A 113451-nucleotide genomic window follows, 5' to 3' on the forward strand; every position below is an offset into this window, starting at 1 on the left:
CTTCGGCGCGCCCGGCCAGAAGAAGGGGCCTTGCACGGTGGCTTCGGTCGGCTTCTCGCCCGGCCGGTCCGCCAATGCCCTGGCGCCGCGCGCCTGCTCCAGCGCCACCACCAGCATCGACAGGCCCAGGGTGTCCGACAGCAGGATGAACTCCTGGCGCTTCTCGTCGCACTTCTGGCCGGTGGCGGTGAGGAACTGGATGCCGGCCATCCACTCGTCCGGCGTCAGGTCCACCTCGCGCATGAAGGCGTGGGCGTGCTTCACCAGCGCCGTCATGACCTGCTTGAACCGGGCGTCCTGACAGTCGCCCATGCGGTCGATGACCGCCTGCGCGAAGTCGCTCACTTCCAGTTGGGCCATGTCTTGTCTCCTGTGTGGAGGGCGATTCTAGGCAGTGCAGCCATCGCTGGTAAGTGGGGAATTTCGACCGTTATGATCGATGCCATCGATAGCAATGCGGGCGGACCCTAGGTCTGTTTCACCATGGAACTGCGGCACCTCCGGTACTTCGACGCGCTGGCGGAAACCCTGAACTTCACGCGCGCGGCCGAGCGGCTGCACGTGACGCAGTCGACGCTGTCGCACCAGATCAAGCAGCTGGAGGAGGAGCTGGGCACGCCTCTCTTCGACCGCAGCGGCAAGCACGTGCGCATGACCGAGGCCGGCGAGGTGCTGCGCAGCCACATGACGCCGGCGCTGGAGAAGATCGACCTGGGCCTGCAGGCCCTGCGAGCGCCCGGCGAGGCCATCACCGGCAGCATCCGCCTGGGCACCACCCCCAGCTTCAACACACGCATGGTCCCGCAGTGCGTCGCGACGCTGCTGAACGCCTACCCGGGCATCGGCGTGAGCGTGGAAGAACTGGCGGCGGGGCAGATCCTCAAGCGCCTGCGCTCGGGCCACCTGGACATCGCTGTGTCCTATCCGCCCGGCGACGGCAACGACCTGTGGTTCGAGCCGCTGTACAAGGAGGAGCTGCGGCTGGTGGTGGCCACCGGGCACCCGCTGGCGCGGCGAAGGCGCGTGCGCATGGTGGAACTGCACAACGTGCGCATGGTGCTGCTGCCCGCGCAGTTCCTCACGCGCAAGCTGCTGGACGAATGCCTGCAGCAGGCAGGCGCCAAGCCGCTGATCGTCGCGCAGATGAACTCGGTGGCGCCGATGATCGAGCTCATTCGGCAGACCGACCTGGCAGGGATCATCACCGAGACGGCGGTGTCCTCCTCCGCCGACCTGCGCGTGATCCCGCTGGAGGACCCGACCCCCGTGCGCACGCCGGGATTGCTGTGGCCCAAGGGCGCGGCGCGCTCGCCGGTGCTGCGGCACTTCGCGGAGATCATCCGCAGGGCCGCGGGGACGGCGGCCTGATCCCACACAATGACGGCATGAAGATCGTCCTTCGACCGGGGCTGTGCGGCGAGGCGCTCGCGACTCGCCTGGCCGGCGACCCCGTCGTGGCGCAGGCCCTCGGGCCGGAACCCAACGCCGCCGTCGGCTACCTCTTCAAGAAGTTCTTCGACGCCGGCACTCCCGTGCTGGCGCGCATCCTGGAGCACGCCAAGGCCGAAGGCAAGCGCCTGTCCTTCCTGCGCGACCTGCAGTTCCCGACGCGCGAAATTGCCGCCGCCTCGCACCTGGAAGTCGTCTGCCGCAAGACGATAGGCCAGAGCGATGCGGAGTCCCGCGCCACGCTCGCCGACTACCACGCGGATCCCCTGCACGCCACCGCCAGCCGCTGGCGGGTCCGCCTGCCGCGGCGCATGTTCCTCGGCAAGCCCGTGCCGCCGGAGACCATCGCGCACGTGGACCAGTACACCGGCGAATACGTGCTCGGGGCGGCCGCGGCGGAGGCCTTGCGAACCAGCAGCTTGGGTGGCTGGGAGCTGCAGCCCGTGCTGCACTGGAAGACGCTGCAGCCGCAGCCCCAGGTCGGCATGCACCTCACGACCCGCGAACTGCTGCCGCCGGCGCTGTCGTGCGCGAGCACCTTCGAGACTTTCGACGACGGGCCCAAGGCCCCGAGCACGCCGCGCCGCTACGGCGCGCTGTCGTATGCACGTGGTGCGCTCGATGTCTCCGCCGACTTCGCGCGCACCGCCGAACCCTGGTGCGAATGGTCCACCCCCAATGGGTGGTGCGGCAGCGCGTGCGCGGCTGGTACGAGGGTGCGGGCCTGCGCGGCTGGGCGTTCCGGCCGGTGCTGGAGGAAGGCACGCCGCTGCAGCGCGAGCACGAAGAGCGCTGGGAAACGCTGCTGGCGCAGCTGCGCGCCGCCGGCGCCAAGGTCTCCGCCTGAGCGCGCGCTCCGCTCAGTCCTCCAGCACCCGCACCTTCACGGCCTTGCCCTTGATGCGGGCGGCGCCGAGCCGCTTCGCCACGTCCTGCGCGATCGCGCCCTGCACCGCCACGTAGGTCGAGAACTCGTTGACGTCGATCTTGCCGACCTGCTCGCGCGTGAGCCCGAGGTCCTTGGTCAGCGCGCCCAGCACGTCGCCCGGGCGGATCTTCTCCTTGCGCCCGCCCTGGATGTGCAGCGTGGCCATCGCGGGCTTCAGCGGTCCGCCGCCGGCCGGCGTGAGTTCCGCCAGCGGATGCCACTCCGAGGGCCGGTTCTGCAACTGCTCGATGCGTCCCACGGAACCCATCTCGTCCAGGCTCGCCAGGCACAGCGCCAGGCCGGTCTCGCCCGCGCGGCCGGTGCGGCCGATGCGGTGGATGTGCACTTCGGCATCGGGCGACACGTCCACGCTGATCACGGCGGCCAGGCTGGCGATGTCCAGCCCGCGCGCGGCCACGTCGGTCGCCACCAGCACCGAGCAGCTGCGGTTGGCGAAGCGCACCAGCACCTGGTCGCGGTCGCGCTGTTCCAGGTCGCCGTGCAGCGCCAGCGCGCTGAAGCCGCGCGCGCGCAGCGCCTCCACCAGCTCGCGGCAGCGCGCCTTGGTGTTGCAGAAGGCCAGCGTGCTGTCCGGCCGGAAGTGGGCGAGCAGCTTGCCCACGGCCGGCAGGCGCTGCGCCTCGGTGACCTCGTACCAGCGCTGGTCGATCTGGCCGGCGGCGTGCTGTGCCTCCACCTTTACCGTCAGGGGCTCGCGCATGAACTGCGCGGCCAGCCGGTCGATCTCCTCCGGATAGGTCGCGGAGAACAGCAGGGTCTGGCGCTGCGGCGGGCACAGGCGGATGACGCCGGCGATCTCCTCGAAGAAGCCCATGTCCAGCATGCGGTCCGCTTCGTCGAGCACCAGCGTGTTGACCGCGTCGAGCTGCAGGCTGCCGCGCTGCAGGTGGTCGAGCACGCGGCCCGGCGTGCCCACCACGACGTGCGCGCCGTGTTCCAGGGTGGCGAGCTGCCCGCGCAGGGGCACGCCGCCCACCAGCGTGACAACCTTGATGTTGTCCTCGGCCCGCGCCAGCCGGCGCACCTCGGTGGTCACCTGGTCTGCGAGTTCGCGCGTGGGACACAGCACCAGCGACTGCACGGCGAAGCGCCGCGCGTTCAGGTTGGCCAGCAGCGCCAGCGCGAAGGCGGCGGTCTTGCCGCTGCCGGTCTTGGCCTGGGCGATGATGTCCTTGCCGAGCAGGGCGGGCGGCAGGCTGGCGGCCTGGATGGCGGTCATCTCGAGGTAGCCCAGCCGCTGCAGGTTGGCCTGCACGGCGGGGCCCAGGGGGAGCGTGGAAAAGCTGGTGGCGGGGGCGGTCATGCCCGCATCATGACGCACGGGGCTGTCACTTGCCCGGCGTCACCCCGCCGCCCGCACCAGCTCAGCACCGCATCCGCGAAGACCCGCGGCGCCTCCTGCGGCATGTTGTGGCCCACGCCCGGGACGATGCGGTGCGAGCGCTGGCCGGTGAAGAAGCGCGCATGCGCCTGTGCCGGCGAAGGGTCGCGCACGCCGTCGTCGGCGCCGTCGAAGGTGATGGTGGGCACGCCGATCGCCGGCTGGGCCGCCAGCCGCCGCTCGATCTCCGCATAGGCCGGGTCGCCCGGCTCCAGGCCGTAGCGCTGGCGGTAGGAGTGGATCACGACCTCGACGAAATCCTCGTTGTCGAAGGCCGCGGCCGAGCGCTCGAAGGTGGCGTCGTCGAACTTCCAGGTGGGCGACCACAGCTCCCACAGCAGCCGGGTCAGCGCGCGCCTGTGCTTCGCCAGGCCCGCGCGGCCGCGCTCGCAGTGGAAGTAGTACTGGTACCAGTAGCGCCGCTCGTTCTCCGGCGTGTCCGGTTCCACGCTGCGGGCGATGTCGTGGATGTTGTAGTTGTTGTACGAGACCAGGCCCGCGCAGCGCTCGGGCCAGAGCGCCGCGACCACGCAGGCCGCGCGGCCGCCCCAGTCGTAGCCGGCCAGCACCGCGCGCGGCACCTGCAGGGCGTCCATCAGCGCGAGCAGGTCGGCGCCGAGCGCGGCCTGCTCGCCCGAGCGCGGCGTGTCGGTTCGCAGGAAGCGCGTGGGGCCGTAGCCGCGCAGGTAGGGCACGACCACGCGGCAGCCGGCGTCGGCCAGCATGGGCGCCACTTCCACGTACGAATGGATGTCGTAGGGGAAGCCGTGCATCAGGAACACCGGCGGGCCCTCGGCCGGCCCGCAGCCGTACCAGGCGATGTCGAGGACGCCGGCGGTGGTGGTGTGCAGGGGTTGCAGCGTTTCCATGTGCGCAGCTTGCCACAGCGCGCCCGCACGCGTGGGCTCAGCGCGTGGGCGGAGGCACCAGGACAGTACGGACCAGCACACGCTCGACTTCCGGCAGCGCCTGCACGGACAGCTCGCCTGCCAGCCCCTGCAGGCGCACGCGCGCGGCCAGCAACTCGGCGACCGTCGCGGCATGCTCCTGCTGCGCGGCCTGCAACCGGCCCTGTGCCTCCAGCACCTCGAGCTGGGCATGCGTGCCGCGCGCCACGCCTTGCCGGGCCGCCTGCACGCCCTGCCGCGCCGAACGCACCAGGGCCGCGTGCGCGCGCAGCCGCTGCGCCGCCTGCCGCACGGTCATGTGTTCGCGCTCCACCAGCACGGCGGTGTCGCGCAATGCCGCTTGCAGTTCGGCCTCGCTGCGCTCCTGGCGCGCGACCGCCTGCCGGATCGTGGACTCGGTGCGGCCACCGCCGTACAGGGGCACGTTCAGCTGCACGCCGACCGAGCTGTTGTAGAAGGTCTGGTCGATCGCGGTGAAGGTCTCGCTGCGCGACTTGGTGCGTGCCGCCACCAGGTCCAGCGTCGGCTTGTGGCCGGCCGATGCCACGCGCACGCCCTCGCGCGCGACCTCCACGGCGGCGCGCGCGGCCCGCACCTCGGGCGCGGCTTCGGCGGCGCGGTCCTGCCAGTCGCGCAGCTCGCCGGCCGCCAGGCGCGACAGGCTCTCGCCGTCCTCCTCGGCGGCGAGCAGGCGCGTCACCGGTTCGCCCACCATGTTCTCCAGCTCGCGCCTGCGCTCGGTCAGGCGCGCTTCGGCCTGCAGCGCGCGCAAGGCCGCGAGCTCCGCCTGCGCGGCGCGCTCCTCGCGCTCGCTGGCACTGGCCAGGCCCAGGGGCACGCCGCGCGCGGCGGCCGCGGCCTGGCCGGCCAGCGCCGCCTGCTGCGCCTGCAGCGCCTGCCATTCGGCGGCGGCACGCAGCAGTTCGAGGTAGGCCGAGGCCACCGACACGTGCAGCCGGTTGCGCGCGGTCGCCAGCACGGCTTCGAGCCGCGCCACTTCGGCCTTCGCCTGCTGGTACGAGGCCCAGCGCTCCGGCCGGTACAGCGGCTGGCGCAGGCTGATGCTGTTGCCCGCGGAGATGTAGCTGGTCTGGGCCGCGGTGTCGCCCACCACCGCCGTCAGGTCGTTGTGCGTGCGGCCCAGGTTCGCGCTCACCTCCGGCAGCAGGCGCGAGCGCGCCTGCTCCAGCACTTCGCGCTCGGCGCGGAAGGAAGCCTCGGCGGCCAGGTAGCGCGCCTCGTGCGCGAGCGCGCGCTCCACCGCGCGCGACAGTGTCAGCACCGGCCCGGGGGTGGCTCCTGCGCTGGCAGGATGCCCGTGGACAGCGCGATGGCGAGCGTCAGCGACAGGGGGCTGGCCGGCATCCGCTCAGGCTTCCTTGAGCGAACGCGAGAAGCGCTGCAGCAGCGGCCGCAGCAGGTACTGCAGCAGGCTGCGCTCGCCGGTCTTCACCACCACTTCGGCCGGCATGCCGGCTGCAGCTCGCGGCCCTGCAGGTGCGCGAGGCCCTCGGGGCCGACCTCGACCCGCGCCAGGTAGTAGGAGCTGCGCGTCTGCGCATCGGTCAGGCTGTTGGCCGACACGCTCACCACGCGCCCCGGCACCACCAGCTGCGGCAGGTCGATGAAGGCCTGCAGGTGGATGTCGGCCGGCAGTCCCGCATGCACCCGGTCGATCAGGTGCGTCGGGACCTGCGCTTCCAGCAGCAGCTTGGCACGGTCCGGAACGATCTCCATCAGCTTGGTGCCCGGCGTCACCACGCCGCCCGGGTTCTGCACCGCCAGGCCGACCACCTGGCCGGCCACCGGTGCGCGGATCACCGTGCGCGACTGGCCTTCGGAGGCGCTCTTCACCTTCTCGCCCTGCGCGGCCGCCTCTCGCCGCACCTCCGACAGCTGAGTTTCCACCTCGCGGCGATATTCCTGCTGCCGCTGCTGGTGGCGCAGCCGCACTTCGGCAACGGTCTCGGTCAGGCGCGCGCGCGTGCCGCGCAGGTCCGCGACGCCCGCACGCACCTCGGCCGCCTGCCGTTCCAGCTCGCTCTGGCGCGTGCGCGGCGTGAAGCCGTCGGCCACCATCTGCCGCACGCCGGCGAGTTCCTGCTCGATCAGGGCGAGCTGCTGCTCGCGCGCCGCGAGCGACTGCTGCGCGCCCGCCAGGTTGGCCTGCGTGGCCGCCATCTGCTGCTGCAGCGCGCCGAGTTCGGACACCAGCGCCCGCCGGCGCGTGGCGAACAGCTCCTGCTGCAGCGTCATCTGCTGCTGCGCGATCGGTTCGGTGCGCACGGCCAGCAGGTCGGGCGGAAACACCAGGCTGGCGGCCCCGGCCTGCTCCGCCACCAGGCGCGCTTCGGACGCGCGCAGCGAGATCCACTGGATGCGCGCCGTGTCGAGCCCGGCCTTCGTGTCCACGTCGTTCAGCTGGATCAGCATGTCGCCGGCGCGCACCTTCTGGCCTTCGCGCACGCCCACCGCGTGCACCACGCCACCGCTGGGGTGCTGGATCTGCGTGCTCTGCTGCTCGATCACGATCACGGCCGGCGCCGGCACGCCCTCGTCGAGAGGCACCAGTCCCGCCCACACCAGGAAGCCGCCGAAGCCCAGCGCCAGCAGCAGCCAGCCGATGCGCAGCGAACGGCGGATGTCGGTCGGCGCTTCGGCGGCTTCGCGCGCCGGCGGATCCGTGGCGGGCGCGCTCACGCGGGATCCGCCTGCAAGGCGCCCGGCGCGGGCGCGCGCGGGCCCGCATCGCCGCGCGCGGCGGCGAGCTTCTGCAGCACCGCGTCGCGCGGCCCGAAGGCGACCACCTGGCCGTCGTTCAGCAGCAGCAGCTTGTCCACCGCCTGCAGCACCTGCGAGCGGTGCGTGACCACGACCACCGTCTTGCCCAGTTGCTTGAGGCGGCGCAGCGCCTGCAGCAGCGCGGCGTCGCCCGCTTCGTCGAGGTTGGAGTTGGGTTCGTCCAGCACCACCAGCGCCGGCTCGCCATAGAGCGCGCGCGCCAGCGCGACCCGCTGCCGCTGCCCCGCCGACAGCGCGCTGCCGCCCACGCCCAGCGGCGTCTCGTAGCCTTGCGGCAGGCGCAGGATCATCTCGTGCACGCCCGCCATCTGCGCGGCCGCCACGATGCGTTCCGAATCGAGCGCGCCGAAGCGGCAGATGTTCTCGGCGACCGTCCCTTCGAAGATCTCCACGTCCTGCGGCAGGTAGCCCAGGTGCGGCCCGAGCTCCAGCTTGTTCCAGGCGAACACGTCGGCGCCGTCCAGCCGCACCTTGCCGGCCGCGCCCGGCCACACGCCCACCAGCAGGCGCGCGAGCGTGGACTTGCCCGACGCGCTCGGCCCCACGACGCCGGTCACCTCACCGGGCTGCGCCGCGAAGCTCACGCCCTTCAACACGGGAGCGGCAGCGCCGGGCGGGGCGGCCACCAGGCCCTCCACGGTGAGCACGCCGCGCGGTGCGGGCAGCGACAGCGATTCGGCCGGCTCCGCATGCGCCTGCAGGATGGCGGTGAGGCGGTCCCATGCCGCACGCGTGGCCACCACCTGCTTCCAGGCACCGATCGCCTGGTCCACCGGCCCGAGCGCGCGGCCCATGAGGATCGATGCCGCGATCATCGCCCCCGGCGTCGCCGTGCCCTCGATCACCAGCCAGGCGCCGGTACCGAGGATGACCGACTGCATGGCGATGCGGAAGTTCTTGCTGATGGCGGTCATCACCGCCGCGCGGTCGGAGGCCAGCGACTGCTGCCGCAGCAGCTCGCCATTGAAGCGGGCCCAGCGCGCGCGCATGTTGCCCAGCATGCCCATGGCCTGGATCGCTTCGGCATTGCGCAGGTTGTTGCTGGCGAACAGGGAAGCGCGGATGGCCGACTTCTGCGCCTGGTCCAGCGCGGGCTGCGTCAGCCTCGAGGAGACCAGCGCCAGCAGCACCGAGACCACCAGGCCCGCCAGCGCGACGAAGCCCAGCAGCGGGTGCAGCAGGAAGCACACGGCCAGGTAGATCGGCGCCCAGGGCAGGTCGAAAAAGGCCGCGCCGTTGCCGGTGACGAACTGGCGGATGGCCGTGAAATCGCCCAGCGCCTGCGCCGCGTTCGCGCCCGGCGTGCGCAGCGACTGCTGGAAGGTGGCGGAGAACAGGCGCTGGTTGAAATCGCGCTCGACGCTGTTGCCGATGCGGATCAGCGCATGGGCGCGCACCCACTCCAGCGCGGCCAGCAGCACCAGCAGGCCCAGCGCGATCAGGCTCACGGCCCACAGCGTCCCGTGGTTGCGGCTGGTCAGCACCCGGTCGTAGACCTGCAGCATGTACAGCGACGGGACCAGCCCCAGCAGGTTGGTCACGAGGGAGAAGCCGGCGAGCGCGAGGAAGGCGTGCTTGTGCTTCAGGTACGCCTGTCCCAGCTCGGTGTGCATGCGCGATACGGCGGGCGGCGGTGCGGCCATGAAGTTGGTACTGCGGCGGTAAGTGCGCGTCCGCGGCATTGTAGGGCCGCGCACATGGCCCGGCCGGCGCCGCATGGGTCGGCGCCGCCGGATGCGACTCCGGGCTGCTGCCGCGGCGCCATGCGCCGCAGCACGCATGCTCAGGCCGCCAGCGCCTTCTTCACCGCGGCGGGCGACAGCGGCATCTGCCGCACCCGCTTGCCGGTAAGGTTGAAGAGCGCATTGCCGATCGCGGGCGCGACCGCCGCGACGCCCAGCTCGCCCATGCCGGTGGGCGGCGCCTGGGTCACCACCAGGCTGGTGTGGATCTGCGGCATGTCGCTCATGCGCAGCACCGGGTACTCGTGGAAGTTGGACTGCACGATGGCGCCGTCCTTCACGTCGAGCTGCTCCAGCAGCGCGACCGACAGGCCCCACACCACCGCGCCTTCCAGCTGGGCGAGCACGTTCTGCGGCTGGATCGCCAGGCCGGGGTCGGCGGCGATCCAGTAGTCGTGCACCTTGATCTTGCCGCTGGCGGCATCCAGCGAGATCTCGGCGACGGCGGCCGAGAGGCTGCCGTGGTAGTCCGCGAAGGCCAGGCCCATGCCGCGGCCGGCGCGCTTGCGACCCCAGCCGGACATGCGCGCCACCGTGCGCAGCACTTCCTGCGCGCGCGGGTCCTCGCGGGTGAGGGCCAGGCGCAGCTCAGCGGATCGACCTTGCGCGAGGCCGCGATCTCGTCCAGGAAGCACTCGATCGCGAACTTGTTGTGCCCCGCGCCGATGCCGCGGAAGGGCTGCACGCGCATGCCGCGGATCTCGCGCACGCCTTCGGCCACGTAGTTCGGGATGGCGTAGTGCGGCAGGTCCGCGCCGTTCCAGCCGATGTAGTCCTTGCCGCCGGTGGCCTGGAAGCGCGGCGGCGCGGCGACCGCGTCCACGTTCTCGGCGACGATGCGGTGGCGCCAGCCGGCGATGCGGCCTTCGGCATCGAGCGTGGCGCGCATCACGTGGTGCGTCATCGGCCGTGGACGCGCCGCGGCCATGTCGTCCTCGCGGCTCAGGATCAGCTTCACCGGCTTCTTCACGGCGTTGGCGATGATCACCGCCTGCGCCACGATGTCGGGCGAAATCCGCCGGCCGTAGCCGCCACCGATCAGCTGCTGGTGCACGCGGATCTTGTCCGGCGTGGTCTTCAGGATGTTGGTGGCCACCGCCACCACGCCCATGGGCGCCTGCGTGCCGACCCAGATGTCGGCCGATCCGTCCGCGCCCACGCTGACGGTGCAGTTCATCGGCTCCATCTGCGCGTGGTAGGTGTGCTCGGACCAGTAGGTCGCCTCCAGCACCTTGCCGCCGTCGCCGAAGGCCTTGGCGGCGTCGCCGCGCTTGTACGCGTCCAGCGCCTTGGCGTTGCCGTCCTGGCCGGCGCGGGCGTATTCCTCCTTGGCCTTGTGCGAATCGAACTTCGCCGCGGTGGCACCGCTGGTGTCCCAGCCCACCTTGGGCTGCAGCACGTGGCGCGCCGCGCGCGTGGCCTCCACCGTGTTGCCGACGATGGCCACGCCGAAGGGCAGCGGCAGCACGTGCGTGACGCCCGGCACCGCCATCGCGTCGGCCGCGTTGACGTTGGTCGGCTTCGCCCCTTCCATGGGCGACTCGAGCACCGCGGCGTACACCATGCCGGGCACCTGCACGTCGATGCCGTACTTCGCCTGCCCGTTCACCTTGGAACGCACGTCGCTGCGGCCGATCTCGGTGCGGCCGATCAGGCGGTACTGCTCCGGCTTCTTCAGGTCGGCCGGCGTGATCTTCGGCAGTTCCGCGGGCAGCTGCGCAAAGCGCGCGATCTCGCCGTACGTGAGCTGCTGCCCGGTGCGCGCGTGCAGCACCTTGCCGGCATTCGTGCTCACCTCCGCCACCGGCACGCCCCACTTGGCGGCGGCCGCCTGCATCAGCACCACGCGTGCCTGGGCACCGGCGATGCGCAGCGGCGTGAAGTAGCCGGGCACGGCGATGCTGGCCAGCGAGGCCTGCCCGCCATTGAGCAGCGGGTGCGGATTGCCATAGAGCCTGGGGTTGGGCGGCGCGAACTCCGCCTTCACCTTGCTCCAGTCGGCGTCGAGCTCCTCGGCCAGGATCAGCGGCAGTGCGGTCAGCGTGCCCTGCCCCATCTCCGCGGTCGGCGTGATGACCGTGACCGTGTCGTCGGCGCCGATCACCACGAAGGCGTTCGGCTGCAGCCGCGTCGCATCGGCGGCCTGCGCTTCGGCTTCGCCCGCGAAGCCGCCGCCAAGGACGACGGAAAAGGTGAGGCCACCGGTGGCCGCGAGGAAGCCGCGGCGCGTGGTCTGGACGGTTTCCATGTTCAGGCCTCCTTCGCCGCGCGTTCGATCGCCTTGACGATGCGCTGGTAGGTGCCGCAGCGGCAGATGTTGCCGTCCATGTGGCGCACGATCTCCTCGCGCGAGGGGTTGCGGTTCTTCGCCAGCAGCGTGGCCGCCTGCATGATCTGGCCGGACTGGCAGTAGCCGCACTGCGGCACCTGCTCGGCGATCCATGCCTTCTGCAGCCGGTGGTTGCCGTCGGGCGAGAGGCCCTCGATGGTGGTCACCGCCTTGCCGGCGACCGCGGACACGGGGGTCACGCAGGAGCGCACCGCCTCGCCGTCCACGTGCACGGTGCAGGCGCCGCACTGGGCGATGCCGCAGCCGAACTTGGTGCCGGTCAGCTTCATGTGTTCGCGGATCACCCACAGCAGGGGCGTGGCCGGATCGGCCTCCACCTGGGTGGGCTTGCCATTCACGCGGATCGTGGTGGTGCTCATAGGTCTCCTCTTCTTGGGGGTCAAACGGCGCGCGCCAGGCCCATGGCGCGCGTGATCTTCTGGCCGGAAGCGCGCAGCCTCTCCAGGTCGGTCGCCAGTTCGCCGGCCAGCAAGCGGCCAGCGCGCTTGCGCCAGCGCCCGGCCACCATCACGCTGTCGATGTTGGCCAGCGAGGCCTGGAAGACGATGCTGCTCACCGGGTCGTGCACCGGCTGCATGTTGAGGTCGCTGGCGCGCACCAGCACCAGGTCGGCCTGCTTGCCCGGCGCCAGCGTGCCGATGCGATCGAGCTGCTGCAGCATGCGCGCGCCCTCCACCGTCACCCAGGACAGCGCCTCGCGCGCGGTGATGGTGGACGTCGGCGGGATCGTGCCGTGCTGCTCGCGGTACGCGACGTTGTCCAGGCTGCGCTGGATGCCCAGCGCGATGCGCGCCTGCGTCAGCATGTCGCCGGAGAGCACGCTTTCCAGGTCCACGCCCAGCGAGGGCGCGCGGCCGAAGCGGCGCAGGCGGCCCGTGAGCGGATGGCCATGGCCCTGCGACATCTCGCTTTCCGCGGCGGCCGAGAAGCTCATGCCCAGGCCGCAGAAGCGTTCCAGCTGCGCGTCGCTCAAGGCGTGCCCGTGCACGATGTTGATGTTGGGCCCGAGCAGGCCGGCGGCCTCCAGCCGCTCCCAGCCGTCCGGCGTGCGCGCCGCGCCGCCGCCCTGGTGCAGCGAGGCGATCAAGCCCAGCTCGCGCGCCATCCGGAAGTCGTGCATCGCGACTTCCAGCGTGGAGTAGTGCGGCCCGAGCACCGCCGCCTGGATCGACAGCAGTGCCTTGCCCTGGTGCGCTTTCAGCAGGCGCTCGATCTCGGTCCGCGGATGCGGCACCTCCCAGAACGGGACCTGGCCCGGCTTGGGGTCGGGCTTGGGCGTGCCGTGGAAGAAGGCCGCACGGATGCCGGTGGACAGCAGGCCTTCGATGGCCGCGTCGTTGTGGGCCGGCGTCGGGTTGTTGTGGCACCAGTCGGCCAGCGTGGTCGTGCCGCAATTGAGCTGGTTGAGCGCGCCCATGCGGGTGGCGATGAACAGGTCCTCCGGCGCGAAGGCGGTGGCCAGGCCGGCATGCATCTTCTGGAAGTACTCCAGCAGCGTCCAGTTGGCGGCCACGCCGCGCAGCGCCGTCTGCCAGGTGTGCATGTGCGCGTTCACCAGGCCGGGGATGAGGATGCAGCCGGTGGCGTCCACCACGTCGGCGTCGGTCGCCGTGATGTGCGGGGCGATGGCGGCGATGCGCCCTTCCTGCACCAGCAGGTCGCCCTGCAGGTCGCCCTGCGCATCCATCGTGACGATGGTCGCGCCCTGGATCAGGGTCTTGCTCATGCGCCGTAGTCCACCTGGTGCCGCTGCGTGCGCAGGTCGCCCAGCTCCTGCTTCACGCGCAGGTGCTCGGGATGCGTGGCGTAGGCGTCCAGCGCCGCTTGCGACTCGAATTCGCTGTAGAGGACCACGTCGCAGGCGTAGTCAACCCGGCTGGTGTCGACGCCCACTTCGACGTGCAGCAGGCCGGGGATGCGGCCGCGCAGGCCGTGGAAGCTGCGCTGCAGCTTCTCGATGTTGGCGAGCTTCTCCGCCCGCGTGTCGCCCCGCACGTTCCACATGACGATGTGGCGGATCAACGCTCTTCCTTCTGCGGCGCGAGCACGAAGTCGTATTCGACCAGGTACTGGCCGTCGGACTGCTTCACCCAGTCGGCCACCAGCGACTGCCGCACGCCGAACACGGCATCGGAATCCAGGTAGGGGTCGCCGTTGCGGAACACGTGGGTGATCAGCGTCTCGTAGCCGGGTGCCTTGATCATGAAATGCAGGTGCGCCGGCCGCCACGGGTGGCGCCTGGTCGCCTTGAGCATGTCGCCCACCGGCCCGTCGTCGGGGATGGGATAGGCCTCGGCCAGGATGGAGCGGAAGTGGTACTGGCCCTTGCCGTTGGCGTGCAGCACGCCGCGGGCCTGGCGCTGCTGCAGGTCCTCGCGCTGCACGTCGTACTTGCCCTCGGCGTCGGCCTGCCAGACGTGGATCTCGGCGCCGGGCACCGGCTCGCCGTCGATGCCGCGCACGCTGCCGCGCACCAGGCAGGGCACGCCGGCCGCGCCGTTGGCGACGTCCTCGCCGAGGTCGAAGCCGGGTGCGTCCTCCACGTAGAAGGGCCCGAACACGGTGGCTTCGGTGCAACCGGCCGGCTTGTCGTTGTTCATCGCCACCGTGAGCATCGACAGCCCGAGCGTGTCCGACAGCAGGATGAATTCCTGGCGCTGGTCGTCGGTGATGTGGCCGACGCGGGTGAGGAAGGAGATGCCCTGGAACCACTCCTCCTCGGTCAGCTTCACGTCGCGCGCGAAGGCGTGCAGGTGCTGCACCAGGCTGGTCATGATCTCCTTCAGGCGCGGGTCCGGCGTGTCCGCCATGCGGGCGATCACGGCCTGGGTGATGTTGTCCTGGGTGAGGTTGCGCATCCTGGGAATCTCCTGGGCGGACTCTAGGGGGCGGTCATAATTTGGGAAAGGCCGCGGCGGCAAATGAGTTTTCCGCCGCGTGCAAGAAAGCAGGAGACAACACCCTTGGACCGCTGGACCGAGATGGCCTTGTTCGTGCAGGTCGCCGAGACGGGCAGCCTGAGCCGCGCCGCGGAGGAACTGGGCCTGTCCAACGCCGCCGCCAGCCGCCACCTGTCGGCGCTGGAGGAGCGGCTGGGCGCGCGGCTGGTCGAGCGCAACACGCGCCGGCTGTACCTGACCGAGCCCGGCCAGGAGTTCCTGCGCCGCAGCAAGGCGATCCTGGCCGAACTGCTGGACGCCGAGTCGGCGGTCAACGCCTCCACGCTCAATCCCACCGGCACGCTGCGCATCACGGCTTCGCTGTCCTTCGCGATGCACCACATCGCGCCGCTGCTGCCGGAATACACGCGCCGCTATCCCAACGTGACGGTGCACGTCGAGACGGCCAACCGCTACATGGACCTGATCGACAACAACATCGACGTGGCGATCCGCACGCGCGAGTTCGAGCCGGACTCCAACATCACCATCCGCCGGCTGGCGGAGACGCGGCGCATCCTGGCGGCGTCGCCCGGCTACCTCTCGCAGGCCGGCACGCCGCGCGAACTGGCGGACCTGGCGCAGCACGCGCTGCTGATCTACACCTACGCCAACAACCCGCACGAGCTGCGCTTCACGCGCGACGGCGAGACCGCCACGGTGGCCATCAAGGGCACGCTGGAGTCCAACGACGGCCAGGTGCTGCGGGCGGCGGCGCTGGAGGGCCTGGGCATCCTGGTGCTGCCCACCTACATCCTCTACGACGACGTCGTCGCCGGCCGGCTGGTGCCCGTGCTCGATGCCTGGGACCTGCCGCGGCTGACGGTCAACCTGGCCTATCCCAGCCGCAAGCACCTGAGCGCCAAGGTGCGCACCTTCATCGACTTCATCGCCGAACATTTCGACCGCATGGAGTACGAGCGCAAATGGACGACCCGCTTCGGTTACTGAACACCGAGGTGCTCATCGCCGGCGGCGGCCCTTGCGGGCTGATGCTGGCCAACGAGCTGGGGCGGCGCGGCATCCGCACGCTGCTGGTGGACGCCAAGCCCTCCACCGCCTTCAACCCGCAGGCCAATGCGACGCAGGCGCGGACCATGGAGCATTTCCGCCGGCTCGGTTTTGCCGACGAGGTCCGTGCGCAGGGCCTGCCCCGGACCATCCCACCGACATCGCCTACTTCACGCGCTACACGGGGTACGAGCTGGCGCGGCTGTCCTTGCCGACGGCGGCGGAGGCGGTGCGCAACGTGAAGACCCTGGGCGGGTCGTGGAGCGCGGCGGAGCTGCCGCACCGGGTGTCGCAGAAGTTCGTGGAGGGGATCCTGCGCAGGCATGCGGAGGGGCATGCGGGCAATGACGTCCGGTATGGATGGAAGCTGGTGGAGTTCGGGGATACGGGTGAAGGGGTCGAGGCGGTGGTGGAGCCGGTGGGGGAGCGCCCCCACCAGCCCCCCCAAGGGGGGGAGGGAGGAAGTCAGGGTCAGGGCGAAGTACCTGGTGGGGGCGGATGGGCCGCGCAGCATGGTGCGCAGTGCGCTCGGCATCGCCTGGGGCGGCGCCACCGGCGTGCGGCGCGACTTCATGGGCGGGCAGATGTTCGCGGTGTACCTGCGTGCGCCCGACTTCTACCGCGTGTTCCCCATGCGCGCGCCTGGATGTACGTGTCGGCGAACGCGCAGCGGCGCGCCTTCATGGCCTCGGTCGATGGCCGCTCGGAGTTCGCCTTCCACGCGGCGGTGCACGAGGGGGAAGACACGGACGCCTGGACCGAGGAGGACGCGCGGCGCGTGTTCGCGCAGGCCCTGGGCTGCGAGATCCCGATCGAGGTGCTGTCCTTCGGCACCTGGACCGCCGGACACTCGCTGGTCGCGCAGTCCTTCGGCCAGGGCCGGGTGTTCATCGCCGGCGACGCGGCCCACCTGTTCACGCCCACCGGCGGGCTGGGCTACAACACCGCGGTGGAGGACGCGGTGAACCTGGGCTGGAAGCTCGCGGCCGTGCTGCGCGGCACCAGTCCCCTGCCTTGCTGGACAGCTACGAGACCGAGCGCAAGCCGCTGGCGATCCGCAACACCGGTTATGCGCGGCACTTCGCCGATTCGGTCGGCCTGTTCCCTGCCCGGGAAGTCCTGGAGGAGGACAGCGACGCGGGGGCGATCGCCCGCGCGCAGGCCTCGGAGCACCTGAACGCGCACGTGCGGCTGGAGTTCAACATCCCCGGCGTCACCTTCGGCGGCCGCTATGACGGCTCACCGCTGGTCGTTCCCGACGGCACCAAGCCGCCTGCGGATGCGCCGAACAGCTACGTGCCCACGGCCTGCCCCGGCGGCCGGCCGCCGCATGCCTGGCTGGCCGATGGACGCTCCCTGTACGACACTTTCCACCGCGAATGGACGCTGCTCGTGCTGGGCCACGAGCCGCCGGATGCGCGGCCGTTCGAAATCGCTGCCCGCGAACTGGCACTGGACCTGCAAGTGGTGCACCATCCCCAGATTGCGCTGCGCGACCTGTACGAAGCGCCGCTCGCCCTGATCCGCCCCGACCAGATCGTCGCCTGGCGCGGACAAGATGCCGGCGACGCGGCGCGGGTGCTCGAAATCGCCAGCGGCCGCTGAAGGGGAGCTTGCATGTCGAAGGTGAAGGTACAAGCGTTTGCCATGTCGCTGGACGGCTTCGGTGCCGGCCCGCGCCAGAGCCTGGACAACCCGCTGGGCGCCGGCGGCACCACGCTGCACCAGTGGTTCTATCCCACCCGCACCTTCCAGCACATGGTGGGCGGCGAAGGCGGCACGACCGGCGTCGACGACGACTTCGCGCGCCGCAGCATGGAAGGCATGGGCGCCTGGATCATGGGCCGCAACATGTTCGGGCCGGTGCGCGGCCCCTGGCCCGACGATTCGTGGAAGGGCTGGTGGGGCGACAACCCGCCCTACCACGTGCCGGTGTTCGTGCTGACCCACCACAAGCGCGCGCCCGTGACCATGCAGGGCGGCACGACCTTCCACTTCGTCAACGGCGGCATCCAGGAGGCACTGGAGCGGGCGCGCGAGGCCGCGCGCGCCAAGGACGTGCGCATCGGCGGCGGCGTGTCCACGGTGCGCCAGTACCTGCAGGCCGGGCTGGTGGACGAACTCCACCTCGTGGTCTCGCCGACGCTGCTGGGAAGCGGAGAGGCGCTGCTGGCGGGCATCGACCTGCCGCAGCTGGGATTCCGGTGCACACGGCATGTCGGCACGGACGACGCGCTGCATGTGGTGCTGACGAAGGAAGGCGCCCCGTAGGTCGGGGGTGAGCCCGCAGGCGAACCCCGACGCGCCCTAGCGCTCGCGCAGCATGCGCCCCAGCGCCAGCAGGGCCGGCAGCGTGATCGGGTCGTTGGCGGCGCTGGCGGCGATCGGGTGCGAGGCGAAGCGCGCCACCACCATGTCCGCCTGGGGGCGATGTAAAGGCGCTGGCCGTGGATGCCGCGCGCCTCGAAGGCATCGAGCTCGTTGTGCGTCACCCACCACATGCTGCGATAGGAGTAGCCGGGCAGCAGCGTGTAGCCGGCCTTGGCGAACTTCGCGGGATCGCTGCCGCGGCGGATGTCCGCCACCACCTCGGGCGGCACCAGCTGCTGGCCGTTCCACTCGCCTTCGCGCCGCATCATCAGCTCGCCGAAGCGCGCCAGGTCGCGCAGGCTCGCGCACAGGCCGCCGCCGCCCATGGGCACGCCGATGGGATCGACCGAGAGGTAGCCGTCCTGCTCGCAGCCGAGCGGCGCCCACAGGCGCTCGCCGAGCATCTGCGCGAAGGGGATGCCGGTGACGCGCTTCATGATCCATGCCATCAGCTCGGTGTTGACGGTCTTGTACGCGAAGGCTTCGCCGTGGCGGCCTTCCGGCCGCAGCGTCTGCAGGTAGTCGTAGAAGCTGTCCGCGCCGGTGTAGCCGGGAGGCCGCGGGCGCAGGCCGCCGGCGCGCGCGTAGTCCCAGATCTGCGCCTTCGGGTCGGCGTAGGCTTCCGAATAGGCGACGCCGATCTGCATGTCCATCACCTGGCGCAGGGTGGCGTCGTCGTAGGCCGTGCCCTTCATCTCGGGCAGCCAGTGCGGGATGCGCTGGTTCGCGTCGAGCGCGCCCTCGTGCACGAGCGCCGCGCACAGCGTCGCCGCGTACGACTTGGTGATCGAGAAGCAGCTGTGCGGAACGTGCGCTTCGAGCGCGCCGAAGTAGCGCTCGTAGATGCGGCGGCCGCGGTACAGCACGAGGATGCCGTCGGTGTAGGTGTCCTGCAGCGACTCTTCCCAGCGGCGCGCGCGGCCGTTCATGTCCTGGAAGGCGAGCCCGTCGACCGCGGACTCCTCGATGCCGGCGGCATCGCCGAAGCTGCTGGCCGGCCCCGGCCCGCGCCACACGTTCACCGTCGGCAGCAGCTCGCGCATGTGCGACAGGCTCCAGCGGATCTGCGGGAAGTCGAGGAAGCGGTCGTCGGCGAAGCGCACCTGCTTGTCCGGCGGCGGCGGCGTGCCTTCCATCCAGCCAAGGCGGCGCGGATCGGAGGCGCGTCCGTCGGGGTAGCGGACGCCGTCGAATTCCAGGGTTCCTTCGGACATGATTCGCCTTTCGTAGGCTGGTGGTGAGCGCAGCGAACCCCAGCGCATTCGCGCGTCGCTGGGGTGCCGCGTCGCTCGCACCGCCAGCCCACGGGGTCAGCCCCAGCGTACAGGAAGCCTTCAGCCCGCGGAAGGCCGCTTGCCCTCGAAAGCATCCTGCAGCAGCTGCCGGATCGCCTCCCGCTCCAGCGGCCGCGGGTTGGGATACTGGTTCTGCAGCGCGATGTCGCAGGCGCGGTCCAGGTCTTCGGCCTTCATGCCGATATCGCGCAAGGCGACCGGCGCGCCGTTGTCCTGCGCGAGGTCGAACACGGCCTGCGGCGCGCCGGCGCCATCGAGCGCGCGCGCGATGCGGCGCATCGCTTCGGGCGCGGCCTTCGCGTTGTAGGCCAGGGCATGTGGCAGCACGATGGTGTGCGTTTCCGCATGCGGCAGGTTGAAGCTGCCGCCCAGCGTGTGGCACAGCTTGTGGTGCAGCGCCATGCCGACGTTGCCCAGCACGATGCCGCACAACCACGCACCGTACAGCGCATCGCCGCGCGCCTCCAGGTCGCGGGCGTCGGCGCGGATCGCCGGCAGCGCGCGGCCCAGCGCGCGTATGCCCTCTTCCGCCATCAGGTCCATCACCGGATTGCTGTCGACGGAGTACAGGCCTTCGGCCGCGTGCGCGATCGCGTTGATGCCGCTGGTGACGCTCAGCCCCACCGGCAGCGTCAGGGTCAGTTCGGGGTCGTAGATCACGGTGCGCGGCAGCACCTTCGCATCGCGTCCCGTCTTCTTCAGGCCGCCTTCGGTGATGCCGTAGATCGGCGTCATTTCGCTGCCGGCGTAGGTGGTGGGAATGGCCAGGATGGGCAGGCCGGAGTCGAGCGCGATCGCCTTGCCCAGGCCGGTGGTGGAGCCGCCGCCCACGGCCACCGCGCAATCCGCATCGAGCTTGCGGGCCAGCTCGCGCGCCTCGCGCGCCGTTTCGATCGGCACGTGCATCACGGCGCGGTCGAACACGCCGGCCGCGCGCGCGCCGAGGATCTGCGCAACGTGCTCGGCGGACGCGCGCTGCTCCGGCGTGGACAGCACCAGCGCGCGCCGCGCACCGAGCGCCTGGATCTCCTTGCCCAGCTGCGCGAGCGCGCCGGGCCCGAACACCACGCGGCCCGGCTGGCCGTTGTAGACGAAGCGCTTCATGCCGCGATCACTGCGCCTTGAGGTTCGCCGTGCGGGCGATCTGCGCCGCGGTCTCCATCTCCGCCTTGATGTAGGCGTTGAAGGCCGCCGGCTCCATGGTCACGACCTCGGCGCCCAGGCTGGCCATGCGCGCCTTCACTTCCGGTGCATTCAGCGCCTTGAGCGCTTCCTCGTGCAGGCGCTTGACGACCGGCGCCGGCGTCGCCGCCGGCACGATCATGCCGACCCACAGCGTGTAGTCGGAACCGGGCACGCCGGCTTCCACCGTGGTGGGCACGTCGGGCAGCGCGGGGGAGCGCTGCGCGGAGCTCACCGCCAGCGCCTGCAGGCGGCCGTCCTTGATCAGCGGCAACGCGGAAGCCATGGGCGCGAAGAACCAGTCGTTGCGGCCGCCGATCACGTCGGTCAGCGCTTCCGGCGTGCCCTTGAAGGGGACATGCTGGGCGTCGATGCCGGCCTTCAGCTTGAACTTCTCCGCGTTCATGTGGGTGGCGCTGCCGGTGCCTGCCGAGGCGTAGTTCAGCTGGCCGGGCTTCGCCTTGGCTGCCGCGATCACGTCGGCCACGCTCTTCCAGCCGCGCGCCGGTGAGACGACGAGCACGTTGGGAACGGCGGCCAGTGGCGTGACGCCGGTCAGGTCCTTCACCGTGTCGTAGGGCAGGCTGGGATAGAGCGCGGGATTGAGCGCGTGGCCCGAGGAGTGCACCAGGATCGTGTGGCCATCGGGATCGCTCTTGGCGACCTGCGCGGCGCCGATGGTGCCGCCCGCACCGGGCTTGTTCTCGATGATCACCGGCTGGCCCAGGCTCTTGCCCATGGACTCGGCGATCGTGCGGCCGACGATGTCGGTCACGCTGCCGGCCGTGAAGGGCACGACCATGCGGATGGGCTTCGTGGGCCAGGCCGACTGCGCCAGCGCGCCGCCGGCGATCAGGGTGGCGGCCAGCGCGACCAGGATTCGCTTCATGTCTGTCTCCTTGGAATGTCTCGAACAGGATGCGAAAGGGAAGGCGGGGGACTCAGGACGCCAGGCCGTCGTCCACCTGCACGTTCTCGGGCTTCAGTTCCAGGCCGGCGTCGCGCGCCGTCTCCTGCAGCAGCACCGCGAAGTCGATCTGGTCGTAGCCGCGGCCCACCATGCGCGCCACCGATTCGCGCGTGGCGGCGGCGGCCGGCATGGCGACGCCGTAGGCCTTGGCGGCGCCCATGCCGAGGTCCATGTCCTTGAGCAGCAGCCTGGGCGTGAAGGTGACCTGGTCGAAGCTGAGGTTGGTCAGCACCGGCGTCTTGTAGCGGGTGTACATGGAGCCCAGCACCGAGTCGTTGATGCTCTCCAGGAAGACGTGGCGCGGGATGCCTGCCTTCTCGGCCAGCACCGTGATCTCGCACAGGTTCTGGATCACCACGCCGAACATGGTGTTGTGCGCGATCTTCCAGATGCGCGCCAGCTCGCCCTCGCCGACCCACATGGCCTTGCGCCCCATGGCGGCGAGGTAGGGCTGCGCCTTCTCGTACAGCGCCCTGGGGCCCGAGGCGACGATCAGCAGCTTGCCCGCCTTCGCCACCTTGGCATTGCCCGAGACGGGGGCGCACAGGTAGTCCACGCCCAGCGCCTCCAGCCGCGCGCGGATCTCGGCCGAGCCTTCCTGCGAGATCGAGGAGCTGTCGACCACCAGGCGCGGCCTGGTCGTGCCGGTGACCAGGCCGCCTTCGGCGAACAGCACTTCCTTCAGGTCGTCGGTGGTCGACACCATGGTGAAGACCACTTCGCAGCCGGCCAGGTCCGTCTTGTGGCGCACGATCTCGGCGCCGTATTCCGCCAGCGGCTCGGCCTTGCTGCGCGTGCGGTTCCAAACGCTGGCGCCGAAGCCCGCCTTGAGCAGCCGCTTGACCATGGCCTCGCCCATGCGGCCCAGGCCGATCCACCCCACTTGCTTCGCCATTGCTCTTCCTTCGCTAGACAGGTCTGGCGGCAGTGTCTTGCGCGTGCGCGGGGCTGGCAAGCGGGCGGCCGGAATTCAGTTTTCCGGCGGTGAAAAGATCGTCATCCCCGCGGAGGCGGGGATGACGGAGAAGTTCAGTCCGCGCTCGCGCCGGACTCCTTCACCACCTTGCTCCACTTCGCCGTCTCCTTGCGGATGAACTCGGCGAACTGTTCCGGCGTCTCGCTGTAGGGCTCGGCGCCCTGCTCCGCCAGCTTCTTCTTCACCGCCGGATCGGCCAGCACCTTGACCAGTGCCGCGTTGAGCCTGGCGACCACGGGCGCGGGCGTGCCCGCCGGCGCGAACATGCCGAACCAGGAGGTGGCTTCGTAGCCGGGCACGCCGGCTTCGGAGATGGTCGGCACGTCCGGCAGTTCCGGCGAACGCTTCGCCGTGGTCACCGCCAGGGCCCGCAGGCGGCCCGATCGCACGTGCTGGATTGCAGACGGCATGTTGTCGAACATGACGTCGATCTGTCCGCCCACCAGGTCGGTCACGGCCGGCGCGCTGCCCTTGTAGGGCACGTGCACCATGTCCACCTTGGCCAGCGCGTTGAACAGCTCACCCGAGAGATGGATGGAGCTGCCGCTGCCCGAAGAGCCGAAGTTCACCTTGCCGGGATTCGCCTTGGCGTACGCGACCAGTTCCTTCACGTTCTTGTAGGGCTTGCCGGGATGCGCGACCAGCAGGTTGGGCACCATGGCCACGCGCGTGAGCGGCGCGAAGTCCTTGACCGGGTCGAAGGGCAGCTTCTTGTACAGGCTCTGGTTGATTGCGTGCGTTCCCACGGTACCCATGAACAGCGTGTGGCCGTCCGGCACGGCCTTGGCCGCGAGCTGCGCGCCGATGTTGCCGCCGGCGCCGGCGCGGTTGTCGACCAGCACGGACTGGCCCAGCTCCTTGTTCAGGGCCTGCCCGATCACGCGGGCGAGGATGTCGGTGGTGCCGCCGGCCGCGAAAGGCACGACGATGGTGACCGGCTTGGCGGGATACGACTGTGCGTGCGCGGCCAGGGGGCGGCCACGACGGCGGCGGCCAGGGCGAGGCCGCGCACGGTGAAGCGGCGGCGGGAGGCGTGGATCGATTGCATGGGGAGGTCCTCTTTCGAAATCAGGTGGGCGCGAGGCCCAGGGTGGTGCCGCCACAGACGTAGAGCACCTGGCCGGTGACGAAGCCGTTGTCCGGCGACAGGAAGAACAGCGCCGCGCGCGCGACATCCTCGGGGTGCCCATGCGCTTGACGACGATGCTGTCGAGGATGCGCTGCGTGCGCGGCGCGCCCTCGGGATTGCTCTGGCGGAACAGCTCGGTGGCGATCGGCCCCGGCGCGATCGCGTTGACGGTGATGCCGTCGCCGCCCAGCTCCATCGCCATCGTGCGCGTCATGCCCACCAGTCCGGCCTTGGCGGCGGAGTAGGCGATGCGCTCGGTCTTGCCCAGCGCCGCGCGCGAAGCCATGTTGACGACGCGCCCCTGCCCGCAGGCGCGCAGCGTGGGCAGGCAGGCCTGCGTGAGCAGCATCGTCGCCTGCAGCGTGAGCGCGTGGACGTAGGCGAGGTCTTCGGCGGTCTGCGTGTCTATCGTGCCGGGACGGGTGGCGCCGGCGTTGTTCACCAGCGCGGTGATGTCGAACTCGCGCAGCACCTGCGCCGCGGCCTCGCGCGTGGCCTCGGCCTGCGTGAGGTCGGCCTGGAAGGAATGCAGTTGCGGATGCGACCAGTCGGGCAGCTTGTAGTCGACGTTGACCACGTGCCGGCCCTGGGCCAGCAGCATGCCGGCGATGGCGCGACCGATGCCGCTGCTGGCACCGGAGACGAGGGTGGCTTGTTGCTTGCTCATGATGGAGAAGGAAAAAGAACTCCTTCCCCCTTTGGGGGAAGGTTGGGATGGGGGCGCTGCATGGCACGGTGCCAGCCGGCGCCCCACCCTGCCCCCCCCGGGGGGGAGGGAGGAAGTCAGGGATCAGACGCGTTCCAGGATCACCGCGATGCCCTGCCCCACGCCGATGCACATCGTGCACAGCGCATAGCGGCCGCCGCCGGCGTGCAGCTGGTTCACCGCCGTCGTCGCCAGGCGCGCACCCGACGCTCCCAGCGGATGTCCCAGCGCGATCGCGCCGCCGTTCGGGTTCACGCGCGCGTCGTCGTCCTTCAACCCCAGCATGCGCAGCACCGCCAGGCCCTGCGCGGCGAAGGCCTCGTTCAGTTCGATCACGTCGATCTGCTCCAGCTTCAGGCCGGTGAGCGCCAGCACCTTCTGCGTGGCCGGCGCCGGGCCGATGCCCATCACGCGCGGCGGCACGCCGGCGGTGGCCATGCCAACCACGCGGGCGCGCGGCGTCAGGCCGTTCTTCGCGGCCGTGGCCTCGTCGGCCAGCAGCAGCGCACAGGAGCCATCGTTCACGCCGCTGGCATTGCCCGCGGTCACCGTGCCATCGGGCTTGACCACGCCCTTGAGCTTGGCCAGCGCCTCCAGCGAAGTCTCGCGCGGATGCTCGTCCTGCTTGACGACGAGCGCCTCGCCCTTCTTCTGCGGGATGGTCACGGGCGTGATCTCGGCATCGAAGAAGCCGCGCTTCTGCGCCGCCACCGCCTTGAGCTGCGAGGCCAGCGCCATGCGGTCCTGCGCCTCGCGCTCGATCCTGTACTCGGTCGCCACGTTCTCCGCCGTCTCCGGCATGGAGTCCACGCCGTACATCTCCTTCATCAGCTTGTTGACGAAGCGCCAGCCGATGGTGGTGTCATATACCGCATTGGCGCGCGAGAAGGCCGAGTCGGCCTTGGGCATCACGAAGGGCGCGCGGCTCATGCTCTCGACACCGCCGGCGATCATCAACGTCGCCTCGCCGGCCTTGATCGCGCGCGCGGCGGTGCCCACGGCATCCAGGCCCGAGCCGCACAGGCGGTTGATCGTGGCGCCGGGCACCTCGATCGGCAGGCCGGCCAGCAGCGAAGCCATGTGCGCGACGTTGCGGTTGTCCTCGCCGGCCTGGTTGGCGCAGCCGTACAGCACGTCGGTCAGTTGCTGCCAGTCCACCTTGGGGTTGCGCGCCATCAGCGCCTTCAGCGGAATCGCGCCGAGGTCGTCGGTGCGCACGGAAGACAGCGCGCCGCCGTAGCGGCCGAAGGGCGTACGGATCGCGTCGCAGATGAAGGCTTGTCGGGTCATGTCGGTGCTCCTTGGTTTGATTCAGGCACGGCCTGCTCCAGTGCCGCCGCGGAACCGGCTTTGCCGGGCCGCTGGGGGCGCCCCCTCGAGGGGGAGGCGCCGCAGGCGCTTCGGGGGTGGGCCATCCTAGGCCGCGATCGGCAGGTTGATGAGTTTCTCGAGTTCCTCGCGCGTGAGGCCGTCGACGGTGTCGACCAGCTTCAGGCCCTGCGGCGTGCATTCCAGCGTGCACAGCTCGGTGTAGATGCGCTTGACGCAGGCGATGCCGGTGAGCGGATAGCCGCAGCGCTCCACCACCTTGCTCTCGCCCTTCTTGGTCAGCAGGTCCATCATCACCCAGGTCTGCCTGGCGCCGATCGCGAGGTCCATCGCCCCGCCGACGGCGGGGATCGCGCCGGGCTCGCCGGTGCTCCAGTTCGCCAGGTCGCCGCGCGCGGACACCTGGAAGGCGCCGAGCACGCAGATGTCGATGTGCCCGCCGCGCATCATCGCGAAGGAATCGGCGTGGTGGAAATAAGCGCCACCTGGCAGCAGCGTCACCGGCTGCTTGCCGGCGTTGATCAGGTCGTAGTCTTCCTGGCCTTCGGCTGGCGCCGGGCCCATGCCGAGGATGCCATTCTCGCTTTGCAGGATGACTTCGCGACCGGCCGGGATGTGGTTCGCCACGGCCGTCGGCATGCCGATGCCCAGGTTGACGTAGGCGCCGTCGTGGATGTCCTGCGCCACGCGCGCGGCGAGCTGGTCCTTGGTTCGCTTCTGGTACGCCATGCTCAAGCCGCCTTCCTGAAGCCGCCGGCCTGCGTGGCCACGCGCGGGATCTTCACGATCTTGCCGACGTAGATGCCGGGCGTCACGATCTCTTCCGGATCGAGTTCGCCCAGCTGCTTGATCTCGTACACGCTGGCCACCGTGTGCTTGGCCGCCGCGGCCATCACCGGACCGAAGTTGCGCGCGGCCTTGCGGTACACCAGGTTGCCCCAGCGGTCGCCGGCTTCCGCCTTGATCAGCGCGACGTCGCCGTGGATCGGGTACTCCAGCACGTACTGTTTGCCATCGATCTCGCGCGTCTCCTTGCCCTTGGCCAGTTCGGTGCCGTAGGACGTGGGGCAGAAGAAGGCGCCGATACCGGCACCGGCGGCGCGCATGCGCTCGGCCAGGTTGCCCTGCGGAACCAGTTCGAGTTCGATCTTGCCGCTGCGATACAGGTCGTCGAACACGTGGCTGTCCACCTGGCGCGGGAAGCTGCAGATGATCTTGCGCACACGCCCCGACTTCAGCAGCGCGGCCAGGCCGTAGTCGGCGTTGCCCGCGTTGTTGTTGACGACGGTGAGGTCCTTCGCGCCCTGCGCGATCAGGCCGTCGATCAGCTCGCCGGGAATGCCGGAGGTGCCGAAGCCGCCGATCAGGACGGTGGAGCCGTCCTTCACGCCGGCGAGCGCCTCCGCAATGGAGGGCGCGATCTTGTCGATCATGGGAGAAATCCTTGGGGAAGACTGGCGGAACGTTGTTCGCTAATCGAACAAGTGTTCGTATAATGAATTCTAGCCGATACCCCCGCCATGAGCCCCCAAGCCCCTACTGCCGACCTGAAGCCGGGCGACGCCTACGTGCAGTCGTTCGCCCGCGGCCTCGAGGTCATCCGCTCCTTCAGCGCACGCGCGCCACGCCAGACGCTCACCGAAGTCGCCACCCGCACCGGCCTCACCCGCGCCGGCGCGCGCCGCATCCTCCTGACCCTGCAGACCCTGGGCTACGTGGAGAGCGACGGCAAGCTGTTCGCGCTGACGCCGCGCATCCTCGACCTGGGCTTCGCCTATCTCTCCTCGATGCCGATGTGGGACGTGGCCGAACCGGTGATGGAGCAGCTGGTGGAGGAAGTGAAGGAGTCGGTGTCCGCCGCCGTGCTGGAAGGCGCCGACATCGTCTACGTGCTGCGCGTGTCCACGCGCAAGATCATGCGCAACAGCCTGGGCATAGGCTCGCGCCTGCCGGCCTATTGCACGTCCATGGGTCGCACGCTGCTGGCCGGCCTGCCGGATGAGGAGGTGCTGCGGCTGCTGCGCTCGGCGCCGCTGGAGGCGCGCACGCGCCACACGCTGACCGACCCGGAAGCGGTGCTGGCCCGCGTGCAGCAGGCGCGCCGCCAGGGCTGGTGCCTGGTCAACCAGGAGCTGGAGGAAGGCTTGCTGTCGATGGCCGCGCCGGTGGTGAACCGCGCGGGACGGACCATCGCGGCCATCAACATCAGCGGCCAGGTGAACCGCACGACGCCGCGGCAGATGCAGGAGTCGATGCTGGCGCCGTTGAGGGAAACGGCGCGGCAGATTTCGAGTCGGTTGACGGGGGCTTGAGCGTCGGGGTTCGCCTGCGGGCCGGAATGCTGGGGTTCGCTACGCTCACCGCCAGCCTACGACAATGCCGGTAGGCTGGTGGTGAGGCGCAGCCGAACCCCAGCGATCACATCACCTCGTGCCGCCGCGTCTCGATGCAGAAGCTGGCGATCAGCCCGATCGACGCGACGCTGGCCACCGCCGTCACCACCGCCGCCGAACCCAGCGCCGGCACCATCCCCAGCAGCGTCAGCCCCTGCGACAGCGGCCCCCGAGCTTGGTGCAGGCCGCGATCCAGCCCACCGCGCGGCCGCGCGTGGCTGCGGCGTAGCTCTCCGCCGCGTAAGGCAGCAGCATCGCCACGATCGCATTGCTGCCGACGATCAGCAGCGTGACGCTCGCCAGCCAGCCCGTGGGACCCAGGTCGTTCTGCACGTGGATCACGCCGGCCAGTCCGATCGCGGAACACGCCAGTGCACCGAGGATCGCGCGCTTGCTGCTCCAGCGACCGTACAGCCAGGCGGCGACCAGCACGGTCGGCAGCGCGAGGACGGACGACAAGGCCAGCACGCCGCTGGACCAGGCGAGGCTGTGCCCCAGCGACACCATGTGCGCCGGCAGCCAGAGCAGCACGCCGAAGTTGATGAGGCCGGAGGCGAGGCCGCACACGCTCAAGGCGATCGTCATCGGGAGCACGCCGGCGGGAATGGCTGCAGGTGCGATCGGCTGTGCGGCCACGGGCACCTCGACGTCGTCGCGCAGGATGCTGCCGAAGCGCGCCAGCGTCGCGCGCGCTTCCTCGCGCCGGCCGAGCCGCAGCAGGAAGCGCGGCGACTCGGGGATCAGCGCGCTCAGCGCCACCAGCGCCAGGCCGGTCGGCAGGTTCAGGAACCACAGCGCGCGCCAGCTCAGGATGGGTTCCAGCCACGCCGCCGCGAGGCTGGCCACGAGGTAGCCGCCGACCGAGCCCAGGCCGCCCACCAGGACCAGCACCCAGCCGCGGTGGCGCGCCGGCATGGTTTCCGCCAGGAGCGCGTAGGTCACCGGCAGCATGCCGCCGGCCGCCGCGCCCATCAGGAAGCACATGCCGACGTTCCAGCCGAAGGAAGGCATGGCGCCGCAGATCGAGGTGCCGACGAACAGCACCGAGGACAGCAGGATGGAAGCGCGGCGGCCGAACACGTCGGCCAGCACGCCCCACAGGATGGACCCGATCACCGTGCCGCACAGCGCCGCGAAGGGCAGCCAGGCGACGGTCAGCGTGCCCAAGCCGTATTCGGCGCGCACGCCGGGCAGCACGAAGCCCAGGCTGGCGGGCTTCATCACGTCGATGACGAGGGCGGTGGTCAGCACCACCATCAGCACGTAGTGCGCGCGTCCCAGTTGCGGATGGTCGGGCGCGGCGACGTCGACCCGCTGCGCCTTCCAGCGCTCCGCGGGCAGCAGGCCCCAGGCCGCGAGCAGGCTGCCGGCGAGGATGGCGGCCATGCCCCAGTACATGGAGGCGTCCATCGGCATCTCGGCGAGCTGGAAGCCCTGGTCGCGCCCCATCCAGTACATGGGGATGTGCAGCAGCACGCCGGCGGTGACGGCGATGCAGCCGACGACGAAGGCCACGAGGTGGCGCCGCTCCCCCAGGGCGGGGAAGGCGGAGGTCGAGCGGGCACTCAAGGCCGGCTCAAGCCAGGGCGCGCAGGCGCTGGTCCTGCCGCTTGACGAGGAAGCGGATGTCCTCGACGTCCTGGGCGGAGAGCTTGGGCCCCGGCTTGCGCACGAAGTCGGAGGCGATCACGCCGCGCTCGCGGAACAGGAACTTGCGCACCGCCAGTCCCACGCCGGCCTGCTGCTCGTACTTCGCCAGCGGCAGGTAGGCATCGAAGATGTCGTGCGCGCGCTCGCGTTCGCCGCGCGCGTGGGCCGCGACCACGTCCACCATCATCTCGGGATAGGCGAAGCCGGTCATGGCGCCGTCGGCGCCGCGCGTGAGTTCCTCCGGCAGGAACAGCCCGCCGCCGTTGCCGGTGAGGATGGACACGCGCTGGACCTCGCCCTTGCCGCTGGCCGCGCGGATCGCCGAAAGCTTGGCCAGGCCGGGCCAGTCCTCGTGCTTGAGCATCACGCAGGTGGGCGAGTTCTTCAGGATGCGCAGGATGACGCCGGTGGACATCTGCACGGTCGTGGACACCGGATGGTCCTGCAGGCACCAGGGGACCTGGGGACCGAGCGTCTCGTCGACCATCTGGAAATAGGAAACGATCTGGTCGTCGGTGCGCACCGTCGGCGGCGGCGCCACCATCACGCCGGAGGCGCCGAGGTCCATCACCGAATCGGTCAGCTCCTTCATCGCCGCGAAGCCGGGCGCGGACGCGCCCACGACCACCGACCTTGCCGTTCACGCGGGCCAGCACCTGCTTCACGTAGGCACGCGACTCCTCGATGGTCAGCTTGGTCGCCTCGCCCATGATGCCCAGCACGGTCAGGCCGGTGACGCCTTTTTCCAGGCAGAAGTCCACCATGCGGTCGGTGCTGGCCAAGTCCAGCGCGCCATTGTCGGTGAAGGGGGTGACGGTGATGAGGTAGACGCCCTTGGCGGACGCGTCGAGTCGATTCACTTGGGTACTCCAGGGGACAGCGTCATCCCCGCGAAGGCGGGGATGACGGATCAAGCCGTCTGTGGCTGCGGCCGCAGGTACTGTACCGCGAGCACGCCCACCGCCACAGCGATGCCGGCCAGGTCGGCCTGCCACGCCGGGTAGGCCAGCGCGAAGCCGGCCAGGATCAGCAGCCAGCGTTCGATGCGCGTGGTCTTGCGCAGCGCCCAGCCCTGGAAGCCGGCGGCCAGCGCGGCGATGCCGATGGCGGCCGTGACCGTGACTTCCGCCCGATGCTCCACCAGTTCGCCGTGGCCAGCGCCTTGGTCGACCCCATCAGCAGCAGCCCCTGCCCGCTCGGGTCCAGCACGAACATGAAGGGCAGCAGGAAGGCCGGCACCGTGTACTTCCAGCATTGCAGCGTGGTCTTGTACGGGTCGCCCCCGGTGATGGCCGCGGCGGCGAAGGGCGACAGCGCGGTCGGCGGCGACACTTCCGACAGCACGGCGTAGTAGAAGATGAACATGTGCGCGGCGTACTCCGGCACGCCCAGCTTGATCAGCGCGGGCGCGGCGATCACCGCGCAGATGATGTACGAGGCCGTCACCGGGACGGCCAGGCCGACGATCCACACCACCAGCGCGGTGAAGACCGCCGTCATGATCAGGTTGCCGTTGGCGTAGTCGATCACGATGGAGCTGAACTTCAGCCCGAGGCCGGTGAGCGTGACCACGCCGACGATGATGCCGGCGCCCGCGCAGGTGGCCGCGACGTTCAGCACGCCGACCGAGCCGCCTTCCAGCGCCTTGACCAGCGGGGCGCCGCCCAGCTTGCGCCAGAAGCCGCCGCCGCTGAACAGGTCCCAGGGGATCAGCGCGGTGTCGCGCCGCAGCAGGCTGGTGGCCAGCGAGACCAGGGTCGCCCAGAACACCGACATCACCGGCGAGAAGCCCCACATCATGAAGGCGACGATGGACACCAGCGACAGGAAGTGGAACCAGTACCTGCGCGTGAGGTGCCAGACCGTGTCGACCTTCTCGAACACGGCTTCGTGCATGCCGTACTTGCGCGCGTCGATCTCCACCATCAGGAACAGCGCGAAGTAGAACAGGACGGTGGGGATCACCGCCATCAGCAGCACGTCGAGGTAGGAGATCTTCAGGAACTCGGCGATCAGGAAGGCCGCGGCGCCCAGCACCGGCGGCGAGATGATCGCGCCCAGGCCGCCGGCGGACAGCAGGCCGCCCGCCGCGTTCTTCTCGTAGCCGACCTTCTGCAGCATCGGATAGGCGACCGAACCGAGCGTGACGGTCGTTGCGACGCCGGAACCCGAGGGACCGCCCAGCAGGAAGGACGCGAGCACCACCGTACGGCCGGCGCCCGTGGGCTTTCCGCCCATCGCGGAGAAGGAGAAGTCGAGGTAGAACTTGCCGGCGCCCGAGTACTGCAGGAAGGCGCCGAAGATGGTGAACAGGATGATCAGCGAGGACGACACGTCCAGCGCGACGCCGAAGATGCCCTCCAGCGTCATGTACATCACGCCGACCAGGCGGCCGACTTCATAGCCCTTGTGCGTCCAGGGCGCGGGCAGCCACGGCCCGGCGAGCGCATAGGCGAGGAAGGCCGTGCAGATGACGGGCATGATCCAGCCCGAGGTGCGGCGCATCGCCTCCAGCACCAGCACGATCAGCGCCACGCCGAAGAAGATGTCCAGGGGCAGCGGCGTCGTGTTGCGGTCGGTGAGGTCGTCGCCGCCCTGGATCAGGTAGTACGTGACGGCAATGGCCAGCAGCGCGGCGATCCAGTCCCACCACATGATGCGGTGGCGAAAGCGTCGCGCGACCGGGAACACCAGGAAGCACATGAAGAGCACAAAGGCCAGGTGCGTGGCGCGCAGCACCTGCGCCGGCACGATCTCGTAGGCCGAGTACAGGTGGTACCCGGACATCCCCACGGCCACCAGGGTGACGAAGGCAGCCAGCCAGCCCTTGAGCTTGTTGGCCGCCCCCTCCTCCTGCTCGATGTACTCCTCGGCCTTCTGCAGCGCCGCCGCGTCGATGTCGGCGCTCAGCTGCGCTCTTTCTGCCTGGTGGTCCGTCATGCGTGCGTGGAGCTCAGTTGACCTTGATGCCCTTTTCGGCGAAGTACTTCAGCGCGCCGGGGTGGAAGGGCACCGGCGTCGCGTCCTTCTTCTGGTTCTCCAGCTTGAAGTTGACGGCTTCCTTGTGCACGGCGACCAGGTCGTCCTTCTTCTCGAAGATGGTCTTGACGATGTTGTACGCCGTCTTCTCGTCCATGTTCTGGTGCGCCACCAGGATGTTCATCACGGTCGCCTGCTTGTTGTCGGCGTCCATGCCCTTGTAGACATCCTTGGGGATGGTGTCCTGCACGTACAGGTTGCCGTACTTCTTGTTCATCGCCGCCACCACTTCGGAGTGGTCGATCATCTTGATCTTGGTGCCGGGCGTGTTGGCCAGGTCGGACACGGCCGCGGTCGGCAGGCCGCCCACCCAGAAGAAGGCGTCGATCTTGCCGTCCTTGAGCGCGTTGACGGACTCGGCGACACCGAGGCGCTCGCGCTTCATGTCCTTGTCCTTGTCCATGCCGGCCGCCTCGATGATGCGGAAGGCCATGACCTCGGTCGCGCTGCCGGGCGAGCCGGTCGACACGCGCTTGCCCTTGAGGTCGGACAGCTTGTTGACGCCCTTGCCGTCGACGCTGACGACGTGCATGCGGTTGGGGTAGAGCACGGCCAGGGTGCGCACCGGCACCTTGTTGCCCTTGAACTTGTCCTCGCCTTCCAGCGCGTCCAGCGCGGCGTCGCTCATGCTGAAGGCCACGTAGGGCTTGCCGGTGCCGACGAGCTTGAGGTTGTCGACGGAGCCGCCGGTGACTTCGGCCGTGGCCTGCATGCCGGGCACGTACTTGGACAGCGCGGCCGCCAGCCCGCCGCCCATCGGGTAGTACACGCCGCCGGTTCCGCCGGTGGCGATGGAGATGTTCTGGGCATGCGCGGCGACGGCGATGCCGATGCCTGCGAGCAGGCCCAACAGGACGCTCTTGATGGACTTCATGTGTGTCTCCGAAGGGTGAAAGCACTCAGCCGCACCGAGACGGCGCGGGGCGGGCCCATTCTGGCAGTGCGCTCCCCTGCGGTCTCTACTGACTTTCCAGCACTGGCGGGGTGGCGTGCTAACCTGAAAGGATGTTCAACCCCTCCCAGGAAGACGTCCGCCGCTTCTTCTGCGGCGTGCATGCCAAGGCCCGGTCCGGCCAGGTGCTGGACGCGCTGGAGACGCTGGCCCACGAGTGGCTCAAGCAGCATCCCGAGTACGACGCGCACGTGGCCGATGCCGAGGAGGCCGTGGCGCGCGTCTACGACGGCAACAACGGCACGTCCAATCCTTTCCTGCACCTGTCCATGCACCTGTCGATCAGCGAGCAGTGCTCCATCGACCAGCCGCGCGGCATCCGGCAGGCGGTGGAACTGCTGGCGGCCCGGCGGCACTCCCTGCACGACGCGCACCACGAGGCGATGGAGTGCCTGGGGCAGATGCTGTGGGAGAGCCAGCGCGCGGGGCGGCCGCCCGACGGCCCTTCCTACGTGGCCTGCGTGCAGCGGCGCGCCACGCGCTGACGGCGTCGGCGGATCGCCTCAGGGTGGCGCGGCGGCGAGCGGCAGCGAGACGGTGAACTGGCTGCCGCGGTTGACGCCGTCGCTGCTCGCCACCACGGTACCGCCGTGGCCCTGGACCAGCCGGCGCACCAGCGACAGCCCGACCCCCAGCCCGCCCTCGTTGCTTTCGCGGGTGCGGTCGCCCTGCACGAACATGCCGAAGATGTTGGGCATGTCCTGCGCGGAGATCCCGATGCCGTTGTCGCGCACCTCGATGACCGCCAGCGTTTCCTCGCGCCGCACGCGCACCGCGATGTCGCCGCGCGGAGACGTGTAGCGCGCCGAGTTCTGGACCAGGTTGCAGATCACCTGCTTCAGGCGCGATGGGTCGGCGTCCACCCACAGCGGCACCTCGCACAGCTGCAGCGTCACGCGGTGCTCCTTGGCCGCGATGACGCCCTCGTTCATCTCCAGTGCCTCGGAGATCAGTTCGTTCAGCTCGGCAGGCTGCTTCTGCAGCACCACCTTGCCCTGGCTCACCTGCGCCGCGTCCAGCAGGTCTTCCACCAGCTTGGCGAGCTGGCGGGTCTGGCGGTGCATCACGTCGTGGCGCCTGGCGACGTCGGCGGGACTCATGCCGGTGTGCTTGCGCAGGATGTCCAGCGACATCTGCAGCGTCGACAGCGGATTGCGCAGCTCGTGGGCGACGGTCACCAGGAACTGGTTCTTGTGGGTATCCGCCTTCTCCAGCTCGGCCTGCTTGTCGCGCAGTTCCTGGTGGATGCGCAGCAGCTCGCGGTTCTGCTGCACCACTTCGTCCAGCGCTGACTCCGGCTTCGCGTCGGCCGCCAGCGTCACGGCGAATTGCCGCAGGCGTTCGGCGTCGAGGGCGCGGGCGGAAGCGGGCAATTCCATCTCCAGGCGCACGAGCGTGCCGCCCGTGGCCGGGGCCTCGATCGCGAGGCGGTCCACCAGGCGCGTGCTGCCGGCGATGCCCATCGCGGCGCGCCCGTCGCGGCGCGAGGCGCGGCCCGCCAGGACCCCGGGCAGGTCGGCGAAACCGGGCCCGCGGTCTGCGATGAGCGCGACCAGCCGCTGCCGCCTTCCGGCAGCGGGCAGGCCGTCCATCGCGAAGGCCACGGTCCCCCGCCCGCGTATTCCACGGCATTGCGGGCGATCTCCGACACGGCGGTTGAAAAGCGCGTCTGCTGCACGGCTTCCAGGCCCGCCAGGGAGCCGACGCGGCGCGCGCGGGTCCGGACGACGGCCAGCGCGGCGGCGCTGATGGGGCAGGTCAGGAGATGCGGTTCCATGGGGGTGGGTTGGGGGCGCGAGCGGGAGAGCGCGTGACTGCGGCCCGGGGCACCTCTCCCCAGGGACGGGGATGGTGCCCGCCCGGGGAGGTTCGCGCCGGAAGGCATGGCCGGAGCCCGGCCTGGAGACAGGCGCCATCCTACAAGCGCCATCCGGGGCCGTCTGTCCGGTGGCGCACACAAGCAGACGGCATGTCATCCCGGCGCCCGCCGGTTGCCGAAGGAGGCGTGGCGCGGGCCGGCGACATGCGCCCATGAAAAAGGCCCCTCGCGGGGCCTTCGTGCAACGGCTTGCGGACGCTCAGTTGCGGTGGAAGCGCGACTCCGGCACCGTCTCCATCTCGCCGTCGAGCGAGCCCACGTAATCGGCGAGGGCCTTCAGCTCGTTGTTGGAGAACTGCTTGGCGATCGCACCCATGATGCCGTTGTTGCGGCCCATGGCGGGGTTGCCGTCGGTCTTGTAGGCCTTGAGCGCGACGAACAGGTAGTCGGCGTGCTGGCCGGCGATCTTCGGGTAGCTGGGATCGATCGCCTTGGACAGGTTGGCGCCGTGGCAGGCGACGCAGTTGCCCTTCTGCATCATGACCGCGACCTGCGCGTTCGGCGTGCGGCTGGGCTTCTCGGCCAGCGGGGCGCGGCCGGCCTTGCCGAGGTCCTGGTAGTAGGTCGCGATGTCGGCGACGTCCTGTTCGCTCAGGCTCTCGGAGATGCCGCGCATGGTGGGATGCTTGCGGTCGCCCGTCTTGTACGCCTTCAGCGCCGCGGCGATGTACTGCGCGCTCTGGCCCGCGATCTTGGGCACGCGGTGCACTTCGGGGAAGCTCGCGCGGTAGCCGACGATGCCGTGGCAGCCCACGCACATCTCGATCTTGGCCTCCAGGGACTTCGGGCTCGCCGGCGTGGCGGGCTTGCCGGCCGCGGCCGTGGCGGCGGGAGCGGCCGCCGGGGCCGTCGCGGCCGGCGTCTGCGCCAGGGCCAGGCCCGTCGCGCAAGCGACAGAAAGGGCGAAAAGCGTGGTCAACAGCTTGTTCATTTTGCGAGCACAATCCCTGACGAAGGTCAGTTTCTTTCGATCAACCGGCGATTATAGGGGCCCTCCCCCGCGCCCTTTCCACCCCCGCAGACCATGAAGTTCCAAGGCTCCCAGAACTACGTTGCCACGCAGGACCTGATGCTGGCCGTCAACGCCTCCATCACCCTCAAGCGCCCCCTGCTCGTGAAGGGCGAGCCGGGCACCGGCAAGACCATGCTGGCCGAGGAAGTGGCGCAGGCGCTGGACATGCCGCTGCTGCAGTGGCACGTGAAGTCCACCACCAAGGCGCAGCAGGGCCTGTACGAGTACGACGCGGTCTCGCGCCTGCGCGACTCGCAGCTGAAGGACCTGGACGGCGGCGAGAAGGTCAGGGACATCCACAACTACATCGTCAAGGGCGTGCTGTGGCAGGCCTTCACGGCGGACCAGCCGGTGGCGCTGCTGATCGACGAGATCGACAAGGCCGACATCGAGTTCCCCAACGACCTGCTGCGCGAACTCGATCGCATGGAGTTCTACGTCTACGAGACGCGCGAGCTGGTGAAGGCGAAGCACCGCCCGCTGGTGTTCATCACCTCGAACAACGAGAAGGAGCTGCCCGACGCCTTCCTGCGCCGCTGCTTCTTCCACTACATCCGGTTCCCCGACGCGGAAACGATGAAGCAGATCGTGGACGTGCACTTCCCCGGCCTGAAGAAGGAACTGCTGGCCGCGGCCATGAAGACCTTCTTCGACGTGCGCAACCTGCCGGGCCTGAAGAAGAAGCCCAGCACCTCCGAGCTGCTGGACTGGCTGAAGCTGCTGGTGGCCGAGGACATCCCGGCCGAGGCGCTGCAGAGCAAGGACGAGAAGGTCGCGATCCCGCCGCTGGTGGGCGCGCTGCTGAAGAACGAACAGGACGTGACCCTGTTCGAGAAGCTGGTGTTCATGCAGAGGCACAACCGGTGAAGAAGCTGCTGGCCGAGGGACTGGTGGACGCGCTGGGCTTCGTCGCCGGCGCGCTGGCCGGTTTCGGGCTGGCGCGCATGCTCGGCTGGGATCCCTTCGCGGCAGGCTACGGCGGCGCCAGCCTGGGCGGCATCCTGCTGTGCGGCCTGGGCGGCGGGGCCGGGCTGCAGCTGGCGCGCCGGCTGGTGCGCCGGCGCAAGGACTCCTGATGCGCAAGCCCGAACCGCTCACCCTGCAATCGGGCCCCGTGCGGCTCGAGCCCATGACGGCGGACCATGCCGCGGCGCTGGAGGCTGCGGCGAGGGACGGCGAACTCTGGAAGCTGCGGGTGACCTCGGTCCCCGCGCCCGGCGAAGCGGCCGCCTATGTGTCGGCGGCGCTCCAGGGCTGCGCCGACGGCCACATGCTCCCCTTCGTGGTGGTCGACGGCGCGTCGGGCCGCGTGATCGGCAGCACCCGCTACCACGACATCGTGCCGGCCGTGGAGCGTCTCGAGATCGGCTACACCTGGTACGGCAAGTCCTGGCAGCGCACGCACGTCAACACCACCTGCAAGCTGATGCTGATGACGCACGCCTTCGAGACGCTGGGCGCGCAGCTGGTCGGCTGGCGCACCGACAACTACAACTTCGCCTCGCAGCGCGCGATCGAGCGCCTGGGCGCGCGCAAGGACGGCGTGCTGCGCCACCACGCGCTGCGCCGCGACGGCACGGTGCGCGACACCGTGATGTACAGCCTCACCGCCGGCGAGTGGCCGGAGGTCAAGGCGCACCTGCAATACCAGCTCACACGCCCCCGGGAGGCCTGAGCCATGCTGATCGACTTCTTCTACACCCTGCGCAGCGCCAAGCTGCCGGTCTCGGTCAAGGAATACCTGACGCTGGTCGAGGCGCTCAAGGAGGGCGTGGTCGGCCCGGTGAGCGAGGACGCGTGGAGCGTCGACGACTTCTACTACCTGGCCCGCACCGCGCTGGTGAAGGACGAGAAGCACTACGACAAGTTCGACCGCGCCTTCGCCGCCTACTTCAAGGGCGTGGAGCTGATCGCCGACTTCACCAAGGACATCCCGCTGGAGTGGCTGCGCAAGAACCTCGAGCTGAGCTGTCGCCGGAGGAGAAGGCCAAGATCGAGAAGATGGGCTGGGACGAGCTCATGGACACGCTGCGCAAGCGCTTCGAGGAACAGAAGGAACGCCACGAAGGCGGCAGCAAGATGATAGGCACGGGAGGGACGTCCCCCTTCGGCGCCTACGGCTTCAACCCGCAGGGCATCCGCATCGGCCAGGACAAGAGCCGCAACCGGAGCGCGGTGAAGGTGTGGGACCAGCGCGCCTACAAGGACTACGACGACTCGCAGGAACTGGGCACGCGCAACATCAAGATCGCGCTGCTGGCGCCTGCGCAAGTTCGCGCGCGAGGGCGCGGCCGAGGAACTGGACCTGGACGACACCATCCGCTCCACCGCGGCCAACGCGGGCTGGCTGGACATCAAGATGGTGCCGGAGCGGCACAACAACGTGAAGGTGCTGCTGCTGATGGACGTGGGCGGCACCATGGACGAACACATCCACCGCGTCGAGGAGATGTTCTCCGCGGCGAAGGCGGAGTTCAAGCACCTGGAGTTCTACTACTTCCACAACTGCGTCTACGACTTCATGTGGAAGAACAACCGGCGGCGCTTCAGCGAGAAGTTCCCGACCTGGGACATCATCCGCAAGTACAACAAGGACTACAAGCTGATCTTCGTGGGCGACGCGACGATGAGCCCCTACGAGATCCTGCAGCCGGGCGGCAGCGTCGAATACAACAACGAGGAAGCGGGCGTGGAGTGGATCCAGCGCCTGACCAGCGCCTTCCCGAAGTTCGTGTGGATCAACCCGGAGCCGCAGGGCGTCTGGCAATACCGCCAGAGCATCGCGGTGATCCAGCAGCTGATGAACCAGCGCATGTACCCGCTGACGATCAAGGGGCTGGAAGAGGCGATGCGGCTGCTGGTGAAGTGACGGCGCGCCGGCGGGTGGTACCACCGACAGGAATCGAACCTGTATCTAGCGCTTAGGAGGCGCTCGTTCTATCCATTGAACTACGGCGGCGAGGCCCGTGATTGTAGGGTGTGCCGCAAGGGCATGCCCGGGGCTCAGAACTGGCCCAGCTCCAGCGCGCGCACGGCAACGAAGGTGCACACTGCGGTGAGGAACACCAGCCAGGCGCCGGGACGCGCGTCGAGTCGGGGGAACAGCAGCAGCGCCGTGATGCGGTGCGACATCTCGCTGTCGCGTCCTTCGCCGGGAGCGTGCGCGCAGCCGCCTTGGAGGGCGGGCGTGCGGGGGGCGAGGAAGCGGCGCATGGGCTTGCACTGGATGCTGCTGTGTACATCGAGAGTACGCAAGGGAATTCCCGTCGGCTGTAGGTGGAACACTACAGGCGGAGTGAGAGGGCGGACGGGCGGCCGTCAGGCGTGGCCGTCCCGCCATTCACCGGTAGTGCGCGAGGTAGTGCGCCAGGTCCGCCAGCTCGTTGTCCTTCAGGCCATAGAGCGAAGCGGCCATGATGGTGTCGCGTCCGGGGCCGGGGTGGTCGCGGAACTGCTTGAGCGATTGCAGCAGGAAGGCTTCGTGCTGGCCGGCCAGCCGCGGGATCTGCGCGCGGCCCGAATAGTCCGGGAGGTGGCAGCTGCCGCACAGGCCGCGCGTGGCGAGCGCCTGGCCGCGTCGGAAGGTGGCTTCGTCGGGCGCGCCGCCGGCCGCCGGCACCGGCTTTTGCGCGGAGAAGTAGTTCGCCAGCTCCACGATCTCCGCGTCGGACACGCCATGGAGCATGCCCTTCATGGCCGGGACGTCGCGCATGCCCTCGCGGATCAACACCAGCGTGTTCTCGATGAACAGCTTGGGCTGCCCCGCGAGCGAGGGCGTGTTGGCGATCTGCGAATTGCCCAGGGGCCCGTGGCAGGCCGCGCACAGCGCGGCCCGGGCCGGGGTGGCCGCGGGCTGCGGGTGCGCGAGGGGGCTGCGAGGAAAAGCGCCGCGGCGAGGCCGCGGCGCAGGACTGCCTCAAGTGCCATACGTGATGCGGTAGACGGCGCCCATCTGCTCGTCGGACAGCAGCAGCGAGCCGTCGGGCAGCTGCAGGAAGTACACCGGGCGGCCCCAGAAGGCGTCCTTCTGCGTGTCCAGGAAGCCGGTGATGAAGGGCGTGATGCTCGCGTTGCCGCCGTTGGCGTCCGCGCGCACCGTCACGACGTCGTAGCCGAACTTCTGCGTGCGGTTCCAGGAGCCCTTGCGCGCCACGAATGCGACGTTGCGGTACTCCGGGGGAACATGGTGCCGGTGTAGAAGTGGATGCCCATGGTGGCCGAGTGCGGCCCGGTGGTGACCACGGGCAGCGTCACGCCGGCGCAGGGATTGGCCTTGCGGATGTCCTTGTCCACCACGCCGTTGGCATGGCAGTAGGGGAAGCCGAAGAACTGCCCGGGGCGGCTCAGGCGATTGAGCTCGTCTTCCGGCGCGTTGTCGCCCATCCAGTCGCGGCCATGGTCGGTGAACCACATCTCCTTGGTGACCGGATGCCAGTCGAAGCCCTGCGTGTTGCGCACGCCGGTGGCGACCACTTCCATGTTGGAGCCGTCGGCGTTGTAGCGGCGGATCTGCGCATACTGCGCTTCGGGCAGGCAGATGTTGCAGGGCGCGCCGAAAGGCACGTACAGCTTGCCGTCGGGCCCGAACTTGATGAACTTCCAGTTGTGGTGCTGCTCGGTCGGCAGGTTGAAGCGGGCCGTCAGGTCCACCGGCTGCACGTTCGGGTTCTGGTCGATGCGGTCGTAGCGCAGCACCTTGTCGATGGCGGCGACGTACAGCGAGCCGTTGTGGTACGTGACGGCGGGTTGCGTGAGCTTGTCGACCACGACGCGGCTGGTGCGCTGGCCGCCGCTGTCGGTGATCTCGTAGACGCGGCCGATGCCGCGCGTGCCGGCGTAGATCTTGCCGCTCTCGGTCCGCGTCATCGCGCGGATGCCGGGCATGCCGCTGGCCCACAGCTGGATCCGGAAGCCCGGGGGCAGCCTGAGGTTCTGCAGCGGGATCTCGGACGCCGGCACCGCGGTCAGCCGGCCGGCGTGCGGAGCCAGCGTGGAGCTCGCGAGTTCGGGCGCGCGGCCCTGCTGCCAGGCGGGCACGTTGGCCGGCAGCGGCTTGGCCACTTCGGAAATGACCGGCTGGCTCGGAGTCTGGGCGCAGCCCGCCAGCACCAGGGCCATTGCGACGCCTGCGATACGGAACTTCATGGCTTCTCCTCGTTGTGGGTGGGGAAGCATGCTAACGGCGCACGTCCCTGGGCCTCCAAGGGCTTTCCCGAGCAGGCGCGGCGGCAGGAAGAACGGCCTGCGCAGCACGGCCACGGAAATGCCTTACACGTGCGGGGAACCTGTCCTACAGACGCCGTTTGCAGGAGGGTGAAGCTGCTGCGTCGCACCATTGCGAAGCGTTACAGAGTCGCCCGCGTTCTTGCAAAGGACCGTCTTCGCATCGTCACGAAGGCCGCCTAGCATGGGGAAAACGAGAACCGCAGCAAGCCATCGGCAAGAAGCTGGAGACTAGAAGCAGGAGAGGCCCCCATGACGTCCGCCGACTACCGGATCGAAAGCACGCAACCCATCGCAGGGAGGTTCTGGCCCGCCGCCGGCAGCCGGCAGCTGTCCGTCAAGGACCGCGCGCTGGCCATCAGCCTGGCCGCCAAGAGCTTCACGCGCAGCAGCGAGATCCGCGTCGTGCACGTCCCCACCGGCGAGGTGGTGTTCCGCAAGCCGCCGCACCGCGCCGAGACGGGCGCAGAGGACTTCTGAGGCTCAGGTCCGCACGGGCGAACGCAGGGTCCGGCTCAGGAGGATCACCGGCACCAGGCCCACCAGCACCAGCGCCAGCGACGGCAGGGCGGCCTCGCCCAGTCGCTCGTCGCGCGCGAGCTGGTAGGCCACCACGGCCAGCGTGTCGCTGTTGAACGGGCGCAGCACCAGCGTCGCCGGCAGCTCCTTCATCACGTCCACGAACACCAGCAGCGCGGCGGCCGCCGCCGAGCGCTTGAGCAGCGGCCAGTGCACGCGCGCCAGCAGCGCGGCGCCGCTGGTGCCCAGCATGCGCGCCGAGTCGTCCAGGCTGCCGGGAATGCGGGCGTAGCCGCTTTGCACCGACTGCAGGGCGACCGAGACGAAGCGCACCAGGTAGGCCCAGACGATGCCGACGATGGTGGCGGTCATCCAGTAGCCCACGCCGCTTTGCGGCCAGGCCTCCTGCAGCCAGCCCACCGGCAGCAGCAGGCCGACCACCAGCACCGCGCCCGGCACCGCGTAGCCCAGGCCGGCGAGCTGCACCACGCCGCGCGTGAGGCCGCCCGGTGAGCGGCGCAAGCGGTAGGCGAGCAGCAGCGCCACCAGCACCGCGAGCGCCGCGCTGATCGCGCCCAGCCGCAGGCTGTTGAAGGACCATTGCAGGAAGCGGTCCCAGGGCAGCACCGACCAGTCCGCCGCCAAGGGCCGCAGCATGAACGCCAGCGGCAGCACGAAGCCGAGCAGCACCGGCAGCGCACACACCGTCCACGCCGCCAGCCGGCCCCGGCCGCGCAGCACCACCGGCTGCGCTTCCGCGCCGCCGCGCGAGCGGCCGGCGGTGAAGCGCAGGCGTTTCTGCGCCCGCGCCTCCATGGCCAGGAGCACGCCCACCACCACCAGCAGCACGGTGGCCAGTTGCGCGGCGGCGATGCGGTTGTCCATCGCCAGCCAGGCCTTGTAGATGCCGGTGCTGAAGGTCTGGATGCCGAAGTAGCTGGCCACGCCGAAATCGGCCAGCGTCTCCATCAGCGCCAGCGCCACGCCGGCGGCGATCGCCGGCCGGGCCAGCGGCAGCGCGACCGTGCGGATGCGGCGGGCCAGCGAGGCGCCCAGCAGCCGGGCCGCTTCCATCAATTGCGCGGCACGCTCGGCAAAGGCCGTGCGCACCAGCAAATAGACATAGGGATAGAGCGAGAACACGAACACGAAGATCGCGCCCGGCAGGTTGCGCACCTCGGGGAACACACGGCCCTCCAGGCCGGACTGCCCGCGGATCCAGCCCTGCAGCGGCCCGCTGAACTGCAGGAAGTCGGTATAGGCATACGCGACCACGTAGGCTGGCATGGCCAGCGGCAGCAGCAGCGCCCATTCGAAGGCGCGGCGGCCGGGGAAATCGAACAGGGTGACGGCGGCAGCGGCGGCCGTGCCGACGACGGCCGCGCCGATGCCCACCGCCAGGCAGAGCAGCAGGCTGGTCACCGCATAGTCGGGCAGCACCGTGCCCGCCATCTCGCGCAGGATCTGGCCGCTGGTGGCGTTCCACGACAGCCAGGAGCCGAGCACGGCCAGCACCGGCAGCAGCAGCAGGCCGGCGAGCAACAGGAGCGGCAGCTCGCGCAGCCGGCGCAGGATCATAGGGATGAGCTTAAGCGGCGGCCACTCCGTCCCGCTTGTCCTTGGTCAAGTGAATGAGAATTGTATGCATCTAGAATCGTCCTCATGCATATCGAGCTGCGGCAGCTGAGCGTCCATTACCCGGGCCGGGTGCGGCCGGCGGTCGACGGCGTTTCGCTGGGGCTGCGCGCCGGCGACATCGGCGTGCTGATCGGCCCTTCCGGCTGCGGCAAGACCACCCTGCTGCGCGCGGTGGCCGGCCTGGAGCCGGCGAGCGCGGGCGAGATCTTCATCTCCGGCCAGCGCGTGGAAGGCGCGGGCGCGCACGTGCCGCCGGAGCGCCGCCAGATCGGCATGGTGTTCCAGGACTACGCGCTGTTCCCCCACCTGGACGTGGAACGCAATGTCGCCTTCGGCCTGCCCCGCTCGGTCTCGCGCGGCGAGCGCAAGGCGCGCGTGGCGGAGGTGCTGGAGCTGGTCGGCCTGGGCGGCAGCGAGAAGCGCATGCCGCACGAACTCTCCGGCGGCCAGCAGCAGCGCGTCGCCCTGGCGCGCGCGCTGGCGCCGCGCCCGCAGCTGCTGCTGCTGGACGAACCCTTCTCCAACCTCGACGTCGACCTGCGCGAGCGCCTGGCGCACGAGATCCGCGGCATCCTCAAGGCGGCCAAGGCCACCGCCTTGTTCGTCACGCACGACCAGCTGGAAGCCTTCGCCATCGGCGACGTGATCGGCGTCATGCACGAGGGCCACCTGCACCAGTGGGACGACGCGTACACGCTGTACCACCGGCCCGCCACGCGCTTCGTGGCCGACTTCATCGGCCACGGCGTGTTCGCGCCGGCGACGCTGCGGCGCGTGGGCAACCAGGTGGTGGTGCACACGGCGCTGGGCGCGCTCACCGACGGCGCGGAATGCCCGCTGCCGGCGGCCTTCGGCTACGGCCAGTGCGAGGTGCTGCTGCGCGCCGACGACATCGTGCACGACGACGACGCGCCGGTGAAGGCGGAGATCCTGCGCAAGGCCTTCCGCGGTTCGGAATTCCTCTACACGCTGCGGCTGAAGACGGGCGAGACGCTGCTGGCCCACGTGCCCAGCCACCACGACCACCACGTCGGCGAATGGATCGGCATCCGCGCGCAGGTGGACCACGTGGTCACCTTCGAGCGCGAAGGCGGCGCGGCGGCGCCGCCGATGGCGTCGTTCGCGGTGTAGCCGCTCAGGAGCGCAGGCGCTCCACGTCGCGCCGCAAGTCCTCCGCCCACTGCCTGCGGTCCCGCCCGTTCGCTTCCTGCGGCTCGCCGAAGCGCACGTGCGCCGAGAACGGGCGACCGGCCAGCGTGCGCCACAGCGAGGTGAACAGCGAATCGTCGCCCAGGTAGAGCGGCCCGTCGCTGTTCTTTCCCGTGGCCCTGTCCACGAAGCACAGCGCCACCGGCTGCACCGGCGCGTGCGCCGAGATCGCGGCCTGCACCAGGTTGCCGTGGAAGGGCAGCAGCGTCACGCCGTCGCCCGTCGTGCCTTCGGGGAACACCGCCACCACCTCGCCGGCCTTCAGGCTCTCGGCCATGTGGTGCACGACCCGCATCGCATCGCGCCGCTTCTCGCGCTCGATGTAGAGCGTGCCGCCGCCGGTGGCCAGCGTGCCGAGCAGCGGCCAGTGGCGCACGTCCGACTTGGACACGAAGCGGCAGTAGCGCGCCGCGTGCATCACCAGGATGTCGAGCCAGGAGATGTGGTTGGCCACCAGCAGCATCGGCCCCTGCGCCGGCGCGTGGCCGTGCACGTGCAGCGGAATGCCCAGGATGCGCAGCATGCGCTGGGCCCAGGCCTGCACCGTCGCCTCGCGCCGCTGCTGCGGCCAGCGCGGGAACAGCAGGGTGATGGTGAGCCAGCCGGCCAGCGCGTGGAGCACCGCGCGAAGGAGCCGCCAGGACGCGCGCAGCAGGAACTCACCAGCCGCCGCCGGGCCGCCCCAAGGCGGCTGCGCCCCTGGGGGGCAGCGCAGTACACGAAGTGACAAGCGTGGGGGCTCGGTTCATTTGCGCTCGAAGGCGACCTGGCCGCCGACGATCGTGTAGCGCACCTGGCCGGGCAGTTCATGCCCGGCGAAGGGCGTGTGCCGGCCCTGGCTGCGCAGCGCATCGGGCGTGACCGTCCAGGCCGCATGCAGGTCGAAGATGCACAGGTCGGCCACGCCGCCGTCGACCAGCTGGCCCGCGCTGGCCTGCAGCGTTCCCAGCGAGGCACCGAGCACGCGCGCGGGCTCGCTGGTGAGAACGCCCAGCGCGCGCGGCAGGCCGATGCCGTCTTCCTGGCCCCACTTGAGCGCCAGACCGAGCAGCAGCTCCAGCCCGGTCGCGCCGGCTTCCGCCTCGGCGAAGGGCAGCGTCTTGGCGTCCTCGTCCACCGGCGTGTGGTCCGAGACCAGCGCGTCGATGGTGCCGTCGGCCAGCGCCTCGCGCAGCGCATCGCGGTCGCGCTGCTGGCGCAGCGGCGGCGCCAGGCGCATGCGGCTGTCGAAGTAGCCGATGTCCACGTCGGTCAGGTGCAGCGAATTGATGCTGACGTCGCAGGTGAGCTTCAGCCCTTCCTGCCTGGCCTGGCGCACGAGCTCCACGCCCCGCGCGCTGCTGATGCGGCACAGGTGCACGCGCGCGCCGGTCATGCGCATCAGCTCGAAGATGGTGTGCAGCGCGATCGTCTCGGCCACCACCGGGATGCCGGACAGGCCCAGGCGCGTCGCCAGCGGCCCGCTCGCGGCGACGCCCTGCCCCAGGTAGTGGTCGTGCGGCCGCAGCCACACCGTGTAGCCGTAGGTGGAGGCGTACTGCATCGCGCGCTGCAGCACCTGCGTGTTCTGCAGCGGCACTTCCGCCTGGCTGAAGCCGACGCAGCCGGACTCGGTGAGTTCCGCCATCTCGGTCAGCACTTCGCCGGCCAGGCCGCGCGTGAGCGCACCGAGCGGGAACACGCGCGCCTGGTGCAGCTTCTCGGCGCGGAACTTGAGCATGTCCACCAGGCCGGGCTCGTCCAGCACCGGGTCGGTGTCGGGCGGGCACACCAGGCTGGTGACGCCGCCGGCCACCGCCGCGGCCATCTCGCTTTCCAGCATGCCCTCGTGCTCGTGGCCCGGCTCGCGCAGGCGCGCCGCCAGGTCCACCAGGCCAGGGGCGACGATGCAGCCGCGCGCGTCGATCACGCGGTTGGCGCTGAAGCCCTCGGGCACCGTGCCGACACCGATCACGCGGCCGGCGGCCAGCGCCACGTCGCAGATCTCGTCGAAGTTGCGGGCCGGGTCGATCACCCGGCCGTTGCGCACGAGTATCTTCATGCCGCCTCCCGCACGTTGCCGGCGACGATGCCCATGACCGCCATGCGCACCGCGATGCCGAATGTCACCTGCGGCAGGATCACGCTCTGCTTGCCGTCCACGACCGCGGAGTCGATCTCCACGCCGCGGTTGATCGGCCCCGGGTGCATCACGATGGCATCGGGCTTGGCGTGAGAGGCGCTCCGGCGTGAGGCCGTAGCGCTTGAAGAATTCCTGCGAGGACGGCAGCAGCGCGCCGCTCATGCGCTCGTTCTGCAGCCGCAGCATGATGATCACGTCGCAGCCCTTGATGCCCTCTTCCAGCGTGTGGAAGACGCGCACGCCCATCTGCGCCATGTCGCCGGGCACCAGCGTCTTGGGCCCGACCACGCGCACCTCTGCGCAGCCCAGCGTGGTGAGCGCGTGGATGTCGGAGCGCGCCACGCGCGAGTGCAGCACGTCGCCCACGATCGCCACCGTGAGGTTGCTGAAGTCCTTCTTGTAGTGGCGGATGGTGTACATGTCCAGCAGCCCCTGCGTGGGGTGCGCATGGCGGCCGTCGCCGGCGTTGACCACGTGCACGTGCGGCGCCACGTGCTGCGCGATCAGGTAGGGCGCGCCCGACTCGCTGTGCCGCACGACGAAGATGTCGGCCGCCATCGCCGACAGGTTGGCGATGGTGTCCAGCAGCGACTCGCCCTTGCTGGCCGAGGAGCGCGCGATGTCCAGGTTGATCACGTCGGCCGACAGGCGCGTGGCCGCGATCTCGAAGGTGGTGCGGGTCCGCGTGCTGTTCTCGAAGAACAGGTTGAACACGCTCTTGCCGCGCAGCAGCGGCACCTTCTTCACCTCGCGGTCGCTCACGCTCACGAAGTTGGAAGCGGTGTCGAGGATGTGGGTGAGGATGTCCCGGGGCAGGCCCTCGATGGAGAGCAGGTGGAGCAGCTCCCCGTTCTTGTTCAGTTGCGGGTTTCGTTTGTAGAGCATGTCAGTGCGCGCCCTCGACCTGGAAGCTGAAGCGGCCCTGGCCATCGCGCGCCAGCGCGAGCGACTGGGTCGCCGGCAGCGTGACGCGCGCGGCGGCGTAGTCGGCCTGCACCGGCAGCTCGCGGCCGCCGCGGTCCACCAGCACGGCCAGCGCCACGGCAGCGGGCCGCCCATAGTCGAACAGCTCGTTGAGCACGGCGCGGATGGTGCGGCCGGTGTAGAGCACGTCGTCGAGCAGCAGGATGTGCGCGCCGTTGACGTCGAAGTCCAGCCGGGTCTGGGCAGTGGCGGCCAGGCCGCGGCGCGCGTAGTCGTCGCGGTGCATGGCGGAGGAGATGACGCCCGGCTCGCCGGCCAGGCCCAGGTCCTTCTGCAGGCGCTCGGCCAGCCAGGCGCCGCCGGAGGTGACGCCGACCAGGCGCGTGTCGGGCCGGCGCAGCTGCTGCACGCCGCGCAGCAGCTCGCGGTACAGGGCCTCGGCGTCGAGGGTCAGGGCGCCGTTGGCAGGGGCGGGGTTCAAGGCAGGCTCCTCAGGAACTGTTCCAGGATGACGCAGGCCGCGGCACCGTCGGGATCGCGCGCCCCCGAGGCCAGCGCTTCGGTGGTGCTGTAGCGCTCGTCCACCTCGTACACCGGCTTGCCGCAGCGGCCGCGCAGCTGGCGGGCGAATTTGCGGGCGCGCGCCGTATTGTCGTGGCTGGCGCCGTCGGGGTGGAAGGGCACGCCCACCACCAGGGCGTCGGGCTGCCATTCCTTCACCCGCGCCTGCGCTTCCGCCAGGCGCGCGTCGCTGCCTTCGGCGCGGATGGTCGGCTGGGCCGTCGCGGTGCGCAGCAGGCGGTTGCCCACCGCCACGCCGGTGCGCTTGGTACCGAAATCGAAAGCGAGGAAGGTCTGGAACTGCGCGGGGACTTCGTCGGGCACCGGGGTGCTCATGCGTGTCCTGCTCCGGGGGACAGCATCCACGACTGCAGGCCCAGCAGGGACAGGGCCTTCTCGTAGCGCTCCTCGATCGGCGTGTCGAAGATGACGGCCGGGTCGGCGCTCACGGTCAGCCAGCTGTTTTCCGCCAGTTCCGACTCGAGCTGGCCTTCGCCCCAGGCCGAGTAGCCCAGCGTCACCAGCAGCTTGCGGGGGCCGGAACCGCTGGCAATCGCTTCCAGCACGTCCTTGGAGGTGGTCATCTCCAGGCCACCGGGGATGGTCATCGTCGAGGCGTAGACCGACTCGTTGGCGTCCTGGCCTTCTGCGTGGACCGCCTCGTGCAGCACGAAGCCGCGCTCGGTCTGCACCGGCCCGCCCTGCAGCACCGGCGTGCGGGCCAGCTCGTCGCGGCCCAGCGGCAGGTCGACCTTCTCGAACAGGTTCTTCAGGTTGATGTCGGTCGGCTTGTTGATCACCAGGCCGAGCGCCCCGCGCGGGCTGTGCTCGCACAGGTAGACCACCGAGCGGGCGAAGGACGCGTCCTGCAGCCCCGGCATGGCTATCAGGAAGTGGTGCGTCAGGTTCATCGAATCCGCCTCGTTGGACATGGGTTAGATTTTAAGTGGATGGACACGACCTATGCCGCGGCCCTGATGTGGTTCCGCCGCGACCTCCGCGCGACCGACAACGCTGCCCTGGCGCAGGCGCTGCGCGCCGCCACGGCGCGCTGCACTGCGCCTTCCTCTTCGACCGTTCCATCCTCGACGCGCTCCCGCGGTCCGACAGACGGGTGGAGTTCATCCGCGATTCGGTGGCTGCGCTGGACGGCGAGTTGCGGGCGCTCGGCGGTGCGGGGCGCGGCCTGATCGCGCTGGACGGCGTCGCCGCCGAGGAGATCCCCGGCTGGCGCTGCGCCTGGGCGTGCAGGCGGTGTTCGCCAATGCGGACGACGAGCCGGCGGCCCTGGAAAGGGACGCGCAGGTGCGCCAGCGCCTGGCGGCGGCCGGCATCGCCCTGCACACCTTCAAGGACAGCACGGTGTTCGCCCGCGACGAGGTGTTGACGCAGGCCGGCAAGCCCTATTCCGTGTTCACCCCCTACAGCCGCTCCTGGCTGGCCCGGGTGGATGAGGAGGACCTGCGGCCGCACGAGGTCGAGCCGTGGGCTGCACGGCTCGCTGCGCGCCCCGAGGCGTTTGCCAGCGAGCTTCCCTCGCTGGAGGCTTTGGGCTTCGAGCGGACCAACCTGCGCGCGCTGCAGATCGCGCCCGGCACGGCCGGCGCGATGGAACTCCTGCAGTCCTTCGACAGCCGCATGGACCGCTACGACGCCCTGCGCGACTTCCCCGCAGTGAAGGGACCGAGCTACCTGGGCGTGCACCTGCGCTTCGGCACGGTCTCCATCCGGCACCTGGTGGCGCAGGCGCGCCGCCACGCCGGCAGCGGCGCCGCCACCTGGCTGAAGGAGCTGGTGTGGCGCGAGTTCTATTTCCAGGTGCTGGCCAACTTCCCGCAGGTCGGGCGCGGCAAGAGCTTCCGGCCCGAGTACGACCGCATCGCCTGGGTGCAGGGTGATGTCGCCGAAGAGCGCCTTGCCGCCTGGTGCGAGGGCCGGACAGGTTATCCGCTGGTGGACGCGGCGATGGCGCAGCTGAACACCACCGGCTACATGCACAACCGGCTGCGCATGGTGGCGGCCAGCTTCCTGTGCAAGGACCTGGGGATCGACTGGCGGCTGGGCGAGCGCTACTTCGCGCTGAAGCTGAACGACTACGAGCTGGCGTCGAACAACGGCGGCTGGCAGTGGGCGAGTTCCTCCGGCTGCGACGCGCAGCCTGGTTCCGGATCTTCAATCCGGTGACGCAGAGCGAGAAGTTCGACGCGCAGGGGAAGTTCATCGTGCGCTACCTGCCGCAGCTGGCGAAGCTGCCGGCGAAGTTGCTGCATGCGCCGTGGACTGCGCGGCCGATGGACCTGGCGGCGGCGGGGGTGACGCTCGGGAAGGACTACCCGCTGCCGATCGTCGATCACGCGCAGGCGCGGGAGGAGACCTTGCGGCGGTATGCGGTGGTGAAGTCCTAGCCCCAAGGAAAAAGCGGCCCGAAGGCCGCTTTTTTTCGCAGGCAACGCCGCTTACGCCGCCACCGCCTGCGTGCAGTAATGCTTCACCAGGCTCATCAGCTCCTCTTCCGAGTAGGGCTTGCCCAGGTAGTGGTTCACGCCCAGCTCCTTGGCGTGCTCGCGGTGCTTCTCGGCGATGCGCGAGGTGATCATCACGATCGGCAGGTGCGCCAGGCGCGCGTCGCCGCGGATGTTGCGGGCCAGGTCGAAGCCGTCCATGCGGGGCATCTCGATGTCCGACAGCACCACCGAAGGCAGTTCCTCGGCCAGCCGCTCCAGGGCCTGCAGGCCGTCGGCGGCCAGCGCCACGCGGTAGCCTTCGCGCGTCAGCAGGCGCTGCGTCACGCGCCGCACCGTGATCGAGTCGTCCACCACCAGCACCAGCGGCACCGCGGGCGCCGCGGGAACCGGGGCCGAGGGCGTGATGACGCGCACCGCGCCTTCGCCCAGCACGTCGGGGCTCGCGTGGTCCGCGCCGAGCGCGCGGGCCTGCGCGCCGTACACCTGCGCCAGCGCCACCGGGTTGTAGATCAGCACCACGGCGCCGGAGGCCAGCACCGTCATGCCGGCGAGGCCCGGCAGGCGCGACATCTGCGGCCCCAGGTTCTTCACCACCACTTCCTGGTTGCCCAGCACTTCGTCCACGTGCACCGCGACGCGCTGCGCCGCGGAGCGGAAGATCACGACCGGCAGCGTCTTGGTCTGCGGCTCGTTGCTGCGCGGGGAGGACTGCAGCAGCGCGCCCGACCAGAAGAAGGGCAGCTGCTCGCCGGCGAACTCGAAGGTGCCGGCGTTGTAGGCCTGCTGGACTTCCTTCTGGCTGCCGCGGCGCACCAGTTCCACCAGGTTGGCCGGCACGCCGACGGCGAGCTTGCCCGAGCGCACCATCACGACCTGCGTGACGGCGGTGGTCAGCGGCAGCACCAGCTTGAAGCTCGTCCCGCGGCCCTGCTGCGTGGTGGTCTCGATGCGGCCGCCCAGCGCGTTGACCTCGGCGCGGACCACGTCCATGCCGATGCCGCGGCCGGCCAGCTCGGTCACCTGCTGCGCGGTGGAGAAACCGGGCAGGAAGATCAGGTTGGCGGCGTCGCCCTCGGTCAGCTGCTGCTGCGGCGTGATCAGGCCCTGCTGGATCGCCTTCTCGCGGATGCGCACGATGTCGAGGCCGGCGCCGTCGTCCTGGAATTCCACCGAGACGTCGTTGCCTTCCTGTTTCACCACGATGGTGATGGTGCCGTTGGCGTCCTTGCCCGCGGCGGCGCGCCGGTCCGGCGTTTCGACGCCGTGGGCCACGCAGTTGCGCAGCAGGTGCTCGAAGGCCGGCGTCATGCGGTCCAGCACGCCGCGGTCCATTTCGATCGAGCCGCCGACGATGTCCAGCTTCACCTGCTTGGCGCTTTCCTTGGCCGCCAGGCGCACCACGCGGTACAGGCGGTCGGAGATGCCTTCGAACTCCACCATGCGCGTGCGCAGCAGGTCGCGCTGCAGCTCGCGGGTCTGGCGGGCCTGTGCGATCAGGTCGTCCTCGGTCGCTTCCACCACGCGGTGGATGTTGCGCTGCACGGTCGCCACGTCGTTCACCGATTCGGCCATCAGCCGCGTCAGTTCCTGCACGCGCGTGAAGCGGTCGAATTCCAGAGGGTCGAAGCCCGCTGCGGTGTCCTTGGCCTGCGCCATGCGCGACTGCATCTGCGACTCGGCCTGCACCTCGATCTCGCGCAGCTGCGAACGCAGGCGGTCCAGGTTGCCGGTGAGGTCGCCGAGCGAGCCGCGCAGTTGCTTGAGTTCGGATTCCAGCCGCGAGCGGGTGATCATCACCTCGCCGGCCTGGCTGACCAGGCGGTCCAGCAACTGCGAGCGCACGCGCACCGCCTGGTTGGCGGACTGGCGCGCGGTGGTGACGCTGGTCTGCACCGGCATCGCGATCGCGGTGCGCGTGGGCATGGCGGGCGCGGACGCCGCCACGTGCACCGTGGGCACGGCCTGCGGCTGCTGCACCGCCGCCTGTTCCTGCACGCGGATCGGCTCGACCGGCCTGGCGGGCGCGGGCTGCGCCGCCGGCGCCTTGGCCTGCACGGGCGCAGCGGACGGTGCCGGCGCGGCCACCGGCGCTTCCGCCGGGGCGAAGCCGCCGGTGGCCCGCAGCGTGTCGAAGCGGCCTTGCATGCTGTCGAAGCGTTGCAGCAGGGCCTCGATGTCGGCGACGTGGATGTCGTCGTGGCCGAGGTATTCCACCTCGGACTCCATGCGGTGCGCCAGTTCGCCCAGCTGCAGCGCGCCGGCCAGGCGGGCGCTGCCCTTGAGCGTGTGCAGCGCGCGCAGCACCTGGTCGCGCGGCTCGCGCTGGCCCGGGTGGTTGGCCCAGGCGCGCAGCGCGCCGCCCAGGGCCGGCATCAGTTCCGCGGCCTCTTCCTCGAAGATCGGGAACAGGTCGGGGTCGATCGCGTCGACCACGTCGAGTTCTTCCTCGTGGTCCACCTTCACCAGCGAGGCGCGCTGCGCGGCCGGCTGCACCAGCGTGGCGGGCCGGGCGATCGGTGTCTGCGCCACCGGCCGGGCCGGTGCCGGCGCGGGCCTGGCGGAGAAGTCGAGGTCGGCGAAGCCGGAGATCGAGATCTCCTCCGGCGTGTCGGCGCGCGGCTCGCCCTCGGCGTCCTTCAGCGCATGCAGTTCCTGCAGCAGGCGCGCATCGGGTTCCTTCAGGAAACCGGCGGCGAACTGGTGCAGCAGGCGGCGCACTTCCTCGGCGGCGCCGGTGAAGGTGCGGGCGTGCTGCGGCGTGCCGTTGGCCAGCGATTGCGTGTGCTGCAGCGCGCCTTCCAGCGCGCGGGCGATGTCGGACAGCGCCTGGAAGCCCACGGTGGCGGAGCTGCCGGCCAGCGCATGGGCCCAGCCCACGGTGGAATCGGGCACGCGCTGGTTCATCTCCAGCGCCCACTCGCTGACCTCGGTGGCCAGGCGGCGCGACCACTCGTCCGCCTCGTTCAGGTACACGTTGTACAGCGGGATGCCGATGCGCAGCGTGCCGATCACCTTGACCTGCTCGTCGCGCGCCGGCGCGGCGTCGACGGGCTCGGTCGCCGCGGCGGGCTTGAGCGCTTTCGCGGGGGCGGCGGGCTGCGGGTCGATCTCGAAGGTGAAGTCGTCCAGCGATGCCATCGGCATCTCCGGCATCGCGGCCCTCGCGCCCGCGGCGGCGGGGCCGGCCACGGCGGACAGGCTGGAGAAGTCGATGCCGGCGATCTCCACCGGCGCTTCGGGCAAGCCGGCCTGCGGCGGGATCGGGGCGTCGAGGTCCATCCGGGGCAGGATGGCCGTGTTCCCCAGGTGCTCCTCCAGTTCCCCGTCCAGCGCGAAAGCGGCGGGGACCTGGGACGGCGGGCGCACGTTGGGCACCTCGCCCTTGGGCAGGACGCTGGTGTTGCCGAAGGCGGCGAATTCGGACGGCAGCTCGTCGAGGCTGATTTCGGCGGCTTCGGTGGCGGCGGCGCGTTCGAGCTCGGGCTCGGCGAGCGGCGCTTCCAGGTCGAGTTCGAAGACCGGCAGGTCGGCCGCCGGCGCAGCGGCAGGCGCTTCCAGGTCGAGCGTGAAGGCGGCGTCCGGTGCATCGAGCTCGAGCGCCGGTGCATCGAGTTCGAGCGCCGGCGCTTCCGCCGGAGCCCCCAGCGTGATCTCTTCCACCGGACCTTCGCCGGTGTCCAGCGCCATCAGCGTGGACAGGATGGCGGCGTCCTGCGCCGGCGCTTCCAGCACCGGTGCGGCCTCTTCGGTGGCGGCGGGGGCGGCCTCGGCAGGCAGCGCGATCGCCACCAGGCGCTGTTCCGTGCGCATGGCTTCGGCCGGGCCGCGGAAGATCGAGGCCTTCCACGCCATGTCGGTGCCGGCGGCGATGTCGGCGATCCAGCGGCCGAAGCCGTTCAAGGCTTCGGTCGACAGCGCGCGCAGGTCGTCGCTGGCGGGCTTCTGGTCGGCCAGCCAGGTGTTGAGCACCTGCTCGAGCGACCAAGCCGCCTCGCCGAACTCGTTCAGCTTCACCATGCGGGAGCTGCCCTTGAGCGTGTGGAAGGCGCGGCGCAGCGTGGTCATCTCCGCCACGTCCTTGGGGTTCTCGGCCAGCGCCTGCAGGGCGTTCAGGCCGTTGCCCACCACTTCGCGCGCTTCCTCCAGGAAGATCTCGCGCAGTTCGTCGTCGCCGTCGTCGTCGTCCGCTGCAGCGGACGCAGCGGGGGCGGGAGCGGCCACCGGCTTGACCACTGGTGCCGCCGGCTTGGCCACCGGTGCACTCGCGGCGGCCGGGGCAGCGGGCGTGAGCTCCAGCGACGGCAATTCCAGGGCCGGCAGTTCCGGGGCGGCGGGCGCGGGCTTCGCCTGCGGCGCGGCCACCGGCGTGAATTCCATTGCGGCGACGGCCGCCTCGTTGCGCGGCACCGCGGGCACGTCCGCGCGGCCCATCAGCGGCTTGAGTTCGCCGTGCACATCGTCCCAGACGAACAGCTTCTTGGCCAGCGTCGGCTGGTAGTTCAGCATGTCGATCAGGAAACCGAGAGCGCCGAGGTTGACGCCCAGCTTGTCGAAGGTGCCGGCGGCGCGCGCCTTCTCTTCCTCGACTTCGGTGGTGATGATGTTCTCGACCGTCTCGCGCATGCGCATGACGGCCTGCGAGGCCTGGTCCAGGCCCAGCACCGACAGCACGCCGCGCATCTGCGCCAGGAAGCCCGGCGCGTCGCGCAGCGGGCCCTTGTCGGAAGGATTGCGGAAGAACTGGTCCAGCAGCTTTTCCAGCTCGCCCATGGTGCCGCGCAGTTCGCCGACCACGCTGCCCATGGTCTGCTTGTCGCTCACGCGCCGGTACAGGTCCTCGACCCAGTGCTCCAGCGGCTCGGGATGGCCGCCCTGCACCACCTTCTTCAGGCGTTCGGCCAGGCGCTGGGTGCGATCGGCCAGCTGCTGGTCGTTGGGATCCAGGTCCTGGAAGGCGGCTTCCAGGTACAGAACCGCGGTCGCGACTTCCATCCCGAGCTCGGCGCTCGGCGCCTTGTTGCCCTTGACGACGGACTCGATCGCCCCGGCCAGGGCCTGCGTGAGCGGCTGGCTGGCGGGGTAGAGCTTCACCAGCGTGTCGCACAGGGCGTTGAACTGGTCGCCCACGCCCTTGACCTTGTGCGCCTCGCCGCCCGACAGCGCGGACCAGGTCTCCTTGCAGGCGGCGATGCGCTTGCGCAGCTGCGACAGCAGCAGCGGGTCGAAGCGGCCGAAGGGGCTGGTGGCGTAGTCCACCGGCTTGAAGTTGGCGAGGCCGTAGCCCTGGCGCACCGCGACCAGCGCCGGCGCGGCGGCCGGATCCGCGGGCACCGCCTGCGCGCAGAAGAACACGAGGTCCTCGGCCAGCCGGTCGGAGACGCTCAGGTCGCCCTTGGCGAGCGAGGCGTACTGCAGCAGCACGCGCGAGGCGGCGCGCTTGACGTACACGTCGGCGGGCAGCAGGCCCAGCGCGATCGCCTCGAAGTAGCCGGCGGCCACCTTCCAGAACACGCGCGGTTCGCGCGCTTCCTGCGAGCCGGCCAGGCCCAGGCTCACCTGCGCGAGTTCCTTGCCGGCGCCAGCGTCGGCGGACTTGACGATGCGCAGCACGGACTGGTCCATGCGAGAGCGCACGGCGGGGTCGTAGGCGAGGGCCTGCGCGGGCACCGGCGCCTGGAAGTCGTTCCAGCGGAAGTCCAGGCCCCACAGGTCGGCGGGATGGATGCGGTCGGCGCCGGTGAGGTCCTGCACGTCCTTGTACTGGACGAACAGCGACAGCGGCGACACGTTCTTGCCGCCCAGCAGGGCCTCGAGGTATTCGGTCAGCGCGAAGCCGGCGCGTTCCACCTTGGCGGCGGCCGCCTCGGTGCACAGCTCGGGACGCTCGATGAACTTCTGCGCCGCCGCTTCCATGCTGCGCAGGATGCGCGCCGGCGCCGCCAGCCCCACCATCTCCAGCGCACCCACGGCCTGGTGCATGTGCTGGCGCGCGATGCGCAGGTGGCCGTTGTCGACGTTGGTGAGGTCCTCCCCGCGGGCCTGCGCGGCGTCGCGCACGAAGCGGCGCAGCGCGGACGAGGCGGACTCGAGGGACTTGCGCAGTTCGTCCAGCACCCAGGCCAATGGGCCCAGGTCGTTTTGCGCCAGATCGATTTCTTGGGCTGCTTGCATTGAGTGTTCCGTCTGCTGCGCGCTGCGTGGGGGCCTCGTGCCTGCTGCCCCCTCTCGTCCGTTACGCGATCTTGAACCGCGACACCGACTGGCGCAGTTCTTCGGCCATGCGGGTCAGTTCACGAACCTGCTGCGCCGTCGACCGGGTGCCTTCACCGGTCTGCTCGGTCACCGCGAAAATGTGCTGGATGTTGCCGGCCACCACGTTGGCCGATTCGGCTTCCTTGGAAGCGGAGTGCGAGATCTGCTCGATCAGCTCGGCGAGCCGGCGCGACACCTGGTCGATCTCGGTCAGCGCCGTACCCGCGTTGTCCGACAGCTTGGCCCCTTCCACCACGCCCTGCGTCGAGCGTTCCATGGCGGCCACGGCGTCCTGCGTGTCGGTCTGAATCGCCTTCACCAGCGCCGAGATCTGGCGCGTGGCGTCCGCGGAGCGTTCGGCCAGGCGCTGCACTTCCTCCGCCACCACCGAGAAGCCGCGTCCCGCTTCACCGGCCGACGCGGCCTGGATGGCGGCGTTCAGGGCCAGCACGTTCGTCTGTTCGGTAATGTCGGAAATCAGTTCGGTGATTTCGCCGATCTCCTGCGAGGACTCGCCCAGCCGCTTGATCCGCTTGGAGGTGTCCTGGATCTGGTCGCGGATGGCGTTCATGCCGCCGATGGCGTTCTGCACGGCCTGCAGGCCCGACTCGGCGGCCCTCAGGGATTGCCGCGCGACCTGCGCCGATTCCTGCGCCTGGCCGGCCACCGTGTTGATGCGGCCCGCCATGTCCAGCACCGACTGGCCGGTTTCGCGAATTTCGCGCAGCTGCTCGGTCGAGGCCGCCAGCAGTTCGGTCGAGGTGCTTTCCACCTGCGCCGTCGTCTGCGCCACCTTGGTGGCCGTGTTCTGCACGGCGCCCACCAGCTGGCGAAGTTCTTCCACCGTGTAGTTCACCGAGTCGGCGATGGCGCCGGTGATGTCCTCGGTCACGGTCGCTTCCTGCGTCAGGTCGCCTTCGGCCACCGACTGCAGTTCGTTCATCAGGCGAAGAATGGCGGCCTGGTTGGCGTCGTTCACGCGCTTGGCTTCCTGCTCCTGGCGCTCGGCTTCCTGGCGCTGCGATTCGGCGCGTTCCTGGCGCGAGCGCGAATCCTGCAGCTGCACGTAGGCGAGGCCGAAGGCGCAGGCGATGGCGAACAGGGCGGCGCCGCCGAGGAACAGCAGCGCGGTGAGGCCCAGGCCGGTCTGCGCGGACAGCTTGCCCTGCAGGTCTTCCAGCGAGCGGCGCAGCGGCTCGGAGTCGGCAATGATCGATGCCTGCGCTTCGCGCGCGGACACCAGGCCCTGCAGGTTGCCCAGGATGGCGCCTGCCTGCGTGCGGGTCTGTTCGTACAGCTTCAGCAGCGCGTCCAGGCGCTCACGGGTCTGTTCGTCCTTGGAGCCGGCCAGGCGCAGCTCCGGGCTGCCGTCCATGAGGCCCTGCGCGATCTCCTTGAAGGAGTTCAGGTCCTTGCCCAGCAGGAACACGGCCTCGGGCGACACGCCTTCCATGGTCAGGAATTCGTTGGCGGACTTGCCGATACGCTGCGTCAGCATCACCAGCTGGCCGGCGGCGGAGATCTCGGCCGGGTTGGCGTTCTGCTGCAGCTTGAGCGAGGACACCGTCTCGGCGATTTCCAGCAGGTCGGAAGACTGGCGGTTGATGGTGCGCAGGGCGGTGCCCACCTGCGTCAGGATCTTCTGCTGGTTCAGCACGGTCTGCGCGTTCTTCTCGGCGCGCTGCATCAGCGGGATGATCTTTTCCAGGTCGGCCTGCAGGTCCTGCGAGACCGGGGCCAGGCGCAGGTTGCTGTCGCCGGCCTGCAGGCCGCGCACGGTCTGCGCCAGCACCACGGCCGATTCCTTCACGTCCGGGAAGGCCTGCGGCGAACCGATCAGGGCCTGCGACACCGACTTGGCCAGGCGCTGCGACTGCATCAGCGAGTTACCGGTACCGGCCACCTGCTGCGCGACCTTGTCCGCCTGGTTCACCGCGAAGATGGCCACCGAGCCCAGCACCACCAGGGACAGGGACAGCAGCGTGAACAGCACCCGCTGGTGGGTCGCGGTGGTCCGCCGACCGAGCAGCGGTACCGAGATCAGCTCCGCCTGGTCCACTTCCTCGGTGACCGAGTCGTCGCCGATCGTGCTTTCGTTCTGCGTGCTGCCTGCCTCGATGCTGGCCGTGGACGGGTCCGGGGCACCGAGGCTGAGCTCCTGCGTCACCGAGGGATCGGCTTCGTCGGACGGCTTCTTGCCGAACAGGTTCTTCAGGGAAAAGGACGCGGACATGGTGGTGCCTTCGGGAGAGGTCTAAGCGCTGATGCTCAGGAATTGCGGTTGTTGCGACAGGGCCTGCAGGTTGATTTCCTGCCAGTACGCGCCGCTGGCATCGGTGTAGCCGCTGCCGAAGTAATCCGGCGCCCCCTCGGGGGCGTCGCTGGAGGACGTGAAGGCGTCCGTGTTGCGCAGGCCGGCGAGCCGGTCGATCAGCAGGGCGCAGTTGATTTCCAGCAGCTGGTTCAGCGCCACCAGGCGCGACTCCGCGCGGCCGGCATCGGAGCGTTGCGCCGGCGCGCGGCCGCTGACGAAGCTGGCCAGGTCGACCACGCCGTACAGGCCGCCGCGCAGGTTGGCGACGCCGAGGAACCAGTTCTGCGTGTAGGGCACCGCCTGCGGGGCGGCGTACGGGAAGATCTCGCCGGCCTGGCTGAGCGGGAACAGGTACTTGCTGCCGGCGGACTCCACGGCGAGCCAGCCCGCCTGCACACCCTCGGTGCGGGCGGCCTGGAGCCGGCTGGCCAGCCGGCTTTGCAGCTCGCGGAGGGCTTCGCGGTTGGCCATGGGAAGGTACTGCTAGCGGCCGCCGTTCAACCCAGGGCCTTGATCTTGGCCATGAGTTCGGCGGCATCGACCGGTTTGGTGATGTAGTCGCGTGCGCCCTGGCGCATGCCCCACACCCGGTCGGTTTCCTGGTTCTTGCTGGTGCACATGATGATCGGCACGTCGGCGTACAGCGGGTCGCGCGTGATGGCGCGCGTCAGCTGGAAGCCGTTCTGGCCGGGCATCACCACGTCCATCAGGATCAGGTCGGGCTTGTCCTCGCCGAGGCGGCGGAACGCGTCCTCCGCGCTCTCGGCGGTCTTGACGGAAAAGCCGTTCTTCTGCAGCAGGTCCGTCATGAACATCAGCTCGGTCTTGGAATCGTCGACAACGAGCACTTTGCGGATGGCCATGGCATCTCTCCTTTATTTCGCCGTGCCGAACTGCTGCACCGTCTGCAGCAGCTGGTCTTTCGTGAAGGGTTTGGTCAGGTAGTCCTGCGAGCCGACCATGCGGCCGCGGGCCTTGTCGAAGACGCCGTCCTTGGAGGACAGCATGACGACGGGAACCGACGAGAACTTGGCGTTGCGCTTGATGATCGCGCAGGTCTGGTAGCCGTCCAGGCGAGGCATCAGGATGTCGCAGAAGATCAGGTTGGGCTCGTAGTCGTTGACCTTGGACAGGGCGTCAAAGCCGTCCTCGGCCAGCATCACCTCGTGGCCGCCCTGCTTCAGGAAGATCTCCGCACTGCGCCGGATGGTGTTGCTGTCATCGATCACCAACACCTTCAATCCAGTGGTGCTCACTTGACGCGCTCCTCAACTTGTAACTTCTCAAGGTGCGGCATCCCTCGGAAGAGTCCCAACGCCGCGTTTTTTGTTGCTTCAGATCTGGACCATCTCGAAGTCTTCCTTGCGTGCCCCGCATTCGGGGCAGGTCCAGTTCATGGGCACTTGGTCCCAGGGTGTTCCCGGGGCGATTCCATGTTCCGGAGCGCCTGCGGATTCGTCATAAATCCACCCGCAAATCAGACACATCCAGGTTTTGCTTTCAGTCACAGCTTAAGGGGCCTTCGAATAGAATGCAACGATTCTATCTAGGCCGGTTGATTAAGCTCAGTCGAGGGCGCGCCAGGCAGATTCACCGGGCCATGACTAATTCCACACCTATCGAGACCCTCCCCGCCGAACCCGAAGGCGAGGACCAGGGACCCGCATGCGTGCTGGTGTTCAACGCGAGCGACCCGAGCGGCGCCGGCGGACTGGCCGCCGACATCACCGCGATCGCATCCGTGGGCGCACATCCGCTGCCCATCGTCACCGGCGCGTACGTGCGCGACACCGGCGAGGTGTTCGACCATTTCGCCTTCGACGAGGACGCGGTCTCCGAGCAGGCGCGCACGATCCTCGAGGACGTGCCGGTGCAGGTGATCAAGGTCGGCTTCGTCGGCAGTCCCGAGAACCTGAGCACCATCGCGGAGATCGCCGCGGACTATCCCGACGTGCCCGTGATCTCGTACGTGCCCTCGCTTTCGTGGTGGGACGAAGGCCCGACCGACCTGTACGAAGACGCCTTCCGCGAGCTGATGCTGCCCCAGACAACCGTGTTGGTAGGAAACCACAGCACGCTCTGGCGCTGGCTGTTGCCGGACTGGAACAACGAGCGCAGCCCCACCGCGCGCGACCTCGCCAAGGCCGCCTCGGAGATGGGCGTGCCCTACACGCTGGTGACCGGCGTGCCGCTGCCCGACCAGTTCGTCGAGAACGTGCTGGCCACGCCGCAGACGGTGCTGGCCAGCGAGAAGTTCGAGCGCTTCGACGCGGTGTTCGCCGGTGCCGGCGACACGCTGTCGGCGGCGCTCGCCGCCCTGGTCGCCGGTGGCGCCGACCTGGCGGCCGCGGCCAGCGAAGCGCTGGCCTACCTGGACCGCTGCCTCGACGGCGGCTTCCGCCCGGGCATGGGCCACGTCGTCCCCGACCGGATGTTCTGGGCGCAGCCCGCGGAAGCCGACGACGAGGACGGCGACGACAACGGCGCCCCACCTGCCTTCGACCTTCCCGCCCATGACACCAAACATTGACAAGAACCAGCAGCTGTTCGACCGCGCCCGCGCGCTGATCCCCGGCGGCGTGAACTCGCCCGTGCGCGCCTTCCGCGCCGTCGGCGGCACGCCCCGCTTCGTGCAGCGCGCGCAGGGCGCCTACTTCTGGGACGCCAACGGCCAGAAGTTCATCGACTACATCGGCTCCTGGGGTCCCATGATCCTGGGCCACGGCCACCCGCGCGTGCTGGAGGCGGTGCAGCAGGCGGTGCTGGAAGGCTTCTCCTACGGCGCGCCGACCGAGCGCGAGATCGAGCTGGCCGAGGAGATCGCCAGGCACGTGCCTTCGGTGGAGATGGTGCGCCTGGTCAGCTCCGGCACCGAAGCCGCGATGAGCGCGATCCGCCTGGCGCGCGGCGCCACCGGCCGCAGCCGCATCATCAAGTTCGAGGGCTGCTACCACGGCCACGCCGACGCGCTGCTGGTGAAGGCCGGCTCCGGCCTGGCCACCTTCGGCCACCCGACTTCCGCCGGCGTGCCGCCCGAGGTGGTGCAGCACACCATGGTGCTGGAGTACAACAACATCCAGCAGCTGGAAGAGGCCTTCGCCACGCACGGCAAGGAACTCGCCTGCGTGATCATCGAGGCGATCGCGGGCAACATGAACTTCGTGCGCGCCAGCGTGCCCTTCATGAAGCGCTGCCGCGAGCTGTGCACGCAACACGGCGCGCTGCTGGTGTTCGACGAGGTGATGACCGGCTTCCGCGTGGCGCTGGGCGGCGCGCAGAGCGTCTACGCGCGGCAGATTCCCGGTTTCGCGCCCGACATGACCGTCATGGGCAAGGTGATCGGCGGCGGCATGCCGCTGGCGGCCTTCGGCGGCCCGCGCGCGCTGATGGAACGGCTGGCTCCGCTGGGCCCGGTGTACCAGGCCGGCACCTTGTCCGGCAACCCGGTGGCGACGGCCTGCGGCCTGGCCACGCTCAAGGAAATCGCGCGTCCCGAGTTCTTCCCGGCGCTGGCGAAGAAGACGCAGTCGCTGGTCGAGGGCCTGAAGTCCGCGGCGTCCGAAGCGGGCCTGCCCTTCGCGGCCGATTGCGAGGGCGGCATGTTCGGCTTCTTCCTGCTGCCGCAGCTGCCGCAGAACTATCCGGCGGTGATGAAGAGCGACGCCCCGAAGTTCGGCAAGCTGTTCCACGGCCTGCTCGATCGCGGCGTGTACATCGCGCCGGCGCTGTACGAGGCAGGCTTCGTGAGCTGGGCGCACACCGATGCGGACATCGCGCAGACGTTGCAGGCGGCGCGGGAAGTGTTCAAGGCGCTGTGACGCGCCAGGCGTCGGGGTTCGGCTTCGCGCTCACCCCGACCTACGCGGCCCCCTGTAGGTCAGGGTGAGCGCGCGCAGCGCCGAACCCCGACGTTCCCGGCTCAGTGCCGGAAGTGCCGCACCCCGCTGAACACCATCGCCACGCCGCGCTCGTTCGCGGCATCGATCACTTCCTGGTCGCGCATCGACCCCCGGCTGGATCACGCAGGTCGCGCCCGCGTCCACCACCACGTCGAGGCCGTCGCGGAACGGGAAGAAGGCGTCGCTCGCCACCGCCGTGCCCTGCAGCGAGAGCTTGGCGTGCTGCGCCTTGATGCTGGCGATGCGCGCGGAGTCCAGGCGCGACATCTGGCCGGCGCCCACGCCCATGGTCATGCCGTCCTTGCAGAAGACGATGGCGTTGGACTTCACGTACTTCGCCACCTTCCACGCGAACAGCAGGTCCTGCAGTTCCTGCTGCGTGGGCTGCTTCTTCGTCACCACCTTCAGTTCGCCGAGCGTGAGCTCGCGGTTGTCGGCCGTCTGCATCAGGAGACCCGAGCCGACGCGCTTGATGTCCATCAGGTTCTGGCCCTTGTCCCAGGGCCGCTCGCCGCCCGGCGGCAGCGCGATCTGCAGCAGGCGCACGTTGGCCTTGCCCGCGAACACCTGCAACGCCTCGGGCGAGAACTCGGGCGCCATCAGCACCTCGACGAACTGCCTGGACACCGCCTGCGCCGCCGCGCCATCCAGGGGCCGGTTGAAGGCGATGATGCCGCCGAAGGCGGAGGTCGGGTCGGTCTGGAAGGCCTTGGAGTAGGCCTCCAGCGGATCCTTGCCCACCGCCACGCCGCACGGGTTGGCGTGCTTGACGATCACGCAGGCCGACGTGTCGAAGCCCTTGACGCATTCCCAGGCCGCGTCGGCATCGGCGATGTTGTTGTACGAGAGCTCCTTGCCCTGCACCTGCTGCGCCACCGCCAGCGAACCGGGCGCGGGATGGAGGTCGCGGTAGAACGCGGCCTGCTGGTGCGGGTTCTCGCCATAGCGCAGGTCCTCCAAGCTTCACGAAGCGGCCGTTGGCCTGCGCCGGGAACATGCTGCGCGTGCCGTCCTCGCCGAGCGAGGACAGGTAGTCGCTGATCGCGGCGTCGTAGTTGCTGATGCGGTTGAAGGCAGCGACGGCCAGCGCGAATTTCGTCTTGTCCGACACCTTGCCGCTGGCCTTCAGTTCCTCGATCACGCCCTGGTACTGGGACGCATCGGTCAGCACCGCGACGTCCTTCCAGTTCTTGGCGCCGCTGCGCACCATGGCCGGGCCGCCGATGTCGATGTTCTCGATCGCGTCCTCCAGGGTGCAGCCGGGCCTGGCCACCGTCGCCTCGAAGGGATAGAGGTTCACCACCAGGATGTCGATCGTGCTGATCGCGTGGCGGTGCAGCGCGGCGACGTGGTCCGGGTGGTCGCGCCGGGCCAGCAGGCCGCCGTGGATCTTGGGGTGCAGCGTCTTCACGCGGCCGTCCAGCATCTCCGGGAAGCCGGTGAGCTCCGCCACTTCGGTGGCGTGCAGGCCGTGGTCGGCCAGCAGCTTGGCCGTGCCGCCGGTGGAGATCAGGCGCACGCCGAGCGCGTGCAGGGCCTGCGCCAGTTCGACGATGCCGGCCTTGTCGGATACCGAGATGAGAGCGTTCATTTACTTGAGCAACTTGTGTTCGATCAGCTTCTTGCGCAGCGTGTTGCGGTTCAGTCCCAGCCATTCCGCCGCGCGCGACTGGTTGTTCTCGGCCTTGGCCATCACGATCTCCAGCAGCGGCTTCTCCACCACCTTGACCAGCATCTCGTACATGCCGTCCGGCTCCGTCCCGCGCAGGTCGCGGAAGTAGCCTTCCAGGCTGGCACGGACGCATTCCTCGATATGTTTTTTGCTCATGCGTCGCTTTCGACTGACTCCTCGAGGCGCGCCCGCGCGGAAGCGACCGGCATGCGGTCCGTCCGCGCGGCCAGCGCGTCGAAGAAACGTTGGACGGCCGCCACCTGCTGCTCGCAGTCCTCGATGGCGTTCATCTCCATGCGGAACGCTTCCCCTCCGGAAGGTCCCGCACATACCACCCGATGTGCTTGCGCGCGCTGCGCACGCCGGTGAATTCGCCGTACAGCGCGTAGTGGTCCTGCAGGTGCGCCACCAGCGCGCGCTGCACTTCCACCACCAGCGGCGGCGCCAGGTGCGTGCCCGTGGCCAGGAAGTGCGTGATCTCGCGGAAGATCCAGGGCCGGCCCTGCGCCGCGCGCCCGACCATCACCGCGTCGGCCCCCGTCCAGGCGAGCACGTCGCGCGCGCGCTCCGGCGAGGCGATGTCGCCGTTGGCCACCACCGGGATGCCCACCGCGGCCTTCACCGCGGCGATCGTCTCGTATTCCGCTTCGCCCTTGTAGCCCTGTTCGCGGGTGCGGCCATGCACGGTGAGCATGCGCACGCCGCGCTGCTCGAAGGCGCGCGCCAGCGTCACGGCGTTGCGGTGCGCCGCCGACCAGCCGGTGCGCATCTTGAGCGTGACCGGCACGCCGTGCGGCTCGCAGGCCTTCACCACCGCGTCGGCGATGGCCACGGCCAGCGGCTCGTCCTGCATCAGCGCCGAGCCGGCCCACTTGTTGCACACCTTCTTGGCCGGGCACCCCATGTTGATGTCGATGATCTGCGCGCCGCGCTCCACGTTGTAGGCCGCGGCCTCGGCCATCATCTGCGCGTCGGTGCCGGCGATCTGCACGGCCACCGGGCCGGGCTCGCCTTCATGGTTGGCGCGGCGCGAGGTCTTCAGGGTGTTCCACAGGTCGCGCCGCGAAGTCACCATCTCGCTGACCGCGTAGCCGGCGCCGAAGGCGCGGCACAGCTGGCGGAAAGGCCGGTCGGTCACCCCGGCCATCGGCGCCACGAACACGGGGTTCGCGAAAAAGTACGGGCCGATGTGCATGGAGGGAATAAAACGGGATCTGCCGAAAAAGAGGCACGATTGTAGGCCCGCTCCATTTCAGCGCTTGAAATCGGACGGCCGGGTAACATGCCCGCGCTATGCCGGCCTGGCTCCAATCCACCCTTGCCCTGCTCGCGCTGCCCGAATACGGCCTGAGCACCCTGTTCGTCGCCGCCTTCGTCTCGGCCACGCTGCTGCCCGTGGGTTCGGAGCCGGCGCTGTTCGGCCTGCTGAAGCTCAACCCCGACCTGTTCTGGAGCGCGATGCTGGTGGCCACCGCCGGCAACACGCTGGGCGGCATGGTGGACTGGTGGCTGGGCTACGGCGCGCACGAGGTGGCGGACAAGTACCACAAGTCGCGCCACCACATGAAGGCGCTCGACTTCCTGGAGAAGCTGGGCCCCAAGGCCTGCCTGCTGGCCTGGCTGCCCATCATCGGCGACCCGCTGTGCGCGGTGGCCGGCTGGCTGCGCCTGCCCTTCTGGCCCTGCACGGGCTACATGTTGATCGGCAAGTTCCTGCGCTACTTCGTGATGACCACGGTGCTGCTCTGGTTCTTCCCGCAGTGAACGGCGTCGTCCTGCGCCTCGCCCGAGGACGCCGGCATGGCCGCGGCGATGGCCAGCGCCAGCAGCATCACGTAGAGCAGCAGGTCGTAGCACTGCAACGCGCGGCGGCGCAGGCGCAGCAGGAAGCGCGAGGAATGGTTCATGCCGGGCTCCAGGGCCGCGTGGGCGGTCGACCGGACTGTGGCACCGGCGGGCGCGCGATGCAGTGAACTCTTCACCGCATCCGCGTGCCCTCAGACGTTGAAGAGGAAGTTCATCACGTCGCCATCCTTGACGACGTACTCCTTGCCTTCGCTGCGCATCTTGCCCGCGTCCTTGGCGCCCTGCTCGCCCTTGCAGGCGATGAAGTCGTCGAAGGCGATGGTCTGCGCGCGGATGAAGCCGCGCTCGAAGTCGGTGTGGATCACGCCGGCGGCCTGCGGCGCGGTGGCGCCGATGGCGACGGTCCAGGCGCGCACTTCCTTCACGCCGGCGGTGAAGTAGGTCTGCAGGCCCAGCAGCTTGAAGGCCGCGCGGATCAGGCGGTTGAGGCCCGGCTCGTCCTGGCCGATCTCGGCCAGGAACATGGCCTTGTCTTCGTCGCCCATGTCGGCGATCTCGGATTCGATCTTGGCGCAGATCGCCACCACCGGCGCGTCCTGCTTGGCGGCGAAGGCGCGCAGGCGGTCCAGGTGCGGGTTGTTCTCGAAGCCGCCCTCGTCCACGTTGCCGACGAACATGGCGGGCTTGGCCGTGATCAGGAACAGCGGCTTGAGCAGCGCCTTTTCGTCGTCGGTGAGCTGCAGCGTGCGCACCGGCCGTCCCTCGTTGAGTGCCGCCTGCACCTTCGGCAGCAGCTGCACCATCCTGGCCGCCTCCTTGTCGTTGCCCGACTTGGCGGCCTTGCTGTAGCGCGAGAGGGTCTTGTCCACGGTGCCCAGGTCGGCCAGGCACAGCTCGGTCTGGATCACCTCGATGTCGGACACCGGGTCGACGCGGCCGGCGACGTGGACCACGTTGGCGTCCTCGAAGCAGCGCACCACGTTCACCACCGCGTCGGTCTCGCGGATGTGGGCCAGGAACTGGTTGCCCAGGCCTTCTCCCTTGCTGGCGCCGGCCACCAGCCCCGCGATATCGACAAACTCGACGATGGCTGGCACGATGCGCTCGGGCTTGACGATGTCAGCGAGCGCCGTGAGCCGGGGTCCGGAAGTTCGACCACACCGACGTTGGGTTCGATCGTGCAGAACGGATAGTTCTCGGCGGCGATCCCGGCCTTGGTCAAGGCATTGAACAAGGTGGACTTGCCGACGTTCGGCAGACCCACGATCCCGCACTTCAAACTCATGTCAGTTCCCGAAAAACAAGCCGGAAAGTGTATGCCATGGGGCATGGCCCGGCTGTTGGCGGTCCTGGTGCTGCTGGGAGCGGCCTCTTCCGCGCCCGTGGCAGCGGCGCAAACGGGAGCGAACACGCAGGCGCCGGCGCTGCTGCTGCGCGACCAGCCCGGCCGCATCGACGCACGCGAGTTCACCCGCGTGTGGGTCGACCCGCGCGGTGACGCCACCCTGGAACAGGTGAGCGGGCCCGCCGGCCCCCGCCTCGAGCCGGCGCAGGCCGATGCCACCTACCGCCTGGGCCCCACCGGCGCCCTGTGGATGCACATGCGGCTGCAGCGTCCCCGCGAGCAGCGGCAGGACTGGGTGCTCGAGTTCCCGATGCCGGTGCTGGACCAGGTCACCGTCTACCAGTTCGACGGCGCGCGGTGGCGCGCCGAGAGCGCCGGCGACACGCTCCCCGTGGCCAGCTGGCCGGAGCCCGGCCGCTATCCCTTCTTCCGCATCGACCTGCAGCCCGGCGAAGTGCGGGACGTGTACGTGCGCATCCGCCACACGACCGCGGCGAATTTCCCGCTGCTGCTCGATACCGCGGCCGCCCACGGCCGCCACCAGCAGCTTGAGTACCTGCTGCTCGGCGCCGCCTTCGGCGCCATGCTGCTGCTGATCGTCGGCTGCATGGCCAAGGGCTTCGCCTACCGCGACCCGGTGTTCGCCTGGTATGCGGCCTATGCGGCGCTCACCGCGCTGGGCGTGTCTTCCTATACCGGCGTGGCGGCCCACCTCCTGTGGCCGGGATCGGTCCTGACGGGCGACGTGGTGATGCCCGTGCTGGTGTGCACCGCCGTCGCGGCGGCCATGCTCTTCGTGCGCAACATCCTCGGCCTGCGCCGGCGCTTCCCGCGCACGGACCGCCTGCTGCTTGTGCTGGCCGTGATCGGCCTGCTGCTGGCCCCGCTGCCCGCGATGCTGCCCAAGACGGTCAGCGCGGTGCTGGTCAGCGCCTGCGTGGTCGTCGGCACGTTCACCGCGATCCTGGTGTCGGTCGCCGCCTGGGCGCGCGGCGACGCCGTGGCCAAGTGGGTGTTCGCCGCCTACCTGCCCATGGGCGTGGCCGTGCTCCTGAGCGTGCTGCGCGTGTTCGGCTGGGTGCCCGTGACGGCGGGGACGCAGTACGCGGTGGTCGGCGCGATGGGCATCGAAGTGCCGCTGCTGCTGGTGGCGCTGTTCATCCGCTCGCGCGACCGGCACAGCGCCGAAGTGCGCGAGCAGGCGCTGTCCACGCAGGACGCGCTCACCGGCCTGCTGGCGCCGCACCTGTTCCGCGACCGGCTGCGCCAGGTGGTCACGCGCCACCGGCGCGACGGCGAGAACGCCGCCGTGATGTTCATCGACCTGGTGAACTACGGCCGCATCCGCGAATACTTCGGCACCGCGGTGGCCGAGCAGAGCCTGCTGCGCAGCGTGATCAAGCTGCGCCGGCTGCTGCGCGACGTGGACACCGTCAGCCGCGTCGGCGAGGCGCGCTTCGGCGTGATCCTGGAAGGCGCGAGCTCGCGTTCGTCGGTCAACGAGCGGGCCACGCGGCTGATCGCCGCCGGCCTGATGCCGCTGCCCGGCCTGAAGCCCGACGTCACCCTGCAGTTCCACGTGGCCGCGCTGCTCCTGGGCGAGCGCCCGATGGAAGCCGACGAGCTGGAGCAGGCGCTGGACGCGCAGCTCGCCCGCATGTCGCCGCGCACGCGCCGGCCGATCCGCTTCATCGAGGCCGACCAGCCGCCCTCCTCGGACACCGGCGACTCCTCGATGTTCGCGAGCGAGGCGGACGTCGCCCGCGAATCGCAGTACGCGGCGGTCCGTTAGGAACTAGTCGAACTTCCAGTTGCCGGTGGCCGCCTGCCCCACGCGCAGCGTGCGGTCGAAGCCCTCCACCACGATCGCGTTCATGCCGAAGGCCACGGCGCCCCCAGCAGCTCGCTGCGGCGATAGCCTTGCAGCGCATCGGTGACGGCCGGGTCGCTCTCGGCCGTGGCCGGGTCGATGTCCGGGATGGGGCAACGCGGGCAGGGCTTCACCGGCCGCAGCTGCACTTCGCCCTCGTCGGCCGCGATGCGCAGCAGCACTCCACCCGGTCCTCGTCGTGCGCCTCGATCCCTTCCAGCACGATGTTGGGCCGGAAGCGCTCGATGCCCACGGCCGGAAGTCCCTTGGCGGCGAGCTTCTCGTTCAGCAGGTCCAGCGACGCGGTGCTGGCCAGCAGCAGAGGATAGCCGTCGCTGAACTGGTTGAGCGCCTCGGCGCCCTGCGTCCATTTCGTGTTCGACGGCCGCCGGTGCTCGGGGTCGAAGCGCACCAGCCGCAACGGCCCGGCCGAGGAAATCGGTGAACCACTGCGCGGCCACCGCGCCCATGTCGAAGGCCGGCACTTCGTCGTCCCAGACCCGCACGCGCATGGCTTCCTCGACGGTGTCCATGGACAGGTGCAGCGCGAGCATGCCGGGCGCGCGCAGGATCACCTCGCTGAGCTTGATCTGCGGCCGCACCAGGGCCATGCGGGGCAGTTCCCGCTGGCTGACGAACTCGCCCTGCGGGTCCACGACCATCCAGGCGCGGTCGAGATCCAGCCCGGTTTCCGTCAGCAAGGCCTCCCGCACCTCGACGCCGGCGCAGGACTTGACCGGATAGACGAACAGGCGGGCGATACGGGCGGTCACTTCGGGGTCTGGCTCATTCAGGAATCCTTCGGGCTGGCGCCCTCCGGAATGCGCCCCTGGGGCGGCCCGGCGGGCGCATGGGCGCCGATTGTGCCCGGCTCCTACAATCCCCTCATGGCCGCACCCTATGACGTCTGTATCCGCGGTGCGGGCATCGTGGGGCGCACGCTCGCCCTGCTGCTCGCGCGCGACCGGCTGCGCGTCGGCCTGGTCGACGTGCCGCAGCCGGCCGCCCGCCAGCCCGACGTGCGCGCCTATGCCCTGAATGCCGCCTCGCGCGAGCTGCTGCTGCGGCTGCGCGCCTGGCCCGACGAACAGCATGCGACCGCCGTCACCGGCATGGACGTGCGCGGCGACGAAGGCGGGCGCGTGCAGTTTTCCGCCGGCGACGAGAACGTGCCGGCGCTGGCCTGGATCGTGGATGTGGAGCCGCTGCTGGCCCGCCTGGCCGAGGCGGTGCGCTTCCAGCCCCACATCGAGGTGGTGACGGCGCCGCAGCCGGCCGCCCTGACCGTGGTCTGCGAGGGCCGCGCCAGCAGCACGCGCGAGGAGTTCGGCGTTCACTTCGCCGTGACCTCGTACCCGCAGCGCGCGATCGCCGCCCGCCTGGACTGTGAAAAACCCCATGGCGGCGTGGCCCGCCAGTGGTTCGAGGACGGCAATGTGCTGGGATTGCTGCCGCTGGGCGGGCCGGCGGGGAACTCGGTGGCCCTGGTGTGGTCAGTGAGGGAGCCCCGCGCGGACGAGCTCCTGCAGATGCCGGCCGCGGAGTTCCAGGGCCGGCTGCAGGCCGCCACCGGCGGCGCGCTCGGTTTCATGGCGCTCACCACGGAGCGCATGGCCTGGCCGCTGCAGCGGGCGATGGCCGACCGCTGGTGCGGGCGGGGCTGGACGCTGGCGGGGGATGCGGCGCACAACGTGCATCCGCTGGCGGGCCAGGGACTGAACCTCGGGCTGGCCGACGCGGAGACGCTGGCGCAGGTGCTGCACGAACGGGAATACTGGCGCAGCCTGGGCGACGAAGCTGCTGCGCCGCTACGAGCGGGCGCGCAAGGCGGACGTGCTGGCGCTGGCCTGGACGACCGACGGGCTGCAGCAGCTGTTCGCGCAGCCCGCGGAGCCCTGGTCCTGGTTGCGCAACTGGGGCATGCGCGGTTTCGACCGCAGCGGCCCCGTGAAGCGCTGGGTGGTGCGGCAGGCCATGGGCGACGCACGGAACTTGATGAGAACGGGAAAGACATGAACGCGAAAGCGATCCGCACCGGGCTGGCTGCAGCCCTCCTCGGCCTGGGCCTCGCGGCCGGGGCCGCCGACGGCGACAGCAAGGCCCCCACGGCGGCCAATGCGGCGGCGCAGGTCCCCGCGTCGGTGGACGCCGCGCTGCGCAAGAACCTGCCGGCGCGCATGCCGAACTTCCCGCCGATCGACCAGATCAGCCGCACGCCCATGCAGGGCATCTACGAGGTGCGCATCGGCACCGAGCTGTTCTACACGGACGGCGAGGGCAACTACATCATCAACGGCGAGATGATGGACACGCGGGCCCGCCGCAACCTCACCGAGGAGCGGATGGAGAAGATCCTGGCATTGGACTTCAGCCAGCTGCCGGTGAAGGATGCGTTTGTCGTGGTGCGCGGCAACGGCAAGCGCAAGCTCGCGGTGTTCGAGGACCCGAACTGCGGCTACTGCAAGCGCTTCGAGCGCGACCTGCAGAAGATCGACAACGTCACGGTCTACATGTTCCTCTACCCGATCCTGGGGCCCGACTCCACCGAGAAGTCGCGCGCCATCTGGTGCTCCAAGGACAAGGGGGCCGCCTGGTCCGGCTACATGCTGCGCAACGAGCCGCCGGCCAAGGCCGACGCCAGCTGCGACGTGAGCGCGCTGGCACGCAACATCGAATTCGGCCGCAAGCACAAGATCACGGGCACGCCGACGCTGGTGTTCGCCGACGGGTCGCGCGTCCCCGGCGCCATCGGCGCGGCCGACGTCGAGAAGCTGCTGGCAGCCGGCGGCAAGTGACGGCGGCGCGCCCGGCCGGCCCGCACTTCCGGGTCGAAGCGGCGGATCCCGCCGCCCACCTGTTCCACGTCACGCTGACCGTGCCGCAGCCCCAGGCCGGGCAGCGCGTGTCGCTGCCCGCGTGGATCCCGGGCAGCTAGCTACCTGGTGCGCGAGTTCGCGCGCCACCTGCAGAAGCTCAGCGCTCGCCAGGACGGCCGGCCGGTCACCCTGCACCAGCTGGACAAGTCGAGCTGGCAGGTCGACTGCGTGCCTTCCAGCCCGCTGGTGCTGACCTACGAGGTGTATGCCTTCGACAATTCGGTGCGCACCGCCTGGCTCGATTCGCAGCGCGGCTTCTTCAACGGCACCAGCCTGTGCCTGCGCGTGCACGGCCAGGCGCAGGAGCCGCACGAACTGGAGCTGGTCGCGCCGCGCGCCTTCCCGCACTGGGAAGCGGCCACCGGGTTGGAGCCGCTCAAGACCGGCAAGCGCGGCTTCGGCACCTACCTCGCGGCCGACTACGACGAACTGGTGGACTGCCCGGTGGAGCTGGGCGCGTTCTGGAGCGCGGAGTTCCGCGCCGGCGGCGTGCCGCACCGCGTGGTGGTGGCGGGCGCCGCCGCGTCCTTCGACGGCGACCGCCTGGTGGCCGACATGCAGAAGACCTGCGAGGCGCAGATCCGCTTCTGGCACGAACGCAAGCGCCCGCCCTTCAAGAGCTACCTGTTCATGCTCAACGTGGTGGACGACGGCTACGGCGGCCTGGAACACCGCAACTCCACGGCACTGATCGCCTCGCGGCGCGACCTGCCGCGCCTGGGCGACGCGCGCATGAGCGAAGGCTACGTCACGCTGATGGGCCTGATCAGCCACGAGTACTTCCACACCTGGAACGTCAAGCGCCTGCGGCCGGCGGAGTTCGCCCACTACGACTACAAGCAGGAGAACTACAGCCACCTGCTCTGGTTCTTCGAGGGCTTCACCAGCTACTACGACGACCTGCTGCTGCGCCGCGCCGGCCTGATCGACGACGCCACCTACCTGAAGCTGCTGACCAAGACCTGCAACCAGGTGCTGCAGACGCCGGGGCGCGAAGTGCAGTCGGTCGCGCAGGCCAGCTTCGACGCCTGGGTGAAGTACTACCGGCAGGACGAGAACACGGCCAACGCCACGGTCAGCTACTACACCAAGGGCGCGCTGGTCGCCCTGTGCTTCGACCTCACGCTGCGGCTGGAAGGCCACAGCACGCTGGACGAAGTGATGCGCGCGCTGTGGGCCCGCTGCAAGGGCGGCCCCATGGCGGAGGCCGACTTCGCGGCGGTGCTCAAGGAACTGGGCGGCCGCGCCTTCACGCGCGAGCTGGCCGCCTGGGTGCACGGCACGCGCGAACTGCCGCTCAAGGACCTGCTGGAGCAGCAGGGCGTGAACGTGATGGAGGAGCCGGCGCAGCTGCAGCAGCGCCTGGGCATCCGCGTCGCGGACGGGCCGGGCGTGGTGCTGAAGAACGTGCTGCGCGGCGGCGCCGCCGAACAGGCAGGCCTGGCGGCGAACGACGAATGGGTCGGCGTGGAGGTCGCGGGCAGCGCGTGGCGCCTGGCCAAGCTCGACGACCTGATGCTGTACGCCGGCAACCACCGCAAGGTGACGGCGATCGTCGCGCGCGACCGCCGCCTGCTGCGGCTCGATCTTTCCATCCCGCCCGGCGTGACGACGTGGCGGCTGGTCCTGCGCGACGCGGCGAGGGCGCAGACGTGGTTCGGCCCGCAAAACTGAAGCTCGCCGCGCTGGCCGTCCTGGTGGCGGCCGGGCATTTCGTGGCGCTGGAGTGGATCGGCCGCCAGGCCGACGCGATCTCCGGCATGGCGGTGATGGTCCCGCCCATGTACACGCGGCTGCTGCAGCCCGCCACGCCGCCGGTGATCGTCCCCGTGGCCGCATCCCCGGCCGCCGTGCCGAAGGCGCGCGTGGCACCGCGGCCGAAGCCGCCTGCGTCGTCCGCCGAGGAGCTGCGGCGCAAGAAGGATGCCGAGGAAGCCGAGCGCCGAAAGGCGGAAGAAGGGCAACTGGCGGCCGAAGCGGTGCAGGCGGCGGAGGAAGCGGCGCGCGCCGAGCAGCTCGCGCGCGAGGAGGCACTGGCGGCCGCGGCGGCCGCCGCGGCCTCGGCGCCGGCATCGGCGGCTTCGTCCGCGGTCGCCGAGCCGGATGCCGAGGCCGCGCTGCTGGCCCGCTGGCCCACCGACACCCGGCTCAGCTACCGCCTGAGCGGCGAGTTCCGCAACGGCCCGCTGTACGGCGACGCACGCGTGCAGTGGCAGCGCGATGGCTCGAAGTACCAGGTGCGGCTGGACGTGAAGATCCAGGTCTTCGGCACGCAGACGCTCACCAGCCAGGGCGAGGTCACGCCCGAGGGCCTGCTGCCGCGCGCCTACGAGGAGATGCGTCCGGGCAAGCGCCGCTTCGCGCAGATCGGCGACGAGGTGGTGGTGCTGGAGAACGGCCGCACGCTGCCGCGCCCGGCGGGGGTGCAGGACACGGCGAGCCAGTTCGTGGAACTCTCGCACCGCTTTGCCACCGGCAAGGACGTGCTGGAGGTGGGACGCACGGTGAGCGTGTGGCTGGCGCGCCCGGGCGCCGTGGACCAGTGGACCTACGACATCGTCGCGCGCGAGATGCTGGCCACGCCCAGGCTCGGCGTGGTCGAGGCCTTCCACCTGAAGCCGCGGCCGATCGCCAACCCGCGCGGCAACTACACCGCGGAAATGTGGTTCGCGCCCAGCCTGCAGTACCTGCCGGTGCGCATCAAGGTGCTGATGGGGAGCGAGGCCCACCTCGACCTGCTGGTGGACCACATCGAGCAGCGCTAGGCCGTCAGAGCTGCCGCTGGTCCACCACCCGCTTCGCCTTCCCCAGGCTGCGCTCGATCCCGCCCGCCGGCCGCAGCTCGATGCGGGCGCTGGTGCCGATGAAGGACTTGATGTGGTGCGCGAGCGTGTCGGCCGCCGACTGCGCCTCGCTGCCTTCCGGCGCCACGCCGGCCGCCACTTCCACCGCCACCGTCAGCGTGTCCAGCGGGCCCTCGCGCGTGAGGATGCACTGGTAGTGCGGCGCCAGCCCGGGCTGCTTGAGGATTAGCTCCTCGATCTGCGTGGGGAACACGTTGACGCCGCGCACGATCATCATGTCGTCGCTGCGGCCGGTGATCTTCTGCATGCGGCGCATGGTGCGTGCCGTGCCGGGCAGCAGGCGCGTGAGGTCGCGCGTGCGGTAGCGAACGATGGGCAGCGCCTCCTTGCTCAGGCTGGTGAACACCAGTTCGCCGAACTCGCCCTCGGGCACCGGCTCGCCGGTCTCGGGGTCGACGATCTCGGGATAGAAATGGTCCTCCCAGATGGTCGGGCCGTCCTTGGTCTCGATGCACTCGTTGGCGACGCCCGGGCCCATGACCTCCGACAGGCCGTAGATGTCGACCGCCTCCAGCCCGAGGCGCTGCTCGATCTTGGCGCGCATGTCGTTGGTCCAGGGCTCGGCGCCGAAGATGCCGATGCGCAGGCTGCACTCGCGCGGATCCAGTCCCTGCCGCTCGAATTCGTCGGCGATCGCCAGCATGTAGCTGGGCGTCACCATGATGAGGTCGGGGCGGAAGTCGTGGAGCAGTTGCACCTGGCGCTCGGTCTGGCCGCCGCCGAAGGGCACCACGGTGAGCCCCAGGCGCTCGGCGCCGTAGTGCGCGCCCAGGCCGCCGGTGAACAGGCCGTAGCCGTAGCTCACGTGCACCATGTCGCCCGGCCTGGCGCCGGAGGCGCGGATGCTGCGCGCCATCACGTGCGACCAGGTCTCGATGTCGTTCTTCGTGTAGCCGACGACCGTGGGCTTGCCGGTGGTGCCGCTGGAGGCGTGGATGCGCACACAGCGCTCGCGCGGCACGGCCAGCATGCCGAAGGGATAGGCGTCGCGCAGGTCCGCCTTGCTGGTGAAGGGGAACTTGCGCAGGTCCGCCAGGCTGCGGCAGTCCGCCGGATGCACGCCGGCCGCGTCGAACTTGCGGCGGTAGGCCGGGGAGTTGGCGTAGGCGTGCTGCAGCGTCGCCTGCAGGCGTTTCAGCTGCAGCGCGCGCAGCTCGTCGACGCTGGCCTTTTCGATGGGTTCGAGCGGGAAGGCCTTTCATGCTTCTTGGGGGATGACCGTGCCCTGGATGCTGGCGCTCTTGCCGCGGAACATCGCGACCACCTCGCCCTTCTGGTTGCTGACCTTCATGTCGTAGATGCCGTGCCGCCCCTGCAGCACCTGTTCCACGCCTTCGCAGGTGAGCACGTCGTCCAGGTGCGCGGGCTTGAGGAACTCGATGCTGCAGCCCGCCGCGACGGTGACCTTGTTTTGGCTGTTGCAGGCGTAGGCGAAGGTGGAGTCGGCGAGCGTGAAGATCAGGCCGCCATGGCAGATCCTGTGGCCATTGAGCATGGGCTCGCGCACCTTCATGCGCATCACCGCCCGCCCGGGCTCGCAGCAAACGAGTTCGATCTGCAGGAAGTCCTTGCAGGCGGCATCGACCGCGTACATCGCCTGGCCCACCCTGGCGGCGAGTTCGGCGGGGGAAAGCTTGTTGTGGTTCATTCGCCGGTGAAGTTCGCGGGACGCTTCTCGCGGAAGGCCATCACGCCCTCGATGTAGTCGTGGGTCTTGCCCAGGGCCGACTGCGTGTCGCGCTCGAGATCGAGCTGGCGGTCCAGGTCGCTGGAGGCGGCGGCGCGCAGCAGCTTGCGCGTCTGCACCAGCGCCGTGGTCGGCAGGGTGGACAGGCGCTCCGCGAGCTTGAGCGCCGCCTCCAGGCAGTCCTGCCCTTCCGGCGCGACGTCCCAGATCATTCCCCACTCCTTCGCATCCTTGGCGCTGAGCTTGTCGCCCAGCATCGCGCAGCCCATGGCGCGCGCCAGCCCCAGCTTCTTGACCAGGAACCAGGACCCGCCGGCATCGGGGATCAGCCCGATCTTGCTGAAGGCCTGGATGAAGGACGCGCTCGACGCCGCGACGGCGAGGTCGCAGGCCATCGCGAACGAAGCGCCCGCTCCCGCCGCGACGCCGTTGACCGCGGCGACCGTGGGCACGCGCAGGTCCATCAGCTTGCGGATGGAGGGATTGAAGGCCTGCTCGATCACCGGCCCGGGGTCGGCGCGCTTGACGAGGTCCGGGCCCGGCTCGAAGTCGAATTCCGCCAGGTCCGCTCCGGCGCAGAAGCCGCGGCCCGCGCCGGTGAGCACCGCCACGCGGATCGCCCGGTCGCCGTTGATGCGATCGAGGATGGTCCACAGCTCCTTGTGCATCTGCCGCGTGAAGCTGTTGAGGGCCTGCGGCCGGTTCAGCGTGACCAGGCCGACGCTTCCACGGGCCTCGTACAGGACGGTGGCTTCGCTCATCTTCATGTCTCCTTGGACGGCGAATCTAGCACCCGCCGCCGCCGCGCCGGCCGCATGGTTTCCCTTGGTTATAGTTGCCGCGAACCAGGAGGACACCATGGCTTACGAACTGATCGAAGTGCGCACCGAAGCGGGCAAGGTCGGCGTGATCACGCTGAACCGGCCCAAGCAGCTCAATGCCCTGAACAACCAGCTGATGGACGAGCTGGGCCAGGCGATGAAGGCCTTCGACGCCGACGAAGCCATCGGCTGCATGATCCTCACCGGCAGCGAAAAGGCCTTCGCGGCCGGCGCCGACATCGGCGCGATGGCGAGCTACACCTTCGCCGACGTCTACAAGGGCGACTACATCACGCGCAACTGGGAAACCATCCGCACGGTGCGCAAGCCGGTGATCGCCGCCGTGAGCGGCTTCGCGCTGGGCGGCGGCTGCGAGCTGGCGATGATGTGCGACTTCATCATCGCCGCCGACAACGCGAAGTTCGGCCAGCCCGAGATCAAGCTGGGCATCATCCCCGGCGCCGGCGGCACGCAGCGCCTGCCGCGCGCGGTGGGCAAGGCCAAGGCGATGGACATGGCGCTCACCGGCCGCATGATGGATGCGGCGGAAGCCGAGCGCGCCGGCCTGGTGAGCCGCATCGTGCCGCTGGACAAGCTGATGGCCGAGACGCTGGGTGCGGCGCTGGCCATCTGCGACTACTCGCAGCTGGCGGTGCTCGCAGCCAAGGAATCGGTCAACCGCGCCTTCGAAAGCGGGCTGGCCGACGGCGTGATGTTCGAGCGCCGGCTGTTCCACGCGCTGTTCGCCACGCAGGACCAGAAGGAAGGCATGGACGCCTTCGTCAACAAGCGCAAGGCGCAGTTCAAGCACCAGTAGGTCACGGCTCAGCGCCGCAGCAGGCGCTCCGCCTCCGTGCGCAGGGCCGCCGCGACGCCCGGCTCGGGGCGCAGCACGCGCGTCTGCCGTGCATCGCGCAGGCGCGTCCAGCGCCAGTGGTCTCCCACCAGTTCCAGCACGCCCGCCGCCTCGTCGCCCTGCGCGAGCTCGAGCCGCAGCGTGGGCGACGCCGAGGTGGTCGGCTCCTCCGAGGGCGAGGCCAGCATGGACATCACCAGCGCGGGCAGCTCGCCCGCCTGCGTGCGCGGGATCACCACCGAGCGTCCGCCCGACTCGATGCGCACCTGCGTCCAGGGCAGCGATGCGGGCGAGGCGCGCAGCGCCGCGGTGGGTGCGGCCGGTGCGGCCTGCCTCTGCGCGGCCGGAGCGGGGACCGGCGCGGCCATCGGTGGCGTCGGCGCTGCGGCGGCCACGCTGGGAGGCGGTGGCGGTGCGGCCGCGGCGGCGCGCGCTTCCTCTGCCGCCGGCGCCGTGCGCGCAAGCACGTCGCTGCTGCCGGCAGCATCCGGAAGCACCGGTGCCGGTGCTGCAGGCGCGGGTGCAGCGGGCACTGCCCGTGCCCGCTGTTCCCGCTGGGACGATTCCGGCCGCTCCGCGCGCGTCGCGGGCACCGGCAGCGGCGCCGGTGCGGACGCGGCGGCCGGAGCGGGCAGCTCCTGCGGCACCGGACCGGCGGCGGGCACCGGGCCCGGAGCCGGCACCGGCCCTGCGGCAGGCGCGGGCGCGGTCGCCACCACATCGGCCTCCGTGCGCGCGCCCGGCAGCTCGCGTCCTCCCCACATCACCGTGACCAGGGTCGCCAGTGCGATCGTGGCCAGTGCCGCCGTCCACGGCATGGCGCCGCCGCCGGATCGCGTCCACCAGCGGCGCCAGGCCGGCTGCAGCGCGCGGTGCGCCGCCGCGCGGATGGCCTCGCGCGTGCGCTGCTGCGGCTGCAGCGTGGCATCCGGCGCTTCGTCCATGGCCTTGCGCAGGCGCGCGTCGCGCAGCTCGGTCATCGCGCGGCCTCCAGCGGCGCGAGGTAGGCACCCATGCAGCCGCGCAGCTTCTTGAGCGCGTAGCGCAGCCGGCTCTTGGCGGTCTCGAAGGGCAACGCCAGCCGCTGCGCGAGGTCTTCCACGCTCGCCCCGTCCTCATGGTGCAGCAGGAAGGCGGCGCGCTGCGGCGGCGGCAGGTCTTCCAGGCAGTGCAGCAGCTGCGCGCCGGCCGCACGCCAGAAGGCCTGGTCCTCGCTGGAGGGCGCGGCATCGTGCTGGTGCGCCACCAGCCAGTCCAGCGGGTCGTCGCCGTCCTCCTGTTCCAGCGCCACTTCGCGGCCCGACACCCGCAGGCGGTCCATGGCCAGGTTGTGCGCGATCGTGAAGGCCCAGGTCTTCCAGCTGGCGGCGCGCGGCGCGAAGCGCGCACGGTGCGCCACGATGCGCAGCCAGGCTTCCTGGAACACCTCGTCGGCCTGCGCGGCCAGCGGCGCGCCCAGCAGGCGGCGCACGAAGCGGTACAGGCCGGCCTCGTGCCGCGCGTACAGCAGGTCGAAGGCCGCGGCGTCGCCGCGCGCGTAGGCCAGCATCAGGTCCTCGTCCGGCAGGTCGCGTTGGGCGGGGGCATGGGCAGATTCTCACATCACGTTGTACGGGGACCGCGTGCTTCGGGGTTAAACCGGGTGAAGAAGTTTCACCCCGCGCGTGCCGCTGCGCCGTGGAAGGAGGACCAACAACCTGGAGTGGTCCATGACACACCGTCGCCCGTCCCGCAGCATCGTCGCCCTCGTGTGCGCGCAGTGGCTGCTCGCATCGTCCGCCGCCAGTGCCCAGGCGGTCTGGCCGGAACCCAGGCCCGACCTGCCCCCGGTCCCGCAGGCGCGCAGCTATCCCAACTTCCAGGCGCCCTCGGCCACGCACTGCGCACGCCCCGTGGGCACGCGCGAGGTGCCGGGCGGGTCCGAAGCCGACGGCCAGGCCCGCCGCGGCCGCCATGACGACCTGGCCCGCGCGGCACCCGAGCGCAGTGCCCGCGCCGAGGAGCGCCTGCGCGACGCGGCGCCCTCGGCCGGCACGGCGCGCGCCCTGCCCCCGCCGCCCGCCATGGCCGCGCCCATGCCCGCCCCCGCCGCGCCGCATGCGCAGCTGGAGGCCGCGCCCCAGCGCCATCCCGGGCCGCGGCCCTCGCACGAACCGGTGACGGCCGGCGTGGTGGACGACAACGCCGACTTCACTTCCTACCTGGCCTTTCGCGAGCGCACGCAGGTGCCGCACCGCCCGCGCGACGTGCGCGAGCGCTACCTGCTGGAAGTGAGGGACGCGCGGGGCCGCCCCGTGGGCGATGCCGAAGTCGCAGTCGAAGCGCCCACCGGCTACGCGATGTGGGCGCGCACGGACACCGGCGGCCGCGCCTGGCTGCACCCCGATGCCTTCGACGCCAGCGGCTCCGGCCGCTACGACGTGGTGGTGCGCAAGGACGGCCGCCAGGCCTGGGGCCGGCTGGCGCGCGGCCAGAAGAGCGCGGTGGAAGTGATGCTCGACACGGCACCGGCGCCGGCCCGCGCGCGCCTGGACCTGGTCTTCCTGATCGATGCCACCGGCTCCATGGCCGACGAGATCGACAAGCTGAAGGCGACCCTGCGCACCATCACCGCCGAAGTGGCCGGCCTGCCCAGCCGCCCCGACATCTGCCTGGGGCTGGTGGCCTACCGCGATCGCGGCGACGCCTTCCTGCTGCGCAGCCACGACTTCAGCAACGACGTGGCGGGCTTCCTGCAGCATGCGCTCTATCCGCTGCGGGCCGGCGGCGGCGGCGACTACGCGGAAGCCATGAACGAGGCGCTGCACGAGACCGTGCACCAGCTCAGCTGGCGCGGCAGCGGCACCACCCGCATGGTGATCCTGCTGGCCGACGCGCCGCCGCACCTGGATTACGGCGCGCCGCACTACGACGAGGACATGCTGGCGGCCCTGGGCAAGGGCATCAAGATCTTCGGCGTGGGCGCCAGCGGCCTGGACCGGCAGGGCGAGTTCATCCAGCGGCAGATGGCGCAGTACACGGGCGGCAAGTTCGTGTTCCTCACCTACGCCCAGGCCGAGCGGCCCGGCAGCGGCCCGGGCCGCGAAACGGTGCACGACGTGCGGAACTACTCGGTGGACACCCTCGACCGGCTGGTCGTGCGGCTGGTGACCGAAGAGCTTGCCAAGGGGGAGGGGCGCGGACGCTGAGGGATTTCCAGGTTCGCTATAATCGCGGGCTTCGGCGCTTTAGCTCAGTTGGTTAGAGCGATGGAATCATAATCCACAGGTCCGGGGTTCGAGTCCCTGAAGCGCCACCAGGATCCCTAGCCCGCGCGGAGCCCGCTCCCCCGCGGGTTTCTCTCTTGCGGCGCCAGGACGGGGCCGCACCGGCGCGCCGCTAGAATCCACCGCAGGGTGCCGCTCCAGCTCGGGACGGCAGGAATCGCGCAGGTCGGGCCGCCTCGCGGGACAGCCCGCCCCCATGACCTCCGCGCCGGACACGATCCAGGCCGCCTCCGCGGCCATTTTCGCGATCGCCATCCTCCACACGTTCGCCGCCAGGCAGTTCGAACGCCTGGCCCACCGGTTCCCGCGCCACGGCGGACTGTTCCACCTGCTTGGCGAGGTGGAAGTCGTCTTCGGGTTCTGGGCTATCGTCCTGGTCCTGGCCATGGCCCTGGCGAGCGACGGCCGGACAGCCCTCGCCTATGCGGAGTCGCGCAACTACACCGAGCCGCTGTTCGTCTTCGTCGTGATGGTGGTGGCGGCCTCGCGTCCGGTGCTGGCGACCGTCGCCTCCCTGATGGCCGCGGCCGCCCGGTTCGCGCCGCTGCCGCGGCCGCTGGCGCTGGCATGGCTCGGGCTGGGGATCGTGCCGCTGCTCGGGTCCCTGGTCACCGAGCCGGCCGCGATGACGATCGCGGCCTCATGCTCGCGCCCCTCGTGTTCCGCAGGGACGTGGCCGAACCTGCCAAGTACTTCGCGCTGGGCGTGCTGTTCGTCAACGTGTCGATCGGCGGCACCCTCACTTCCTACGCGGCGCCGCCCGTGCTGATGGTGGCGGCCGCCTGGTCCTGGGACAACGCGTTCATGCTGTCCCAGTTCGGCTGGAAGGCAGCGCTGGCGGTGCTGCTCAATGCCTCCATCGCGGCGTTCGTGCTGCGGCGCCACTTGGCGCCGGTGCAGGACGACCCGGCGCGGAGCCGCAGGCCGCGGTCCCGGTGCCGATCGTGCTGGTGCACGTGGGCGTGCTCACCGGCGTGGTGCTGCTCGCGCACCACCCGGTCGCCTTCCTCGCCCTCTTCCTGCTGTTCCTTGGCTTCACGCAGGCGTACGAACGGCACCAGAGTCCGCTGATCATCCGGGAGGCCCTGCTGGTGGCCTTCTTCCTCGCCGGCCTGGCCGTCCTCGGCGGCCTGCAAAGCTGGTGGCTGCAACCCATCGTCCCCGGCCTCGAGCCGCTGGCCCTGTTCTTCGGCGCCCTCGGCCTGACGGCGATCACGGACAACGCGGCGCTGACCTACCTGGGCTCGCAGATCCCCGGCATCGGCGAGGCGTCCAGGTACATGCTCGTGGCCGGGGCCGTGGCCGGCGGCGGCCTGACCGTGATCGCGAACGCCCCGAATCCCGCGGGCGTCGCCCTGCTCCGGCGCGGCTTCGAGGACGAATCCATCGGTGCCGGCGGGCTGCTGCTCGGGGCGCTGTTGCCGACGGCGATCGCGGCGGCGGCGCTGCTGCTGCTGCCGGGAGCCGGCTCGCGTAAACGGCCCGCAAGGGGCTCTGGCACAATTCCCCATCCTGCGTCACTGCCGCACCACCGCGCGCCGTTCGCGTTGACATCGCTCGCACTGTCGAGCAAAGTGCCCTACGCAGGCACCCCCACAGCCTCTGGATCTACACCATGAACCGCTGGACTCGTTCCGCCCTCGCGGGCATCGCCCTCGCCGCCACCGCCGTTTCGGCGCAGGTGAGTTCCATCCGCAGCGCCCCGAAGGACGTCAAGCCCGCGCTGATCGCCGTCAGTGCCACGCCGCCGATCATCATGGTCGACGGCAAGCCGGACCGCTTCTCGCCGGGCGCGCGCATCAAGGACCGCGACGAGCGCCTGGTGCTCAGCGGCACCCTGGCCGGCAAGACCGTGTACTCCGTGTACAAGCGCGACGCCGCCGGCCTGGTGCACGAGGTGTGGCTGCTGACCGAGGAGGAGTACCGCAAGCTCGGGGGCGGCTATGCCGACCTCAACAACCCCGAGGGCTACAAGCGCTTCGCCGAGCTGCTGGACCTGATCTGGGCGAACCGCTGGCTGCTGCTGGGGAAGTGACATGAAAAAGGTCTACATCAAGACCTTCGGCTGCCAGATGAACGAGTACGACTCGGACAAGATGGCGGACGTGATGAACGCGGCGCAGGGCTACGAGCCCACGCAGGACCCCGAGCAGGCCGACCTGATCCTGTTCAACACCTGCTCGGTGCGCGAGAAAGCGCAGGAGAAGGTGTTCTCCGACCTCGGCCGCGTGAAGCACCTGAAGAAGAAGGGCGTGCTGATCGGGGTGGGCGGCTGCGTGGCCAGCCAGGAAGGCGCGGCCATCATCGAGCGCGCGCCCTACGTGGACGTGGTGTTCGGCCCGCAGACGCTGCACCGGCTGCCCGAACTGCTCGCGCAGCGCGAGCGGCAGCAGCGGCCGCAGGTGGACATCAGCTTCCCGGAGATCGAGAAGTTCGACCACCTGCCGCCCGCGCGCGTGGAGGGCGCATCGGCCTTCGTGTCGATCATGGAAGGCTGCTCCAAGTACTGCAGCTACTGCGTGGTGCCCTACACCCGCGGCGAGGAAGTGTCGCGCCCCTTCGAGGACGTGCTCACCGAGATCGCGGGCCTGGCGGACCAGGGCGTCAAGGAAGTGACGCTGCTCGGGCAGAACGTGAACGCCTACCGCGGCCGCATGGGCGACACGGCGGAGATCGCCGACTTCGCGCTGCTGATCGAATACGTGGCGGAGATCCCCGGCATCCAGCGCATCCGCTACACCACCAGCCACCCGAACGAGTTCACGCAGCGCCTGGTCGACGTGTACGCGAAGGTGCCGCAGCTGGTGAGCCACCTGCACCTGCCGGTGCAGCATGGCAGCGACCGCATCCTGATGGCGATGAAGCGCAACTACACCGCCATGGAATACAAGAGCACGATCCGCAAGCTGCGCGCCGTGCGGCCGCAGCTGTCGCTGTCCAGCGACTTCATCGTCGGTTTCCCCGGCGAGACGCAAGCGGACTTCGACAAGATGATGAAGCTGGTGGAGGACGTCGGCTACGACGCAAGCTTCTCCTTCATCTTCAGCCCCCGGCCGGGCACGCCCGCTGCCGCCTTGCAGGACGACACGCCGCACGCGGTGAAGCTCGCGCGCCTGCAGCACCTGCAGGCGGTGCTGGAGGACAACGTGCGGCGCATCAGCGCCAGCCGCGTGGGCACCGTGCAGCGCATCCTGGTCGAAGGGCCTTCGCGCAAGGACCCGAACGAACTGATGGGGCGCACCGAGTGCAACCGCATCGTGAACTTCGCCGGCCCTGCACGGCTGGCGGGGCAGATGGTCGACGTCACCATCACGCAGGCTCTGCCGCATTCGCTGCGCGGCGAGGTGCTGGTGAAGGAGAGCACGCCGGCCTGAGCCGCGACACGCGGTGTTCTCCCACGCAAGAGCGGCCGCCGGGCCGCTTTTGCATTGGCACGAATGCATCCTGCTCAGCAAAGAACGGTTGCAATTGAAGCTGTCGTTTTTGCGCAGATGCTGAGCCACCTCGGCCCACGGCCACGCCGCGCATCCGCATACTTCGACGCTCATTCTTTGGGAGCAAACGTTGAAAAGAGACTTCTCGCCCAAGCTGGGAGCCATTGCGCTCGCCGTGCTCGGCGCCGCAGCGAGCGGGCAGGCATTCGCACAGGCGCTTGCCACTCCTCACTGGTACCTCGGCGGCAACATCGGCCGCACTTCGGCCGACTTCGACCCGCCCGCCCTGCCCGCGCCCATCCTCGGCATCAACGAGGATGACAAGGACAAGGGCTACAAGCTGTATGGCGGCTACCAGTTCCACCCCAACTTCTCCGTCGAGGGTGGCTACTTCAACCTCGGCGACTTCAGCTACGCCTACGGCACCGGTGCCGGCACCTTCGCCGGCAACGCGCGCCACCGCGGCCTGAACCTGGACCTGGTGGGCCGCATTCCCTTCGGCGACCGCTTCTCGGCCTTCGCCCGCGTCGGCGGCGCGTACACCCGCTCCACCGCCACCCTGAACGGCGCGTCCTTCCGCGACAACGACTTCGGCGTGAAGTACGGCGTCGGCCTGGAATTCGCGATCACGCAGGCGCTGTCGCTGCGCGGTGAAGTGGAGCGCTACCGCATCGACGATCCGGTGCGCAACCGCGGCCACGTCGACATGGCGTCGGTGGGCCTGGTCTACCGCTTCGGCGCACCGGCCGTCGTGCCCACGCGCGTCGTCGCGCCGCCGCCGCCGCCTCCCCCGCCGCCGCCGCCCCCGCCCCCGCGCGTGGTGGTCCCGCCGCCGCCCCCGGTGCAGGTGGCTCCGCCGCCGCCCCCGCCGCCGCCGGCCCCCGCGCCCGCAGCGCCGCGTCCGTATCGCAACTGAGCGAACGACAGCAGGAAGAAACCCGCCTCGGCGGGTTTCTTTTTGTCTGTGGACCGGTGCTAGTGCGCGACCGGCAGCGGCAGCGCGGAAAGGTGCGCCGAAGGCTCGCGCCGGACCTCGTACGAGCCGAACACGTCCTGCGGACGGCGCGATTCGGGCAGGATGTACACGACCCCGCCGGATTGCTGGAAAGTCGGTGCCACGACCCGTTCGTAGAAGCTCGCCGGCACGTTGATGCAGCCGTAGGTGATGCGGCGGTCCACCGCCACCTTGCTCTGCAGGCGCTGCAGCCGGCGTTCCTCGGGCACGCCGGTCACCACGCGGTGCAGGGCCAGGGCGTTGTCGTAGTCGACCCAGAGGATGTCCTCGCCCTTGGGGCCGCGGCCCACGGAGGCGGTGAACCGGCCCGCGGGCGTGGTGCGCTCCTCCGGCAGGATGCTGGAGATCTTGCGGTTGCCGATGTCCGGCACGGTGTGGTCGCCCTGCGCCGAGCCGACCAGCGCGGCGGTCGCGCCGCGCAGGCGGCCTTCGCTGTCGAACACGAACACGCGCGCATCGACCTTGTCGACGACCACGAAGGGACGGCCGCCGTGGTCGCCGGAATGCACGGCCCAGTCGGCGATGTGCCGCACGTCCCTGGACGCCTGCTCGCCCGCGAGGTCCGCGAGCTTCGCGTGGCGCAGCGCGGAGCCCGCGCGCTGCTGCACCTGGACCAGTTGCGCGACCGGGTCGGCGGAGGCCGCCGGGGAGAAGGAAAGTGCCAGCGCGCAGAGCGCAAGGACCATTGGAACTCGCTGCATGATGCGGCAAATTATTCGCAGCGCATCTGCTGCCATGTGGCTCTGCAAGGCGCCACCGGCTGCAAGCGCTGACCGCGAAACGAGACGGGAAAGCGCCTACATCGCACGCATCGAAACGAAGAAGGGGCGCTGCTGCGCCCCTTCCGATGGACCGTGGAGGACCTTGCGCGGCTACTCGATGCGCGCGCCCGAGGCCTTCACCAGCACGCCCGCCGCGTCGTAGTCGGCGCGCAGCAGCTTTTCTGGAATTCGTCGGACGACATCGTGCCGGCCTCCACGCCCAGGGTCGCCAGGCGCTGCTGCACGGCCGGCTCCTGCAGCACCTTGTTGATGGCCGCGTTCAGCCGCTCGACCTCCGCCTTCGGCATGGTCGAGGGCGCCAGCACGCCGATCCAGGAGTCGAACTTGTAGGAGGGCACGCCGGCCTCCGCGACCGTCGGCAGTTCCGGCATGAACTTCGAGCGCTGCGTGCCGGTGTAGGCCAGGATGCGGATGCGCGGGTCCTGCTTGAAGCCGGCGACGCCGATCAGCGAGGAGGTGACGCCCTGCACGCGGCCGGCCAGCACTTCGTTCACCGCGTCGCCGGTGGACTTCATCGGCACGTGCTGCATCTCCACGCCCGCCCGGGCCAGGAAGTAGGCCATGCCCAGGTGGGTCGCGCTGCCGTTGCCGGCGGAGGCGTAGTTGAACTCGCGCGGCTTGCTTTTCAGCAGCCTGACGTACTCGGCCAGGTTGTTCACGCCCAGGTTGCCGGGCGCGGCGATCACGTAGCCGGAGTTGCCGATGTAGGCGACGCCGGTGAAGTCCTTGACCGGGTCGTAGCCCAGCTTGCTGTACAGGTGGCCAGCCAGCGTGTGGCTGGCGGCGGCGAGCACCAGCGTGTTGTTGTCGGTCGCCTTCGCCACCGCGCCGGTGCCGACGGTGCCGCCGGCGCCGGGCCGGTTCTCCACCACCACCGAGGCGCCCAGCGCCTGCCCGAGTTCGGCGTTGAAGGTGCGGGCGATCGTGTCCTGCACCGCGCCGGGGCCGAAGGGCACCACGATCTTGATCACGCGCTGCGCGAGCGCCGGGGAAGCCGCGCCGGCGGCCAGGAGCAGCGCGACGGCGGCGCTGCGGAAACGGATCTGCATGGACACTCCTGTCAGTCTTGGGCCAGCCACTTCTGCGCGAGCCGCACGAAGTAGCTCGCACCGATGGGGATGATCTCGTCGTTGAAGTCGAACGAGGTGTTGTGGATGATGCAAGGACCGGGCCCGTGGTCCGCCAGGCGGTGGCCGCCGTCCCCGTTGCCGATGAAGGCGTAGCAGCCGGGACGGGCGCGCAGCATGTGGGCGAAGTCCTCCGCGCCCATGACGGCGGGGTAGTTCTCGTCCACCCGCTCGCTGCCCACCACCTCGCGCATCACCTGCGCCGCGAAGCGCGCTTCGCGCTCATGGTTCACCACCGGCGGCGAGGCCCGGCGGAACGTGACCTCGGCCCGGCAGCCATGCGCGGCGGCGATGCCTTCGGCGATGCGCCGCAGCCCGTTCTCGATGGCATCGGTCGCATCCTCCGAGAAGGTGCGCACCGTGCCGCCGACCCAGGCCTCGTCCGGGATCACGTTCGGCGCACCCGAGCCCTGGATCTGCGTCACGGCCAGCAGCGCGCGCTCGGTGGAGGCGATCACGCGGGGCACCAGCGTCTGCAGCTGCTGGCCCAGGTCGATCACGGCTCCGACCGGGTCGATGCCGGTGTGCGGCATGGAGGCATGGGTGCCGCGCCCGTGCATGGTCACGCGCCAGGTGTTGCTGGACGCCATCAGCGCGCCGTGGTTCACCGCGAAGTTGCCGACCTCGCCGATCGCGAAGTTGTGCAGCGCGAACACCGCCTCGCAGGGGAAGCGCTCGAACAGGCCGTCCTGGATCATCTTTCAGCGCGCCGGCCTTGCCCATCTCCTCGGCCGGCTGGAAGATGAAGTGCACGGTGCCGGCGAAGTCGCGCGCCTGCGCCAGGTGCCAGGCGGCCGCCAGCAGCATGGTGGTGTGGCCGTCGTGGCCGCAGGCGTGCATGCGGCCGTCGTGCTGCGACCGGTGCGCGAACTTGTTCTCTTCCTGCAGCGGCAGCGCGTCGAGGTCGGCGCGCAGGCCGATGGTGCGGCTGCCGGCCTTGGCGCCGCGCAGGACGCCGACCACGCCGGTGCCGGCGATGCCGGTGTGCACCTCGATGCCCCACTCGCGCAGCAGGTCGGCCACCATCTTCGAGGTGCGGTGCTCCTCGAAGCCGAGCTCGGGATGGGCGTGGATGTCGCGGCGCAGGGCCACGAAGCGGGAAATGTCGGCGAAGCTGTCGACGAGGTTCACGGGGTCCTCCGGGGATGGAGGCGCAGTATAGGGAGGAACTAGAAGGGTAGCTTGGGCACCCCGCCTTTGCCCCACCCATGCGGCGCATCATCTTCATCAGCCCGCCGCCCTTCATCTTCTTCATCATCTGCTGCATCTGCTCGAATTCGTTGAGCAGGCGGTTGACTTCCTGCACCTGCACGCCGGCGCCGGCGGCGATGCGGCGCTTGCGGGTGGCCTTGATGATGTCGGGCTTGCGGCGCTCCAGCGCCGTCATGCTGCAGATGATGCCTTCCTTGCGGCGCACGTCGCGCTCCGCCTTGGCCATGTCCACCTGGCCGGCCTTGGCCTGCACCTGGGCCGGCATCTTGTCCATCAGGGTGGACAGGCCGCCCATGCTCTTCATCTGCTGCAGCTGGGCCAGGAAGTCGTTGAGGTCGAAGCCCTCGCCGCTCTTCATCTTGGCGGCCAGCTTCTGCGCCGACTCCATGTCGACGCCGGCCTGCACCTGCTCCACCAGGGCGACGATGTCGCCCATGCCCAGGATGCGGCCGGCGTGGCGTTCGGCGTCGAACACCTCCAGGCCGTCGATCTTCTCGCTGACGCCGGCGAACTTGATCGGCGCGCCGGTGACCTGCCGCACCGACAGCGCGGCGCCGCCGCGCGAGTCGCCATCCAGCTTGGTCAGGATGATGCCGGTCAGGGGCAGCGCTTCCTTGAAGGCCTTGGCGGTGTTGACCGCGTCCTGGCCCTGCATGGCATCGACCACGAACAGCGTCTCCACCGGGTTGAGCGCGCCGTGCAGCTCCTTGATCTCGCGCATCATCGCCTCGTCGATCGCCAGGCGGCCGGCGGTGTCGACCAGCAGCACGTCGAAATACTGCTTGCGGGCGAAATCGAGCGCGGCGCGGGCGATGTCCACCGGCTTCTGGTCGGGCGAGCTGGGGAACCATTCGGCGCCGGCCTGCCTGGTCACGGTCTTGAGCTGCTCGATGGCCGCCGGCCGGTACACGTCGCCGGAGACGGTCAGAACCTTCTTCTTGCGCTTCTCGATCAGGTGCTTGGCCAGCTTGGCGGTGGTGGTGGTCTTTGCCGGCGCCCTGCAGGCCCGCCATCAGGATCACTGCCGGCGGCTGGGCGGCCAGGTTGATGTCGCTCACCCCCGCGCCCATGGTGGCCACGAGTTCGCGGTTGACGATGCCCACCAGGGCCTGGCCGGGATTGAGGGAGCCCGCCACTTCCTGGCCGAGCGCCTTTTCCTTCACGCGGGCGATGAAGTCCCGCACCACCGGCAGGGCGACGTCCGCCTCCAGCAGGGCCATGCGCACCTCGCGCAGCATCTCCTGCACGTTGTCTTCGGTGATGCGCGCCTGGCCGCGCATCTGCTTGACCAGCCGGGAAAGTTTGTCGGAGAGGGCGGAGGTGGCCATGGGGAGTGGGGGTTGCGCCACACGGTCGGCGCGGGCGGAAGAGCCCGCAAGGGGGCCGGGCTTAAACTCGTCGCATGATTTTATCCAGTGCGTCCCCGGCCGGTGTGGTGCTCACCCTGGCAGCGGCGGCGGCCTACGCCCTGCCGGCCGCCGGTGCCGCGCGGCTGAGCGAGCAGGCCGCGCGCCGCGGGCTTCTCGCCGCCTGGCTGCTGCATGCGGCCACGCTGGTCTGGGGCCTGTTCGGCGATACGCCGCGCTTCGGCTTCGCGCCGGCCCTGTCGGTCACGGCCTGGCTGGTGCTGACCGTCTACGCCGTCGAACGCCAGATGTTCCCGCAGCTGCGCGCGCGTTGGGCGCTGGCGGGCCTGGGCGCCGCCGCGGTGGTGCTGGCGCTGGTCTTTCCCGGCACGCCGCTGCACGTGGCGTCCTCGCCCTGGCTGCCGCTGCACTGGGCGCTGGGCGTGGCCGCCTATGGCCTGTTCGCCGCCGCCGCCGTGCATGCCTGGCTGCTGCAGCGGGTGGAACACAGCATGCGCAACGCGGCCGAGCCCCAGGCGGGAATGCCCCTGCTGACGCTGGAGCGCCTGACCTTCCGCTTCGCCGCCGCCGGCTTCGTGCTGCTCTCGGCGACGCTGGTGGCCGGTATCTTCTTTTCCGAGATCCTGTACGGGCGCGCCTGGCGCTGGGACCACAAGACCGTGTTCTCGGTGATGTCCTGGGTCGCGTTCGCCGCGCTGCTGCTCGGTCGCATGCGCTTCGGCCTGCGCGGGCGGCGTGCGGTGAACGTCATCTACGTCGGCTCGCTGCTGCTGCTGCTGGCCTACGTGGGCTCCCGCTTCGTGCTCGAAGTGGTGCTGGGGCGGACCTGATGAAATACCTGGTCCTGCTCGCCGTCCTGGTGATCGCGTACATGGTGTGGCGCAACGCGCGGCTCGAACGCAAGGATGACGCGCGCCGCCCGCCCGCGCCGGGCACCCCGCAGGAGATGGTGAGCTGCCCGGTCTGCGGCCTGCACCTGCCCAAGCCGGATGCGGTGCGCGGTGCCGACGGCCTGTTCTACTGCAGCCAGGAACACCGGCTCACTGCCGGCGGCTGAAGCCCCCATGGCGCACAGCTCCTCCCCGCATCCCAGCTGGAGCCATTCGACCTGGACCTGGGAGCCGCCGGTGCCGCCGCCGCCGCCGTCCGGGAGCTCTCCCTTCCACCGCCTGTGGCTGGGCTTCATGGTGGCGCGCGTCTGCATCGCCGTCGTGCTGCTGCTGCTGCTCGGCACGATGATGGCGCTGGATCTGGCGCCGGTGAATTTCTGGCAGCTCGGACTGTGCGGCACCTACCTGGCCGCCGTGCTGGCGGTCAGCCTGCTCACGCGCCCGACGCCGCCGGGCCGCAGCTTCGACGCGCAGTGGGTGTCCACCATCGGCATCGACCTGCTGACGTTCTCGACGCTGCACTTCCTGCAGACCGCGGGCCTGAACTACTCGCCCCTGTTCGCGCTGCCGGTGCTCACGGCGTCGGTGCTCGGCTCGGGCCTGCTGGCGCTGGGCACGGCCGCCGGCGTGACGCTGCTGCTGCTGGTGGACGCCTGGCTGGAGGGCCTGGCGCTGGCCGACCACACGGCGCGCACGGTGCAGGCGGGCCTGACCGGCGGCGGCTACTTCTTCGTCGCGGTGCTGGCCAACCAGCTCGCCGTGCGGCTGGAGCGCGAGGAGCAGGCGGCGCGGCGCAGCCTGTCGGCCGCCCGCACGCAGGCGCACGTCAACGAGGTGGTGATCGACACGCTCACCGACGGCCTGCTGGTGGTCGGCGCGGACTGGCGCATCCACGCCGCCAATCCTTCGGCGCGGCAGCTGCTGGGATGGCAGGCCCGCGAGGCGCCGGCCTCGCTGGCGCTGGTGTCGCGCCCCGGCTGGAAGCCGCTGGCGGCGCTGGCGCAGCGCACCTTCTACAGCGGCGCGGCGCAAAGCGCCGAGATCGCGGTGGACCTTGCTCCCGGCGAGCGCCTGCACCTGCGCGTGCGCACGCGCCTCACGCCGCCGCAGGATCCCTACAGCGAGACCCTGTGCGTGATGTTCCTGCAGGACCTGCGGGAAGCGGAGGCGCAGCTGCGCACCGAAAAGCTGGCCGCCATGGGCCGCATGTCGGCCGCCGTGGCGCACGAGATCCGCAATCCGCTGGCCGCCATCACGCAGGCCAACAGCCTGCTGGCGGAGGAACTGGCGGAGCCGGGCCAGCAGCAGCTCGCCGCGCTGGTGGGCAAGAACACGCAGCGCCTGTCGCAGATCGTCGAGGAGATCCTCAACCTGGTGCGGGTGCAGTCGCCCAGCACCGACTGGCTGGACCTGGACCAGGTGGTGCAGGGCCAGGTGAGCGACTGGCAGCGCCACACCGCCGGCAGCAACCGCGTGGAGCTGCGCCTGGGCTCGAGCCCCGCATGGGCGGCCTTCGACGGCGAGCACCTGCGGCGCATCCTGGTCAACCTCCTGGACAACGCGCTGCGCTATGCATCGGACACGCCGGCGGCGATCGTCGTGGCGACCGACGTGCACGGCTCCCAGGCGCGGCTGCACGTGTGGAGCGACGGCGGGCCGCTGGACCCCAGCGTGCAGCGCCACCTGTTCGAGCCCTTCTTTTCCTCCGAGAGCCGCTCCAGCGGCCTGGGGCTGTACATCTGCCGGGAGTTGTGCGACCGCCACGGTGCGCGCATTGCCTATTCCCGCGAGCTGGCCGTGGACGGCAGCGCCCGCGAAGGCAACAACTTCACGGTCAGCTTCCGCACGCGGACCGCGGTGGTGCCAGGCGGCGCCCCCTTTGACACAATACGCGCCTGATGCCGCAAGCCGCGTCCCCTGCCCACATCCTCGTCGTCGACGACGAACCCGACCTGCGCACGCTCTACGAGCTGACGCTGCTGCGCGAGGGCTACCGGGTGGACGCCGCCGCCACGCTGGCGGAAGCCTCGCAGATGCTGGAGCAGCAGAAGTTCGACGCCGTGATCACCGACATGCGGCTGCCCGACGGCATGGGGCTGGAGCTGCTGCAGCGCATGTCGGCCCAGCAGCGGCCGGAGCGCTGCATCGTGATGACCGCCTATGGCTCCGCCGAGAACGCGGTGGAGGCGCTCAAGGCCGGGGCCTTCGACTACCTCACCAAGCCGGTGGACCTCAAGCAGTTCCGCAGCGTGGTGGCCTCGGCGATCCAGGAGTCGGCCACCGAGCGCGCGCGGCCCGCTTCGACGGGAACGCGCCCCGGCATCGCCGCCGGCGAACGGGCAAGCGGCAGCGGCGCGCTGCACCGCCTGGTGGGCGAATCGGCGGCCATGCGCACCGTCAAGGAACGCATCGGCAAGGTCGCCCGCAGCATGGCCCCGGTGCTGGTGCGCGGCGAGTCCGGCACCGGCAAGGAACTGGTGGCCCGCGCCATCCACGCCTGCAGCCACCGCGCCGACGGTCCCTTCGTCGCCGTCAACTGCAGCGCGATCCCGGAGACGCTGCTGGAAGCGGAGTTCTTCGGCGCCAAGAAGGGCTCCTACACCGGCGCCTCGGCCGACCGCGAAGGCTATTTCCAGGCCGCGCGCGGCGGCACGCTGTTCCTCGACGAGATCGGCGACCTGCCGCTGCCCATGCAGTCCAAGCTGCTGCGCGCGATCCAGGAACGCCAGGTGCGCGCGCTCGGCTCGACCCAGGAAGACACCGTCGACGTGCGCATCGTCAGCGCCACCCACCGCGACCTCGCCTCCGACGTGCAGTCGGGGCGCTTCCGGCAGGACCTGTTCTACCGCCTGAACGTGATCGAGATCCTGGTGCCGCCGCTGCGCGAGCGGCGCGAGGACCTGCCCCTGCTGTGCCAGGCGCTGCTGGCGCGCATCGCGCAGGACTCGGGCATGACCCCGCCGCAGCTGTCGCCCCACGTGCTGGAGCAGCTGCAGCAGCACCCGTTGCCGGGCAACGTGCGCGAACTGGAGAACCTGCTGCACCGCGCGCTGGCCCTGTCCGACGGCTCGCAGCTGCAGGTGGATTTCTCGCCCACCGCCTGCGTGCCGGTCCCCGCCGGCGACGCTGCCGGCCCGGACGCGGCCGCTGCCGCCGCGCCCGCGGCGACACCCAAGGACCTGCAGGCCTACCTGGACCAGCAGGAGCGCGACATCCTGGTCAAGACGCTGCGCGAGACCAACTTCAACCGCACCGCCGCGGCGCAGCGGCTGGGCCTGAGCCTGCGCCAGATCCGCTACCGCATCGCGCGCCTGGCGATCGCCACGCCGGGCAGCGAAGAAGCCGATGACCCGGCGCCGACCTGAGCCGCCCCCTGCGCCCGACCCGCTCTGGCAGCAGGGCTGGTACCGCTTCGCGCACCGCGTCGATTCGCCGAACTTCGGGCCGCGTCCCAAGGGGTCCAGCATCGACCTGGTGGTGGTGCACTCGATCAGCCTGCCGCCCGGCGTGTACGGCGGCGACGAGGTGCGGCAGCTTTTCACGAACACGCTGGATTGGGACGCACACCCCTACTTCCAGCAGATCCGCGGCATGCAGGTGTCGGCGCACTTCTTCATCCGCCGCGACGGCGCGCTGCTGCAGTTCGTGAGCTGCGACGAGCGCGCCTGGCACGCGGGCGGCTCCAGCTGGCGCGGCCGCGACAACTGCAACGACGACTCGGTGGGCATCGAGCTGGAAGGCCTGGAGGGCGAGACCTTCGAATCCGCGCAATACGACACGCTTTCGGCGGTCTGTTCGGCCCTCGCGCAGCACTACCCGATCCGCCACATCGCCGGCCACGAGCACATCGCGCCGGAGCGCAAGAAAGACCCCGGTCCCGGCTTCGAGTGGGCGTTGCTGCAGCGCGAACTCGGGTGGCCGGACAGCTGGTTTCCCGCTGCGGGTTGCTAGCCGGCAACGCATCCGCCGCGAAGCCCTCCGCGCCTTGGCGCCGTGCGCGCGAGGCTGCGCGCGCATCACAGGCGCTCCACAACGTTGTCCACAGGTGGTGCACCGCTTTCTCCGCGTCAACCACTACATCTAGTGCTTGAAAGGCTTCCGGACACTAGATATAGTGCCCCGCACGACTGGGGCCTGATGTCCTTGCCCCAGGTCAAGAACAACTGCAGACGAGGAAGAAGCATGCACACAGCCCTGGGCTCCACCACCGTCCCGCCCGCCGGCACCGTCGGCGCCACCCCCTCGCGGCTGCCGGCCGCGCCTCCCCCACCCCCTCGCGAACTACCAGATCATCCGCCGCAACGGCGCCGTCGTCCCGTTCGAACCGGACAAGATCGCCATCGCCATGATGAAGGCCTTCCTGGCGGTGCACGGCACCCAGGGCGCGGCCTCGGCCAGCGTGCGCGAGACGGTGGACGTGCTGACCCAGGCCGTGGTGCGCGGCCTGATGCGCTCGCGCCCGGGCGGCGGCACCTTCCACATCGAGGACGTGCAGGACCAGGTGGAACTGGGCCTGATGCGCGGCGGCCACCACGACATCGCCCGCGCCTACGTGCTCTATCGCGACCGCCGCGCGCAGGAGCGCGCCAAGCAGCAGCAGGACCAGGCCCCCGCCGCGCCGCAGTTCCACGTGCTGGACCGCGGCCAGCGCGTGCCGCTGGACACGGCCAACCTGCGCTCGCTGATCGCCGCCGCCTGCGAGGGCCTGGGCGAGGACGTCAAGCCCGAGCCGATCTACGCCGAGACCCAGCGCAACCTGTACGACGGCGTGCCGCTGGACGAGGTCTACAAGGCCTCCATCCTGGCCGCCCGCACGCTGATCGAGAAGGAACCCGACTACACGTTCGTCACCGCCCGCCTGCTGCTGCACACGATCTTCCGCGAAGTGGTGGGCGGCGAGGTGCCGCACGCCGAGCGTGCCGCCGCCTACGCCGACAACTTCCCCCTCTTCATCAAGAAGGGCGTGGAAAACGAGCTGCTGGACGAGAAGCTGCTGCAGTACGACCTCAAGCGCCTGGGCGCCGCCCTCAAGCCGGACCGCGACCTGAAGTTCGACTACCTGGGCCTGCAGACCCTGTACGACCGCTACTTCCTGCACGTGCGCAAGACGCGCATCGAGCTGCCCCAGTCCTTCTTCATGCGCGTGGCCATGGGCCTGTCGCTCAACGAGATCGACCGCGAGGCGCGCGCCATCGAGTTCTACGAGGTGCTCTCCAGCTTCGACTTCATGTCCTCCACGCCGACGCTGTTCAATGCCGGCTCCCTGCGATCGCAGCTGTCCTCCTGCTACCTCACCACGGTGCCGGACGACCTGGACGGCATCTACGAGTCGATCAAGGAAAACGCCCTGCTGTCCAAGTTCGCGGGCGGCCTGGGCAACGACTGGACCCGCGTGCGGGCGCTGGGCTCCCACATCAAGGGCACCAACGGCGAATCGCAGGGCGTCGTTCCCTTCCTCAAGGTGGTGAACGACACCGCCGTGGCCGTGAACCAGGGCGGCAAGCGCAAGGGCGCCGTCTGCGCCTACATGGAGTCCTGGCACCTGGACGTGGAGGAGTTCCTGGAGCTGCGCAAGAACACCGGCGACGACCGCCGCCGCACCCACGACATGAACACGGCCAACTGGATCCCGGACCTGTTCATGCGCCGCGTCATGGAAAAGGGCGACTGGACGCTGTTCTCGCCCTCCTCCGTGCCCGACCTGCACGACAAGTTCGGCGCCGACTTCGAGAAGGCCTACGTTGCCTACGAGGAAAAGGCCAGGCGCGGCGAGATCAAGCCGAGCAAGACGATCCCGGCCAACGACCTGTGGCGCAAGATGCTCTCGATGCTGTTCGAGACCGGCCATCCCTGGATCACCTTCAAGGACGCCTGCAACGTGCGCTCGCCCCAGCAGCACGCCGGCGTGGTGCACTCGTCCAACCTGTGCACCGAGATCACCCTGAACACCTCGGACACCGAGACGGCCGTCTGCAACCTGGGTTCGGTGAACCTGCTGCAGCACCTGAAGGACGGCAAGGTCGACCAGGAGAAGCTGAAGCGGACGATCACGACCGCGATGCGGATGCTCGACAACGTGATCGACATCAACTACTACGCCGTCAAGAAGGCGCGCGACTCCAACATGCGCCACCGCCCGGTCGGCCTGGGCGTCATGGGCTTCCAGGACGCGCTGTACGAGCTGCGCATCCCCTACGCCAGCAAGGAGGCCATCCAGTTCGCCGACGAGTCGATGGAAGCGGTCTGCTACCACGCCTACTGGGCGTCCACCGAGCTGGCGCGCGAGCGCGGCAAGTACTCCAGCTACAAGGGTTCGCTGTGGGACCAGGGCGTGCTGCCGCTGGACACCCTGAACCTGCTGTCCGACGCCCGCGGCGAGCAGTACGTGGACGTCGACCGCTCCGCCACCCTGGACTGGGACGCCCTGCGCAGGAAGATCGCGGCCGACGGCATGCGCAACAGCAACTGCGTGGCGATCGCGCCGACGGCGACCATCTCCAACATCATCGGCGTGGACGCCTCGATCGAGCCCTGCTTCGGCAACCTGTCGGTCAAGTCCAACCTGTCGGGCGAGTTCACGGTGATCAACCACTACCTGGTGCGCGACCTGAAGCGCCTGGGCCTGTGGGACGACGTGATGGTCATGGACCTGAAGCACTTCGACGGCTCGCTGCGGCCGATCGACCGGGTGCCGCAGGAAGTCAAGGCGCTCTACGCCACCGCCTTCGAGGTGGAGCCGGTGTGGCTGGTGGAAGCCGCCGCGCGCCGCCAGAAGTGGATCGACCAGGCGCAGTCGCTCAACATCTACATGGCGGGCGCCTCCGGCAAGAAGCTGGACGAGACCTACAAGCTCGCCTGGCTGCGCGGCCTGAAGACCACCTACTACCTGCGCACCACCAGCGCGACGCAGGCCGAGAAGTCCACGGTGCAGTCCGGCCGGCTGAATGCGGTGAGCAACGGGAACGGGAGCGGCATGCACGCGGAAAGCGCGCACAGCGGCCAGGGCGCGATGAGCGCGATGGAAGCTGCGGCGGCGGCCGCGCGCGCGCAGATCGAAGCGGCGGCGCCGGCCACCGACATCAAGTTCTGCGGCGTCGACGACCCGACCTGCGAAGCGTGCCAGTGACGCGCCGACACGCGCAGCACGAACGAAATGAAAGAGGTATCGGTGTTCTCCGACAGAACGCCGATGCAATCAAGCAACAAAATGCGAGCCGGATGTGAACGGACACTTTGATTTGCACATCCGCGCTCGCATAATCCGAGCACTGGAACACCTATGTTGACCTGGGACGACGAAGTCACGCCCACACCGTCAAAGCCCGTGAGCAGCGGTTTAACCACCAACCGCGAGGCGATGCATTCACCGCTCGCGACCGCACTCTCCGTTCCGCAACCCGCATTGCGCACCCTGGACGACGGCGCGATCGCTCCCATCGTCACGAAGCCTGCGGCTTCCGCGCAGCCGGCCAGCACGCGCCGCGTGACCGCCGCCGACAAGCGCATCATCAACGGCCAGACCGACGTCAACCAGCTCGTCCCCTTCAAGTACAAGTGGGCCTGGGAGAAGTACCTGGCGACCTGCGCCAACCACTGGATGCCGCAGGAAATCAACATGAACCGCGACATCGCCCTGTGGAAGGACCCGAACGGGCTTTCCGAGGACGAGCGCCGCATCATCAAGCGCAACCTCGGCTTCTTCGTCACCGCCGACTCGCTGGCCGCCAACAACATCGTGCTGGGCACCTACCGCCACATCACGGCGCCCGAGTGCCGCCAGTTCCTGCTCAGGCAGGCGTTCGAGGAAGCGATCCACACCCACGCCTACCAGTACATCGTGGAGTCGCTGGGGCTGGACGAGGCCGAGATCTTCAATGCGTACCACGAGGTCCAGTCGATCCGGGACAAGGACGAGTTCCTGATCCCCTTCATCGACGCGATCATGGATCCCAACTTCCACACCGGCACGCCGGAAGCCGACCAGACGCTCCTGAAGAGCCTGATCGTCTTCGCCTGCCTGATGGAAGGCCTGTTCTTCTATGTCGGCTTCACCCAGATCCTGGCGATGGGCCGGCAGAACAAGATGACTGGCGCCGCCGAGCAGTACCAGTACATCCTGCGCGACGAGTCGATGCACTGCAATTTCGGCATCGACCTCATCAACCAGATCAAGCTCGAGAACCCGCACCTGTGGACCTCCGAATTCAAGTCGGAGATCAAGGGCCTGTTCCAGAAAGCCGTCGAACTCGAGTACCGCTACGCCGAGGACACCATGCCCCGCGGCGTGCTGGGACTCAACGCCTCCATGTTCAAGGGCTACCTGCGCTACATCGCCAACCGGCGCGCCACGCAGATCGGCCTGGAAGCGCTTTTCCCGAACGAGGAAAACCCCTTCCCCTGGATGAGCGAAATGATTGACCTGAAGAAAGAGCGCAATTTCTTTGAGACCCGCGTGATCGAATACCAGACGGGTGAGCTCTTTCCTGGGATTGACGGCAACTGCGATATTTGGGCTTGGTTAAGCGCCCGCACGCATACCGGCACGAAGAGGCCGGGGCGTGGCGGGCGAAGGTGTTCGTGGGGCTGGGCCGAGTGCCCAACCGCACGGATCGCTTCGCGTCACCAACAATGCGCGAAGTGCTCTTTGGTTGATGTTTGTATCAACGTACACAGGAGATAGTGACATGGCAACTGCGAAAAAATCGGCCGCGAAGAAGACCACGGCCCGTAAGTCTGCGGCGAAGAAGACGACGGCGAAGAAGAGCGCCGCCAAGCGCCCGGCCGCCAAGAAGTCGGCAGCCAAGCGCCCCGCCGCCAAGAAGTCGGCCGCCAAGCGTCCGGCTGCGAAGAAGGCGGCTGCGAAGCGCCCGGCAGCGAAGAAGTCCGCTGCGAAGCGCCCGGCTGCGAAGAAGGCGGCGAAGAAGACCACCGCCAAGAAGGCAACTGCGAAGAAGAGCACCGCCCGCAAGGCGACTGCGAAGAAGAGCACCGCCAAGAAGGCCGCCAAGAAGTCCTCCGGCGCGAAGAAGGCTGCGAAAGCGCCGGCTGCGAAACGCGCTGCCAAGGCGCCGGCTGCGAAGTCCAACGGCGGTTCTGCGACTGCGGCCCCTGCGCCTGCAGCCCAGACCACGCTGAACCCGCAGGCCGCCTGGCCTTTTCCGACCGCGGCGAAGCCGTAAGGCGGATCACGGGAAAAACGCCTCGCGTTTTTCCCGTGGATGCCTGGTCAGATCCAGACCCGCGGCTTGCCCGCGGGTTTTTTCTTGCCCGCCGCATACTTGCGCGGTGGACCAACCCGACCTGTTTGGCACGCCCGCTCCCGCCTTGCCGCCCGGCATGCGCCACGAGGAGGAATTTCTCTCCCCTGACGAGGAAGCCGCGCTGATTTCCATCATCGAGCGGCTGCCCCTGGCCCGCATGCAGTACCAGCAGTACGAAGCGCTGCGCCGCGTCGTGAGCTACGGCGGCCAGTACGACTTCAGCACGCAGAAACTCAAGGAAGGCGCGCCCCTGCCCTCCTGGCTGGACCCCCTGCGCGAGCGCGCCGGCGCCTGGGCCGGGATCGCCCCCGCCGCCTTCACGCACGCCCTGGTCGCCGAGTACCAGCCGGGAACGCCGCTCGGATGGCACCGCGACGTGCCCGATTTCGAGGACATCGTCGGCGTGTCGCTGGGCCATGAAGCGGTGATGCGCTTGCGGCGCTACCCGCACGAGAAGGGCAGCCGCGACACGCTGAAGCTCACGCTGCCGCCGCGCTCGATCTACCTGCTGCGCGGGCCGGCGCGCTGGGGGTGGCAGCACAGCGTGGCGCCGACCAAGGCCTTGCGCTACTCGATCACCTTGCGCACGGCACGTTCGTAGGTTGGGCTGCCCGCAGGGCACCCCAACAGCGGGCGCCGGAATCGTTGGGGTGCGCTGGCGCGCAGCCCAGGCTACCGTTCTTCCGCCGCCAGCTGCATCCGTCGCCGCAGCCGGGCCGCTTCCTCCGCCGCGCCCGCCTTCTCCGCCCGCATCGCCTGCGCCCCCAGCCAGGCCATGACCGCCCGCCGCCAGCCCTGCTCGGAGGACGTGTCGGTGCCGATCTGCAGCACTTCGGGATCGGCCTTCTCCGTGCGCAGCAGCACCGCCGCGGCGATCAGGCGCGACAGGGGCGTCTTGATCTTCTTGATCGCCCCGGCGCCGCCCTCGCCGTTGGCGACCGGCCGGTAATCCTCCGGCAGCAGCTTTGCCTGCTCGGGCGTCGCCCGGCCCGCCAGGAAATCGGCGTAGGCGCGTTCGGTGTCGGTGGCGTCGCGCCGCAGGGGCTCGAAGCCGGTGCAGGGCGAGAAGTCCAGGCTGGCCACCTGCACCGCGCAGCGCGTGAGTTCCGCCCGCGCCACCAGCCCCGGCTGCGCGGTGCTGGCGACCTCGCTGCGAAAGCGCGTGAACTCGGAGGCGGCCGGGCGGTCCTTGCCGGAGAGATAGGCGCGTTCGTAGCGGTCCTGCGCGCTGTCGGCGTTCACCAGCCAGTCGGGCTGGCGCGGCTTGTTGCCGCAGGCCGCGAGCAGCACGACGATGGCGACGAGCGAAAGCCTCCTCATGGCAATTCGACCTTCCGCTCTTTCGCGAAGGGCCACTTGCGATTGAGGTCGTTGATCAGGTCCTCGATCTTGCGCAGGTTGGCCTCCACGTCGCCGCGCAGGCTGCCCAGGTCCTGGGTCGCCTTGTTCACGTTGCCGGCGACGCCCTCGGCCTCCTTGAGCACCGCGTCCACGCGCTGCAGGCTGCCGCGCGCGTCGGTCAGCAGCACGCGCAGCTGCCGCATGCTGGCCTGCGCGTCGTCGGCGATGCCGTCCCTGCCGAACACGCGCTGGTCGGCGTTGGTCACCAGCTTGTTGCCGTTGCCGGCCAGCTTCTGGATCTCCGCCATGGCGGCATTGGCGCGTTCGACCGCCGCCACCAGCTTGCGCGCATCGGCCTCGTTGCCGAAGATCGCGTGCAGCGCACCCTGGCGGCTTTGCAGCTTTTCGGTGAAGGTCTGCAGGTTGGCCATCGAGCGGTTCAGCTCCGAATTCGCCGCCGTGATCTGGTTCAGGTTGTCCAGCACGTCCTTGGCCGCGCCGATCACGCGGCCCACTTCCTCGTTGAAGTCGCCGCGCAGCACCGGCCGCTCGGCGCCGTCGGGCAGCGGCGGGTCGGTGAGCACGCCGCTGTAGGCCCGCAGCTGCGCCGCGCCGAAGATCGGCTTGATCAGCGTGAACACGCTGGAGGTGCGCAGCCACTTGGCGTCCTTCTCGATCACGTCGATCTCGATGTTCACGTTGCCGCGCTCGCCCAGTGCCACCTTCTTCACCGTGCCGATCGGGAAACCGGAGAACATCAGGTCCATGCCGGCCACCACGCCCTCGGCGTTGTCGGCCACCAGCACCAGCTGCTGCTTGGGCTCGAAGTAGTAGCGCGCGCGCGCAGCAGGAACAGGCCGGAGGCGACGATCAGCGCCACCGTGAAGGCCAGCAGCAGCGTCGCCTTCAGCTCCAGGTGCTTGACCGGAACGTGCTTGGCGGTCGGTTCCGACTTCTGGACCGGCGTTTCCGGCTGCGGCGGCGCAGTCGGGGGCGGGGAGCTCGGGCGCTTGGGCGTGTCGGCCATGGTCAGATGTAGTTCCCCACCAGCGACAGGGCTTCCAGGATCAGCAGCACGCCAAACATGCGCACCAGGCCCTGCAGCGCCGCGCTCTCGCGCGAGCCGTCGTCCTCGATGTTGTTCAGGCCCGAAGCCATCGGGATCACCGACACCGCGATCGCGAAGAACAGCGTCTTGAGCGCGAAGATGAAGGTGAACATGGGGTCGAACACGCGGCCCGCCACGTGGGTGTAGGCGTCGATGCCGGCGACGGTGAAGCCGTAGACGGCGAAATAGGCCAGGAAGCCGGCCACCACGCAGCTGAGCGAAGCCAGCGTGATGCAGGCGAAGATGCCGGCCATCAGCCGGGGCAGCACCTCCACCGCGATCGGGTCGAGCCGCTTGCGCCGCAGGCTGCGGAAGTGGCCGATGCGCCGCATCTCCACCAGCGCCGCGCCGCTGGGGATGGTGCAGCGCAGGGCGACGAACAGGGCGGCCGTCAGCGGGATCAGTTCCACCACCAGCACCCGCACGACCATCTCCAGCGCGTACTGCGACAGGCCGTAGCTGGCCGAGGTCACGATGACGATGCGGGTGATGATCAGCGTGAACAGCGAGATCAGCACCGTGAACCAGCCGAGAATGGGCGCGGTGTCGATGTAGACGTGGCGCGCCAGGTTGTAGCGGGTCTGCGGGCCGTAGCTGCGCGGGGACAGCGCGCGCACCACCATCACCGAGCCGAAGAACGTGATGCGCGCCCAGGCGGCGGCCCAGCGCACCGGCGCCATGCTGGTGTGCCCCACCCTGCGGTACCACGTCGACAGATGGATCATGGGGGCGATGGTAATGGCGCGGCTGGGCCAGTCTCGTAAGGCTCCGCCTACAGTTGAGCCTTGGCCGCCCGGCCGGGCGGCATGGAAGGAGTGCAGCCATGAGCGATTTCGATTGCGACCTGTTCGTCGTGGGGGGCGGCAGCGGCGGCGTGCGCGCGGCGCGCATGGCCGGCCAGCGCGGGGCGCGCGTGATGCTGGCCGAGGCGGCGGCGCTGGGCGGCACCTGCGTCAACGTCGGCTGCATCCCCAAGAAGCTTTACAGCTATGCCGCGCAGTTCGCGCAGGACTTCGAGGACGCCGCCGGCTACGGCTGGGACCTGCAGCCGGCCCGCTTCGACTGGCGGCGGCTGAAGGCGAATCGCGCCAGGGAGATCGCGCGCCTCAATGGCGTGTACGAGCACCTGCTGCGCACGGCCGGCGTCGAGCTGCTGCGGGGCTGGGCGACGCTGTGCGACCCGCACACGGTGCAGGTGGCCAGCGCCGAGGGCCCGCGGCGCTGGCGCGCCCGCCACATCCTGGTCGCCACCGGCGGCACGCCCTCGGTGCCGCACTTCCCGGGACGGGAGCACGTGCTCACCTCCGACAGCATGTTCGACCTGGAGCCCTTCCCCCGCCGGCTGGTGGTGGTGGGCGGCGGCTACATCGCCTGCGAGTTCGCCTCGATCTTCCACGGCCTCGGCGCGCAGGTCACCCAGCTCTACCGGGGCGAACAGGTGCTGCGCGGCTTCGACGACGACGTGCGCGCCTTCCTCGCGCAGGAGGTCCGCCGGCACGGCGTGGACCTGCGCCTGCGCAGCGACGTCGCCGCGATCGCCCGCGACGGCGATGCACTGGCGGTGACGCTCGCCGGCGGCGAGGTGCTGCCGGCCGACGCCGTCCTGTACGCGACCGGCCGCGTGCCCAACGTCGCGGGGCTGGGCCTGGACGCGGCCGGCGTGCGCCTGTCCGCGCATGGCGGCATCGTGGTCGACGACAGCTACCGCAGCTCGGTGCCTTCGGTGCTGGCGGTCGGCGACGTCACCGCGCGGCTGCAGCTCACGCCGGTGGCGCTGGCCGAGGCGATGGTGGTGGTCGACCAGCTGTTCGGCGAAGGCAGGCGCGCCATGAGCTACGAGCTGGTGCCGACGGCCGTCTTCACCCACCCCGCCATCGGCACGGTCGGCCTCACCGAGCAGCAGGCGCGCGAACGCCATGGCCAGGTCCGCATCTTCCGCACGGACTTCCGGGCGCTGAAGAACACCCTGAGCGGCAACCCGGAGCGCACGCTGATGAAGCTGGTGGTCGATGCGGCCAGCGACCGCGTGGTCGGGCTGCACATGGTCGGGCCCGATGCCGGCGAGATCGTCCAGGGCTTCGCCGTGGCCATGAAGGCCGGCGCGACCAAGGCCGTGTTCGACGGCACGATAGGCATCCACCCTAGCGCGGCGGAGGAGTTCGTCACCCTGCGCGAACCCGTCGCCATGTGAAGCGACGGGGGCCTTCGGACACTCCCGTGACAACTTCACGCAGCTCGCAAAAAGTAAGAAACGGACTACAGGCTTTACACGCTCTTAGCCGACAGGTCGCCTGTCTCAGGCGTTCAATACCGCATGAGCGCGAGCGACAAAAACACCGGTGCGCGGGGCTGCCGCCGGTTCAGCCATGGAGTTGCAGCCCTTGCCTTCGCCTGGGGAGGCGCTGCTTTCGCGGAGGTGGTGGCGGTTCCGGCCGCGCACCTGCACCACGCGGAAGGTTCGGTCGCGTATGCGCCCCAGGGCGACAAGGAATGGCATGACGTCCAGCCGCGCCGCGTGCTCAAGCGCGGCGACCGGCTGTGGACCGACCGCGGCTCGCGCGCCGAAGTGCAGGCCGGCGGCCATGCGCTGCGGCTCAACGGCGAAACCCAGCTGGTGCTGGAGAACGTCGGCGAAACCGCCACCCAGCTGAGCCTCACGCAGGGCAACGTCGTCGCCACCGTCACCCGCATGAACCCGGGCGACAGCTTCGAGGTCGGCACGCCCAACCTCGCCTTCCGTGCCCGCCAGCCGGGCGACTACCGCATCGACGTCGACCCCAAACAGGGCGTGACGCGCGTGGCCGTGCTGTCCGGCTCGGGCGTCGTCTACGGCGAGCGTGGGGAAGCGCTCGAGGTGCGCAACGGCCAGCGCATGACCTTCAAGGACCGCAGCCTGGCCCGCGTGCAGCAGGGCGCCTTCGCCGCCACCGACGACTTCGACCGCTGGGCCGGCGCCCGCCGCCGCGGCGAACCCACGGTGAGCATGCCGAGCGTGGCCACGGCCTCGCCGGCCGCGCCCGCGCCGCACACCGGGCTGGTCAACAAGGGACGCGACATCGTCATCGCGGGCCCCGCGTCCAGCCTGCCGGGCGCAAAGCCGGCAGCCGCCGCGCCGATGCAGGTCCCGCAGGCCAAGCCGCAGCTGGCGCCCGCGCCGCTCGCACCGCAGCTGGCCAAGGCGCAGCCCATTCCGAATGCCCAGGTGCCGCAGAACGCGCCGGCCGCCGTGCCCTTGCGCGTGACCGCGCCCGGCGCCAACGCACCCGCCGCTTCGCAAGGCGCGGCGGCCGCCCAGGCCGCGGCGCAGGCCGCCGCCCAGGCGCAGGCCCGGGCCGAAGCGGACGCACGTGCCGCGGCGCAAGCCGAGGCCGCAGCACGGGCGGCGCAGGCCGCTCGGGCGAAAGCCGCCCAGGCAGCAGCCCACGCGAAGGCCGCGCGCGAGGAGCAGGAACAGCGCCAGCGCGCCGCGCAGCTGCAGCGGGCCGAGGAAGAACGGCGCAGCGCCGCCGCTGCGGATGCCCGCCGCGCCGACGAGCGCAAGCGCGCGACCGCCGCCAGGCGTGCCGACGAAGAGCGCCGCCAGGCGCTGGCCAAGCGTGAGCGGGACCAGGACCACAAGCGGGCGCTTGCCGGCAAGCGTGCCGAGGAAGAACGCCGCGCGCTGCAGGCCAGGCGGGCGGAGGAAGAACGCCGCGCCGCGCAGGCGAAGCGGGCCGCCGAGGAGAAGAAGCTCGCGGCCGCACGCAAGGTGGAGGCCCAGAAGGTCGCGGAGGCGCGCCGCCGCCAGCTCGCCCGCCTGCAGGAGCAGGCCGAACGCGAGGAACAGACGGTGCAGGCGCGGCGCGAGCAGCAGGCCCGCAGGGCGGAGGAAGAGCGTCGGGAGGAACAGGCGCGCCGCGAAGAGCAGTACCGCCGGGAGGAACAGGCGCGCCGCGATGAAGCCTATCGCCGCGAACGCGCCCTGGCGGAACAGCAGCGGCGCGAGTACGAGCGCCGGGAGCAGGAAGTGTGGCTGCGGCAGCAGCAGTACCAGCAGCCCTATCCGCAATACCAGCCGGCCCGCCCCGCGCCCATGGGGTGCCGGCCCGCCGGGTCAGTTGACGCGGCGCGTGTAGGTCCGGGTGACGGAAGACGGCTTGTCCTCTTCCGGGGGCAGGTAGATCGTGGTGCGGTCGATCTTGGCGTCGAAGGCGGCGATCTCGGCGCTCGCGCAACGGATCACGGCGCGGTCGAGGGGATGACACTGTCGCTGGCTCAGTTTGGTCAGCTCCTGGGACTGGTCGATGTGGGCACGGACCTGGGCGGGATCGACCATCAGGGCAAAGGGATTGGCGGCCAACGCTGTCGTCATGTTCTTGGACTCCTTGGGAAATCGCGCTCTGAGCGACCTTGTTCTGGATGACGCAGACTGTCGTCCCGCCCCTCAAAAACCAAGGTCAGCCGAGTCCGTTACACCTTGTAGGACTGTGGCGCACCGCCGGCCGGGTTGAAGGGGCTTGCAAGCGGAGTTGCACAATAGGCGCATGCCCTTCCTGCCGCCTTTCATCGCCCCCACCTTCCACCACGATGCCGAAAGCGCCCTGGACCAGGTGCGCGCGATCTACGCACAGCAGATCCACCACCTGCGCGAGGCGATGCAGCGCTTCGTCGCCGGTGACGCGCTGCCCTCGCGCGTGCGGGGCTGCTATCCCTACGTGCGCATCCACACCGACAGCGTGGTGCCGCAGGCGGCGCTGGAGAACGCGGGTCTGTCGTACGGCTTCGTCGCCAGCGCCGGCCGCTACGAAACCACGGTGACGCGGCCGGACCTGTACGCGAACTACTACCTCGAACAGTTCCGGCTGCTGCTGCAGAACCACGCGGTGCCGCTGGAAGTCGGCACCAGCAGCGAGCCGATCCCGATCCACTTCTCCTTCGCGGAGCACGACCACATCGAAGGCAACCTGCCGCCGGCGCGCAGGATGATGATGCACGACCTGTTCGACCTGCCGGACCTGGGCAACATGGACGACGGCATCGCCAACGGCATCATGCGCTTCGAGCACGGGCAGGCGCACCCGCTGTCGCTGTTCACCGCTTCCCGCGTGGACTACTCGCTGCACCGCCTGCGCCACTACACGGGCAGCACGCCCGACTGGTTCCAGAACTTCGTGATGTTCACGAACTACCAGTTCTACATCGACGAATTCATCAAGCTCGGCCACGAGGAGATGAACCGCCCGGACAGCGACTACATCGCCTTCGTCGAACCCGGCAACGTGGTGACGCGGCGCGTGGGCCTGGCGCGCGAGCCGCAGGACAGCTTCGGCGCGCCACCCCCGCGGCTGCCGCAGATGCCGGGCTACCACCTGATCCGCCAGGGCCACAGCGGCATCACGATGGTCAACATCGGCGTCGGCCCCGCCAACGCGAAGAACATCACCGACCACGTCGCGGTGCTGCGCCCGCACGCGTGGATGATGCTCGGGCACTGCGCGGGCCTGCGCAACAGCCAGCAGCTCGGGGACTACGTGCTGGCCCACGGCTACGTGCGCGAGGACCACGTGCTGGACGAGGAACTGCCGCTGTGGATCCCGATCCCGGCATTGGCCGAGATCCAGCTGGCGCTGGAACACGCGGTGGCGGACGTCACCCAGTGCAAGGGCGCGGACTTGAAGCGCATCATGCGCACGGGCACCGTCGCCAGCACCGACAACCGCAACTGGGAGCTGCTCCCGGGCAACGAGCCGCAGCGCCGCTTCTCGCAAAGCCGCGCGGTGGCGCTGGACATGGAGAGCGCCACCATCGCGGCCAACGGCTTCCGCTTCCGCGTGCCCTACGGCACCCTGCTGTGCGTGAGCGACAAGCCGCTGCACGGGGAGATCAAGCTGCCCGGCATGGCCAACCACTTCTACCGCGAGCGCGTCGACCAGCACCTGCGCATCGGCATGCGCGCCATCGAGATCCTGCGCTCACAGGGCCCGCAGCGGCTGCACAGCCGCAAGCTGCGGGCGTTCGACGAGGTGGCTTTCCAGTAGCGCCCGCGCCAGGTCGGTCCCGGTAGGTCGGGGTGAGCGCGCGCAGCGCCGAACCCCGACACTCAAAGCGCCGCTTCCGTCTCGATCACCGTCGCCATCGCCTCCCCCAGCCGCACCGGCTTGGTGGTCGCCCAGTCGGGCGTGAAGGTCAGCACGTTCTTCGGGAACAGCATGATCACCGTCGAGCCGAGCAGGAAGCGGCCCATCTCCGCGCCCTTGGCCAGCACCACCTGCTGGTCGTCGTAGCGCCACTCGCGCGGCGCGCGCGTGCGGGGAGGATTCACCACGCCGTGCCACACCGTCGCCATGCTGCCGACGATGGTGGCGCCCACCAGCACCATCACCATCGGCCCGTGCGCGCATTCGAACTCGCACACCACCCGCTCGTTGCGCGCGAACAGGCTGGGCACGTGGCGCGCGGTGAGCGGATTGACCGAGAACAGGTCGCCGGGGATGTAGATCATCCGCTTCAGGCGCCCCTCGCAAGGCATGTGGATGCGGTGGTAGTCCTTGGGCGCGAGGTAGAGCGTGGCGAAGTGCCCGTGGTCGAACTGGTGCGCCAGTGCCTGGTCGCCGCCCACCAGCGCGCGTCGAGTAGCTGTGGCCCTTGGCCTGGAACAGCTGGTCGCGCTCGATCGGGCCGAACTGGCTGATCGCCGCGTCCACCGGGCAGATGAAGGGCGCGGCGGCCAGGGGGGCCGCGCGCCCTCGCGCAGGGGCCGCGTGAAGAAGTCGTTGAAGCTCGCGTAGCTCTCGATGCGCGGGTCGGCCGCCTCGCCCATGTCCACCTTGTAGTGCTTCACGAAGCGGCGGACCATGGCATGCGTGAAGGAGCCGAGCTGCATGCTCGCAACCTTGCCCATCAGGATGGTCAGCAGCTTCTTGGGCAACAGGTACTGCTGCGTGATCGGCAGCGGGGGAGCAAGGGGAACAAGCGGTGGCCTCTCGGGCAAATGGAAAATTCTACGGCCCGCCGCGAAAAGCCGGGTTGGGACACAATGGCCGCCGCCCATGACCGAGCCCCTGTTCGACGCCCGCCACCTGAGCAAGCGCTACGGCAGCACCACCGTCGTCGACGACCTTTCCTTCCGGATCGCCGCCGGCGAGTGCCTGGGCGTCATCGGCCCCAACGGCGCCGGCAAGACCACCACCATCCGCATGTGCCTGGGCCTGACCGAGCCCGACGGCGGCGAGATCCGGGCGCTCGGCCTGCAGATGCCGCGCGACGAACTCGCGATCAAGGCGCAGCTGGGCGTGGTGAGCCAGTTCGATTCGCTCGACCCGGATTTCAGCTGCGCCGAGAACCTGCTGGTGTACGGCCGCTACTTCGGCATGCAGGAGCAGCGCATCCGCGACCGCATCCCGCAGCTGCTGGAGTTCGCCGCGCTCACGCACAAGGCGGACGCCCGGCCCGGCGAGCTGTCCGGCGGCATGCGCCGCCGGCTGTCGCTGGCGCGCGCGCTGGTCAACGATCCGCGCCTGCTCATGCTCGACGAGCCGACGACCGGCCTGGACCCGCAGGCCCGCCACCTGATGTGGGAGCGGCTGCAGGTGCTGCTGCAGCAAGGCAAGTCCATCCTGCTGACCACGCACTTCATGGACGAGGCCGAGCGCCTGTGCGACCGCCTGCTGGTGCTGGACCATGGCCGCAAGATCGCGGAAGGCCGCCCGCGCGACCTGATCGCCGAACACCTGGAGCCCGACGTGGTGGAAGCGTACGGCAACGGCGCGCTGTCGCTGGCGCAGTCGCCGCTGAAGGCCATGGCCGGACGCACCGAGGTCAGCGGCGAGACCGTCTTCTTCTACACGCAGGATGCGCGGCCGCTGCTGGATGCGCTGGGGCGCGAGCATCCCAAGCTGCGCACCTTGCACCGGCCCTCGAACCTGGAGGACCTGTTCCTGAAACTCACGGGCCGGCAGATCCGGGAGGGCGCCTGATGAGGACCCATGTCTCGCACTGGCGCGCCCCGCGCCTGTCGCTGCGCTGGTGGCCGGTGTTCCGGCGCAACCTGCTGGTGTGGCGCAAGCTGGCCATCCCCAGCCTGATCGGCAACATCGCCGAGCCGCTGATCTGGCTGGTGGCCTTCGGCTACGGCATGGGCGCGCTGGTGGGGCGCGTGCGGGTGGAGGGCATGGAGGTGCCCTACATCCTGTTCCTGGCCAGCGGTTCGATCTGCATGAGCGCCATGAACGCGGCGACCTTCGAGGCGCTCTACTCCGCCTTCTCGCGCATGCACGTGCAGAAGACCTGGGACGGCATCATGAACGCGCCGGTGAGCCTGGACGACATCGTGATGGCGGAGATGCTGTGGGCCGCGTACAAGGCGATCTTCACCGTCACCGCCATCCTGCTCGTGATGCTCGGGCTGGGCATCTCCTACAGCCCCAAGCTGCTCGCGGCCTGGCTGGTGCTGGCGGGCGCCGGGGTCACCTTCTCCTGCATCGCCCTGATTTTCAACGCGCTGGCGAAAGGCTACGATTTCTTCACCTACTACTTCACCCTGTTCCTGACGCCCATGATGTTCCTCTCCGGCGTGTTCTTCCCGCGCGAGCAGCTGCCGGAGCTGGTGCGCCTGTTCGCCGACTGGCTGCCCCTGACGGCGGCGGTGGAACTGGTGCGGCCGATGTTCATGGACCGCTGGCCCGCGCAGCCGCTGCGGCACCTGCTGGTGCTCGCCGCCTATGCCGTCGGGGCCTTCTGGGTGGCCCTGGCGGTGACGCGCCGCCGGTTCGCCGCCTGAGCCCGCACGCATGGCCGCGCCGCTCCCGCCGGACCTGGTCGCCATGATGGCGCGGGGCATCTCCGTGATCGTCGCCGCGCGCGACGCGGGTCTGCGCCCCAGCCTGATGCGCGCGGTGGGCAGCCGGGTCGAGGCGGACGGCCGCGACATCACGGTCTACCTGTCGCGTCCGCAGTCGCGCCAGGTGCTGGAGGACCTCGCGTCCAACGGCCACATCGCCGTGGTGTTCAGCGAGCCGTCCACCCACCGCACCGTGCAGCTCAAGGCCTCGCGGGTGGAGATGCGCGGCGCCGGCGAAGGCGACGCGCCGGTGCTGGCCCGCTACCTGCGCTCCATGGAGCACGAGATCCAGCAGGTCGGGTTCGCGCCGCCGCTGACCCGCGCCATGCTGGCGCACCGGCTGCAGGACGTGGTGGCGGTGCGCTTCACGCCCGAGCAGGCCTTCGACCAGACCCCGGGGCCGCGCGCCGGCAGCCCGCTGGGGGGCGCGCGGTGAAGGCGCCCGCGCTGCAGGACATCCGCTGCTGCTTCGAGGGCATCATCCCCGCGGTGGTC

Annotated in this window: 90 protein-coding genes, 2 tRNA genes and 23 pseudogenes (2 of these 115 running past the window's edge); 48 read left to right on the forward strand and 67 right to left on the reverse strand. The window is 69.9% G+C overall.

The features are described 5' to 3' along the window. A pseudogene (locus HK415_RS27195) lies at nucleotides 1-360 on the reverse strand (dioxygenase); its annotated part reaches 87 nt to the left of the window's first position; the annotation flags it as partial. Nucleotides 361-483: 123 nt separating this feature from the next. Here HK415_RS27195 and HK415_RS16490 point away from each other — a divergent pair. Both HK415_RS16490 and HK415_RS16495 read left to right on the forward strand, forming a co-directional pair. Next, a complete protein-coding gene (locus HK415_RS16490) occupies nucleotides 484-1368 on the forward strand; it encodes a LysR substrate-binding domain-containing protein (RefSeq protein WP_171561164.1) in 885 nt (294 codons plus the stop codon). Between the two features lie 745 nt (nucleotides 1369-2113). Then, nucleotides 2114-2296, forward strand: coding sequence for a hypothetical protein (locus HK415_RS16495; protein WP_171561165.1), 183 nt, complete (start codon nucleotides 2114-2116; stop codon nucleotides 2294-2296). Between the two features lie 13 nt (nucleotides 2297-2309). On the opposite strand, the gene dbpA is transcribed toward HK415_RS16495, so the two are convergent. The 11 genes and pseudogenes from dbpA to HK415_RS16550 all read right to left on the reverse strand — a co-directional run bounded on the left by dbpA (nucleotide 2310) and on the right by HK415_RS16550 (nucleotide 14439). Continuing rightward, nucleotides 2310-3701 (reverse strand): ATP-dependent RNA helicase DbpA, encoded by a 1392-nt coding sequence (dbpA, locus tag HK415_RS16500; RefSeq protein ID WP_171561166.1) that lies wholly within the window; start codon nucleotides 3699-3701, stop codon nucleotides 2310-2312. Then, nucleotides 3698-4648 carry an alpha/beta fold hydrolase gene (locus HK415_RS16505; RefSeq protein ID WP_171561167.1) on the reverse strand — a complete coding sequence of 317 codons (951 nt, stop codon included), beginning with the start codon at nucleotides 4646-4648 and terminating at the stop codon, nucleotides 3698-3700. The genes dbpA and HK415_RS16505 overlap by 4 nt, the downstream gene beginning before the upstream one ends. 37 nt (nucleotides 4649-4685) lie before the next feature. After that, nucleotides 4686-5969 carry a TolC family protein gene (locus HK415_RS16510; RefSeq protein WP_171561169.1) on the reverse strand — a complete coding sequence of 428 codons (1284 nt, stop codon included), beginning with the start codon at nucleotides 5967-5969 and terminating at the stop codon, nucleotides 4686-4688. Nucleotides 5970-6136: 167 nt separating this feature from the next. Further along, nucleotides 6137-7387 (reverse strand): HlyD family type I secretion periplasmic adaptor subunit, encoded by a 1251-nt coding sequence (locus HK415_RS16515; RefSeq protein ID WP_171561170.1) that lies wholly within the window; start codon nucleotides 7385-7387, stop codon nucleotides 6137-6139. Continuing rightward, nucleotides 7384-9102: a type I secretion system permease/ATPase gene (locus tag HK415_RS16520; protein ID WP_253261919.1), complete on the reverse strand. Its 1719-nt coding sequence runs from the start codon at nucleotides 9100-9102 to the stop codon at nucleotides 7384-7386. Before HK415_RS16520 ends, HK415_RS16515 begins: the two co-directional genes overlap by 4 nt. Before the next feature lie 170 nt (nucleotides 9103-9272). Beyond that, nucleotides 9273-9755 carry a molybdopterin cofactor-binding domain-containing protein gene (locus tag HK415_RS16525; protein WP_309246722.1) on the reverse strand — a complete coding sequence of 161 codons (483 nt, stop codon included), beginning with the start codon at nucleotides 9753-9755 and terminating at the stop codon, nucleotides 9273-9275. A 74-nt stretch (nucleotides 9756-9829) separates the two neighbouring features. Beyond that, nucleotides 9830-11479: pseudogene (locus HK415_RS16530) on the reverse strand (xanthine dehydrogenase family protein molybdopterin-binding subunit); the annotation flags it as partial. A gap of 2 nt (nucleotides 11480-11481) precedes the next feature. Beyond that, nucleotides 11482-11940, reverse strand: coding sequence for a (2Fe-2S)-binding protein (locus tag HK415_RS16535; protein ID WP_171561177.1), 459 nt, complete (start codon nucleotides 11938-11940; stop codon nucleotides 11482-11484). 20 nt (nucleotides 11941-11960) lie between these two features. Beyond that, nucleotides 11961-13307: an amidohydrolase family protein gene (locus HK415_RS16540; protein ID WP_171561180.1), complete on the reverse strand. Its 1347-nt coding sequence runs from the start codon at nucleotides 13305-13307 to the stop codon at nucleotides 11961-11963. Then, nucleotides 13304-13603, reverse strand: a complete 300-nt coding sequence (locus HK415_RS16545) for a Dabb family protein (RefSeq protein WP_253261921.1) — start codon at nucleotides 13601-13603, stop codon at nucleotides 13304-13306. The genes HK415_RS16540 and HK415_RS16545 overlap by 4 nt, the downstream gene beginning before the upstream one ends. Beyond that, entirely contained in the window at nucleotides 13600-14439 is an 840-nt protein-coding gene (locus HK415_RS16550; protein ID WP_171561182.1) for an intradiol ring-cleavage dioxygenase, read from the reverse strand. Before HK415_RS16550 ends, HK415_RS16545 begins: the two co-directional genes overlap by 4 nt. Nucleotides 14440-14544: 105 nt before the next feature. Between HK415_RS16550 and HK415_RS16555 the strand changes: the two genes are divergently transcribed. The 6 genes and pseudogenes from HK415_RS16555 to HK415_RS16565 all read left to right on the forward strand — a co-directional run bounded on the left by HK415_RS16555 (nucleotide 14545) and on the right by HK415_RS16565 (nucleotide 17802). Continuing rightward, a complete protein-coding gene (locus HK415_RS16555) occupies nucleotides 14545-15471 on the forward strand; it encodes a LysR family transcriptional regulator (protein WP_171561185.1) in 927 nt (308 codons plus the stop codon). Continuing rightward, nucleotides 15447-15773, forward strand: a complete 327-nt coding sequence (locus HK415_RS25365; RefSeq protein ID WP_253261922.1) for an FAD-dependent monooxygenase — start codon at nucleotides 15447-15449, stop codon at nucleotides 15771-15773. Before HK415_RS16555 ends, HK415_RS25365 begins: the two co-directional genes overlap by 25 nt. Nucleotides 15774-15887: 114 nt before the next feature. After that, nucleotides 15888-16046, forward strand: a pseudogene (locus HK415_RS25370) (hypothetical protein); the annotation flags it as partial. A gap of 131 nt (nucleotides 16047-16177) precedes the next feature. Next, on the forward strand, nucleotides 16178-16708 hold the full coding sequence (locus tag HK415_RS25375) for an FAD-dependent monooxygenase (RefSeq protein ID WP_253261923.1): 531 nt from the start codon (nucleotides 16178-16180) through the stop codon (nucleotides 16706-16708). 119 nt (nucleotides 16709-16827) lie between these two features. Then, nucleotides 16828-17136 carry an aromatic-ring hydroxylase C-terminal domain-containing protein gene (locus tag HK415_RS27200; protein ID WP_373684659.1) on the forward strand — a complete coding sequence of 103 codons (309 nt, stop codon included), beginning with the start codon at nucleotides 16828-16830 and terminating at the stop codon, nucleotides 17134-17136. Nucleotides 17137-17148: 12 nt separating this feature from the next. After that, a complete protein-coding gene (locus HK415_RS16565; protein ID WP_171561187.1) occupies nucleotides 17149-17802 on the forward strand; it encodes a dihydrofolate reductase family protein in 654 nt (217 codons plus the stop codon). Nucleotides 17803-18101: 299 nt separating this feature from the next. Here the strand turns inward: HK415_RS16565 and HK415_RS25380 are convergent. From HK415_RS25380 to HK415_RS16610, 9 genes and pseudogenes are all read right to left on the reverse strand, one after another. Next, nucleotides 18102-19163 (reverse strand): annotated as a pseudogene (locus tag HK415_RS25380) (serine hydrolase domain-containing protein); the annotation flags it as partial. 72 nt (nucleotides 19164-19235) lie between these two features. Beyond that, the gene (locus tag HK415_RS16575) at nucleotides 19236-20300 is read right to left on the reverse strand and encodes a maleylacetate reductase (protein ID WP_171561189.1); all 1065 of its coding nucleotides are present in this window, start codon (nucleotides 20298-20300) and stop codon (nucleotides 19236-19238) included. A gap of 7 nt (nucleotides 20301-20307) precedes the next feature. Next, nucleotides 20308-21267 (reverse strand): Bug family tripartite tricarboxylate transporter substrate binding protein, encoded by a 960-nt coding sequence (locus tag HK415_RS16580; RefSeq protein WP_171561191.1) that lies wholly within the window; start codon nucleotides 21265-21267, stop codon nucleotides 20308-20310. A 52-nt stretch (nucleotides 21268-21319) separates the two neighbouring features. Continuing rightward, nucleotides 21320-22243: an NAD(P)-dependent oxidoreductase gene (locus HK415_RS16585; protein WP_171561194.1), complete on the reverse strand. Its 924-nt coding sequence runs from the start codon at nucleotides 22241-22243 to the stop codon at nucleotides 21320-21322. A 134-nt stretch (nucleotides 22244-22377) separates the two neighbouring features. Continuing rightward, a pseudogene (locus HK415_RS16590) lies at nucleotides 22378-23372 on the reverse strand (Bug family tripartite tricarboxylate transporter substrate binding protein). 20 nt (nucleotides 23373-23392) lie between these two features. After that, nucleotides 23393-24120: pseudogene (locus HK415_RS16595) on the reverse strand (SDR family NAD(P)-dependent oxidoreductase). Between the two features lie 123 nt (nucleotides 24121-24243). Next, nucleotides 24244-25449: a 3-oxoadipyl-CoA thiolase gene (gene pcaF / locus HK415_RS16600; protein WP_171561196.1), complete on the reverse strand. Its 1206-nt coding sequence runs from the start codon at nucleotides 25447-25449 to the stop codon at nucleotides 24244-24246. A gap of 126 nt (nucleotides 25450-25575) precedes the next feature. Beyond that, complete coding sequence (locus HK415_RS16605) at nucleotides 25576-26217, reverse strand: 3-oxoacid CoA-transferase subunit B (protein WP_171561198.1); 642 nt, start codon at nucleotides 26215-26217, stop codon at nucleotides 25576-25578. 2 nt (nucleotides 26218-26219) lie between these two features. Further along, nucleotides 26220-26921: a 3-oxoacid CoA-transferase subunit A gene (locus HK415_RS16610; protein WP_171561201.1), complete on the reverse strand. Its 702-nt coding sequence runs from the start codon at nucleotides 26919-26921 to the stop codon at nucleotides 26220-26222. Between the two features lie 87 nt (nucleotides 26922-27008). On the opposite strand from HK415_RS16610, the gene HK415_RS16615 reads away from it, so the two are divergent. Next, the gene (locus HK415_RS16615; protein ID WP_171561203.1) at nucleotides 27009-27800 is read left to right on the forward strand and encodes an IclR family transcriptional regulator domain-containing protein; all 792 of its coding nucleotides are present in this window, start codon (nucleotides 27009-27011) and stop codon (nucleotides 27798-27800) included. A 228-nt stretch (nucleotides 27801-28028) separates the two neighbouring features. Here HK415_RS16615 and HK415_RS16620 read toward each other — a convergent pair whose 3' ends face one another. From HK415_RS16620 to HK415_RS16635, 5 genes and pseudogenes are all read right to left on the reverse strand, one after another. Beyond that, on the reverse strand, nucleotides 28029-29450 hold the full coding sequence (locus tag HK415_RS16620; RefSeq protein ID WP_216369815.1) for an MFS transporter: 1422 nt from the start codon (nucleotides 29448-29450) through the stop codon (nucleotides 28029-28031). A gap of 7 nt (nucleotides 29451-29457) precedes the next feature. Beyond that, nucleotides 29458-30391: pseudogene (locus HK415_RS16625) on the reverse strand (dihydrodipicolinate synthase family protein). A 50-nt stretch (nucleotides 30392-30441) separates the two neighbouring features. Next, a complete protein-coding gene (locus tag HK415_RS25385) occupies nucleotides 30442-30672 on the reverse strand; it encodes a DUF3394 domain-containing protein (protein WP_253261924.1) in 231 nt (76 codons plus the stop codon). Beyond that, nucleotides 30558-32471, reverse strand: a complete 1914-nt coding sequence (locus tag HK415_RS16630) for a TRAP transporter permease (RefSeq protein WP_253261925.1) — start codon at nucleotides 32469-32471, stop codon at nucleotides 30558-30560. Before HK415_RS16630 ends, HK415_RS25385 begins: the two co-directional genes overlap by 115 nt. 13 nt (nucleotides 32472-32484) lie before the next feature. Beyond that, nucleotides 32485-33444, reverse strand: a complete 960-nt coding sequence (locus HK415_RS16635; protein ID WP_171561205.1) for a TAXI family TRAP transporter solute-binding subunit — start codon at nucleotides 33442-33444, stop codon at nucleotides 32485-32487. A 131-nt stretch (nucleotides 33445-33575) separates the two neighbouring features. Between HK415_RS16635 and HK415_RS16640 the strand changes: the two genes are divergently transcribed. Further along, the gene (locus tag HK415_RS16640) at nucleotides 33576-34007 is read left to right on the forward strand and encodes a DUF1841 family protein (protein ID WP_171561206.1); all 432 of its coding nucleotides are present in this window, start codon (nucleotides 33576-33578) and stop codon (nucleotides 34005-34007) included. Between the two features lie 18 nt (nucleotides 34008-34025). On the opposite strand, the gene HK415_RS25390 is transcribed toward HK415_RS16640, so the two are convergent. Both HK415_RS25390 and HK415_RS16650 read right to left on the reverse strand, forming a co-directional pair. After that, a complete protein-coding gene (locus HK415_RS25390) occupies nucleotides 34026-35126 on the reverse strand; it encodes a sensor histidine kinase (RefSeq protein WP_171561208.1) in 1101 nt (366 codons plus the stop codon). Nucleotides 35127-35600: 474 nt separating this feature from the next. Continuing rightward, nucleotides 35601-36332, reverse strand: coding sequence for a c-type cytochrome (locus tag HK415_RS16650; RefSeq protein WP_171561209.1), 732 nt, complete (start codon nucleotides 36330-36332; stop codon nucleotides 35601-35603). Between the two features lie 93 nt (nucleotides 36333-36425). Between HK415_RS16650 and HK415_RS16655 the strand changes: the two genes are divergently transcribed. From HK415_RS16655 to HK415_RS27205, 4 genes and pseudogenes are all read left to right on the forward strand, one after another. After that, complete coding sequence (locus HK415_RS16655) at nucleotides 36426-37280, forward strand: AAA family ATPase (RefSeq protein WP_171561210.1); 855 nt, start codon at nucleotides 36426-36428, stop codon at nucleotides 37278-37280. Further along, the gene (locus HK415_RS16660) at nucleotides 37277-37489 is read left to right on the forward strand and encodes a hypothetical protein (protein ID WP_171561212.1); all 213 of its coding nucleotides are present in this window, start codon (nucleotides 37277-37279) and stop codon (nucleotides 37487-37489) included. Before HK415_RS16655 ends, HK415_RS16660 begins: the two co-directional genes overlap by 4 nt. Then, nucleotides 37489-38088 carry a GNAT family N-acetyltransferase gene (locus HK415_RS16665; RefSeq protein ID WP_171561214.1) on the forward strand — a complete coding sequence of 200 codons (600 nt, stop codon included), beginning with the start codon at nucleotides 37489-37491 and terminating at the stop codon, nucleotides 38086-38088. Before HK415_RS16660 ends, HK415_RS16665 begins: the two co-directional genes overlap by 1 nt. Nucleotides 38089-38091: 3 nt before the next feature. Next, nucleotides 38092-39282, forward strand: a pseudogene (locus HK415_RS27205) (vWA domain-containing protein). 15 nt (nucleotides 39283-39297) lie between these two features. Here HK415_RS27205 and HK415_RS16675 read toward each other — a convergent pair. From HK415_RS16675 to HK415_RS16690, 5 genes are all read right to left on the reverse strand, one after another. Further along, nucleotides 39298-39372, reverse strand: a tRNA-Arg gene (locus HK415_RS16675). Nucleotides 39373-39416: 44 nt separating this feature from the next. Further along, nucleotides 39417-39626 (reverse strand): hypothetical protein, encoded by a 210-nt coding sequence (locus tag HK415_RS16680; protein WP_171561216.1) that lies wholly within the window; start codon nucleotides 39624-39626, stop codon nucleotides 39417-39419. Between the two features lie 127 nt (nucleotides 39627-39753). Then, a complete protein-coding gene (locus HK415_RS16685; protein WP_171563514.1) occupies nucleotides 39754-40239 on the reverse strand; it encodes a c-type cytochrome in 486 nt (161 codons plus the stop codon). 90 nt (nucleotides 40240-40329) lie between these two features. Continuing rightward, nucleotides 40330-40566 carry a hypothetical protein gene (locus HK415_RS25395; protein WP_253261926.1) on the reverse strand — a complete coding sequence of 79 codons (237 nt, stop codon included), beginning with the start codon at nucleotides 40564-40566 and terminating at the stop codon, nucleotides 40330-40332. Continuing rightward, nucleotides 40512-41558 carry a PQQ-dependent sugar dehydrogenase gene (locus tag HK415_RS16690; protein ID WP_253261927.1) on the reverse strand — a complete coding sequence of 349 codons (1047 nt, stop codon included), beginning with the start codon at nucleotides 41556-41558 and terminating at the stop codon, nucleotides 40512-40514. Before HK415_RS16690 ends, HK415_RS25395 begins: the two co-directional genes overlap by 55 nt. 330 nt (nucleotides 41559-41888) lie before the next feature. On the opposite strand from HK415_RS16690, the gene HK415_RS16695 reads away from it, so the two are divergent. Next, nucleotides 41889-42116 (forward strand): hypothetical protein, encoded by a 228-nt coding sequence (locus tag HK415_RS16695; protein ID WP_171561217.1) that lies wholly within the window; start codon nucleotides 41889-41891, stop codon nucleotides 42114-42116. A gap of 3 nt (nucleotides 42117-42119) precedes the next feature. Here HK415_RS16695 and HK415_RS16700 read toward each other — a convergent pair whose 3' ends face one another. After that, the gene (locus tag HK415_RS16700; protein WP_171561218.1) at nucleotides 42120-43733 is read right to left on the reverse strand and encodes an ABC transporter permease; all 1614 of its coding nucleotides are present in this window, start codon (nucleotides 43731-43733) and stop codon (nucleotides 42120-42122) included. An 84-nt stretch (nucleotides 43734-43817) separates the two neighbouring features. Between HK415_RS16700 and HK415_RS16705 the strand changes: the two genes are divergently transcribed. Next, nucleotides 43818-44924 carry an ABC transporter ATP-binding protein gene (locus tag HK415_RS16705; RefSeq protein WP_171561219.1) on the forward strand — a complete coding sequence of 369 codons (1107 nt, stop codon included), beginning with the start codon at nucleotides 43818-43820 and terminating at the stop codon, nucleotides 44922-44924. Between the two features lie 4 nt (nucleotides 44925-44928). On the opposite strand, the gene HK415_RS16710 is transcribed toward HK415_RS16705, so the two are convergent. The 6 genes and pseudogenes from HK415_RS16710 to HK415_RS16735 all read right to left on the reverse strand — a co-directional run bounded on the left by HK415_RS16710 (nucleotide 44929) and on the right by HK415_RS16735 (nucleotide 49541). After that, on the reverse strand, nucleotides 44929-45624 hold the full coding sequence (locus HK415_RS16710; RefSeq protein WP_309246723.1) for a lysophospholipid acyltransferase family protein: 696 nt from the start codon (nucleotides 45622-45624) through the stop codon (nucleotides 44929-44931). Between the two features lie 123 nt (nucleotides 45625-45747). Continuing rightward, a complete protein-coding gene (locus HK415_RS16715) occupies nucleotides 45748-47043 on the reverse strand; it encodes a dihydroorotase (RefSeq protein WP_171561220.1) in 1296 nt (431 codons plus the stop codon). Then, nucleotides 47040-48009, reverse strand: a pseudogene (locus tag HK415_RS16720) (aspartate carbamoyltransferase catalytic subunit). The gene HK415_RS16715 and the pseudogene HK415_RS16720 overlap by 4 nt, the downstream one beginning before the upstream one ends. A 1-nt stretch (nucleotide 48010) precedes the next feature. Beyond that, nucleotides 48011-48529 carry a bifunctional pyr operon transcriptional regulator/uracil phosphoribosyltransferase PyrR gene (pyrR, locus tag HK415_RS16725; RefSeq protein WP_171561222.1) on the reverse strand — a complete coding sequence of 173 codons (519 nt, stop codon included), beginning with the start codon at nucleotides 48527-48529 and terminating at the stop codon, nucleotides 48011-48013. Then, a complete protein-coding gene (gene ruvX / locus HK415_RS16730) occupies nucleotides 48526-48945 on the reverse strand; it encodes a Holliday junction resolvase RuvX (RefSeq protein WP_171561225.1) in 420 nt (139 codons plus the stop codon). Before ruvX ends, pyrR begins: the two co-directional genes overlap by 4 nt. Next, entirely contained in the window at nucleotides 48942-49541 is a 600-nt protein-coding gene (locus HK415_RS16735; RefSeq protein ID WP_171561227.1) for a YqgE/AlgH family protein, read from the reverse strand. The genes ruvX and HK415_RS16735 overlap by 4 nt, the downstream gene beginning before the upstream one ends. An 18-nt stretch (nucleotides 49542-49559) precedes the next feature. On the opposite strand from HK415_RS16735, the pseudogene HK415_RS16740 reads away from it, so the two are divergent. Further along, nucleotides 49560-51014: pseudogene (locus tag HK415_RS16740) on the forward strand (cryptochrome/photolyase family protein). Nucleotides 51015-51065: 51 nt separating this feature from the next. On the opposite strand, the gene HK415_RS16745 reads toward HK415_RS16740, so the two are convergent. The 6 genes from HK415_RS16745 to HK415_RS16770 form a co-directional block, all read right to left on the reverse strand. Next, a complete protein-coding gene (locus tag HK415_RS16745; protein ID WP_171561230.1) occupies nucleotides 51066-57245 on the reverse strand; it encodes a hybrid sensor histidine kinase/response regulator in 6180 nt (2059 codons plus the stop codon). Between the two features lie 61 nt (nucleotides 57246-57306). Further along, nucleotides 57307-59559, reverse strand: a complete 2253-nt coding sequence (locus HK415_RS16750; protein ID WP_171561232.1) for a methyl-accepting chemotaxis protein — start codon at nucleotides 59557-59559, stop codon at nucleotides 57307-57309. A gap of 21 nt (nucleotides 59560-59580) precedes the next feature. Then, nucleotides 59581-60111, reverse strand: a complete 531-nt coding sequence (locus HK415_RS16755; RefSeq protein ID WP_171561235.1) for a chemotaxis protein CheW — start codon at nucleotides 60109-60111, stop codon at nucleotides 59581-59583. Between the two features lie 26 nt (nucleotides 60112-60137). Continuing rightward, a complete protein-coding gene (locus HK415_RS16760; RefSeq protein WP_171561237.1) occupies nucleotides 60138-60503 on the reverse strand; it encodes a response regulator transcription factor in 366 nt (121 codons plus the stop codon). Between the two features lie 12 nt (nucleotides 60504-60515). Further along, entirely contained in the window at nucleotides 60516-60896 is a 381-nt protein-coding gene (locus HK415_RS16765; RefSeq protein WP_171561239.1) for a response regulator, read from the reverse strand. A 78-nt stretch (nucleotides 60897-60974) separates the two neighbouring features. Continuing rightward, on the reverse strand, nucleotides 60975-61148 hold the full coding sequence (locus tag HK415_RS16770) for a rubredoxin (protein WP_171561242.1): 174 nt from the start codon (nucleotides 61146-61148) through the stop codon (nucleotides 60975-60977). Between the two features lie 92 nt (nucleotides 61149-61240). On the opposite strand from HK415_RS16770, the gene thiD reads away from it, so the two are divergent. Then, entirely contained in the window at nucleotides 61241-62170 is a 930-nt protein-coding gene (gene thiD / locus HK415_RS16775; RefSeq protein ID WP_171561244.1) for a bifunctional hydroxymethylpyrimidine kinase/phosphomethylpyrimidine kinase, read from the forward strand. Next, complete coding sequence (gene hemL / locus HK415_RS16780; protein ID WP_171561246.1) at nucleotides 62154-63458, forward strand: glutamate-1-semialdehyde 2,1-aminomutase; 1305 nt, start codon at nucleotides 62154-62156, stop codon at nucleotides 63456-63458. The genes thiD and hemL overlap by 17 nt, the downstream gene beginning before the upstream one ends. A 101-nt stretch (nucleotides 63459-63559) precedes the next feature. Here the strand turns inward: hemL and purH are convergent. From purH to dusB, 3 genes and pseudogenes are all read right to left on the reverse strand, one after another. Then, nucleotides 63560-65130: pseudogene (purH, locus tag HK415_RS16785) on the reverse strand (bifunctional phosphoribosylaminoimidazolecarboxamide formyltransferase/IMP cyclohydrolase). Then, nucleotides 65131-65367, reverse strand: coding sequence for a Fis family transcriptional regulator (locus HK415_RS16790; protein WP_171561248.1), 237 nt, complete (start codon nucleotides 65365-65367; stop codon nucleotides 65131-65133). Further along, nucleotides 65364-66406: pseudogene (gene dusB, locus HK415_RS16795) on the reverse strand (tRNA dihydrouridine synthase DusB). Before dusB ends, HK415_RS16790 begins: the two are co-directional and overlap by 4 nt. A 98-nt stretch (nucleotides 66407-66504) precedes the next feature. Between dusB and HK415_RS16800 the strand changes: the two are divergent. After that, entirely contained in the window at nucleotides 66505-66975 is a 471-nt protein-coding gene (locus tag HK415_RS16800) for a YqaA family protein (protein ID WP_171561250.1), read from the forward strand. Here HK415_RS16800 and HK415_RS16805 read toward each other — a convergent pair. Together HK415_RS16805 and ychF are read right to left on the reverse strand one after the other, a co-directional pair. Then, nucleotides 66930-67118, reverse strand: coding sequence for a hypothetical protein (locus tag HK415_RS16805; RefSeq protein ID WP_171561252.1), 189 nt, complete (start codon nucleotides 67116-67118; stop codon nucleotides 66930-66932). The genes HK415_RS16800 and HK415_RS16805 overlap by 46 nt on opposite strands. Nucleotides 67119-67208: 90 nt before the next feature. Further along, nucleotides 67209-68302: pseudogene (gene ychF / locus HK415_RS16810) on the reverse strand (redox-regulated ATPase YchF). Between the two features lie 43 nt (nucleotides 68303-68345). Between ychF and HK415_RS16815 the strand changes: the two are divergent. Further along, nucleotides 68346-70154, forward strand: a complete 1809-nt coding sequence (locus tag HK415_RS16815; protein ID WP_171561262.1) for a sensor domain-containing diguanylate cyclase — start codon at nucleotides 68346-68348, stop codon at nucleotides 70152-70154. Between the two features lie 3 nt (nucleotides 70155-70157). Here the strand turns inward: HK415_RS16815 and HK415_RS16820 are convergent. Beyond that, a pseudogene (locus HK415_RS16820) lies at nucleotides 70158-71026 on the reverse strand (MOSC domain-containing protein). Nucleotides 71027-71119: 93 nt separating this feature from the next. Here HK415_RS16820 and HK415_RS16825 point away from each other — a divergent pair. From HK415_RS16825 to HK415_RS16840, 4 genes and pseudogenes are all read left to right on the forward strand, one after another. Then, nucleotides 71120-72248: pseudogene (locus HK415_RS16825) on the forward strand (FAD-dependent monooxygenase). Continuing rightward, nucleotides 72245-73027 (forward strand): DsbC family protein, encoded by a 783-nt coding sequence (locus tag HK415_RS16830; protein WP_171561265.1) that lies wholly within the window; start codon nucleotides 72245-72247, stop codon nucleotides 73025-73027. The pseudogene HK415_RS16825 and the gene HK415_RS16830 overlap by 4 nt, the downstream one beginning before the upstream one ends. Further along, a pseudogene (locus HK415_RS16835) lies at nucleotides 73024-74782 on the forward strand (M61 family metallopeptidase). The gene HK415_RS16830 and the pseudogene HK415_RS16835 overlap by 4 nt, the downstream one beginning before the upstream one ends. Then, nucleotides 74761-75873 (forward strand): DUF3108 domain-containing protein, encoded by a 1113-nt coding sequence (locus HK415_RS16840; protein WP_171561268.1) that lies wholly within the window; start codon nucleotides 74761-74763, stop codon nucleotides 75871-75873. Before HK415_RS16835 ends, HK415_RS16840 begins: the two are co-directional and overlap by 22 nt. Nucleotides 75874-75877: 4 nt before the next feature. Here HK415_RS16840 and paaK read toward each other — a convergent pair whose 3' ends face one another. Genes paaK through HK415_RS16855 form a run of 3 tightly spaced genes read right to left on the reverse strand, consistent with a single transcriptional unit; the run spans nucleotide 75878 to nucleotide 78420 of the window. After that, nucleotides 75878-77149 carry a phenylacetate--CoA ligase PaaK gene (gene paaK, locus HK415_RS16845; protein ID WP_171563518.1) on the reverse strand — a complete coding sequence of 424 codons (1272 nt, stop codon included), beginning with the start codon at nucleotides 77147-77149 and terminating at the stop codon, nucleotides 75878-75880. 21 nt (nucleotides 77150-77170) lie between these two features. Further along, nucleotides 77171-77620, reverse strand: a complete 450-nt coding sequence (gene paaI / locus HK415_RS16850; protein WP_171561270.1) for a hydroxyphenylacetyl-CoA thioesterase PaaI — start codon at nucleotides 77618-77620, stop codon at nucleotides 77171-77173. Then, nucleotides 77617-78420, reverse strand: coding sequence for an enoyl-CoA hydratase-related protein (locus HK415_RS16855; RefSeq protein WP_171561272.1), 804 nt, complete (start codon nucleotides 78418-78420; stop codon nucleotides 77617-77619). The genes paaI and HK415_RS16855 overlap by 4 nt, the downstream gene beginning before the upstream one ends. A 97-nt stretch (nucleotides 78421-78517) precedes the next feature. On the opposite strand from HK415_RS16855, the gene HK415_RS16860 reads away from it, so the two are divergent. Beyond that, a complete protein-coding gene (locus tag HK415_RS16860; protein WP_171561274.1) occupies nucleotides 78518-79297 on the forward strand; it encodes an enoyl-CoA hydratase in 780 nt (259 codons plus the stop codon). A gap of 8 nt (nucleotides 79298-79305) precedes the next feature. Here HK415_RS16860 and HK415_RS16865 read toward each other — a convergent pair whose 3' ends face one another. Both HK415_RS16865 and HK415_RS16870 read right to left on the reverse strand, forming a co-directional pair. Further along, entirely contained in the window at nucleotides 79306-80316 is a 1011-nt protein-coding gene (locus HK415_RS16865; protein WP_171561277.1) for a hypothetical protein, read from the reverse strand. Next, a complete protein-coding gene (locus HK415_RS16870; protein ID WP_171561279.1) occupies nucleotides 80313-80885 on the reverse strand; it encodes a sigma-70 family RNA polymerase sigma factor in 573 nt (190 codons plus the stop codon). The genes HK415_RS16865 and HK415_RS16870 overlap by 4 nt, the downstream gene beginning before the upstream one ends. 160 nt (nucleotides 80886-81045) lie before the next feature. Between HK415_RS16870 and HK415_RS16875 the strand changes: the two genes are divergently transcribed. From HK415_RS16875 to HK415_RS16900, 6 genes and pseudogenes are all read left to right on the forward strand, one after another. Further along, a complete protein-coding gene (locus tag HK415_RS16875; protein WP_171561281.1) occupies nucleotides 81046-82524 on the forward strand; it encodes a vWA domain-containing protein in 1479 nt (492 codons plus the stop codon). Nucleotides 82525-82557: 33 nt separating this feature from the next. After that, nucleotides 82558-82634 (forward strand) — tRNA-Met (locus HK415_RS16880). Between the two features lie 164 nt (nucleotides 82635-82798). Beyond that, a pseudogene (locus HK415_RS16885) lies at nucleotides 82799-84059 on the forward strand (putative Na+/H+ antiporter); the annotation flags it as partial. Between the two features lie 158 nt (nucleotides 84060-84217). Next, nucleotides 84218-84637 carry a hypothetical protein gene (locus tag HK415_RS16890; protein ID WP_171561284.1) on the forward strand — a complete coding sequence of 140 codons (420 nt, stop codon included), beginning with the start codon at nucleotides 84218-84220 and terminating at the stop codon, nucleotides 84635-84637. A gap of 1 nt (nucleotide 84638) precedes the next feature. After that, nucleotides 84639-85976 (forward strand): tRNA (N6-isopentenyl adenosine(37)-C2)-methylthiotransferase MiaB, encoded by a 1338-nt coding sequence (gene miaB / locus HK415_RS16895; RefSeq protein WP_171561286.1) that lies wholly within the window; start codon nucleotides 84639-84641, stop codon nucleotides 85974-85976. 190 nt (nucleotides 85977-86166) lie between these two features. Next, nucleotides 86167-86952 carry a porin family protein gene (locus tag HK415_RS16900; RefSeq protein WP_216369816.1) on the forward strand — a complete coding sequence of 262 codons (786 nt, stop codon included), beginning with the start codon at nucleotides 86167-86169 and terminating at the stop codon, nucleotides 86950-86952. A 59-nt stretch (nucleotides 86953-87011) separates the two neighbouring features. Here the strand turns inward: HK415_RS16900 and HK415_RS16905 are convergent, their stop codons facing one another. The 4 genes and pseudogenes from HK415_RS16905 to ffh all read right to left on the reverse strand — a co-directional run. After that, nucleotides 87012-87737 (reverse strand): hypothetical protein, encoded by a 726-nt coding sequence (locus tag HK415_RS16905; protein WP_171561288.1) that lies wholly within the window; start codon nucleotides 87735-87737, stop codon nucleotides 87012-87014. 186 nt (nucleotides 87738-87923) lie between these two features. After that, nucleotides 87924-88882: pseudogene (locus HK415_RS16910) on the reverse strand (tripartite tricarboxylate transporter substrate-binding protein). An 11-nt stretch (nucleotides 88883-88893) separates the two neighbouring features. Further along, nucleotides 88894-90091, reverse strand: a pseudogene (locus HK415_RS16915) (M20 aminoacylase family protein). Nucleotides 90092-90143: 52 nt separating this feature from the next. Beyond that, a pseudogene (ffh, locus tag HK415_RS16920) lies at nucleotides 90144-91500 on the reverse strand (signal recognition particle protein); the annotation flags it as partial. Between the two features lie 74 nt (nucleotides 91501-91574). Here ffh and HK415_RS16925 point away from each other — a divergent pair. The 9 genes and pseudogenes from HK415_RS16925 (at nucleotide 91575) to HK415_RS16965 (ending at nucleotide 102290) form a co-directional block, all read left to right on the forward strand. Continuing rightward, the gene (locus tag HK415_RS16925) at nucleotides 91575-92369 is read left to right on the forward strand and encodes a cytochrome C assembly family protein (protein ID WP_171561296.1); all 795 of its coding nucleotides are present in this window, start codon (nucleotides 91575-91577) and stop codon (nucleotides 92367-92369) included. Further along, nucleotides 92369-92596, forward strand: a complete 228-nt coding sequence (locus tag HK415_RS16930; RefSeq protein WP_171561299.1) for a PP0621 family protein — start codon at nucleotides 92369-92371, stop codon at nucleotides 92594-92596. The genes HK415_RS16925 and HK415_RS16930 overlap by 1 nt, the downstream gene beginning before the upstream one ends. 7 nt (nucleotides 92597-92603) lie before the next feature. Continuing rightward, nucleotides 92604-94328 (forward strand): two-component system sensor histidine kinase NtrB, encoded by a 1725-nt coding sequence (locus tag HK415_RS16935; RefSeq protein ID WP_171561301.1) that lies wholly within the window; start codon nucleotides 92604-92606, stop codon nucleotides 94326-94328. Then, nucleotides 94328-95794, forward strand: coding sequence for a sigma-54-dependent transcriptional regulator (locus tag HK415_RS16940; RefSeq protein ID WP_171561303.1), 1467 nt, complete (start codon nucleotides 94328-94330; stop codon nucleotides 95792-95794). Before HK415_RS16935 ends, HK415_RS16940 begins: the two co-directional genes overlap by 1 nt. After that, nucleotides 95775-96380, forward strand: coding sequence for a 1,6-anhydro-N-acetylmuramyl-L-alanine amidase AmpD (gene ampD / locus HK415_RS16945; RefSeq protein ID WP_171561306.1), 606 nt, complete (start codon nucleotides 95775-95777; stop codon nucleotides 96378-96380). Before HK415_RS16940 ends, ampD begins: the two co-directional genes overlap by 20 nt. A gap of 322 nt (nucleotides 96381-96702) precedes the next feature. Next, nucleotides 96703-99555: pseudogene (locus tag HK415_RS16950) on the forward strand (ribonucleoside-diphosphate reductase subunit alpha); the annotation flags it as partial. A gap of 153 nt (nucleotides 99556-99708) precedes the next feature. Beyond that, nucleotides 99709-100922, forward strand: a pseudogene (locus HK415_RS16955) (ribonucleotide-diphosphate reductase subunit beta). A 191-nt stretch (nucleotides 100923-101113) separates the two neighbouring features. Beyond that, the gene (locus HK415_RS16960; RefSeq protein WP_171563525.1) at nucleotides 101114-101608 is read left to right on the forward strand and encodes a histone H1-like DNA-binding protein; all 495 of its coding nucleotides are present in this window, start codon (nucleotides 101114-101116) and stop codon (nucleotides 101606-101608) included. A gap of 106 nt (nucleotides 101609-101714) precedes the next feature. Next, nucleotides 101715-102290: an alpha-ketoglutarate-dependent dioxygenase AlkB gene (locus HK415_RS16965; protein ID WP_309246724.1), complete on the forward strand. Its 576-nt coding sequence runs from the start codon at nucleotides 101715-101717 to the stop codon at nucleotides 102288-102290. A 71-nt stretch (nucleotides 102291-102361) separates the two neighbouring features. On the opposite strand, the gene HK415_RS16970 is transcribed toward HK415_RS16965, so the two are convergent. Genes HK415_RS16970 through HK415_RS16980 form a run of 4 tightly spaced genes read right to left on the reverse strand, consistent with a single transcriptional unit; the run spans nucleotide 102362 to nucleotide 104863 of the window. Continuing rightward, nucleotides 102362-103009: a hypothetical protein gene (locus HK415_RS16970; RefSeq protein WP_171561309.1), complete on the reverse strand. Its 648-nt coding sequence runs from the start codon at nucleotides 103007-103009 to the stop codon at nucleotides 102362-102364. Then, a complete protein-coding gene (locus HK415_RS16975; protein ID WP_253261928.1) occupies nucleotides 103006-103836 on the reverse strand; it encodes an MlaD family protein in 831 nt (276 codons plus the stop codon). The genes HK415_RS16970 and HK415_RS16975 overlap by 4 nt, the downstream gene beginning before the upstream one ends. Then, the gene (locus HK415_RS25400) at nucleotides 103788-104057 is read right to left on the reverse strand and encodes a hypothetical protein (RefSeq protein ID WP_253261929.1); all 270 of its coding nucleotides are present in this window, start codon (nucleotides 104055-104057) and stop codon (nucleotides 103788-103790) included. Before HK415_RS25400 ends, HK415_RS16975 begins: the two co-directional genes overlap by 49 nt. A gap of 2 nt (nucleotides 104058-104059) precedes the next feature. Beyond that, nucleotides 104060-104863 (reverse strand): MlaE family ABC transporter permease, encoded by an 804-nt coding sequence (locus HK415_RS16980; protein ID WP_171561312.1) that lies wholly within the window; start codon nucleotides 104861-104863, stop codon nucleotides 104060-104062. 98 nt (nucleotides 104864-104961) lie between these two features. Between HK415_RS16980 and gorA the strand changes: the two genes are divergently transcribed. The 3 genes from gorA to HK415_RS16995 all read left to right on the forward strand — a co-directional run bounded on the left by gorA (nucleotide 104962) and on the right by HK415_RS16995 (nucleotide 110155). Continuing rightward, nucleotides 104962-106329 carry a glutathione-disulfide reductase gene (gene gorA / locus HK415_RS16985; protein ID WP_171561315.1) on the forward strand — a complete coding sequence of 456 codons (1368 nt, stop codon included), beginning with the start codon at nucleotides 104962-104964 and terminating at the stop codon, nucleotides 106327-106329. Nucleotides 106330-106452: 123 nt separating this feature from the next. Next, nucleotides 106453-108540, forward strand: coding sequence for a FecR family protein (locus HK415_RS16990; RefSeq protein WP_171561317.1), 2088 nt, complete (start codon nucleotides 106453-106455; stop codon nucleotides 108538-108540). Nucleotides 108541-108661: 121 nt separating this feature from the next. Next, nucleotides 108662-110155, forward strand: a complete 1494-nt coding sequence (locus tag HK415_RS16995; protein ID WP_171561320.1) for an AMP nucleosidase — start codon at nucleotides 108662-108664, stop codon at nucleotides 110153-110155. 62 nt (nucleotides 110156-110217) lie between these two features. Here HK415_RS16995 and asd read toward each other — a convergent pair whose 3' ends face one another. Together asd and HK415_RS27620 are read right to left on the reverse strand one after the other, a co-directional pair. Continuing rightward, nucleotides 110218-110973, reverse strand: a complete 756-nt coding sequence (gene asd, locus HK415_RS17000) for an archaetidylserine decarboxylase (RefSeq protein ID WP_507236464.1) — start codon at nucleotides 110971-110973, stop codon at nucleotides 110218-110220. Then, nucleotides 110956-111168 (reverse strand): annotated as a pseudogene (locus HK415_RS27620) (hypothetical protein); the annotation flags it as partial. The pseudogene HK415_RS27620 and the gene asd, both read right to left, overlap by 18 nt. Here HK415_RS27620 and HK415_RS17005 point away from each other — a divergent pair. The 4 genes in view from HK415_RS17005 to HK415_RS17020 are tightly spaced (at most 10 nt apart) and all read left to right on the forward strand, a layout consistent with a single transcriptional unit that may run on beyond the window. After that, a complete protein-coding gene (locus HK415_RS17005) occupies nucleotides 111167-112093 on the forward strand; it encodes an ATP-binding cassette domain-containing protein (protein WP_171561329.1) in 927 nt (308 codons plus the stop codon). The pseudogene HK415_RS27620 and the gene HK415_RS17005 overlap by 2 nt on opposite strands. After that, the gene (locus HK415_RS17010; protein WP_171561331.1) at nucleotides 112093-112896 is read left to right on the forward strand and encodes an ABC transporter permease; all 804 of its coding nucleotides are present in this window, start codon (nucleotides 112093-112095) and stop codon (nucleotides 112894-112896) included. Before HK415_RS17005 ends, HK415_RS17010 begins: the two co-directional genes overlap by 1 nt. Nucleotides 112897-112906: 10 nt before the next feature. Further along, the gene (locus HK415_RS17015) at nucleotides 112907-113392 is read left to right on the forward strand and encodes a hypothetical protein (protein ID WP_171561334.1); all 486 of its coding nucleotides are present in this window, start codon (nucleotides 112907-112909) and stop codon (nucleotides 113390-113392) included. Continuing rightward, nucleotides 113389-113451, forward strand: the beginning of a protein-coding gene (locus HK415_RS17020; protein WP_309246725.1) for a GAF domain-containing protein. Its footprint extends 1026 nt past the window's final position; 63 of the gene's 1089 nt are visible here — the first part of the coding sequence; the start codon lies at nucleotides 113389-113391; its stop codon lies beyond the right edge, outside the window. Before HK415_RS17015 ends, HK415_RS17020 begins: the two co-directional genes overlap by 4 nt.

It is taken from the genome of Ramlibacter montanisoli (assembly GCF_013087525.1).
GTDB classification, from domain to species: Bacteria; Pseudomonadota; Gammaproteobacteria; order Burkholderiales; family Burkholderiaceae_C; genus Ramlibacter; species Ramlibacter montanisoli.

Bases quoted from the DNA above. Each gene is read 5' to 3' on its own strand.
- HK415_RS16745 (WP_171561230.1), bottom strand. From the start codon at position 57,245: ATGCAAGCAGCCCAAGAAATCGATCTGGCGCAAAACGACCTGGGCCCA.
- ampD (WP_171561306.1), top strand. From the start codon at position 95,775: ATGACCCGGCGCCGACCTGAGCCGCCCCCTGCGCCCGACCCGCTCTGG.
- HK415_RS16800 (WP_171561250.1), top strand. From the start codon at position 66,505: ATGCCGGCCTGGCTCCAATCCACCCTTGCCCTGCTCGCGCTGCCCGAA.
- HK415_RS16535 (WP_171561177.1), bottom strand. From the start codon at position 11,940: ATGAGCACCACCACGATCCGCGTGAATGGCAAGCCCACCCAGGTGGAG.
- HK415_RS16655 (WP_171561210.1), top strand. From the start codon at position 36,426: ATGAAGTTCCAAGGCTCCCAGAACTACGTTGCCACGCAGGACCTGATG.
- HK415_RS17005 (WP_171561329.1), top strand. From the start codon at position 111,167: ATGACCGAGCCCCTGTTCGACGCCCGCCACCTGAGCAAGCGCTACGGC.
- HK415_RS16890 (WP_171561284.1), top strand. From the start codon at position 84,218: ATGAACCGCTGGACTCGTTCCGCCCTCGCGGGCATCGCCCTCGCCGCC.
- HK415_RS16650 (WP_171561209.1), bottom strand. From the start codon at position 36,332: ATGAACAAGCTGTTGACCACGCTTTTCGCCCTTTCTGTCGCTTGCGCG.
- HK415_RS16610 (WP_171561201.1), bottom strand. From the start codon at position 26,921: ATGATCGACAAGATCGCGCCCTCCATTGCGGAGGCGCTCGCCGGCGTG.
- HK415_RS16680 (WP_171561216.1), bottom strand. From the start codon at position 39,626: ATGCGCCGCTTCCTCGCCCCCCGCACGCCCGCCCTCCAAGGCGGCTGC.
- HK415_RS16930 (WP_171561299.1), top strand. From the start codon at position 92,369: ATGAAATACCTGGTCCTGCTCGCCGTCCTGGTGATCGCGTACATGGTG.
- HK415_RS16815 (WP_171561262.1), top strand. From the start codon at position 68,346: ATGGCCCGGCTGTTGGCGGTCCTGGTGCTGCTGGGAGCGGCCTCTTCC.
- HK415_RS16505 (WP_171561167.1), bottom strand. From the start codon at position 4,648: ATGGAAACGCTGCAACCCCTGCACACCACCACCGCCGGCGTCCTCGAC.
- HK415_RS17010 (WP_171561331.1), top strand. From the start codon at position 112,093: ATGAGGACCCATGTCTCGCACTGGCGCGCCCCGCGCCTGTCGCTGCGC.
- HK415_RS16875 (WP_171561281.1), top strand. From the start codon at position 81,046: ATGACACACCGTCGCCCGTCCCGCAGCATCGTCGCCCTCGTGTGCGCG.
- HK415_RS16490 (WP_171561164.1), top strand. From the start codon at position 484: ATGGAACTGCGGCACCTCCGGTACTTCGACGCGCTGGCGGAAACCCTG.
- pcaF (WP_171561196.1), bottom strand. From the start codon at position 25,449: ATGACCCGACAAGCCTTCATCTGCGACGCGATCCGTACGCCCTTCGGC.
- HK415_RS16665 (WP_171561214.1), top strand. From the start codon at position 37,489: ATGCGCAAGCCCGAACCGCTCACCCTGCAATCGGGCCCCGTGCGGCTC.
- thiD (WP_171561244.1), top strand. From the start codon at position 61,241: ATGACTAATTCCACACCTATCGAGACCCTCCCCGCCGAACCCGAAGGC.
- HK415_RS16640 (WP_171561206.1), top strand. From the start codon at position 33,576: ATGTTCAACCCCTCCCAGGAAGACGTCCGCCGCTTCTTCTGCGGCGTG.
- paaI (WP_171561270.1), bottom strand. From the start codon at position 77,620: ATGAACCACAACAAGCTTTCCCCCGCCGAACTCGCCGCCAGGGTGGGC.
- miaB (WP_171561286.1), top strand. From the start codon at position 84,639: ATGAAAAAGGTCTACATCAAGACCTTCGGCTGCCAGATGAACGAGTAC.
- HK415_RS16585 (WP_171561194.1), bottom strand. From the start codon at position 22,243: ATGGCGAAGCAAGTGGGGTGGATCGGCCTGGGCCGCATGGGCGAGGCC.
- HK415_RS16990 (WP_171561317.1), top strand. From the start codon at position 106,453: ATGAGCGCGAGCGACAAAAACACCGGTGCGCGGGGCTGCCGCCGGTTC.
- HK415_RS16860 (WP_171561274.1), top strand. From the start codon at position 78,518: ATGGCTTACGAACTGATCGAAGTGCGCACCGAAGCGGGCAAGGTCGGC.
- HK415_RS16605 (WP_171561198.1), bottom strand. From the start codon at position 26,217: ATGGCGTACCAGAAGCGAACCAAGGACCAGCTCGCCGCGCGCGTGGCG.
- HK415_RS16905 (WP_171561288.1), bottom strand. From the start codon at position 87,737: ATGGTCCTTGCGCTCTGCGCGCTGGCACTTTCCTTCTCCCCGGCGGCC.
- HK415_RS16755 (WP_171561235.1), bottom strand. From the start codon at position 60,111: ATGGCCAACCGCGAAGCCCTCCGCGAGCTGCAAAGCCGGCTGGCCAGC.
- HK415_RS16925 (WP_171561296.1), top strand. From the start codon at position 91,575: ATGATTTTATCCAGTGCGTCCCCGGCCGGTGTGGTGCTCACCCTGGCA.
- HK415_RS16495 (WP_171561165.1), top strand. From the start codon at position 2,114: ATGGTCCACCCCCAATGGGTGGTGCGGCAGCGCGTGCGCGGCTGGTAC.
- HK415_RS16935 (WP_171561301.1), top strand. From the start codon at position 92,604: ATGGCGCACAGCTCCTCCCCGCATCCCAGCTGGAGCCATTCGACCTGG.
- dbpA (WP_171561166.1), bottom strand. From the start codon at position 3,701: ATGACCGCCCCCGCCACCAGCTTTTCCACGCTCCCCCTGGGCCCCGCC.
- HK415_RS16520 (WP_253261919.1), bottom strand. From the start codon at position 9,102: ATGCACACCGAGCTGGGACAGGCGTACCTGAAGCACAAGCACGCCTTC.
- HK415_RS16940 (WP_171561303.1), top strand. From the start codon at position 94,328: ATGCCGCAAGCCGCGTCCCCTGCCCACATCCTCGTCGTCGACGACGAA.
- HK415_RS16760 (WP_171561237.1), bottom strand. From the start codon at position 60,503: ATGGCCATCCGCAAAGTGCTCGTTGTCGACGATTCCAAGACCGAGCTG.
- HK415_RS16565 (WP_171561187.1), top strand. From the start codon at position 17,149: ATGTCGAAGGTGAAGGTACAAGCGTTTGCCATGTCGCTGGACGGCTTC.
- HK415_RS16960 (WP_171563525.1), top strand. From the start codon at position 101,114: ATGGCAACTGCGAAAAAATCGGCCGCGAAGAAGACCACGGCCCGTAAG.
- HK415_RS16525 (WP_309246722.1), bottom strand. From the start codon at position 9,755: ATGTCCGGCTGGGGTCGCAAGCGCGCCGGCCGCGGCATGGGCCTGGCC.
- HK415_RS16870 (WP_171561279.1), bottom strand. From the start codon at position 80,885: ATGCTGGCCTACGCGCGCGGCGACGCCGCGGCCTTCGACCTGCTGTAC.
- HK415_RS16700 (WP_171561218.1), bottom strand. From the start codon at position 43,733: ATGATCCTGCGCCGGCTGCGCGAGCTGCCGCTCCTGTTGCTCGCCGGC.
- HK415_RS16580 (WP_171561191.1), bottom strand. From the start codon at position 21,267: ATGAAGCGAATCCTGGTCGCGCTGGCCGCCACCCTGATCGCCGGCGGC.
- HK415_RS16575 (WP_171561189.1), bottom strand. From the start codon at position 20,300: ATGAAGCGCTTCGTCTACAACGGCCAGCCGGGCCGCGTGGTGTTCGGG.
- HK415_RS17015 (WP_171561334.1), top strand. From the start codon at position 112,907: ATGGCCGCGCCGCTCCCGCCGGACCTGGTCGCCATGATGGCGCGGGGC.
- HK415_RS16790 (WP_171561248.1), bottom strand. From the start codon at position 65,367: ATGAGCAAAAAACATATCGAGGAATGCGTCCGTGCCAGCCTGGAAGGC.
- HK415_RS16690 (WP_253261927.1), bottom strand. From the start codon at position 41,558: ATGAAGTTCCGTATCGCAGGCGTCGCAATGGCCCTGGTGCTGGCGGGC.
- HK415_RS16995 (WP_171561320.1), top strand. From the start codon at position 108,662: ATGCCCTTCCTGCCGCCTTTCATCGCCCCCACCTTCCACCACGATGCC.
- HK415_RS16865 (WP_171561277.1), bottom strand. From the start codon at position 80,316: ATGACCGAGCTGCGCGACGCGCGCCTGCGCAAGGCCATGGACGAAGCG.
- hemL (WP_171561246.1), top strand. From the start codon at position 62,154: ATGACACCAAACATTGACAAGAACCAGCAGCTGTTCGACCGCGCCCGC.
- HK415_RS16735 (WP_171561227.1), bottom strand. From the start codon at position 49,541: ATGTCCAACGAGGCGGATTCGATGAACCTGACGCACCACTTCCTGATA.
- HK415_RS16830 (WP_171561265.1), top strand. From the start codon at position 72,245: ATGAACGCGAAAGCGATCCGCACCGGGCTGGCTGCAGCCCTCCTCGGC.
- HK415_RS16615 (WP_171561203.1), top strand. From the start codon at position 27,009: ATGAGCCCCCAAGCCCCTACTGCCGACCTGAAGCCGGGCGACGCCTAC.
- HK415_RS25400 (WP_253261929.1), bottom strand. From the start codon at position 104,057: ATGGCCGACACGCCCAAGCGCCCGAGCTCCCCGCCCCCGACTGCGCCG.
- HK415_RS25375 (WP_253261923.1), top strand. From the start codon at position 16,178: ATGTACGTGTCGGCGAACGCGCAGCGGCGCGCCTTCATGGCCTCGGTC.
- ruvX (WP_171561225.1), bottom strand. From the start codon at position 48,945: ATGAGCACCCCGGTGCCCGACGAAGTCCCCGCGCAGTTCCAGACCTTC.
- HK415_RS16980 (WP_171561312.1), bottom strand. From the start codon at position 104,863: ATGATCCATCTGTCGACGTGGTACCGCAGGGTGGGGCACACCAGCATG.
- HK415_RS16750 (WP_171561232.1), bottom strand. From the start codon at position 59,559: ATGTCCGCGTCCTTTTCCCTGAAGAACCTGTTCGGCAAGAAGCCGTCC.
- HK415_RS16630 (WP_253261925.1), bottom strand. From the start codon at position 32,471: ATGACGGACCACCAGGCAGAAAGAGCGCAGCTGAGCGCCGACATCGAC.
- HK415_RS25365 (WP_253261922.1), top strand. From the start codon at position 15,447: ATGGACGACCCGCTTCGGTTACTGAACACCGAGGTGCTCATCGCCGGC.
- HK415_RS16550 (WP_171561182.1), bottom strand. From the start codon at position 14,439: ATGCGCAACCTCACCCAGGACAACATCACCCAGGCCGTGATCGCCCGC.
- HK415_RS16715 (WP_171561220.1), bottom strand. From the start codon at position 47,043: ATGAAGATACTCGTGCGCAACGGCCGGGTGATCGACCCGGCCCGCAAC.
- HK415_RS16970 (WP_171561309.1), bottom strand. From the start codon at position 103,009: ATGAGGAGGCTTTCGCTCGTCGCCATCGTCGTGCTGCTCGCGGCCTGC.
- asd (WP_507236464.1), bottom strand. From the start codon at position 110,973: ATGGTCCGCCGCTTCGTGAAGCACTACAAGGTGGACATGGGCGAGGCG.
- HK415_RS16805 (WP_171561252.1), bottom strand. From the start codon at position 67,118: ATGAACCATTCCTCGCGCTTCCTGCTGCGCCTGCGCCGCCGCGCGTTG.
- HK415_RS16540 (WP_171561180.1), bottom strand. From the start codon at position 13,307: ATGAGCAAGACCCTGATCCAGGGCGCGACCATCGTCACGATGGATGCG.
- gorA (WP_171561315.1), top strand. From the start codon at position 104,962: ATGAGCGATTTCGATTGCGACCTGTTCGTCGTGGGGGGCGGCAGCGGC.
- HK415_RS16695 (WP_171561217.1), top strand. From the start codon at position 41,889: ATGACGTCCGCCGACTACCGGATCGAAAGCACGCAACCCATCGCAGGG.
- HK415_RS16705 (WP_171561219.1), top strand. From the start codon at position 43,818: ATGCATATCGAGCTGCGGCAGCTGAGCGTCCATTACCCGGGCCGGGTG.
- HK415_RS16635 (WP_171561205.1), bottom strand. From the start codon at position 33,444: ATGAAGTCCATCAAGAGCGTCCTGTTGGGCCTGCTCGCAGGCATCGGC.
- HK415_RS16855 (WP_171561272.1), bottom strand. From the start codon at position 78,420: ATGAGCGAAGCCACCGTCCTGTACGAGGCCCGTGGAAGCGTCGGCCTG.